Origin of the sequence: Terrabacter sp. NPDC080008 (assembly GCF_040702505.1) — a bacterium.
In the GTDB taxonomy this organism is placed as follows: Bacteria; Actinomycetota; Actinomycetes; order Actinomycetales; family Dermatophilaceae; genus Terrabacter.
Genome location: NZ_JBFBLC010000001.1, coordinates 1,021,338 through 1,131,902 on the forward strand (window position 1 = coordinate 1,021,338; position 110,565 = coordinate 1,131,902).

The 110,565-nt window shown below is 69.5% G+C and carries 112 protein-coding genes, 4 tRNA genes and 1 pseudogene (2 of these 117 running past the window's edge); 75 read left to right on the plus strand and 42 right to left on the minus strand.

What is annotated here, in order from left to right; translation table 11 throughout:
- Nucleotides 1-592, minus strand: the start of a protein-coding gene (locus AB0316_RS04720) for an ATP-dependent DNA ligase (RefSeq protein ID WP_366270883.1). The gene continues 965 nt to the left of window position 1, outside the view; 592 of the gene's 1,557 nt are visible here — the first part of the coding sequence; it begins with the start codon at nucleotides 590-592; its stop codon lies off the left edge, out of view.
- Nucleotides 593-830: 238 nt separating this feature from the next.
- On the opposite strand from AB0316_RS04720, the gene AB0316_RS04725 reads away from it, so the two are divergent.
- From AB0316_RS04725 to AB0316_RS04815, 19 genes are all read left to right on the plus strand, one after another.
- On the plus strand, nucleotides 831-1,838 hold the full coding sequence (locus tag AB0316_RS04725) for an alpha/beta hydrolase (protein ID WP_366270884.1): 1,008 nt from the start codon (nucleotides 831-833) through the stop codon (nucleotides 1,836-1,838).
- A 172-nt stretch (nucleotides 1,839-2,010) separates the two neighbouring features.
- Entirely contained in the window at nucleotides 2,011-2,820 is an 810-nt protein-coding gene (locus tag AB0316_RS04730; RefSeq protein WP_366270885.1) for an SDR family oxidoreductase, read from the plus strand.
- Entirely contained in the window at nucleotides 2,817-3,584 is a 768-nt protein-coding gene (fabG, locus tag AB0316_RS04735; protein ID WP_366270887.1) for a 3-oxoacyl-ACP reductase FabG, read from the plus strand. The genes AB0316_RS04730 and fabG overlap by 4 nt, the downstream gene beginning before the upstream one ends.
- Before the next feature lies 1 nt (nucleotide 3,585).
- Nucleotides 3,586-4,638 carry a phosphotransferase family protein gene (locus AB0316_RS04740; RefSeq protein ID WP_366270889.1) on the plus strand — a complete coding sequence of 351 codons (1,053 nt, stop codon included), beginning with the start codon at nucleotides 3,586-3,588 and terminating at the stop codon, nucleotides 4,636-4,638.
- A gap of 1 nt (nucleotide 4,639) precedes the next feature.
- Nucleotides 4,640-5,860, plus strand: coding sequence for an acyl-CoA dehydrogenase family protein (locus AB0316_RS04745; protein WP_366270890.1), 1,221 nt, complete (start codon nucleotides 4,640-4,642; stop codon nucleotides 5,858-5,860).
- A gap of 98 nt (nucleotides 5,861-5,958) precedes the next feature.
- A complete protein-coding gene (locus AB0316_RS04750; RefSeq protein WP_366270891.1) occupies nucleotides 5,959-7,128 on the plus strand; it encodes an acyl-CoA dehydrogenase family protein in 1,170 nt (389 codons plus the stop codon).
- Nucleotides 7,129-7,271: 143 nt separating this feature from the next.
- A complete protein-coding gene (locus tag AB0316_RS04755) occupies nucleotides 7,272-9,761 on the plus strand; it encodes a PAS domain S-box protein (protein ID WP_366270892.1) in 2,490 nt (829 codons plus the stop codon).
- Nucleotides 9,762-9,820: 59 nt separating this feature from the next.
- Entirely contained in the window at nucleotides 9,821-11,629 is a 1,809-nt protein-coding gene (locus tag AB0316_RS04760; protein WP_366270894.1) for an ATP-binding protein, read from the plus strand.
- A 179-nt stretch (nucleotides 11,630-11,808) separates the two neighbouring features.
- On the plus strand, nucleotides 11,809-12,039 hold the full coding sequence (locus tag AB0316_RS04765; protein ID WP_366270896.1) for a hypothetical protein: 231 nt from the start codon (nucleotides 11,809-11,811) through the stop codon (nucleotides 12,037-12,039).
- Nucleotides 12,040-12,287: 248 nt separating this feature from the next.
- Nucleotides 12,288-13,199, plus strand: coding sequence for a hypothetical protein (locus tag AB0316_RS04770; protein WP_366270898.1), 912 nt, complete (start codon nucleotides 12,288-12,290; stop codon nucleotides 13,197-13,199).
- A gap of 17 nt (nucleotides 13,200-13,216) precedes the next feature.
- Entirely contained in the window at nucleotides 13,217-14,485 is a 1,269-nt protein-coding gene (locus AB0316_RS04775; RefSeq protein WP_366270899.1) for an SRPBCC family protein, read from the plus strand.
- 91 nt (nucleotides 14,486-14,576) lie between these two features.
- Complete coding sequence (gvpJ, locus tag AB0316_RS04780) at nucleotides 14,577-14,984, plus strand: gas vesicle protein GvpJ (RefSeq protein WP_366270901.1); 408 nt, start codon at nucleotides 14,577-14,579, stop codon at nucleotides 14,982-14,984.
- 16 nt (nucleotides 14,985-15,000) lie between these two features.
- Nucleotides 15,001-15,807: a GvpL/GvpF family gas vesicle protein gene (locus tag AB0316_RS04785; protein ID WP_366270902.1), complete on the plus strand. Its 807-nt coding sequence runs from the start codon at nucleotides 15,001-15,003 to the stop codon at nucleotides 15,805-15,807.
- Nucleotides 15,798-16,043 carry a gas vesicle protein GvpG gene (locus AB0316_RS04790; RefSeq protein ID WP_366270904.1) on the plus strand — a complete coding sequence of 82 codons (246 nt, stop codon included), beginning with the start codon at nucleotides 15,798-15,800 and terminating at the stop codon, nucleotides 16,041-16,043. The genes AB0316_RS04785 and AB0316_RS04790 overlap by 10 nt, the downstream gene beginning before the upstream one ends.
- A complete protein-coding gene (gene gvpO / locus AB0316_RS04795; protein WP_366270906.1) occupies nucleotides 16,036-16,500 on the plus strand; it encodes a gas vesicle protein GvpO in 465 nt (154 codons plus the stop codon). The genes AB0316_RS04790 and gvpO overlap by 8 nt, the downstream gene beginning before the upstream one ends.
- Nucleotides 16,497-17,021 carry a gas vesicle protein gene (locus AB0316_RS04800; protein WP_366270907.1) on the plus strand — a complete coding sequence of 175 codons (525 nt, stop codon included), beginning with the start codon at nucleotides 16,497-16,499 and terminating at the stop codon, nucleotides 17,019-17,021. Before gvpO ends, AB0316_RS04800 begins: the two co-directional genes overlap by 4 nt.
- Nucleotides 17,022-17,026: 5 nt before the next feature.
- Nucleotides 17,027-17,833: a GvpL/GvpF family gas vesicle protein gene (locus AB0316_RS04805; protein ID WP_366271295.1), complete on the plus strand. Its 807-nt coding sequence runs from the start codon at nucleotides 17,027-17,029 to the stop codon at nucleotides 17,831-17,833.
- Nucleotides 17,830-18,075, plus strand: coding sequence for a gas vesicle protein GvpJ (gene gvpJ / locus AB0316_RS04810; protein ID WP_366270909.1), 246 nt, complete (start codon nucleotides 17,830-17,832; stop codon nucleotides 18,073-18,075). The genes AB0316_RS04805 and gvpJ (AB0316_RS04810) overlap by 4 nt, the downstream gene beginning before the upstream one ends.
- On the plus strand, nucleotides 18,072-18,440 hold the full coding sequence (locus AB0316_RS04815; protein ID WP_366270911.1) for a gas vesicle protein K: 369 nt from the start codon (nucleotides 18,072-18,074) through the stop codon (nucleotides 18,438-18,440). Before gvpJ (AB0316_RS04810) ends, AB0316_RS04815 begins: the two co-directional genes overlap by 4 nt.
- Nucleotides 18,441-18,492: 52 nt before the next feature.
- On the opposite strand, the gene AB0316_RS04820 is transcribed toward AB0316_RS04815, so the two are convergent.
- From AB0316_RS04820 to AB0316_RS04845, 6 genes are all read right to left on the minus strand, one after another.
- Nucleotides 18,493-19,062, minus strand: coding sequence for a hypothetical protein (locus AB0316_RS04820; RefSeq protein WP_366270913.1), 570 nt, complete (start codon nucleotides 19,060-19,062; stop codon nucleotides 18,493-18,495).
- Entirely contained in the window at nucleotides 19,059-19,631 is a 573-nt protein-coding gene (locus AB0316_RS04825) for a DUF6286 domain-containing protein (protein WP_366270914.1), read from the minus strand. The genes AB0316_RS04820 and AB0316_RS04825 overlap by 4 nt, the downstream gene beginning before the upstream one ends.
- A complete protein-coding gene (locus AB0316_RS04830) occupies nucleotides 19,628-20,047 on the minus strand; it encodes an Asp23/Gls24 family envelope stress response protein (protein WP_366270916.1) in 420 nt (139 codons plus the stop codon). Before AB0316_RS04830 ends, AB0316_RS04825 begins: the two co-directional genes overlap by 4 nt.
- Nucleotides 20,040-20,219: a DUF2273 domain-containing protein gene (locus AB0316_RS04835; protein ID WP_366270917.1), complete on the minus strand. Its 180-nt coding sequence runs from the start codon at nucleotides 20,217-20,219 to the stop codon at nucleotides 20,040-20,042. Before AB0316_RS04835 ends, AB0316_RS04830 begins: the two co-directional genes overlap by 8 nt.
- Before the next feature lie 100 nt (nucleotides 20,220-20,319).
- Nucleotides 20,320-20,667 carry a hypothetical protein gene (locus AB0316_RS04840; RefSeq protein ID WP_366270919.1) on the minus strand — a complete coding sequence of 116 codons (348 nt, stop codon included), beginning with the start codon at nucleotides 20,665-20,667 and terminating at the stop codon, nucleotides 20,320-20,322.
- Entirely contained in the window at nucleotides 20,664-21,143 is a 480-nt protein-coding gene (locus AB0316_RS04845; RefSeq protein ID WP_366270920.1) for an Asp23/Gls24 family envelope stress response protein, read from the minus strand. Before AB0316_RS04845 ends, AB0316_RS04840 begins: the two co-directional genes overlap by 4 nt.
- Before the next feature lie 191 nt (nucleotides 21,144-21,334).
- Here AB0316_RS04845 and AB0316_RS04850 point away from each other — a divergent pair, with 191 nt between their 5' ends.
- Together AB0316_RS04850 and gvpJ (AB0316_RS04855) are read left to right on the plus strand one after the other, a co-directional pair.
- Nucleotides 21,335-21,667, plus strand: coding sequence for a hypothetical protein (locus AB0316_RS04850; protein WP_366270922.1), 333 nt, complete (start codon nucleotides 21,335-21,337; stop codon nucleotides 21,665-21,667).
- A 52-nt stretch (nucleotides 21,668-21,719) separates the two neighbouring features.
- Nucleotides 21,720-21,917, plus strand: a pseudogene (gvpJ, locus tag AB0316_RS04855) (gas vesicle protein GvpJ); the annotation flags it as partial.
- 266 nt (nucleotides 21,918-22,183) lie between these two features.
- Here gvpJ (AB0316_RS04855) and AB0316_RS04860 read toward each other — a convergent pair.
- Nucleotides 22,184-22,948 (minus strand): endonuclease/exonuclease/phosphatase family protein, encoded by a 765-nt coding sequence (locus AB0316_RS04860; protein WP_366270923.1) that lies wholly within the window; start codon nucleotides 22,946-22,948, stop codon nucleotides 22,184-22,186.
- A gap of 88 nt (nucleotides 22,949-23,036) precedes the next feature.
- Between AB0316_RS04860 and AB0316_RS04865 the strand changes: the two genes are divergently transcribed.
- The gene (locus tag AB0316_RS04865) at nucleotides 23,037-23,609 is read left to right on the plus strand and encodes a nucleotidyltransferase family protein (protein ID WP_366270925.1); all 573 of its coding nucleotides are present in this window, start codon (nucleotides 23,037-23,039) and stop codon (nucleotides 23,607-23,609) included.
- Here AB0316_RS04865 and AB0316_RS04870 read toward each other — a convergent pair.
- Complete coding sequence (locus tag AB0316_RS04870; RefSeq protein ID WP_366270926.1) at nucleotides 23,599-24,429, minus strand: phytanoyl-CoA dioxygenase family protein; 831 nt, start codon at nucleotides 24,427-24,429, stop codon at nucleotides 23,599-23,601. The two genes, AB0316_RS04865 and AB0316_RS04870, sit on opposite strands and share 11 nt — an antisense overlap.
- Nucleotides 24,430-24,646: 217 nt before the next feature.
- Here AB0316_RS04870 and AB0316_RS04875 point away from each other — a divergent pair, with 217 nt between their 5' ends.
- Nucleotides 24,647-26,116, plus strand: a complete 1,470-nt coding sequence (locus AB0316_RS04875) for a TIGR00366 family protein (RefSeq protein WP_366270928.1) — start codon at nucleotides 24,647-24,649, stop codon at nucleotides 26,114-26,116.
- Nucleotides 26,117-26,121: 5 nt separating this feature from the next.
- Nucleotides 26,122-27,636, plus strand: coding sequence for an amidase (locus AB0316_RS04880; protein ID WP_366270930.1), 1,515 nt, complete (start codon nucleotides 26,122-26,124; stop codon nucleotides 27,634-27,636).
- Between the two features lie 113 nt (nucleotides 27,637-27,749).
- Here AB0316_RS04880 and AB0316_RS04885 read toward each other — a convergent pair whose 3' ends face one another.
- Entirely contained in the window at nucleotides 27,750-28,346 is a 597-nt protein-coding gene (locus AB0316_RS04885) for a DUF6448 family protein (RefSeq protein ID WP_366270931.1), read from the minus strand.
- Nucleotides 28,347-28,482: 136 nt separating this feature from the next.
- Here AB0316_RS04885 and AB0316_RS04890 point away from each other — a divergent pair, with 136 nt between their 5' ends.
- From AB0316_RS04890 to AB0316_RS04920, 7 genes are all read left to right on the plus strand, one after another.
- A complete protein-coding gene (locus tag AB0316_RS04890) occupies nucleotides 28,483-29,601 on the plus strand; it encodes a glycosyltransferase (protein WP_366270933.1) in 1,119 nt (372 codons plus the stop codon).
- Nucleotides 29,598-30,110 carry a hypothetical protein gene (locus AB0316_RS04895; RefSeq protein WP_366270935.1) on the plus strand — a complete coding sequence of 171 codons (513 nt, stop codon included), beginning with the start codon at nucleotides 29,598-29,600 and terminating at the stop codon, nucleotides 30,108-30,110. The genes AB0316_RS04890 and AB0316_RS04895 overlap by 4 nt, the downstream gene beginning before the upstream one ends.
- Nucleotides 30,111-30,265: 155 nt before the next feature.
- Complete coding sequence (locus AB0316_RS04900) at nucleotides 30,266-32,101, plus strand: amino acid permease (RefSeq protein ID WP_366270938.1); 1,836 nt, start codon at nucleotides 30,266-30,268, stop codon at nucleotides 32,099-32,101.
- A gap of 3 nt (nucleotides 32,102-32,104) precedes the next feature.
- Nucleotides 32,105-33,004, plus strand: coding sequence for a universal stress protein (locus AB0316_RS04905; RefSeq protein WP_366270941.1), 900 nt, complete (start codon nucleotides 32,105-32,107; stop codon nucleotides 33,002-33,004).
- Nucleotides 33,005-33,763: 759 nt separating this feature from the next.
- A complete protein-coding gene (locus tag AB0316_RS04910; protein WP_366270943.1) occupies nucleotides 33,764-34,423 on the plus strand; it encodes a hypothetical protein in 660 nt (219 codons plus the stop codon).
- A complete protein-coding gene (locus AB0316_RS04915) occupies nucleotides 34,420-35,238 on the plus strand; it encodes a hypothetical protein (protein ID WP_366270945.1) in 819 nt (272 codons plus the stop codon). Before AB0316_RS04910 ends, AB0316_RS04915 begins: the two co-directional genes overlap by 4 nt.
- Before the next feature lie 18 nt (nucleotides 35,239-35,256).
- Nucleotides 35,257-35,499, plus strand: a complete 243-nt coding sequence (locus tag AB0316_RS04920) for a helix-turn-helix domain-containing protein (RefSeq protein WP_366270947.1) — start codon at nucleotides 35,257-35,259, stop codon at nucleotides 35,497-35,499.
- 303 nt (nucleotides 35,500-35,802) lie between these two features.
- Here the strand turns inward: AB0316_RS04920 and AB0316_RS04925 are convergent, their stop codons facing one another.
- From AB0316_RS04925 to AB0316_RS04940, 4 genes are read right to left on the minus strand one after another with little or no spacing between them, the layout of a single operon-like run.
- The gene (locus AB0316_RS04925; RefSeq protein WP_366270949.1) at nucleotides 35,803-38,898 is read right to left on the minus strand and encodes a type I restriction endonuclease subunit R; all 3,096 of its coding nucleotides are present in this window, start codon (nucleotides 38,896-38,898) and stop codon (nucleotides 35,803-35,805) included.
- Nucleotides 38,895-40,124, minus strand: coding sequence for a restriction endonuclease subunit S (locus AB0316_RS04930; RefSeq protein ID WP_366270951.1), 1,230 nt, complete (start codon nucleotides 40,122-40,124; stop codon nucleotides 38,895-38,897). Before AB0316_RS04930 ends, AB0316_RS04925 begins: the two co-directional genes overlap by 4 nt.
- Nucleotides 40,121-40,933 carry a hypothetical protein gene (locus tag AB0316_RS04935; RefSeq protein WP_366270953.1) on the minus strand — a complete coding sequence of 271 codons (813 nt, stop codon included), beginning with the start codon at nucleotides 40,931-40,933 and terminating at the stop codon, nucleotides 40,121-40,123. The genes AB0316_RS04930 and AB0316_RS04935 overlap by 4 nt, the downstream gene beginning before the upstream one ends.
- A complete protein-coding gene (locus tag AB0316_RS04940) occupies nucleotides 40,920-42,500 on the minus strand; it encodes a type I restriction-modification system subunit M (RefSeq protein ID WP_366270955.1) in 1,581 nt (526 codons plus the stop codon). Before AB0316_RS04940 ends, AB0316_RS04935 begins: the two co-directional genes overlap by 14 nt.
- A 444-nt stretch (nucleotides 42,501-42,944) precedes the next feature.
- On the opposite strand from AB0316_RS04940, the gene AB0316_RS04945 reads away from it, so the two are divergent.
- Genes AB0316_RS04945 through AB0316_RS04960 form a run of 4 tightly spaced genes read left to right on the plus strand, consistent with a single transcriptional unit; the run spans nucleotide 42,945 to nucleotide 48,327 of the window.
- Complete coding sequence (locus tag AB0316_RS04945; protein WP_366270957.1) at nucleotides 42,945-43,196, plus strand: hypothetical protein; 252 nt, start codon at nucleotides 42,945-42,947, stop codon at nucleotides 43,194-43,196.
- Between the two features lie 7 nt (nucleotides 43,197-43,203).
- On the plus strand, nucleotides 43,204-43,647 hold the full coding sequence (locus AB0316_RS04950; RefSeq protein WP_366270959.1) for a hypothetical protein: 444 nt from the start codon (nucleotides 43,204-43,206) through the stop codon (nucleotides 43,645-43,647).
- Nucleotides 43,644-46,265: an ATP-binding protein gene (locus AB0316_RS04955; protein ID WP_366270961.1), complete on the plus strand. Its 2,622-nt coding sequence runs from the start codon at nucleotides 43,644-43,646 to the stop codon at nucleotides 46,263-46,265. Before AB0316_RS04950 ends, AB0316_RS04955 begins: the two co-directional genes overlap by 4 nt.
- Entirely contained in the window at nucleotides 46,258-48,327 is a 2,070-nt protein-coding gene (locus AB0316_RS04960; protein ID WP_366270963.1) for a hypothetical protein, read from the plus strand. Before AB0316_RS04955 ends, AB0316_RS04960 begins: the two co-directional genes overlap by 8 nt.
- Nucleotides 48,328-48,333: 6 nt before the next feature.
- On the opposite strand, the gene AB0316_RS04965 is transcribed toward AB0316_RS04960, so the two are convergent.
- Entirely contained in the window at nucleotides 48,334-48,528 is a 195-nt protein-coding gene (locus AB0316_RS04965; RefSeq protein ID WP_366270965.1) for a hypothetical protein, read from the minus strand.
- A 410-nt stretch (nucleotides 48,529-48,938) separates the two neighbouring features.
- Here AB0316_RS04965 and AB0316_RS04970 point away from each other — a divergent pair, with 410 nt between their 5' ends.
- The 6 genes from AB0316_RS04970 to AB0316_RS04995 all read left to right on the plus strand — a co-directional run bounded on the left by AB0316_RS04970 (nucleotide 48,939) and on the right by AB0316_RS04995 (nucleotide 55,393).
- Nucleotides 48,939-50,057, plus strand: coding sequence for an NlpC/P60 family protein (locus AB0316_RS04970; RefSeq protein WP_366270967.1), 1,119 nt, complete (start codon nucleotides 48,939-48,941; stop codon nucleotides 50,055-50,057).
- Nucleotides 50,050-50,739 (plus strand): hypothetical protein, encoded by a 690-nt coding sequence (locus AB0316_RS04975; RefSeq protein ID WP_366270969.1) that lies wholly within the window; start codon nucleotides 50,050-50,052, stop codon nucleotides 50,737-50,739. The genes AB0316_RS04970 and AB0316_RS04975 overlap by 8 nt, the downstream gene beginning before the upstream one ends.
- A gap of 80 nt (nucleotides 50,740-50,819) precedes the next feature.
- Nucleotides 50,820-51,656 carry a helix-turn-helix transcriptional regulator gene (locus tag AB0316_RS04980; protein ID WP_366270971.1) on the plus strand — a complete coding sequence of 279 codons (837 nt, stop codon included), beginning with the start codon at nucleotides 50,820-50,822 and terminating at the stop codon, nucleotides 51,654-51,656.
- 19 nt (nucleotides 51,657-51,675) lie between these two features.
- Nucleotides 51,676-51,897 carry a DUF397 domain-containing protein gene (locus tag AB0316_RS04985; RefSeq protein WP_366270973.1) on the plus strand — a complete coding sequence of 74 codons (222 nt, stop codon included), beginning with the start codon at nucleotides 51,676-51,678 and terminating at the stop codon, nucleotides 51,895-51,897.
- Nucleotides 51,894-53,156 carry an MFS transporter gene (locus AB0316_RS04990; protein ID WP_366270975.1) on the plus strand — a complete coding sequence of 421 codons (1,263 nt, stop codon included), beginning with the start codon at nucleotides 51,894-51,896 and terminating at the stop codon, nucleotides 53,154-53,156. The genes AB0316_RS04985 and AB0316_RS04990 overlap by 4 nt, the downstream gene beginning before the upstream one ends.
- A 155-nt stretch (nucleotides 53,157-53,311) precedes the next feature.
- The gene (locus AB0316_RS04995) at nucleotides 53,312-55,393 is read left to right on the plus strand and encodes an AAA family ATPase (RefSeq protein WP_366270977.1); all 2,082 of its coding nucleotides are present in this window, start codon (nucleotides 53,312-53,314) and stop codon (nucleotides 55,391-55,393) included.
- Nucleotides 55,394-55,470: 77 nt separating this feature from the next.
- Here AB0316_RS04995 and AB0316_RS05000 read toward each other — a convergent pair whose 3' ends face one another.
- Nucleotides 55,471-56,760, minus strand: a complete 1,290-nt coding sequence (locus AB0316_RS05000; protein ID WP_366270979.1) for a competence protein CoiA family protein — start codon at nucleotides 56,758-56,760, stop codon at nucleotides 55,471-55,473.
- A gap of 256 nt (nucleotides 56,761-57,016) precedes the next feature.
- Between AB0316_RS05000 and AB0316_RS05005 the strand changes: the two genes are divergently transcribed.
- From AB0316_RS05005 to AB0316_RS05045, 9 genes are read left to right on the plus strand one after another with little or no spacing between them, the layout of a single operon-like run.
- The gene (locus tag AB0316_RS05005) at nucleotides 57,017-57,502 is read left to right on the plus strand and encodes a plasmid replication, integration and excision activator (protein ID WP_366270981.1); all 486 of its coding nucleotides are present in this window, start codon (nucleotides 57,017-57,019) and stop codon (nucleotides 57,500-57,502) included.
- A 14-nt stretch (nucleotides 57,503-57,516) separates the two neighbouring features.
- On the plus strand, nucleotides 57,517-57,768 hold the full coding sequence (locus AB0316_RS05010) for a hypothetical protein (protein ID WP_366270983.1): 252 nt from the start codon (nucleotides 57,517-57,519) through the stop codon (nucleotides 57,766-57,768).
- Nucleotides 57,765-58,028 carry a hypothetical protein gene (locus AB0316_RS05015; protein ID WP_366270985.1) on the plus strand — a complete coding sequence of 88 codons (264 nt, stop codon included), beginning with the start codon at nucleotides 57,765-57,767 and terminating at the stop codon, nucleotides 58,026-58,028. The genes AB0316_RS05010 and AB0316_RS05015 overlap by 4 nt, the downstream gene beginning before the upstream one ends.
- On the plus strand, nucleotides 58,025-59,545 hold the full coding sequence (locus AB0316_RS05020; protein WP_366270988.1) for an FtsK/SpoIIIE domain-containing protein: 1,521 nt from the start codon (nucleotides 58,025-58,027) through the stop codon (nucleotides 59,543-59,545). Before AB0316_RS05015 ends, AB0316_RS05020 begins: the two co-directional genes overlap by 4 nt.
- Entirely contained in the window at nucleotides 59,542-59,949 is a 408-nt protein-coding gene (locus AB0316_RS05025; RefSeq protein WP_366270990.1) for a hypothetical protein, read from the plus strand. Before AB0316_RS05020 ends, AB0316_RS05025 begins: the two co-directional genes overlap by 4 nt.
- On the plus strand, nucleotides 59,946-60,386 hold the full coding sequence (locus tag AB0316_RS05030; protein ID WP_366270992.1) for a WhiB family transcriptional regulator: 441 nt from the start codon (nucleotides 59,946-59,948) through the stop codon (nucleotides 60,384-60,386). The genes AB0316_RS05025 and AB0316_RS05030 overlap by 4 nt, the downstream gene beginning before the upstream one ends.
- A 57-nt stretch (nucleotides 60,387-60,443) precedes the next feature.
- Nucleotides 60,444-61,820, plus strand: a complete 1,377-nt coding sequence (locus AB0316_RS05035; RefSeq protein WP_366271297.1) for a replication initiator — start codon at nucleotides 60,444-60,446, stop codon at nucleotides 61,818-61,820.
- 49 nt (nucleotides 61,821-61,869) lie between these two features.
- Complete coding sequence (locus AB0316_RS05040; RefSeq protein ID WP_030199459.1) at nucleotides 61,870-62,049, plus strand: helix-turn-helix domain-containing protein; 180 nt, start codon at nucleotides 61,870-61,872, stop codon at nucleotides 62,047-62,049.
- Nucleotides 62,046-63,173, plus strand: coding sequence for a tyrosine-type recombinase/integrase (locus AB0316_RS05045; RefSeq protein ID WP_366270994.1), 1,128 nt, complete (start codon nucleotides 62,046-62,048; stop codon nucleotides 63,171-63,173). Before AB0316_RS05040 ends, AB0316_RS05045 begins: the two co-directional genes overlap by 4 nt.
- A 133-nt stretch (nucleotides 63,174-63,306) precedes the next feature.
- On the opposite strand, the gene AB0316_RS05050 is transcribed toward AB0316_RS05045, so the two are convergent.
- Nucleotides 63,307-63,380 (minus strand) — tRNA-Phe (locus AB0316_RS05050).
- Nucleotides 63,381-63,488: 108 nt separating this feature from the next.
- On the minus strand, nucleotides 63,489-64,010 hold the full coding sequence (locus AB0316_RS05055) for a hypothetical protein (RefSeq protein ID WP_366270996.1): 522 nt from the start codon (nucleotides 64,008-64,010) through the stop codon (nucleotides 63,489-63,491).
- Nucleotides 64,011-64,156: 146 nt separating this feature from the next.
- Between AB0316_RS05055 and AB0316_RS05060 the strand changes: the two genes are divergently transcribed.
- Entirely contained in the window at nucleotides 64,157-65,593 is a 1,437-nt protein-coding gene (locus AB0316_RS05060) for a GuaB1 family IMP dehydrogenase-related protein (protein ID WP_366270998.1), read from the plus strand.
- Between the two features lie 751 nt (nucleotides 65,594-66,344).
- On the opposite strand, the gene AB0316_RS05065 is transcribed toward AB0316_RS05060, so the two are convergent.
- Genes AB0316_RS05065 through AB0316_RS05075 form a run of 3 tightly spaced genes read right to left on the minus strand, consistent with a single transcriptional unit; the run spans nucleotide 66,345 to nucleotide 69,423 of the window.
- The gene (locus AB0316_RS05065) at nucleotides 66,345-67,037 is read right to left on the minus strand and encodes an HAD-IB family hydrolase (RefSeq protein ID WP_366271000.1); all 693 of its coding nucleotides are present in this window, start codon (nucleotides 67,035-67,037) and stop codon (nucleotides 66,345-66,347) included.
- 7 nt (nucleotides 67,038-67,044) lie between these two features.
- Complete coding sequence (locus AB0316_RS05070) at nucleotides 67,045-68,328, minus strand: acyl-CoA desaturase (protein ID WP_366271002.1); 1,284 nt, start codon at nucleotides 68,326-68,328, stop codon at nucleotides 67,045-67,047.
- A 15-nt stretch (nucleotides 68,329-68,343) separates the two neighbouring features.
- Nucleotides 68,344-69,423 carry a ferredoxin reductase gene (locus AB0316_RS05075; protein WP_366271004.1) on the minus strand — a complete coding sequence of 360 codons (1,080 nt, stop codon included), beginning with the start codon at nucleotides 69,421-69,423 and terminating at the stop codon, nucleotides 68,344-68,346.
- Between the two features lie 172 nt (nucleotides 69,424-69,595).
- On the opposite strand from AB0316_RS05075, the gene AB0316_RS05080 reads away from it, so the two are divergent.
- Entirely contained in the window at nucleotides 69,596-70,711 is a 1,116-nt protein-coding gene (locus tag AB0316_RS05080) for a helix-turn-helix domain-containing protein (protein WP_366271006.1), read from the plus strand.
- A 176-nt stretch (nucleotides 70,712-70,887) separates the two neighbouring features.
- On the opposite strand, the gene AB0316_RS05085 is transcribed toward AB0316_RS05080, so the two are convergent.
- The 10 genes from AB0316_RS05085 to AB0316_RS05130 form a co-directional block, all read right to left on the minus strand.
- Nucleotides 70,888-70,964 (minus strand) — tRNA-Asp (locus AB0316_RS05085).
- A gap of 32 nt (nucleotides 70,965-70,996) precedes the next feature.
- A tRNA-Glu gene (locus AB0316_RS05090) sits at nucleotides 70,997-71,069 on the minus strand.
- Nucleotides 71,070-71,160: 91 nt separating this feature from the next.
- Nucleotides 71,161-72,207 carry a PHP domain-containing protein gene (locus AB0316_RS05095; protein WP_366271008.1) on the minus strand — a complete coding sequence of 349 codons (1,047 nt, stop codon included), beginning with the start codon at nucleotides 72,205-72,207 and terminating at the stop codon, nucleotides 71,161-71,163.
- 95 nt (nucleotides 72,208-72,302) lie between these two features.
- A complete protein-coding gene (locus tag AB0316_RS05100) occupies nucleotides 72,303-73,163 on the minus strand; it encodes a hypothetical protein (protein ID WP_366271010.1) in 861 nt (286 codons plus the stop codon).
- Nucleotides 73,160-73,663: a SigE family RNA polymerase sigma factor gene (locus AB0316_RS05105; protein WP_366271012.1), complete on the minus strand. Its 504-nt coding sequence runs from the start codon at nucleotides 73,661-73,663 to the stop codon at nucleotides 73,160-73,162. The genes AB0316_RS05100 and AB0316_RS05105 overlap by 4 nt, the downstream gene beginning before the upstream one ends.
- A 132-nt stretch (nucleotides 73,664-73,795) precedes the next feature.
- A complete protein-coding gene (locus AB0316_RS05110) occupies nucleotides 73,796-74,341 on the minus strand; it encodes an NUDIX hydrolase (protein WP_366271014.1) in 546 nt (181 codons plus the stop codon).
- The gene (locus tag AB0316_RS05115; protein WP_366271016.1) at nucleotides 74,338-74,955 is read right to left on the minus strand and encodes a methylated-DNA--[protein]-cysteine S-methyltransferase; all 618 of its coding nucleotides are present in this window, start codon (nucleotides 74,953-74,955) and stop codon (nucleotides 74,338-74,340) included. Before AB0316_RS05115 ends, AB0316_RS05110 begins: the two co-directional genes overlap by 4 nt.
- Nucleotides 74,948-75,448, minus strand: coding sequence for a sigma-70 family RNA polymerase sigma factor (locus tag AB0316_RS05120; RefSeq protein ID WP_366271018.1), 501 nt, complete (start codon nucleotides 75,446-75,448; stop codon nucleotides 74,948-74,950). The genes AB0316_RS05115 and AB0316_RS05120 overlap by 8 nt, the downstream gene beginning before the upstream one ends.
- Before the next feature lie 152 nt (nucleotides 75,449-75,600).
- Nucleotides 75,601-76,113: a methylated-DNA--[protein]-cysteine S-methyltransferase gene (locus tag AB0316_RS05125; protein ID WP_366271020.1), complete on the minus strand. Its 513-nt coding sequence runs from the start codon at nucleotides 76,111-76,113 to the stop codon at nucleotides 75,601-75,603.
- Nucleotides 76,110-77,075: a cation diffusion facilitator family transporter gene (locus AB0316_RS05130; protein ID WP_366271298.1), complete on the minus strand. Its 966-nt coding sequence runs from the start codon at nucleotides 77,073-77,075 to the stop codon at nucleotides 76,110-76,112. The genes AB0316_RS05125 and AB0316_RS05130 overlap by 4 nt, the downstream gene beginning before the upstream one ends.
- A 191-nt stretch (nucleotides 77,076-77,266) precedes the next feature.
- Between AB0316_RS05130 and AB0316_RS05135 the strand changes: the two genes are divergently transcribed.
- Together AB0316_RS05135 and AB0316_RS05140 are read left to right on the plus strand one after the other, a co-directional pair.
- Nucleotides 77,267-77,461 carry a CsbD family protein gene (locus AB0316_RS05135; protein WP_366271022.1) on the plus strand — a complete coding sequence of 65 codons (195 nt, stop codon included), beginning with the start codon at nucleotides 77,267-77,269 and terminating at the stop codon, nucleotides 77,459-77,461.
- A gap of 206 nt (nucleotides 77,462-77,667) precedes the next feature.
- Nucleotides 77,668-80,049, plus strand: coding sequence for a phosphoketolase family protein (locus AB0316_RS05140; protein ID WP_366271024.1), 2,382 nt, complete (start codon nucleotides 77,668-77,670; stop codon nucleotides 80,047-80,049).
- Between the two features lie 50 nt (nucleotides 80,050-80,099).
- On the opposite strand, the gene AB0316_RS05145 is transcribed toward AB0316_RS05140, so the two are convergent.
- The 3 genes from AB0316_RS05145 to AB0316_RS05155 are packed head-to-tail and all read right to left on the minus strand — an operon-like array spanning nucleotide 80,100 to nucleotide 83,285.
- Nucleotides 80,100-80,888 (minus strand): DeoR/GlpR family DNA-binding transcription regulator, encoded by a 789-nt coding sequence (locus tag AB0316_RS05145; protein ID WP_366271026.1) that lies wholly within the window; start codon nucleotides 80,886-80,888, stop codon nucleotides 80,100-80,102.
- Nucleotides 80,889-80,898: 10 nt separating this feature from the next.
- Entirely contained in the window at nucleotides 80,899-81,906 is a 1,008-nt protein-coding gene (pdxA, locus tag AB0316_RS05150) for a 4-hydroxythreonine-4-phosphate dehydrogenase PdxA (RefSeq protein ID WP_366271028.1), read from the minus strand.
- A complete protein-coding gene (locus AB0316_RS05155; protein ID WP_366271030.1) occupies nucleotides 81,903-83,285 on the minus strand; it encodes a four-carbon acid sugar kinase family protein in 1,383 nt (460 codons plus the stop codon). The genes pdxA and AB0316_RS05155 overlap by 4 nt, the downstream gene beginning before the upstream one ends.
- 244 nt (nucleotides 83,286-83,529) lie before the next feature.
- On the opposite strand from AB0316_RS05155, the gene AB0316_RS05160 reads away from it, so the two are divergent.
- The 9 genes from AB0316_RS05160 to AB0316_RS05200 are packed head-to-tail and all read left to right on the plus strand — an operon-like array spanning nucleotide 83,530 to nucleotide 92,630.
- Nucleotides 83,530-85,158, plus strand: coding sequence for an ABC transporter substrate-binding protein (locus AB0316_RS05160; RefSeq protein ID WP_366271032.1), 1,629 nt, complete (start codon nucleotides 83,530-83,532; stop codon nucleotides 85,156-85,158).
- A 55-nt stretch (nucleotides 85,159-85,213) separates the two neighbouring features.
- Nucleotides 85,214-86,146 carry an ABC transporter permease gene (locus tag AB0316_RS05165; RefSeq protein ID WP_366271034.1) on the plus strand — a complete coding sequence of 311 codons (933 nt, stop codon included), beginning with the start codon at nucleotides 85,214-85,216 and terminating at the stop codon, nucleotides 86,144-86,146.
- Nucleotides 86,143-87,096, plus strand: a complete 954-nt coding sequence (locus AB0316_RS05170) for an ABC transporter permease (RefSeq protein ID WP_366271036.1) — start codon at nucleotides 86,143-86,145, stop codon at nucleotides 87,094-87,096. Before AB0316_RS05165 ends, AB0316_RS05170 begins: the two co-directional genes overlap by 4 nt.
- Nucleotides 87,093-88,016: an ABC transporter ATP-binding protein gene (locus AB0316_RS05175; RefSeq protein WP_366271038.1), complete on the plus strand. Its 924-nt coding sequence runs from the start codon at nucleotides 87,093-87,095 to the stop codon at nucleotides 88,014-88,016. Before AB0316_RS05170 ends, AB0316_RS05175 begins: the two co-directional genes overlap by 4 nt.
- Entirely contained in the window at nucleotides 88,009-88,857 is an 849-nt protein-coding gene (locus tag AB0316_RS05180; RefSeq protein ID WP_366271040.1) for an ATP-binding cassette domain-containing protein, read from the plus strand. The genes AB0316_RS05175 and AB0316_RS05180 overlap by 8 nt, the downstream gene beginning before the upstream one ends.
- Nucleotides 88,854-89,846 carry an aldo/keto reductase gene (locus AB0316_RS05185; RefSeq protein WP_366271042.1) on the plus strand — a complete coding sequence of 331 codons (993 nt, stop codon included), beginning with the start codon at nucleotides 88,854-88,856 and terminating at the stop codon, nucleotides 89,844-89,846. The genes AB0316_RS05180 and AB0316_RS05185 overlap by 4 nt, the downstream gene beginning before the upstream one ends.
- Nucleotides 89,843-90,658: an aldolase/citrate lyase family protein gene (locus tag AB0316_RS05190; protein WP_366271044.1), complete on the plus strand. Its 816-nt coding sequence runs from the start codon at nucleotides 89,843-89,845 to the stop codon at nucleotides 90,656-90,658. Before AB0316_RS05185 ends, AB0316_RS05190 begins: the two co-directional genes overlap by 4 nt.
- On the plus strand, nucleotides 90,655-91,911 hold the full coding sequence (locus AB0316_RS05195; protein WP_366271047.1) for an exo-alpha-sialidase: 1,257 nt from the start codon (nucleotides 90,655-90,657) through the stop codon (nucleotides 91,909-91,911). Before AB0316_RS05190 ends, AB0316_RS05195 begins: the two co-directional genes overlap by 4 nt.
- A 47-nt stretch (nucleotides 91,912-91,958) precedes the next feature.
- The gene (locus AB0316_RS05200) at nucleotides 91,959-92,630 is read left to right on the plus strand and encodes an SDR family oxidoreductase (RefSeq protein ID WP_366271049.1); all 672 of its coding nucleotides are present in this window, start codon (nucleotides 91,959-91,961) and stop codon (nucleotides 92,628-92,630) included.
- 170 nt (nucleotides 92,631-92,800) lie between these two features.
- Here the strand turns inward: AB0316_RS05200 and AB0316_RS05205 are convergent, their stop codons facing one another.
- Entirely contained in the window at nucleotides 92,801-93,994 is a 1,194-nt protein-coding gene (locus tag AB0316_RS05205; RefSeq protein WP_366271301.1) for a thiolase family protein, read from the minus strand.
- 213 nt (nucleotides 93,995-94,207) lie between these two features.
- Here AB0316_RS05205 and AB0316_RS05210 point away from each other — a divergent pair, with 213 nt between their 5' ends.
- From AB0316_RS05210 to AB0316_RS05235, 6 genes are all read left to right on the plus strand, one after another.
- Entirely contained in the window at nucleotides 94,208-94,732 is a 525-nt protein-coding gene (locus AB0316_RS05210) for a TasA family protein (protein WP_366271051.1), read from the plus strand.
- Nucleotides 94,733-94,907: 175 nt separating this feature from the next.
- Nucleotides 94,908-95,510 carry a signal peptidase I gene (locus AB0316_RS05215; RefSeq protein ID WP_366271053.1) on the plus strand — a complete coding sequence of 201 codons (603 nt, stop codon included), beginning with the start codon at nucleotides 94,908-94,910 and terminating at the stop codon, nucleotides 95,508-95,510.
- Between the two features lie 202 nt (nucleotides 95,511-95,712).
- Entirely contained in the window at nucleotides 95,713-97,551 is a 1,839-nt protein-coding gene (locus tag AB0316_RS05220; RefSeq protein ID WP_366271055.1) for an Ig-like domain-containing protein, read from the plus strand.
- The gene (locus AB0316_RS05225) at nucleotides 97,551-97,970 is read left to right on the plus strand and encodes a hypothetical protein (RefSeq protein ID WP_366271057.1); all 420 of its coding nucleotides are present in this window, start codon (nucleotides 97,551-97,553) and stop codon (nucleotides 97,968-97,970) included. The genes AB0316_RS05220 and AB0316_RS05225 overlap by 1 nt, the downstream gene beginning before the upstream one ends.
- A complete protein-coding gene (locus AB0316_RS05230; protein WP_366271059.1) occupies nucleotides 97,960-98,706 on the plus strand; it encodes a response regulator transcription factor in 747 nt (248 codons plus the stop codon). The genes AB0316_RS05225 and AB0316_RS05230 overlap by 11 nt, the downstream gene beginning before the upstream one ends.
- A 3-nt stretch (nucleotides 98,707-98,709) precedes the next feature.
- Nucleotides 98,710-99,918, plus strand: coding sequence for a HAMP domain-containing sensor histidine kinase (locus tag AB0316_RS05235; RefSeq protein ID WP_366271061.1), 1,209 nt, complete (start codon nucleotides 98,710-98,712; stop codon nucleotides 99,916-99,918).
- Between the two features lie 35 nt (nucleotides 99,919-99,953).
- Here AB0316_RS05235 and AB0316_RS05240 read toward each other — a convergent pair whose 3' ends face one another.
- Nucleotides 99,954-102,020 (minus strand): ricin-type beta-trefoil lectin domain protein, encoded by a 2,067-nt coding sequence (locus tag AB0316_RS05240; protein WP_366271063.1) that lies wholly within the window; start codon nucleotides 102,018-102,020, stop codon nucleotides 99,954-99,956.
- Nucleotides 102,021-102,147: 127 nt separating this feature from the next.
- On the opposite strand from AB0316_RS05240, the gene AB0316_RS05245 reads away from it, so the two are divergent.
- The gene (locus AB0316_RS05245; protein ID WP_366271065.1) at nucleotides 102,148-102,513 is read left to right on the plus strand and encodes a DUF732 domain-containing protein; all 366 of its coding nucleotides are present in this window, start codon (nucleotides 102,148-102,150) and stop codon (nucleotides 102,511-102,513) included.
- A 91-nt stretch (nucleotides 102,514-102,604) separates the two neighbouring features.
- Here AB0316_RS05245 and AB0316_RS05250 read toward each other — a convergent pair.
- Nucleotides 102,605-102,687, minus strand: a tRNA-OTHER gene (locus AB0316_RS05250).
- A gap of 570 nt (nucleotides 102,688-103,257) precedes the next feature.
- On the opposite strand from AB0316_RS05250, the gene AB0316_RS05255 reads away from it, so the two are divergent.
- Entirely contained in the window at nucleotides 103,258-103,503 is a 246-nt protein-coding gene (locus AB0316_RS05255) for a DUF1801 domain-containing protein (RefSeq protein ID WP_366271067.1), read from the plus strand.
- Nucleotides 103,504-103,931: 428 nt separating this feature from the next.
- Here the strand turns inward: AB0316_RS05255 and AB0316_RS05260 are convergent, their stop codons facing one another.
- Nucleotides 103,932-104,378: an SRPBCC family protein gene (locus AB0316_RS05260; protein ID WP_366271069.1), complete on the minus strand. Its 447-nt coding sequence runs from the start codon at nucleotides 104,376-104,378 to the stop codon at nucleotides 103,932-103,934.
- Between the two features lie 151 nt (nucleotides 104,379-104,529).
- Here AB0316_RS05260 and AB0316_RS05265 point away from each other — a divergent pair, with 151 nt between their 5' ends.
- Nucleotides 104,530-104,964 carry an SRPBCC family protein gene (locus tag AB0316_RS05265; protein WP_366271071.1) on the plus strand — a complete coding sequence of 145 codons (435 nt, stop codon included), beginning with the start codon at nucleotides 104,530-104,532 and terminating at the stop codon, nucleotides 104,962-104,964.
- A gap of 92 nt (nucleotides 104,965-105,056) precedes the next feature.
- Nucleotides 105,057-105,365, plus strand: a complete 309-nt coding sequence (locus AB0316_RS05270; protein WP_366271073.1) for a hypothetical protein — start codon at nucleotides 105,057-105,059, stop codon at nucleotides 105,363-105,365.
- Nucleotides 105,366-105,971: 606 nt separating this feature from the next.
- Here the strand turns inward: AB0316_RS05270 and AB0316_RS05275 are convergent.
- From AB0316_RS05275 to AB0316_RS05290, 4 genes are all read right to left on the minus strand, one after another.
- Nucleotides 105,972-106,298, minus strand: coding sequence for a hypothetical protein (locus AB0316_RS05275; protein WP_366271075.1), 327 nt, complete (start codon nucleotides 106,296-106,298; stop codon nucleotides 105,972-105,974).
- 96 nt (nucleotides 106,299-106,394) lie between these two features.
- Nucleotides 106,395-106,832, minus strand: a complete 438-nt coding sequence (locus tag AB0316_RS05280; RefSeq protein ID WP_366271077.1) for an SRPBCC family protein — start codon at nucleotides 106,830-106,832, stop codon at nucleotides 106,395-106,397.
- Nucleotides 106,829-107,317, minus strand: coding sequence for an SRPBCC family protein (locus AB0316_RS05285; protein ID WP_366271079.1), 489 nt, complete (start codon nucleotides 107,315-107,317; stop codon nucleotides 106,829-106,831). The genes AB0316_RS05280 and AB0316_RS05285 overlap by 4 nt, the downstream gene beginning before the upstream one ends.
- Nucleotides 107,314-107,619 carry a metalloregulator ArsR/SmtB family transcription factor gene (locus tag AB0316_RS05290; RefSeq protein ID WP_366271081.1) on the minus strand — a complete coding sequence of 102 codons (306 nt, stop codon included), beginning with the start codon at nucleotides 107,617-107,619 and terminating at the stop codon, nucleotides 107,314-107,316. The genes AB0316_RS05285 and AB0316_RS05290 overlap by 4 nt, the downstream gene beginning before the upstream one ends.
- A 249-nt stretch (nucleotides 107,620-107,868) precedes the next feature.
- Between AB0316_RS05290 and AB0316_RS05295 the strand changes: the two genes are divergently transcribed.
- Nucleotides 107,869-109,284: an MBL fold metallo-hydrolase gene (locus AB0316_RS05295; protein ID WP_366271083.1), complete on the plus strand. Its 1,416-nt coding sequence runs from the start codon at nucleotides 107,869-107,871 to the stop codon at nucleotides 109,282-109,284.
- A 128-nt stretch (nucleotides 109,285-109,412) separates the two neighbouring features.
- On the plus strand, nucleotides 109,413-110,565 hold the 5' portion of the coding sequence (locus AB0316_RS05300; protein WP_366271302.1) for an MFS transporter. 134 nt of this gene lie beyond the right edge of the window; 1,153 of the gene's 1,287 nt are visible here — the first part of the coding sequence; it begins with the start codon at nucleotides 109,413-109,415; its stop codon lies beyond the right edge, outside the window.

A 110,565-nucleotide genomic window follows, 5' to 3' on the forward strand; every position in this document is an offset into this window, starting at 1 on the left:
CGTCGGGCGCGGCGCCGGCGAGCATCGGTCGCAGCGGCCGTCCGACCTCGAGGGTGAGGGCGTCGAGGGCCTCGGCTCCGCCGGTCAGGGCAGCCCTTGCGACCGGTCCGGCGAAGCCGGCCACCATCACGGCGCGGCGGACGGCGGCGTCGGGCACCTCGGCGGCCTTGGCGATCGCCTGGAGCATGACGCCGTCGCCGGCGCCCTGACGGGTCTCACCGGTGATGAGGCCGCGCAGCCAGGCCTGCTCGTCGGCAGTGGCCCGGGCGAACAGCGCGCGCACCGCGCTGGCTCGGGAGGCACCCGAGCCGGAGCCGCCGATGCCGGCGATCCGCGTGGCCGCCTCGTCCACCTCCTCGACGGTCAGGGTCGACTCGTCGGCCGGCTCGGGCAGGTCCTGCAGGCCGCGCCAGCTCACGCCGATGCGGCGCTGCGGGAGCACCCCCGCCAGGTGCGCCGTGACGACCTCGACGACCTCGGGACCGTCCTGCGCCGCGCGCCGCAGGCAGGCCGCGAGTGCCTCGACCTTCGCGGTGCGCGAGGAGGTCGCGGCGACGGTCCGTGAGGTGGCGACGACGTCGGAGAGCAGCATGATCTGATCTTGCCCGCCGGCGCCCACACTCCAACCGTCGAGAGGCCACGTCTGGCCCCACTCCAACCGTCGAGAGGCCACGTCTGGCCCCTGTGCAACCGTCGAGAGGCCACGTCTGGCCCCTGTGCAACCGTCGAGAGGCCACGTCTGGCCCCTCTCCAACGGTCGACGGGCCACGTGTGGCCCTCCGACGTTGCACACGATGGCCGTCACGGCGACGCCGCACTACATTTCGGGCATGGGTGACACGGTCAGTCGGTCGCGCGGTGTGCTCCGGACGCTCGCCCTCGGCGTGACCGCCACGGCCGGCACCCTGGCCCTGCTCGGGCGCGTGACGCCCTGGCCGTCCGTCTTGGTGATCCGGGCGCTCTTCGACCGTGGCGCTGCGACGACGAGCGCGGCCCTCGCCGCGCACGCGCCGAGCGACCTCGTCGAGGTGGTCGACGACGCATACGACATCTCCTCGCCGGACGGGCGGCTCGACGTCTTCAGACCGGCCCGCGACCAGCCGCTCCCGACGGTCGTCTGGGTGCACGGCGGAGCGTTCGTCTCGGGTAGAAAAGGCGACGTGGCCAACTACCTTCGGGTGCTGGCCGGGCGGGGGTTCACCACCGTCGGCGTCGACTACTCCATCGCGCCGGGCGCCCGCTACCCCACACCGGTCAGGCAGGTCGCAGGTGCGCTCGCGCACCTGCTCGACCACGCCGACCGGCTCGGAGTCGACCCGAAGCGCATTGTCCTGGCGGGCGACTCGGCCGGTGCACAGATCGCAGCCCAGGTGGCCCTGCTCGTCACCCAGCCCGCGTATGCCGGGAGGCTGGGGATCGACGTCGAGCTGGCTCCGACGTCGCTGCGGGGGCTCGTGCTCTTCTGCGGGGCATACGACTTCAGGCTCGCTCGGGGCTCGAGTCGTCTGGGCACCTGGTTCATCGACACCGCGCTCCGCTCGTACCTCGGCTCGGCCCGGCACGACGAGGCGACCATGCGCCAGGGGACTGTGGCACTGCAGCTCGCGCCGAGCTTCCCGGCCACCTTCGTCTCGCCCGGCAACGGTGACCCGCTGCTCCCGCACACGCTCGGGCTCATCGAGGCCCTGGACCAGCACGTGGTCGACCATGAGGCCCTGCTCTTCCCCGAAGACCACGAGCCGCGGCTGGGCCACGAGTACCAGTTCGACCTCGACAGCCGGGAGGGGCGCGAGGCGCTCGACCGTACCGTGGCCTTCATCCGCCGGGTCACCGACTGACGAGGGCCATTTGTGGCCTTTCGACGGTTGGGGAGGGGCCACACGTGGCCTTTCGACGGTTGGAGAGGGGCCAGACGTGGCCTTTCGACGGTTGAGGGGGAGGGCGGCACTTGACGGGAGACGGCTATGGTCGTCAAGGTAAGCAAGCGCTTAGTCCATCGCGAGGAGCAGCATGCCCGACACCGCCGTCGTCACCGGGGCCGCCCGGGGCATCGGCCGCGCCATCGCGCGACGCCTCGCCAGCGAGGGCTGGCGCGTCGTCCTCGCCGACGTCGACGCCCCCGCGCTCGCAGAGGTCGCCCAGGAGCTCGGCGCCCTCGCCGTCCCCGGCGACACGTCGACCGACGCCGGCGTGCGCCACCTCGTCGACACGGCATACGGGCACCTCGGGCACGTCGACGTCTTTTTCGCCAACGCGGGCATCGGCACGCTGGCCGGGCTCGAGGCAACGGATGCCGACTGGGCCAGCGCGCTCGAGACCAACGTCCTCGCGCACGTGCGCGCCGCCCGGCACCTCGTGCCCCGGTGGCTCGAGGCCGGCGGCGGCCGCCTCGTCGTCACCGCTTCCGCAGCCGGGCTGCTGACCATGCTCGGCGACGCGCCCTACTCCGTGAGCAAGCACGGCGCCGTCGCGTTCGCCGAGTGGCTGAGCGCCACCTACCGACACCGCGGCATCGTCGTGCAGGCCATCTGCCCGCAGGGCGTGCAGACGCGGATGCTCGAGGAGTCCGGCCCGCTGCAGGAGCTGCTGAGCCGCGACCGTGCCATCAGTGCCGACGAGGTCGCCGAGGCGGCCTGGCAGGCGCTCGCCGGCGAGGAGTTCTACGTCCTGCCGCACCACGAGGTCCGCGACTACTACGCGCAGCGCGCGGCCCACCCCGACGCCTGGCTCGCCGGCATGAACCGGCTCCAGCAGAAGCTCGACCAGACCAGCACGCCGACCAGCACCCCGACCCGCACCCCCAGCCAGGAGAACGCATGACCGAGCAGCCCACCACCCAGCGCACCGCCATCGTCACGGGGGCCGCGCGCGGCATCGGCGCCGCCGTCGCCAAGCGCCTGGCCTCCGACGGGTATGCCGTCGCCGTCCTCGACCTCGACGAGTCGGCCTGCGCCGCAGTGGTGTCCGAGATCGAGGCCGCGGGCGGCAAGGGTCTCGCCGTGGGCGTCGACGTCTCCGACGAGGCCGGAGTGCAGGCCGCCGTCGACCGCGTCGCCTCCGAGCTCGGCGCCCCGACGGTGCTCGTCAACAACGCCGGCATCATCCGCGACAACATGCTCTTCAAGATGACGACCGACGACTGGGACGCCGTCATGAACGTCCACCTGCGCGGCTCGTTCCTCATGACGCGTGCCGCCCAGAAGCACATGATCGACGCCAAGTTCGGCCGCATCGTCAACCTCAGCTCCACCTCGGCGCTCGGCAACCGCGGCCAGGCCAACTACTCGGCGGCCAAGGCCGGGCTGCAGGGCTTCACCAAGACCCTCGCGATCGAGCTCGGCAAGTTCGGCGTCACCGCCAACGCGATCGCCCCCGGCTTCATCGCCACCGACATGACCCGCCAGACCGCCGAGCGCATGGGCATCACCTTCGAGCAGTTCCTCGAGGGAGCGGCCAAGGAGATCCCGGTCGCGCGCGTCGGCCAGCCCGAGGACATCGCCGCCACGGCCTCCTTCCTCGTGAGCGACGAGGCCGGCTTCGTCTCCGGCCAGGTCATCTACGTCGCCGGTGGGCCGAAGGACTGACGTGACCGACACCCCCGCGAGCGCCACTGCGCCGCAGACCGATCCGCCCGGCCTGGCCCTCGAGCGCCTGCGCGCCTTCCTCGACCGGGAGGCATCGGGGCTGCTCGACGGGCCGCTGACGGGTCGCGTCATCGCGGGCGGCAAGTCCAACCTGACCTACGAGGTGGGCGACGGCACGAGCACCGTGATCGTCCGTCGCCCACCACTCGGCCACGTCCTCGCCACGGCCCACGACATGGTGCGCGAGCACCGCGTCATCACGGCCCTGCGCGACACCGCGGTCCCCGTCCCGACGACGTATGCCGTGTGCGAGGACCCCGACGTCATCGGCGCCCCGTTCTACGTGATGGAGCGCGTGCTCGGCACGCCGTACCGCTTCGAGGCGCAACTGCGGCCGTTGGGCGCCGATCGCGTCCGGGCCATCAGCGAGCGCATGGTCGACACCCTCGTCGCACTGCACGCAGTGGACCCCGACTCCGTGGGCCTGGAAGACTTCGGCCGTCCCGAGGGCTTCCTCGAGCGGCAGGTCCGGCGCTGGAAGCAGCAGCTCGACGCCTCCCGCAGCCGCGACCTGCCCGGCATCGACGAGCTGCACGCACGGCTCGCGGAGTCGGTTCCGGCGCAGGCGGACCCGACGATCGTGCACGGCGACTTCCGCCTCGACAACCTCCTCGTCACCACCGACGACGAGGTGTCGGCCGTCCTCGACTGGGAGATGGCCACGCTCGGCGACCCGCTCACCGACGTCGCCCTGCTCGAGGCCTACCAGCGACTCCCGCTCCTCATGGACTCCGTCGCCGTCTCCGACGTCTCCCGCGCTCCCGGCTTCATCTGCGGACCGGAGCTGCGCCAACGGTATGCCGCGGGGAGCGGGCGCGACCTCGGCTCGCTCTCGTTCCACCTCGGGCTCGCCTACTTCAAGCTGGCGGTCATCCTCGAGGGGATCCACTACCGCCACACCCAGGGCCAGACGGTCGGGAGCGGCTTCGCCGGCATCGGCGAGGCCACCGTCCCGCTCGTGCGCGCCGGCCTCGCCGCCGTCAAGGAGAGCTGACATGGACTTCGGATTCGACGCCCGGACCGAGGAGCTGCGCCAGACGCTCCTGCGTTTCATGGACGAGCGCATCGTCCCCTCGTTGGCCGTCTTCGACGAGCAGGTCGCCGCGCTGGACGACCGGTGGGCCTGGAGCACCGTCCCGGTGCTGCAGGAGCTGCGGCAGGAGGCGCGCGACCTCGGCCTGTGGAACGTCTTCCTCCCCGGCGAGCACGGGGCCGGCCTGACGAACCTCCAGTACGCCCCGCTCGCCGAGATCACCGGCCGGTCCATCCGGCTCGCGCCCGCCGTCCTCAACTGCGCCGCCCCCGACACCGGCAACATGGAGGTGCTCGCCCAGTTCGGCACCCCCGAGCAGCAGGAGCAGTGGCTGCAACCCTTGCTGCGCGGTGAGATCCGGTCGGCCTTCGCCATGACCGAGCCCGACGTCGCCAGCAGCGACGCCACGAACATCGAGCTGTCGATCCGCCGCGACGGCGACGACTACGTCATCAACGGTCGCAAGTGGTGGATCACCGGGGCGATGAACCCCGAGTGCGCGATCTTCATCGTCATGGGCAAGACCGACCCGTCGGCCGAGCGGCACCGCCAGCAGTCGATGGTGCTCGTCCCCCGCGACACCCCCGGCGTCGAGGTGGTCCGCGGCATGGAGGTCTTCGGCTACGACGACCACGACCACGGCGGCCACGCCGAGCTGCGCTTCACCGACGTCCGCGTCCCGGCGGGCAACCTCATCGGCGAGGAGGGCACCGGCTTCGCCATCGCGCAGGCCCGCCTCGGTCCCGGTCGCATCCACCACTGCATGCGCTCCATCGGGCTCGCCGAGGTCGCCATCGAGGCGATGTGCCGCCGGGCGTCCGAGCGCGTTGCCTTCGGCCGACCGATTGCCGACCAGGGCGTCGTGCGCGACTGGATCGCCGAGTCGCGCGTGCGCATCGAGCAGCTGCGCCTGCTCGTGCTCAAGACCGCCTGGCTCATGGACACCGTCGGCAACAAGGGCGCCCACACCGAGATCCAGGCGATCAAGATCGCGACGCCCAAGACTGTGGAGTGGATCCTCGACAAGGCGATCCAGGTCCACGGCGCGGCCGGCCTGAGCCAGGACACCGAGCTCGCCGCCGCCTTCGCCGGCATCCGCACGCTGCGCTTCGCCGACGGCCCCGACGAGGTGCACAAGAACGCCCTCGCCAAGGCCGAGCTGCGCAGGTATGCCGCCCGCTGACGATCCGCACGCACGCGCGGACCGCGCCACCCGGCATACGACCCCACCTGACCGACCGCACGCGGGCTCCACCCGACCGCACCACGAAGGGACCGACGATGGACTTCGACCTCAGCGCCGAGGAGCGCGAGATCCGCGACTGGGTGCGCACCTTCGTGCGCAAGGAGATCATGCCGCTCGAGCCGCAGGTGCTCGAGCGCGAGCGGCGGGGCGAGCGTGGCCTGATGGCCGAGGAGCTGAAAACCCTTCAGGACAAGGCCCGCTCGTCGGGCTTCTTCGGCATCCAGACGCCCGAGAGCCACGGCGGAATGGGCCAGGGCGCGGTCGTCGCAGCGCTCATCGAGATCGAGCTCGGCAGGTCCTTCGTGCCGTTCCGCTTCGCCGGCGAGGCCGACAACATCCTCTTCTCCGCGACCGAGGAGCAGCAGGAGACCTACCTGCTTCCCACGATCGAGGGCACCCGCAAGTCGTGCTTCGCCATCACCGAGCCCGGGGCCGGGTCCGACGCGCGTGCGATCCGCACGAGCGCCCGCCGCGAGGGTGACGAGTGGGTCATCAACGGGGAGAAGACCTTCATCACCGGCGGCAACGAGGCGGACTTCGTCATGGTCTTCGCGGTCACGGACAGGGAGAAAGGCGCCGACGGCGGCGTCACCTGCTTCCTCGTCGACCGCGACCGGGGCTGGACGAGCACCCCGATCGACACGATGGGCGAGTGGGGACCGGCCGCGCTCGTCTTCGATGACGTGCGCGTGCCGCACTCGGCGATCCTCGGTGAGGAGGGCCGCGGCTTCGAGCTCGCCATGCGCTGGATCGGCAAGGGCCGCTACATGCTCCCGGCCCGAGCCCTGGGCGCGTGCGAGCGCCTCGTCGACATGGGCATGGAGTGGGCCCGCAACCGGGTCACCTTCGGCCAGCCCATCGCCGAGCGCCAGGCTATCCAGTGGATGGTCGCCGACTCCGCCGTCGAGATCGAGGCCCTCCGCTGGCTCGTGCTGTCCGCCGCGTGGCAGGTCGACCGCGGGCTCGACTCGCGCCAGTCCCAGTCGATGGCCAAGCTCTACGGCGGCGTCAAGGCCAACGAGATCGTCGACCGCGTGCTGCAGATGCACGGCGGGATGGGCTACACCCGCGAGCTGCCGGTCGAGCGGTGGTACCGCGAGCTGCGCCTGCTGCGCATCTACGAGGGCACCGACGAGATCCAGCGGCGCACCATCGCCCGCAACCTGCTCAAGGGCCACGCGTCGGTGCGCGGGCACCTGGGGTAGCGAACGCTCGACCGCGCACACGGCATACGAACGCGGCCGTATGCCTTGTGCCACGTCCCGCGGACGGGTCCCCTCTACGAGGACACGGTGACGGGAAGATGCGTTTTGCCGGATTGTTCATCCGGCTGCGACATCATTCCCACATGAGGTCCGCGAACGGGGCTGCAACAGGGGTGCGCGGGCGGGGGCTCGCGGGCGGGGGTTGGTGGGCCTGGGCGGCCCTGGCCCTCGCCGGCGCCTTCGTGCTGGGCGCCACCAGCGTGCGCTTCGCGCTGCCTAGATCGACCGTCTCGCTCTGGTGGCCGGCGGCCGGCCTGGCCGTCGCGTTCCTACTGGCCACCCACCCGGGCCGCAGGCGCTCGCTCGGGTTCGTGGTGGGCGTGGTCGCCTCGAGCGCGGCTGCGAACTGGCTCGAGGGCCGCCCCGCTCCCGTGAGCCTGCTCTACGGCTTTGCCAACGCCGCCGAGGTCGCCGTCGTGGTGGCCATTCTGACGGCGGGCGGTCGCCGGCCACGGCTGGCCTCGCTCGAGGACCTGTGGCGCCTCCTCGCCGCGACCGTCGCCGGGGCGCTCGTCGTCGGGGTGCTCGCCGGCCTCACGGCATCGGTGCTCCTGGACGGTGCCTTTGTCGTCTCGGCCTCGGCGGTGGCGGCGTCGCACGGCGCTGCCGTCCTCGTCATGGCGCCCCTCGGGATCGCGGCCCGAACGCGGCGCGCCCGTCGTCCGCGGTGGGACGACGTCGTCCAGTGGGTCGTGGTGGCCGTGGTGACGCTGTGGGTCTTCCTCGGCGGCCAGAGCCTGCCCCTCGCCTTCCCACCGATCCCGTTCCTTGTCTGGGGGGCGCTGCGCCAGCCCCTGCGGGCGGTCTCCGCCCAGCTCCTCGCCCTGGCCGTCGTGACCGTCACCCTCACCAGCTCCGGCCGCGGACCGTTCGCGACGGCGGCAGCGGTCTACGGCATGCGTCCCGAGGCCGTCGGCGCACTGACCCAGGCCTTCGTCGTCACCGCGGCGGTCACGACGCTCGCCCTGTCCGTGACGGCGTCACAGCGTCGGCAGGCGCTCGACGAGCTGCGCAGCGAGGGCGAGCTGACCAAGGTCGTCCTCGACACCGCGGCCAGCGCGATCGTCGTCGTCGACGCGGAGGGTGTCATCGTGCGTCTGAACGCCACCGCCGCCCGGCTGCTCGGCGCGCCGGAGGAGCAGCTGCGCGGGCGGCTCGCCGCGGAGGTGTTCCCCGTCGACGACCCGCGCGAGCTCGCCCGGCGGATGGGACGGATCCGTGAGGGTGGCGTGCCGCTCCACGACGAGCAGGACTGGCACGTTGCCGGTCTCGGGGTCCGCCACATCGTGTGGACCAACGCCTACCTCACCGACCCGGACGGCAGCCGGACCCACCTGGTCAAGACCGGGGTCGACGTCACCGACGAGCGGGCGGCCCGCACGTTCGTCGAGGCCGTGCTCGAGTCGGCGACGGCCACGGCGATCGTCGGCACCGACCTCGCCGGGGTCATCACCCTGTTCAACCGCGGGGCCGAGAACCTGCTGGGGTGGTCGTCGGCCGAGGTCGTGGGCCGACGGGACTGGTCGCTGCTGCACGACCCGGCGGAGATCGGTCGCCGCGCCCAGGAGCTCGGGGTCGAGCCCGGCCTCGAGGTGCTCGTGCGCCAGGTCCGCGCGGCCGGCTCCGCGGAGGCCGCGGACTGGACCTACGTGCGCAAGGACGGCACCCGACGCACCGTGTCGGTCGCGGTCAGCGGCATACGCGATGCCGCAGGCCGGCCGAGCGGCTACCTCATGGTCGCCGAGGACGTCACCGGCCGTCGCGAGGCCGAGGTCGCCCTGCAGGCCGGCCTCGACCGCGAACGCCAGGCCGTCGAGGAGCTGACCCGGCTCGACCGCACGAAGTCCGACTTCGTCTCCACGGTCAGCCACGAGCTGCGCACCCCGCTCGCCAGCGTCCTCGGCTACGCGGAGATGCTCGAGGACGGGGCCGCGGGCGACCTCACCCCGAGACAGCTCGAGCTCGTCGAGCGGGTCGACCGCAACGGCCGCCGCCTCCTGGCGCTGATCGAGGACCTGCTCATCAACTCGCGCATCGAGACGGGCCGGCTGGACCTGCAGCCCACGCGCTGCGACCTCGCCGACGTCGTCGCCAGTGCCTGGGCCTCGGTCGAGACGGTGACCCGCGACCGCACCCTCGTGCGTGAGCTCGACGTGTCGCCGGCCCCGCTCTGGGTCGAGGGCGACGCGGCCGCCCTCGAGCGGATGGTCACGAACCTGCTGTCGAATGCCGTGAAGTTCACTCCCGACGGAGGCTGGGTGAGCCTCGTGGCGCGCCCCGACGAACGGCACTCCGACACGGTCCGCCTGGTGGTCTCCGACACCGGCATCGGGATCCCGGCAGCGGACCACGAGCGCGTCTTCGCCCGCTTCTTCCGGTCCGCCGCGGCCAACGAGCGGGCGATCCAGGGCCCGGGACTCGGGCTCTCGATCGTGCGAGCCATCGCCGAGGGACACGGCGGATCGGTGTCCGTGGAGTCGGCCCCCGACGAGGGCGCCACCTTCACCGTGTCGATTCCTCGTGTCGGCTTGTGCGACAAGGCCCCCGCGCCGGACATCTTTAACATATCGTGAACATCGGGACAGATCCGGCCGTCATCCCGACCGACAGGGGTCGCGGGTTAGGGGACAGGGTGCGCGAGGTCGAGACGTGGGAGGTGCTGGCGCTTCGGCGCCTCACCGAGCTGATGAACCGGGTGTGTGCCCAGGACGACCTCTCTGTGCTGTTCGAGATGGTGGTCGACGGCGCTGCCGACGTCGTCGGGTTCAAGGTGGCCGCGATCAGCGTCGTCGTCCCCTCGGGCGACGTCGAGGTGGTCGCCGTCGCGGGAGACGACGACGCGCGGGCCGAGCTGCTCGGCCGGCGGACCGCCCGCGAGGTCCTGGAGGGGGAGTTCGCCGTCGCCGAGCGGTGGGGCACGCTGCGGTTCGTCCCGGCAGGTCACCTGCCCGACGGCTCGGCCGAGGGGTGGGTCTCTTCCGACTGGAGTGCCCCCACGCCGGAGGACGACCCGGAGGCATGGAACCCGCAGGACACCCTCATCGCGCCGTTCTTCGACGCCGTCGGGGAGCTGCTCGGCATCCTGTCCGTCGACCTTCCCCTGAGCGGTCGGCGGCCCGATGCGACCCAGCGGGCCGTGCTCGAGCTCTTCGCCCACCAGACGGGCATCGCGGTCTCGTCGGCCAGGCAGCGGCATACGCTCTCGGAGAAGGTGCGCCTGGCCGAGGCCGTGCAGACGGTGGCGCGCATCGCGCAGGAGGACCTCGACCCCGCCAGGGTCGTGGACGCCGCCGCCGCGCCGATCCTGGCCGGACTGGCCGCGGCCAGCCTGTGGCTGAGGGCGTTCGGCGTGGAGGACGACGACGACCGAGAGAGCGTGTCGGCGCGCAGTGGGGCCACCGTCGATGCCCCGGTCTCCCTGGTGGACACCGCACGCCGGGTGGCCATCCAGTGCTGGCGCACCGGCGTGGTGGCCGTGGTGGGGTCCGGGCGGGCCTCGCCGGCGCACGTCTGGGACGCCGAGGGCATCGGCCGCGCCGAGACGATGCTCGAGGCGGCCGGTGCCCGGTCCCTGCTCATCGTGCCCATCGGCTCGGGAGCCAGCTGCTTCGGCTACATCGCCGGCACGCGCGGCCCGGGAGACCAGGACTGGACCGACGCCGAGGCCGAGGCTGCCCTGGAGATGGGCCGTGACCTCGGGCGCGCGCTGCGGAACGCGCGGCTGTATGCCGTCGAGCGGCGTGTCGCGGCCGAGCTGCGCGAGGCGGACCGCAGCAAGACGCAGCTGTTCTCGACCGTGTCGCACGAGCTGAAGAACCCGCTCGCCTCGATCGTGGGCCACCTCGAGCTGCTGCGGCAGGAGCCGGAGGGCGACCGCGAGTGGTCGCTCGGCGTCATCGAGCGCAACACCCAGCGGCTGCAGGACCTCGTCGACGACCTGCTGACGCTCTCGAGGGTCAGCGACCCCGACCGGGCCCTGCCCGAGTCGGACGTGGACCTCGGTGAGGTGTCCCGGGAGGTGGTCGACATGTTCCGACCGCACGCGGACACCCGGCGGATCAGCCTGACCTTCGACCTGGAGGACGGGGTGCCCCCGGTGCGCGGCAGCGCCGGCGACCTCGAGCGGGTCGTGCAGAACCTCGTGAGCAACGCCGTGAAGTTCACGCCGCCGGGCGGCACGGTGGCCGTGTCGGTGGCGGGCGGCAGCGACCGGGTCGTCCTCGAGTGCGTCGACGACGGCGTCGGCATCTCCGCGGAGGACCAGGCGGGGCTGTTCACCGAGTTCTTCCGCGGCACCAACCCGGCCAGCCTGCAGATCCCCGGCACGGGGCTGGGGCTGAGCATCGCCCAGCGCGTGGCGTCGAGGCACGGCGGCCGGATCGACCTGGACTCCGAGCCCGGCCGGGGGACGAGCGTGAGGCTGCTGCTGCCCGCGCGGTGATCCGCGCGGCCACCGTGCGGCAGATCGGCGGCCCGGAACTCTGTCAAGGAACCGTCTGGTTGGGTAAAAAGGGCGGTACGAGGCGACAGGGGCCGGTGGGCCGCCTCGCCGGGCTTGCCCGGAACGGCTCGCCGGCGCCTCGCAGGTCCTGGTCACTCAGATCCCTGCGAAGGTGCACGATGACAGACAACGACGCCGGCGACCCGCGCGCCATGCTGGTCGACCTCCTCCTCCGGAAGGTCGCGGCGGACCAGTATCCGTCCAACACGATGATGGACTACCTCGAGGAGCTGCTGCTCCCGGACGAGGTGCCCGCCTATGTCGCGGTCCTCGTGCAGAAGATGCGCGACGAGCAGTTCCCCAGCATCTCCATGCTGCGTCGCCTCATGAACCTCGCGGACGCCGCCTAGGCGATCCGCGACGGTCCGGGACCTGCGACGTTTGCGCGGTCGTCCCGGGTTGAGTGCTGTCTGGGAGCCGATGTCCGCTATGCGAGGTATGCGCGAAAAGCCTTGGGGCGCAAGCGAACTCGCGCGGCGAGTCGTTACTGGCCCGCGATCTCTGGGTACTCGTGTACCTGAAGGAGGTGGGTCGCGACCTGCAGTCCGGACGGGCAGCATCGCGGCTTGGGTCTATGTCTGTACCGACCAGGATCGTCGTGGGTGTCGCAGGTGGGTACCTGCTCGGCCGCACGAAGAAGCTCCGACTCGCGCTGGCCCTCGGAGGCCTGCTCGCCGGCCGTCGGCTGGCGTCCCAGGGACAGGGCCTGCAGGGCCTCCTGGGCCAGGGTTCCAAGCTGCTCGAGAACAACCCCCAGCTCAAGGAGCTGCAGAACCAGGTGACGGGTCAGCTGATGCAGGTGGCGCGCGAGGCAGCACTCGTCACCGCCGCCTCCCGCATCGAGGCCCTGACGAAGTCGCTGCAGGAGCGGCAGCAGGGCGGCGGGCAGGAAGGGGGCGAGCAGCAGGGCGGTGCAGGTGACCTCGGCTCGGCGCTCGGTGGGGTGACGGGGTCGCTGGGCCTCAAGGGCCCGGGCAAGAGCAAGGGCAAGGGCGAGCAGCGGTCCGCCGAGGACGAGTCCGGCGAGGAGGCGTCTGCGCACGACGAGGAGGGTGCCGAGGAGGAGTCCGACGAGTCAGGCGAGGGGAAGTCGCCGCAGGACCGGGCCGGTTCGGAACGCTCGGCCGAGGAGGAGTCCGAGGAGGGCGAGGAGTCCGAGGAGGGCGAGGAGTCCGGTGAGGGCCCGGGCGAGGAGGAGCCCAGTCAGCCGCGGGGCCGAGCCGGCGACGAGCAGGATGAGGAGTCCGAGGAGGGCGAGTCGGACGAGCAGCCCCGGGCCCGTGAGCGCGGGCGGGAGTCGGGCGAGCAGGGGAGCGGCGGTCAGGAGCAGCCGAGTCAGCGTGAGCGGATGCGGGGCCGGCTGCGCAGGCGGCGTCCCGAGGCCGGCAAGGGCTCGTCCTCCGGTTCAGGCGGCAAGCGCCCGTCGGAGGACGAGGCGACACCACGAGCCGTCGCCAAGAAGGTCTCCGCCAAGAAGGCCGCCCAGCGCGCCGCCACGAAGGAGCGGTGATCTCGATGAGCGAGAGCATGGGCAGAACCCGTCTCAAGGACGCCTCGAGCGGCCTGCTGCAGGCCCTGAGCCAGAAGGTCGTCAACTCCGTCGGCCAGCGGGTGTCCGGGCTCACGGAGCGGCTCGAAGGAGTCGCCAGTGGCAGCCCCTCGACCAAGGCGCTCGTCGGCTCCGGCACGTCCGTCATCAAGGGGGAGAACCCGATCAAGGGGGCCGTCAAGGGCATGGCCTCCGGCATCAAGGACAAGGTCACCGACGTCATCCCCGGCCTCGGTGGGAAGTCGGGCGGCGGGTCGAAGACGCCGAAGGCCACGAAGGCCACGAACTTCCAGGAGATCATCGACGTCGGCGTGCCCCTGCGGGTCGCCTACAACCAGTGGACGGAGTTCGGCAGCTTCCCCAGCTTCATGAAGAAGGTCAAGACCGTCGACACGCCGGAGGACACCAAGACCAACTGGAAGGCGACGGTCTTCTGGTCGAGCCGCACGTGGGAGTCCACGATCATCAAGCAGGTGCCGGACGAGCGCATCGTGTGGCGCTCCAAGGGCCAGAAGGGCCACGTCGACGGCACGGTCACCTTCCACGAGCTGAGCCCGACGCTGACGCGCATCATCGTCGTCCTCGAGTACTACCCCCAGGGCCTGTTCGAGCGCACCGGCAACATCTGGAGGGCGCAGGGACGCAGGGCCAGGCTCGAGATCAAGCACTTCCAGCGGCACATCATGACGCGCACGATCCTCGACCCGGACAGCATCGAGGGCTGGCGCGGCACGATCGAGGACAGCGAGGTAGTGACGACGCACGAGGACGCCCTCGAGCAGGAACGCCAGCAGCGCGAGGAGGAGCAGGGCCAGCAGCCCGAGGAGGGCGGTGAGCAGGTCTCCGAGGGCGACGAGGGCGAACACGAAGAGGGCGAGCGCGAGGAGGGCGAGCCGGAAGAAGGCGAAGCCCAGGAAGGCGAAGCCCAGGAAGGCGGACCCGAGGAAGGTGAGCACGAGTCCGACGAGTCGCACGGCAACGAGGAGGAGGAAGGCGACGAGGGCGAGCGAGACGAGGACGACGAGTACGACGACGAGTACGACGAGTACGAGGACGACGAGGGCGACGAGGGCGACGAGGGCGAGGGCGACGAAGAGGGTGACGAAGAGGAGGAGTACGACGACGAGTACGACGACGAGTACGACGAGGACGAAGGCGACGAGGGCGAGGACGACGAGGGCGAGGACGACGAGGAGCAGGAGGAGCCGCCCGCGAGGCGGGCAGCGCAGCGCGGGGCGGCGAGGTGAAGGCCGGCAGGCGGCCCTCCGCCGTACGTGACCCGGGGGACCCAGGAGATCGAGGAGAGCCAGCAGGCCCAGCAGACGCAGGAGGTTCAGCATGACCGTGCAAGCACAGCGACGAGGCGGCGGAGGCGGCTACCTGTCACGCCCCGCGCCGAGCGGCCTCGCCGATGTCATCGACATCATCCTCGACAAAGGCATCGTCATCGACGCCTACGTCCGCGTCTCGCTGGTGGGCATCGAGCTGCTCACCATCGATGCCCGCATCGTCATCGCGAGCGTCGACACCTACCTGCGCTTCGCGGAGGCGACCAACCGGCTCGACCTCTACGAGAAGGGTGGCAAGGACCTGCCGGAGCTGGTCCACGACATGCAGCACAGCGGCGCCTCCGGCAAGACCTCGGGCGCGGTCGAGGGCGTGAAGCGAGCGCTGACCCGAGGCGGCGACGACGACAAGGACCGGGAGCGGCGCCCCGCCAAGAAGTCGGCCGCGCCCTCCGGCTGACCACGGGGAGTGAGGGATGGCAGGAGTCGACGCAGTATCCGGGCCCGCATCGCCCGACACGAGTGGGGAGGAGGAGCTCTTCGTCTACGGCATCCTTCCGGCGCGGGACGTCGATGCGGCAGGCGGGACCGTCCAGGCCCTGGCGGGGCTGGACGGCGCACCCGTCGGGTTCGTGCGCCACGCCGGCCTGGCCACCGCCGTCTCGGTCGTCGACCGCGACCGGCGGGCGGCGCGCCGGGCCGACCTGCTCGCCTACCAGTCGGTGCTCGACGGGCTGGCGAGGATCGGCCCGGTGGCGCCGGTCCGTTTCGGCTCGGTGATGCCTGACGCCGCCACCGTCGTCGACGAGCTGATGGCGCCCGATGCCGACCACTTCCTCTCGCTCCTGGAACGGCTGCGCGGCCGGCGGCAGTTCAACCTGCGTGTCACCCCGGTCGAGGAGGTCGCGCTCGGCGAGCTCGTCGCCGCCGACCCCGAGATCCGCCGGTTGCGCGAGCTCACGCGCGGCGTGCCGGAGGAGGCGTCCTACCGGGAGAGGGTGCGACTGGGGGAGCTGGTCGCCCACGGACTGGAGCGGCGCAGTGCCGAGGACGCCGACATGGTGCTGGGCCTGGTGGTGCCCGTGGCGGAAGACCACCTGGTCCGCAGCCCGGCCTCCGCGACGGAGGTCGTCGATGTCGCCCTGCTCGTCGACGACGCCCGCAGCGACGAGCTCGTCGAGGCCCTGGAGCAGTATGCGGAGGCCTGGCACCAGCGCCTCCGGCTGCGGCTGGTCGGCCCGCTGGCTCCCTACGACTTCGTCGAGGAGGGGTCGTGGGCCTGATCACCGGTCTCCTCACGCTGCCGCTGGCGCCGCTGCGCGGCCTGACGGCGGTGGCCCAGCAGATCCTCGAGCAGGCGGAGGACATCTACTACGACCCGGCCACCATCCGGAGGGAGCTGGAGACGATCGACCGGCTGCGCGAGGAGGGCGAGATCGACGAGGACACCGCCACCGCGCGGGAGGACGAGCTCGTCGACCGGCTCATCGAGGCGCAGGAGAGGGGGCGTCGTGGCTGACGAGCGTCGCACCGACGAGGGCGACAGCGAGCAGCAGCGGGCAGCCCACCCCGGGACGCGCCGCTCCGAGGGACGCCGCCGCGAGGGCGAGCGCCCGCCGCGCGCCGCCGGGCGACCATCGCACGAGGGCTCGAGGAACACCGAGGACGACGAGCCCGAGCGCCGTCCCCGGCGTCGGGACGAGCGCCCTCGTCGGGTCAACGGGCCCCGGGCGGCGGCCCTCGCGGCGACGTACCTCGCGGAGCTGACGGGCAAGGAGTTCGAGGGCATCGTCGGCATCCGGAAGTCGCACGACGACTGGTCCGTCGAGGTCGAGGTGCTGGAGATGAGGCGCATCCCCAGCACGACCGACGTGCTGGCCGTCTACGAGGTCACCGTCGACGAGGCGGGCGAGCTCGTCGGCTACGAGCGCCGGGCCAGGTACGTCCGCGGGGACGCGCGGGAGGAGCGCGAATGACCGAGCGCGCCACGCCGCCACCTGCGGGCCCACGAGCAGCGGTCCCGGCCACGTCCGGAGCCGGGACCGCGCCGCGCCAGTACTCGACCGGACAGCCGGCCGCACCACGTGGGCCGACCGGCGGCTCGCAGCCCGCGACCCTCGCCGACATCCTCGAGCGCATCCTCGACAAGGGGATCATCATCGCCGGCGACATCCGCATCAACCTGCTCGACATCGAGCTGCTCACCATCAAGCTGCGGCTGCTCGTGGTCTCGGTGGACAAGGCCCACGAGATGGGCATCGACTGGTGGCGCCACGACCCGATGCTCACCGTGCGTGAGCGCGGCCTCGACGAGGAGAACCGGCTGCTGCGCGAGCGGATCGCCCAGCTCGAGGGCCGGAAGGCGGGGGCTGACGCCGACGAGGACGCCGACGAGGACGCCGACGACAACGCCGACGACAACGCAGCCGACGGCGGTCGCCCCCGCGCCGAGTCGGACAGGGCTGCGCAGGAACGCACGTCGAAGGGGTCGGGGTGACGTCGATGGCTCCCACCCCGAGGGCGCCGGAGGTCGCGCAGCCCCCCACGCCGCATACGGCCACCGCGAGGTACCTGTATGCCGTGTGCCGCGGTCTGGCCGACGACGCCCTCGCGCACGTGCGCGGGATCGAGGGCGAGCCGCTCGACCTCGTGCACCACGAGGACCTGGTGGCGGTGGTCAGCACCGTGCCGCTCGCCTCGTTCGACGCCGAGGGGCTCCGGCGACACCTCGAGGACCTGGAGTGGCTCGAGGCCACGGCGCGGGCCCACGACGAGGTCATCCAGGCCGCCGCTGGGCAGGCGCCCACGGCACCTCTGCGGTTCGCGACGATCTGCTTCGACGACGACGGGGTGCGGGCGCGCCTTCGGGAGTGGTACGCGGCGTTGAGCGGCGCCCTGGACCGCGTCGAGGGGTGCAGCGAGTGGAGCGTCAAGGTGCTGGCACCGCCGGAGGAGCAGCCGGTGACGGGTCGCCCAGCCGGTCTGACCGGCGCCGAGTACCTCCGGCTGAGGAAGGCGCAGACGATGCGGCGCGCCGGCGCCGACGAGCAGGCAGCCGCCTCCGCGTCGGAGATCCACGACGCGCTCGCGCGGCTGTCCCGGGCGAGTCGTCGGCTGCCGGCCCAGGACCCGCGCCTGTCGGGCCACCGGGGCGCCATGCTGCTCAACGCCGCCTACCTCGTCGCAGCCACCGACGCGGACGCCTTCGAGGCGGCGCTCGCAGGTCTGCGGAGCGACCACGGCGATGTCGTGGTCGACGGCCGCGGACCCTGGCCGCCGTACTCCTTCGCGATGCTGGACGAGCCGTGAGCACCGCACGGACCGACGTGGTGGGGGGCCGGGGCTCGCCACCGCCGGGGCGGCGTGGCCGTGAGCTGGCACCCATCGCCCTCGTCGACCTGCTCGACCGGCTGCTCGGGTCCGGAGTCGTCGTGGCGGGTGACGTCGTCGTGTCGCTGGCGGGGGTCGACCTCGTCGAGGTCCGCCTGCAGCTGGTGATCAGCGCGGTGCGCGCCGAGATGGCGCGGTCACGGGAGGGGGCTCTCTCGTGAGCGACTGGTCCTGGGATGACGTGGTGAGCGAGGGCACGAAGGGCCCGGACCGGGTGGATCCGGTGGCCGGTGTCGGGAGCGCCCTGCCGCGGGCGCTGCTGCCCCAACGACTCGAGACCGATGCCGACGCGGTCGCCCGCGACCTGCTCAAGCTGGTGCTGACCATCATCGAGCTGGTGCGCCAACTGATGGAGAAGCAGGCGCTGCGGCGGGTCGAGGAGGGTGACCTGACCGACGAGCAGGTCGAGGGCCTGGGCCAGGGCCTGATGCACCTGGAGGAGGCCATGGACGAGCTCAAGGAGCGCTACGGCCTGACGTCCGAGGACCTCAACCTCGACCTCGGGCCGCTCGGCAGCCTGCTGTAGCGGCGCCGGCGAGCTCCTCGACGGGCGCGGACGCTCAAGCCGGACGAGGCCCTCAGTAGACCCGCGGTGCCGGGCGGTTGCGCCCCGAGGTCCGCAGCTGCACGAGCCCGGCGAGGTCCTGTCGTTCGAGCGCCGCCTGAAGCTGGCTGGTGACGGTGTCGGCGGCGGCGGCGACCGCGTGCAGGTCCGCGCTGCGCTCGATGGTCGTGTCGAGACGCGCCACGAGCCGGCCGCGGTCGTGGTCGATGCGTCCACGGGCCGACCGGACCCCGGGTGTCTGCGCCAGGGAGTCGGCCGCGGCGTCCATGACGGGTCCGGCTGCCACCGTGAGCTTCCCGTGCGGAGTGGACCCCGGCAGCGAGAGGTGGCCGACGCCACCGAGGGGCAGGTGCGCGAAGAGCCAGCGGAGGCCGAGGAGGGCGAGGACGACCCCGCCGACACCGAGGGCCCACGGCCACCACGACTGCCTCGCCCACCAGTGGATGCCGGTCAGGTCGACCTGCTTCGGGACCGATCCCAGCCGGCCCGACCACCAGAGGATGCCGAGAACACCGAGCGCGAGGAGCACCAGGCCCACCAGGGCGGTCATGATGCGGTCGAGGGCCAGGGTTGCGCGGCTCATCGCTTCCGCCTCTCGGTCGTGACCCGGACCGTGGGCCGGGTGGCCAACGGTTCCAGGCGCTCGGTGACGACCTCGTGGACCCGCTCCGCAACGCCCTCGTCACCGTTTGAACGGATGGTGACGGCGACCCGTCGCGCGGTCGCCGAGGCCCGCACCCCGAGGACGCCGTCGACGCCTTCGGCCGCCGTCTCCACGAGGCGGCTGACGTCCCGCGGGCGAAGGAAGACGCCGGTCGCGGCCGTCACCGTCGCCACCTTGGGGCCGGATCGGATCAGGGCCTTGACGAGCAGCGCGAGCCCGAGGAGGCCGAGCAGCGCGCCCACCACGACGGTCCACGCCTGGGGTCGCAGCCCCTGCACGGCCTTGGCCAGCTCGTGCAGGAGCGGCCTGCCGTCGAGCAGACCTGCGTAGAGGAGGGCGTCCCGCACGGCCAGCACGCCGACCGCCGTCAGCAGCAGCGCGAGCACGATGCCGAGGGCGGCCGTCGCCCGCGTACGCCGAGGGGTCCGCGCCGGCGGCATGGCGGTCGGCGTGGCCGAGCCGCCCTGCCCGGGCCCCGGCTGGCTCACTGGACTCTCCGGTACTCGGTCGTGGCGACGGACACCGTCGCCACGGTGACGTCCACGGCGTCGACCTTGAGCCCGAGCAGGGCCGCGAGCCGGTCACCGACGTGCTCCCTGACCTCTGCGGCTGTGCGGGCCAGTGGCACCGGCCAGGAGACTGCGATGTCGAGGCTGAGGCGCGCGTGGCCTCCTGCCACCTCGGCCCTGACCTTCGGGTACTGCCGTCCGACGACCCCCTCGAGGGTCGAGCCCACGGAGCGCACCCCGGCGACCTCGCACGCGGCGATCCCGGCCACGCGTTCGACGACCCGCTCGGCGATGTCCAGGCGTCCCCGCTGCGCAGGGTCGGGCAGGCTGGTGCCCGACCGTCCCGCCGCCGCTGTTGCCGGCTGGGGCGGTGGGGCAGCCACGAGCTCAGTCACGGCGACGGCCTCCCATCAGCCTGGACAGGTCGAGGCTCCCGTCGATCTGGCCGCCGACCAGGAACCCCACGGCACCGAGGACGAGTGCGAGGAGGAATCCGGTGAAGCCGCCGGTGGCAGCGGCGATTCCGAGCAGCAGGCCCGCGAGCAGGCCGATGGCTGAGCTGGGCATGGGAGTCTCCTTCGTCGGAGGGCAGTCCTGCGGTCGGGCGAGGTCAGGCCGGGTGGACCGTCCGGGTTTGTTCAGATGTCGGTGTTGCGTCCGGTCTTCATCACGTCACCCGCCGGTGGGTGGCGTCGACGGGGTCGGCGATGTCCGCGACCACGACGTCGACCGGACCATGGGTGATGGCGGTGACGGCCGCACGTACCAGGGCGGCGGTCTCCTGCGCCGGAGCCGCCCACGCCAGCACCACGTGCACCGTCGTGCTTCCCGGCCGCGCCTGGACGCCCTGCACCGTGCGGCCCCGGAAGTAGGTCGCGGCCTCGCCGAACGCTCCCCCGTGCAGTCTCACGACACCGGGCACCGCGAGGACCGCGGCCGCGACGGCGTCAGCGGTCTCGGGGGACGGGGCGGGCGCGGGCGCTGGGCGGCCTGCAGCGCCCGGCTGCCCGGTCACTGGACGCGCGGCTCGGACTGCTGCGACTCGTCCTGGTCGTCGCTCTCGAGGTAGACGTCCTGGACGTCGATGTTGACCTCGGTCACCTCGAGGCTCGTCATCCCCTCGATCGCGGAGATGACGTTGCGCCGGATCCCCTGGGCCAGGTCGGCGATGGAGACGCCGTACTCGGCGACGAGCTGCAGGTCCACGGCCGCCTGGCGCTCCCCGACCTCGACCGAGACCCCCATGCTCTGGTTGGTCCGTCCACCGGGGATGCGCTCCCGGATGGCACCGACCGCACGCGCGGCCCCGCCGCCCAGGGCGTGCACGCCCGGCACCTCGCGGGCTGCGATGCCCGCGATCTTGGCGACCACCGTGTCGGCGATCGTCGTCCTGCCCTGCTGCGTCACGAGCGGCGAGGGGGCGACGCTGCCGCCACTGCTCGGCGTCACGTTCGAGGTGCGGCTCTGGGTGTCGCTCTGAGATTCGCTCATCGCGGGCTCCTTCGAAGAGAGGTCGAATTCAGCCGGTGGCGGGTCGAACCCCCGAGACGCCACCTACCTGGGTATGTACCCGGAAGCGGCAGGCTCGGATCGCTCGGGGGACGCTGGGGAGCGCGGACAGGGTTCGGGTCGGACGCGACCGCGGGGGCCGTGGGGCGCCCTTGGACTGCTGTGGAGGGACGATGAAAGCACTGCGTTGGCTGCTTGCAGGTGTGGTGTGGATCCTGGCAGGCGTGGTCGGGCTGGTCGGGGCGATTCTCTGCGTCACGATCATCCTGCTGCCGCTCGGCATCCCCGTGCTGATGCTCGCGCGTCGGCTCTTCTCGCTGGCGGGGGTGCTGGTGCTGCCACGAGCGGCGCGCCATCCCGTGCAGGCGATGGAGGCCGCCGTCGAGCGGGGGACGAAGGACGCCCGGAAGGGCATGAAGGACGCGGGCAAGGACATGTCGCGGCGCTCGCGACGGGCCCGGAAGAAGGCGGCTCGCACCGTCGAGGCCGCGGCGCCCTCGGCGTGATGGCGGCAGACGGCGGCGGCCTGAGGTCAGGCGTCGCATGACCGATCGAGCGGTGGTTCACGACCGCGGTGGCGGCTACCTCTCGCGCCCGGCGCCGAGCGGCCTGGCCGACGTGATCGAGATCGTCCTCGGCAAGGGCATCGTCATCGACGCCTACCTCAGGGTCTCGCTGCTCGGCATCGAGCTGCTCACGGTCGACGCGCGCGTGGTCGTCGCCAGCGTCGACACCTACCTGCGCTTCGCCGAGAGCACCAACCGGCTCGACCTCGAGGCCCAGGGACCGCCCAGCCTCGTCGACCTGGCCATCGAGGGCGGCGGGCGCGCAATCGAGTCCATCGCCGCGAACGTGGTCGAGGACAAGGTCGAGGGGGTCGTCGACTCGGTGCAGGAGACCGTCGAGAGCACCGTGGAGAAGGCCAAGGACCTCGCGCAGGACGTGGCCGGCGCGCTCGCGGAGAAGACCCGCCAGGTGGTCGAGAAGCTCACCCCGGACGACGAGGGCTGACCCAGCGCGCGTCAGGCGAGCGACAGGTCCACGCGCAGGGCGCGGTGGTCGGAGACCGGGAGCCGCAGCGCCTCGCCCACGCCCGCGGTCACCTGTCCCCGCAGCAGCACGTGGTCGATCTGCTGGGTGGGGGAGTCGACCGGGAAGGTGGGCTCAGACACGGCTGCACGCATACCGGTGAGGCGCCCGGCACGCTCGGGCTCCATGTTCAGGTCGCCCACGAGCACGAGTGGACCGTCCTGGTCGCAGACGCTCGCCACGAGGTGGCGCAGCTGCCGGCGGTTCCACCAGTCGATGAACGACAGGTGGGTGTTGACGACGGTCACCGGCCCCTCGGGCGATTCGATGTCGGCGACGACCGCCACCCGCGGCTCGTCGCGCACGAGGACCGGCCGGCGCTGCCCCTTGAAGCGCATCGGCACGCGCGTCGGCACGGGCGCGAGGCGAACCACGCGCCACCCGCGCACCGGGAACCGCGACAGCAGGGCGATGCCGTATGCCGCAGCGTCGGGCTGTTCGTCGCCGGTGGCCGCCACCCACGTGGCGCCGGGGCTGCCCGACAGGGCGGCGACGAAGCGGTGGTCCGGCGCGTCCATGACCTCGGCGGCGATCGCGGTGAGGTCGGCGTGATCGGACCGGTGCTGGTTGTGGTCGACCTCCTGCAGGGCGAGGACGTCGCAGTCCAGTCGGCTGACCGCGTCGCGGAAGCCCGCCAGGTCGACGTGCTGGTCGGTCGGCACGCGCCCGTTGAGGATGTTGAACGTCGCGACTCTCATGGCTCCCGCCTACCCCGCCACGGGGCGCGGCCACCCGGCCGGTCGTGGTCGCACGCGGCATACGCCCTCGGTGGGGTAGGCGGAGGGCATGGAAGCCGAGAACTCGACGGACCTGAGGGAGGCGCTGAAGACGGTCGCCGTCGCGCTGAAGCAGACCGGCCTGCCCTTCGCGCTCCTGGGTGGGTATGCCGCGTGGGCCCGAGGCGGGCCGGAGCCCGACCACGACGTCGACTTCCTCGTCGCCGAGGAGGACGCGGTCGAGGTGGCCGCGCGCCTGGCGGACCAGGACCTCGATGTCGTCCAGCCGCCCGAGGACTGGCTCTTCAAGGTCTATACGCAGGGCGCGATGGTCGACGTCATCCACCGTCCGGTCGGTGGCCCGGTGCGCCGCGACGAGGTGCTCCGTGCGACGCCGATGGAGGTGCTGTCGGTCGAGATGCCGGTGCAGGACGCGACCGACCTCGTCGTGCACAAGCTCGCGTCCCTCGACGAGCACTACTGCGACCTGTCGGCGGTGCTACCGACGTTGCGGGCGCTGCGTGAGCAGGTCGACTGGGCACGCGTCGGGAAGGAGACCTCGGAGAACGACTTCGCGGCGGCCGTGCTCTTCCTGCTGCGGCGGCTGGGCATCGTGGAGGACGAGGACGTCCTCAGCCCATGACGAGGCCCTCGATGTCGTGCTTCTGCGTGATGGGCGACAGCTCGTCGACGACCGGGCACGCGAGGTGGTCGCGCACGCGCTGTGGCAGCTGCTCCCAGTAGCCCTGCGTCACCGCCAGGTCGTGTTGGGCGTCGTTGCCGGCGCCGGGGGCGTCGACCCCGAGCACGAGCACCGGGCGCGCGACCGACGACACGTTGGGCGTGCCCCGGTGGATCGTCAGCGCGGAGCGAGCAGAGATGTCACCGACCATGGGGTACTTGCGCTCGGCGCGGGCCTCGTAGCGGGGGTACATCGACGCGGGCGGGAACATCTCGTGGTCGAAGTCGTCACCGCGGTCCCACTGGGTGCCCGGCGCGATCTCGAAGGGCCCCATCTCGTCGGTCGTGTCGACGGTCGTCAGGTTGAAGGCGAGCGACGTGAGCCGGTGGTCGTCGGTCGTCTCCGGCGGGCTCGGGAAGTCGCGGTGCCACGGCTGGACTTTCGCCCCGGGGAAGGGGGTGTCGAAGCCGACCTCCACGATCGTGTAGTCGGGCCCGAGCACCGTCTCGCAGACGGTACGGACCCACGGGTGGTCGACGAGGTCGACGAACCCGCGCAGAGCCTCGGGGTGGATCTCGACGTACCACCGGTTGGGGCCCCGGCCGACCGCCCCGCCCTCACGCGAGCGGGCCTCGTCGAAGGCGACGTCGATGTCCTCGCGCAGCTGCCGGACCCACTCCGGGGAGAAGGCCCCCTTGCACGCGATGATGCCGTCGGTCTCGAGCCCGTGGCGGATGGCGTCGACGTCGTACCGGACGGGCTCGCTCACTTCGCTCCTCATGGTCCGACCGTACGCGGCAGCGCGGCTGGGCGGTCCCTGTGGACCGACCTCTCTTGACAGGACATTCGGGGCAATTCACACTGCCGAATGGCTCGGTGGCCCTGTGGCCTGGCCAATCTCGACACCGACGTCAGGTGGTAGCAGGGCCGCACCGGCCTCCTGACCCACCCGGCCGCGGCGCCGAACGCGACCACGACACGTCCCGAGAGAAGTGCCCATGTCGCACACGCCAGACCTCGTCCTCGACGAGGACCGCAAGGCCCGTGCCGGTCGTCCCGGACCGTTGCACCGCTTCACCGACCTGTCGGTCCGATACGTCGAGAAGTGGATGCCGGACCCCTACCTGTTCGCGGTCATCCTGACCATCGTCGTCGTGGTGCTCACCTTCGTGCTCGTGCCGGGCGCCAGCCTCGGCGGCGTCGTGGACGGCTGGTACAAGGGCGTCTGGGGTGAGGGCAACATCTTCACCTTCGCGATGCAGATGATCCTCATCCTCGTCGGTGGCTACACCCTGGCCGAGGCGCCGCTGGTCAAGCGAGGACTGCAGTGGCTCGCGAGCAAGCCGCGCAACCAGGCCCAGGGCGGCCTGCTCTGCTTCGGCGTCGCGGCGCTCGCGTGCATCGTCAACTGGGGCCTGGGCCTCGTCGTGGGCGCGCTGCTGGCGCGTCAGGTCTTCGCGCGCCTGCGCACCGTCAACTTCGCCTACCTCGTCGCCGCCGGCTACATGGGCTACATGGTGTGGACCTCCGGCCTGTCCAGCTCCATCGCGCTGGCCAACACCGACAAGACGAGCAAGCTCAACATCATCTGGACCCAGACCCACCAGCTGGTGCCGCTCAGCGACACGATCTTCCGGCCCTACAGCTTCCTGCCGATGCTCGTGCTGGCCGTGGTCATCGGCCTGCTCGTCCACCGGATGTCGCCACGTCCCGGTGAGGCGGCGGCGACGCAGGAGCAGGCGGACGTCGACCTCGAGGCCCTGCTGGCCATGGACCGGGCCGCGGACGACCGCGAGGCGCGACCTTCCGGCCCGCGGACCCTGGCTGAGCGGCTCGAGAACCTCTGGGTCCTCAACGTGCTCGTCTTCGTCGCCGGCGTCGCGTACTTCGTGCGCAGTGGCTTCGCGCTCAACATCGGCTCGATGGTGATGCTCTTCTTCATCCTCGGCGCGCTCTTCCACTGGACGCCGATGCGCTTCATCCGAGCCTTCACCGAGGCCGCCAAGACCTCCGGCCCGCTGCTGCTGCAGTACCCGCTCTACGGCGGCATCATCGGCCTCCTCGGCTACACGCCCCAGTCCGGCGTCCACCCGCTCCAGACCGTCATCGCCACGGCGATCGTGTCGCACGCGACGTACTACACGCTGCCGTTCCTCAACTACGTCGCGTCGGTCGTCATCTCGCTGTTCGTCCCCTCCGGCGGCGGTCACTGGGGCGTCCAGGGCCCGGTCGCCGTCGACGCGGCGGTGCAGCTCGGCCAGACGTCGCCGGCCTACCTCGGCAAGATCTCGATGTCCGTGGCCAACGGCGAGGCGGTCGCCAACATGATCCAGCCGTTCTGGCTGCTGCCGGTGCTCGCGATCGCCAAGCTCAACATCCGGCGGGTCATGGGCTTCACCGTGGTCGCCTTCGTCGTCGGGTTCGTCGTCCTGGGGGTCGGCAGCCTGCTCATGCCGCTCCTACCCTGAGACCCATGAGCGCAGCCGTGGGCGGACCCGCCAGCAGTCCCCGTACCGACGACCCGACGCCCGTGGACCCGACGCCCGAGCAGGCCGCCCTGGTCGCGCACTCGGCGGTCGAGCTGTCCGAGCTGGTCCACCGGCGGGAGGTGAGCTGCGTCGAGGTGATGACGGCCCACCTCGCGCAGATCGAGCGCTACAACCCACAGCTCAACGCGATCGTGGCGCTCCGTGACCGTGACGAGCTGGTGGCCGAGGCCCGCGAGCGCGACGAGGAGCTGGCCGCCGGTCGCAGCCGGGGCTGGATGCACGGCCTGCCGCACGCGGTGAAGGACCTCGCCGCGGCCCGAGGGCTGCCGCACACCAATGGCTCCCGGGTCTATGCCGACCGGGTGGCCGAGACCGACGACGTCCACGTCGCCCGCATCCGGGCCGCCGGCGCGATCATCATCGGCAAGACGAACACGCCCGAGTTCGGCCTCGGCTCCCAGAGCTACAACGAGGTGTGGGGCACGACGGCCAACCCCTACGACACGACGCGCACCGCCGGGGGCAGCAGCGGGGGTGGTGCGGCGGCCCTCGCGGCGCGGATGGTGCCGGTCGCCGACGGCTCGGACAACATGGGCTCGCTGCGCAACCCCCCTGCCTTCAACCACGTCGTCGGGCTGCGGCCCTCGTGGGGGAGGGTGCCCGAGCCCGGCTTCGTGCCCTACGGCAGCGTCAACGGACCGATGGGCCGCACGGTGCGCGACGTCGCCCGGCTGCTGTCCACCATGGCCGGACCCGACCCGCGGGCGCCCCTGTCCCTCGACGACGACCCGGCCGGTCTCGCGGCCACGCTCGAGCGTGACGTCGCCGGGACGCGGATCGCCTGGGTCGGTGACTGGGACGGTCACCTCGCCACGGAGCCCGGCATCCTCGCTCTCGGCGAGTCGGCCCTGGCCACGTTCGAGAGGCTCGGCTGCGTCGTCGAAGCCACCATGCCGGCATACGACCCGGAGGAGATCTGGCGCTCCTACCTGGCCTGGCGCGCATGGGGCAACCTGCGCTACGCCGACCTCTACGACGACCCGGCGACGCGGGCGCTGATGAAGCCCGAGTTCGTGTGGGAGGTCGAGTACGGCCTGCGCCTCAGCGCCCGCGACCTGACGCGAGCCGCGGCCGCCCGGGACGGCTGGTATGCCGCCTTGGCCGACCTGCTCGAGCGCTACGACTTCGTCGTGGCTCCCAGTGCGCAGGTCTTCCCGTTCGACAAGGCGGTGCACTGGCCCGAGGAGATCGACGGCCGGCCGATGGACACCTACCACCGCTGGATGGAGACCGTCGTGCCGTGGACGATGTCGACCCACCCCGTCGCGGCGCTGCCGGCGGGCTTCGACCAGCGGGGGCTGCCGACCGGCATCCAGCTCGTCGGCCGGCGCCACGACGACCACGGCGTCCTTCAGCTCGCTTACGCGTACGAGGGGGCGAGCCCCGTCATGGACGGCACGCCTCCACCGCTGCTGACCGGAGCGGGTCGGGAGCACTGACCAGCACCGCTCGCTGATCGGCACCTGCACGCGGCGGCGACTCGCACGGGGCTCGTGACGCGTCCCGGCCCGCGGGTCTCTCGACTCCGCGGACCGGGGGGTCGGCGCGGCGGTCAGGGCACGGGGTCGTGCTCGCGGCCCGGCGCCTCCGTGGCTTCGTCCGTGGCTTCGTCCGTGGCTTCCTTCCGGTGCGTCCCGGGTGCAGGACCGGGCGACTCCAGCGTCTCGAAGAGGCTCTGGCTGTAGTCCTGGAAACCGAGCACCGCCTGCACCCACGCGCGCTCGCGCTCCACCGACCCGTTGCGGGCACCGCCCAGCTCGTTGACGACGGCGAGGCGACGGTGCAGCTCGTCGGTCAGCACCGCGCCGAGGAACGTCGTCAGGTCCTCGACCGAGCCCGTCTCGACGGCCTCCTCCGCCAGCGGGACCACGGGGCCGACGTCGAGCTCGGCCGGCTTCAAGCCGGTGAAGGGGGCGCCCTCGGCCTCCCGGTGCAGCCGGACCACGGTCTCGAGGAAGAGGCGCTCCGCCACGAGCCGGGCGCCGTGGCCGAGCGCGCGCACGGGCACGACCGACGCGAACGTCGCGCGGACCTCCTCCTCGGCGCTCGCCGGGACGTACGCGAGTGCCGGGGTGACGTCGCCGACCTCCAGCGCGTGGCGTGCCGCCCGGACGACGGGGCCGTCCAACGCGTCGCAGTGCGGGGACATGTTCCCCTCCTTCACGGTCTGCGCCTGCCTGTCCTTCGACGGTAGGGACCGCCGCGGTCCCGGGGACAGGGCCCAAGGTCCCTGCAGCGCTGGCGATTCCAGGCGCTCCGGAGGGGCACCCCGTTACGGTGCGAGGGTGGGCACCGCATCGCTGGCCCTGCTCATCGTCGGCTGGCTGCTCGGTTGGCTGCTCGGTTGGGCGCTCGGTTGGGGGCTCGCCGGCAGTCGTCCGGTGCTGCCCACGGCAGACTCCGCGGTGCCGGCCCGGCTCCCGGCCCCGAGGGTGTCCGTCGTCATCCCGGCCCGGAACGAGGTCGGGCGGCTGCCCGAGCTGCTGCGCTGTCTGGCCGAGCTCGACCCGGCACCTGGCGAGGTGGTCGTCGTGGACGACGAGTCAACCGACGGCACGGCCTCCCTGGCCCGCGCAGCGGGCGTGCGGGTCATCCCGTCGTCGCCGCCACCGGGCTGGACCGGCAAGGCCGCGGCCTGCCAGCGCGGCGCCGACGACTCCACCGGCGACGTGCTCGTCTTCCTCGACGCCGACACCGCACCCGCTCCCGGGGCGGTTGCGGCGCTGGCTGCGGCAGCCAGGGGCGGAGAGCTCGTCTCGGCGCATCCCCGTCACCGCGTGGAGCGGCCCTACGAGTACCTCTCCATGGGGCCGGCCGTCGTCACCGTCCTGGCGGGTGGCCTCGGGGCCTCGCCGCGGTGGCGCTGGTGGCGCAAGCCCATCGCCTTCGGCCCCGCCATCGCGGTGCGGCGCGACGCCTACGAGCGCTTCGGCGGGCACGCGTCGGTGCGGGGCGACCTCGTCGAGGACCTCGCCCTGGCACGGGCTGCCGACCGCGCCGGGGTGCCGGTGCGGGCCCTGCTTGCGGGTGAGCAGATCTCCTACCGGATGTATCCCGAGGGCCCGCGCTCCCTCCTCCACGGCTGGGGCCGCAACCTGGCCCGGGGTGCCGGCGCCACGCCGCTGCCGCGTCTCGCGGCGACGGTCGTCTGGGTGGTCGCCGCCCTCCACGCCGGTCTCGTCCTGGCCGTGGACCCGAGGCTGCTCTCGCTGCTCTGCTACGCCGGGTTCGCGGTCCAGTTCGGCGCCGTCGCCCGGTGCGTCGGGCGCTTCCGCCCGGTGGCTGCTGCGCTCCACCCTCTGGCCCTCGGCGCGTTCGTCGTGCTGTTCTGCTGGTCGCTCGTCCTCGTGGTCCACCGCCGGAGCGTGCCCTGGCGGGGACGGCGGGTGGAGGTCGGCGTGTGAGGAGCCGGAGCCCCTGGGCGGTGGTGCTCATCGACACCGCCGTCTGGGCCGGGTGGAGCACGGCCGTCGGGTATGCCGCCCGGCAGCTTCCGTCGGGTGCGCTGGCACGAGACGCGGGCGTGACCAGGATCCGCCAGTGGGAGCATGACGGTCGCACCTGGGAGGCCGTCGGCATCCGCCGATGGAAGGACCGGCTGCCCGACTTCGGACCGGTGCTCGGTAGCTCGTCCAAGCGTCACCTGCCCGGGTGGGGCGTGGACGGCCTGGAACGCTTCGCGGTGGAGACCCGGCGGGCGGAGCTGGTGCACTGGGCCATCCCGGCGGCGCTGCCCCTCTTCGCCCTCTGGAACCCGCCGGCGCTGTTCTCGGCGATGGCGCTCTACGCTGTCGCCGCCAACGTGCCGTGCCTGCTCGTGCAGAGGTACAACCGCGCTCGCATCGAGCAGCTCCTGACCCGGAGGAGGGAGCGTGCGCGGCGCCAGGGCTCCGCCGGGGCGCGACAGGGCTGAAGGGGCGCTGGCAGTCACGCCGTCCACCCGTCGTAGACAGACCATGCCACCGTGGTTATTTTGGGCAGATCGTCGTGGCGGTTCCCCCCGCCCCGGGCCGATAGAGAGAGATGCCCCCATGTCTCGTCACCTCCGCCTTTGCCCGTCTTCCGCCGATGAGCGGGAGGGATGACGTGTCCGGCGCCGGTCCCGAGCTGAAGAGGGCGCTCAACCAGCGCCAGCTGACGATGATCGCCATGGGTGGCGTCATCGGAGCCGGGCTGTTCGTCGGCTCCGGGACGGTGATCAAGGCGACCGGCCCGGCTGCGTTCCTCACGTATGCCATCTGCGGGGTCCTCATCATCCTGGTGATGCGGATGCTGGCCGAGATGGCGGTGGCCAACCCGTCGACAGGATCGTTCGCGGACTACTCCCGCAAGGCCCTCGGCAACTGGGCGGGCTTCTCCGTCGGCTGGCTCTACTGGTACTTCTGGGTCATCGTCGTGGGGTTCGAGGCCGTGGCCGGCGCCAAGGTGGTCAACTTCTGGCTCCCCGGGGTGCCCACCTGGGTGCTGAGCCTGCTGCTCATGCTCCTCATGACGGGCACCAACCTCATCTCGGTCTCCTCGTTCGGCGAGTTCGAGTTCTGGTTCGCCGGCATCAAGGTCGGCGCGATCATCGTCTTCCTCGTGTGCGGTTCGCTCTTCGTCCTCGGCATCTGGCCGAATGCGAACCTGGACTTCAGCAACCTGACCGCCCACGGCGGCTTCTTCCCCAACGGGGGCCTGGCGGTCACCGCCGGAGTCGTGACGGTGATCTTCTCCATGGTGGGCGCCGAGATCGCCACCATCGCGGCCGCCGAGTCGGACAACCCGGAGCGTGCCGTCTCCAAGGCCGCCAACTCGGTGATCACCCGCATCGCGATCTTCTTCGTGGGCTCGATCTTCCTGCTGGCGGTCATCCTGCCCTGGAACTCCTCGACCCTCGAGGCCTCGCCCTACGTCGCGGCGTTCCAGAAGATGGGCATCCCGTATGCCGACCACGTGATGAACGCGGTCGTGCTGACCGCCGTGCTCTCGTGCCTCAACTCCGGCCTCTACACCGCCTCGCGGATGCTCTTCGTCCTCGCCGCGCGCCGTGAGGCCCCCGCCTCGATGGTGTCGGTCAACTCGCGAGGCGTCCCGGTGGTCGCGATCCTGGCGTCGTCGGTCGTCGGCTTCCTCGCCGTGATCATGGCGGCCGTCTCGCCCGACACCGTCTTCTCCTTCCTGCTCAACTCCTCCGGCGCCGTCATCCTCTTCGTCTACCTGCTCATCGCCGTCTCGCAGATCATCCTTCGCTACCGGGCAGACCCGGCCACGCTCAAGGTGAGGATGTGGTGGTTCCCCGCGCTGTCGGTGATCACGGCGCTGGGGATCGTGCTGGTGCTGGTGCAGATGGGACTGACCGCGGACGTGCGGATCCAGCTCGTCCTGAGCCTCGTGTCGTTCGGCGTGGTCCTCATCCTGTTCTTCGTCAACCGGGCGCGCATCGGTCGGCTCCCCGAACGGGCCGCGACCGAGCCCACCGGCCGCTCCCGACGCGTGCTGGTCCTGGCGAACCAGACCCTCGAGGCCGACGAGCTGATGACCGAGCTGCAGCGCATCGACGCCCTGGGAGAGGCGACGTACTACGTGTGCGTCCCGGCCAGCGCGGTCGAGACGGGGACCGCCTCCACGCACGGCGCGGTGTCGGTCCGGGACGCGACGATGGAGGCCGCCGAGGGCCGGCTGCGCAGGACACTCGATGCGCTCGCCGCACACCGGCTCGACGCCACCGGCGACCTCGGCGACTACCGCCCGCTGCGCGCTCTCCGAACGGCGGTCCAGCAGTTCCAGCCCGACCAGATCGTCGTCGTGACCCTGCCCGCCTCCGAGTCGGTGTGGCAGCGCTTCGAGGTCGTCGACCGGGCGGCTGAGCTCGGCCTGCCCGTCACCCACGTCGAGGCCACCTCGCTGGCGACCAGGGTCTGATGCATGACGATCGTCGTCGCGTACACCGCGCAGGACAGCGGCGCCTCAGCCCTGGAGCTGGCCGGCGTCCTGTCACGGTCGACGGGTGAGCCGCTCGTCGTCACCGTCGTGGTGACGACGCCACACGCGGCGGGGGCCCCCGAGCTCATCGACGGCGACTACCTCGGTCCCTTGACGGCCTGGGGCGAGTCGGTCCTGGAGAAGGCACGGGCGGGCCTGCCGGGTGACGTCACGGCCACCTACGAGGTGCGTCGGGCCTCCTCGATCCCGAGTGGGCTGCTCGCTCTGGCTGCCGACGTCCACGCCTCGGCCGTCGTGCTCGGGTCGTCAACCAAGGGTCCCCTCGGGCGGATCTCGCTCGGTAGCGTCACCGACCGGCTCGTGCACTCGGCCCCCGTGCCGGTGCTCCTGGCCCCTCGCGGCTACCGCCCGGCGCCCGGCTCGCGCATCCGTCGGGTCAATGTCGGCTACGGGGGATCGAGGGACGGTGACCACGTGGCCGTCGTGGCTGCGGGCCTCGCCGAGAAGCTCGGCGCCGAGATGCGTGCCGTGACGTTCGCCGTCCGACCGCCGAAGCAGATCTACGGCGGCGTCGAGGAGTCGGCGGACGAGCTGGTCATCGACACCTGGGTGGCTCGGATGCGGGAGGCCCTCCACACGACGGTCGGACGGCAGGATGCCGCCCTGGGTGAGCAGCTGGCCCGGACACTCGTCGTGGGTGAAGGCGTCTCCTGGGGCAAGGCGATCGCAGACGTCCACTGGAGCAAGGGTGACTTGCTGGTGGTCGGTCCGTCCTCGTCAGCCCCTGCCAGGCGTCTCTTCCTCGGCTCCCGAGCCTCGAAGATCCTCCGGGCGGCGCCTGTCCCGGTGTTTCTGGTGCCGGCGCCGGTGCGCCGCGGCTGACCATCCCCGACCACGCCATGACCGGGAACGACGGAACCGCAGGCCACGACGAGGTGACCTGCGGTTCCGGGGTTGTGGCCAGGGGCGGGGTCGAACCGCCGACCTTCCGATTTTCAGGTGTCGGCGTGTCCTCGGGTGAGTCCCGATGCGTCGTCACTCAAGTTGTGACTTGCCGCTTCCGTCCCCATGACGGGCGGCTCGGTGTGGTCCCGTTGCTATCGGAGGCGCTATCACCGCGAGCCACGCGCCACATCTGCCCGGCACCCTGATAGCGGCCAGCACCAGGACCCCGGCCAGTGGGTCAAGGGTCGAGCTTGCTCGATCGCGAAGCGACGCTTTGCGCCCTTGACGCACTGGCCGGGGTCCGGACGATCTGGCTGCAGGGTGTCGGGCTTCGTCCTGCCCCCGGTCCGGTTCTGTCTGGGCCCGGGCGAGGACGGCGCGCCAGCGCCGCCCGCAGCTGGGCCCTTGCGCCGGCGGAGCCGGCGCCTTGACGGAGAAAAGAGACTTCTCACCAAGCGTCGCCGCGGCCTTCGGTGCTTTGGATCGCTGCGGTAAGGGGATGGAACGATCGCTTTTCGACCGCTTTGGCCTTTCCGACGCTTAGGCTCGCCACGTCTGTTGCGGCCTGTTGACGATTGGAGCGGGATGGCTACTCAGGGGAGGCCTCCGCGGTATCGAGGCGGCTATCAGCCGCTGAGTCTCGCTAACTACGGCGCCACGGTGGAGACGCCAGCTGGCGGCGTCTCTTATCTACACATGGCTGGATACATGCGTCGCGTCGTCCGCGATCGTCCATACGGCGTCGTGAACGACTTCATCGCATCCACGCTCGGGGCACGCATTGGCGCGCCGGTGCCTCCGATAGCCCTCATCACGGACGGCTCGTCAGCAGGGTCGATCTCGATGGGCTTCGGGGAAGGTGGCCGGACGCCGCCTCCTGCTGACGCGAGCCGCGTCGCGGTGGATGATCCGTACTTGGCAACGGGCATCATCGTGCTCGATCAATGGACCTTGAATGGAGACCGACATGACGAGAACCTCGCCTACTTGCCGCGGTTCGGCTTAGCGGCGTTCGACTTCGACTGCGCTCTGATCGGGCCCAAGCCCCAGACAACCGCCGTCGACAGCCTCCAGAAGGGGCTCATGATGCCTCTACCCAGGCACATCTTGGCTGAGCATCTGCCGACGTTGCAGTGGCTCTGGGGGTGGATCTCAAAAGTTCGAGCCGTCTCAGCGGAGGACATCCGTCGGTGCGTCTACCTATGCTTCGACGCAAGGCTGATCACGGTGGCCGAACGCGATAAGCTGATCGACTTCCTGACGCTCCGGCAGAGGTGGCTGGGTGACATCATGGACAGAGGGCGCGAGATCTTCACGGGGATCGACGATTGGCCGCTCCTCGGATGGGGGAGGTGACCGTAGTGGCCGACGGTTGGTACCTGATCAAGACCGTGCCGGATCTCTTCCGCAATGAACCCATCAACGTTGGAGTGATGGTGACGATAGACGGGGAGGTGGGTTCCCGCTTCTTTGCGCAGGACGAGCGCGGACGGATCGATGGCCGTCGCCTCCCACGGACCTTTCCCCCCCTATCCACGTACCGTGAGTGGGTTTCGTATTTCAGCCGCGTCGCATCCGAGGACGGCCTCGAGGAGCGGCTGCAGCGGTTGGCCGAGCGCCCACGCGAAATGGTGGTCGAACGCCGTGGCGGCTTTGCGGGGGACACGGTATCTGGCACCCCGCAACAGCGGGCGGACGCACTATTCGCGGCGCTGGTCGACGATGATCGAATGACCGACATCCCGACGGTGGACGCGTCCGTCGACGACCTGTTTAGGCGCCTAGACGCCACGATCGACCGCGACGTGGATGTCCGAGTGCGCGACAAGGGCGGCATCCCTACGACGGTCCACTTCCGTTACCGCCACACCGGAAACCATGTGACTCTCATGGATCGAGTGCACCTGGGGGGCGGTGAGCGTCGCGTCTCCCAGGCCGTGAACGATCTTCTGTTCAGGATCCGGTTGGCCGAGAAGAGCGCCAAGGTCCGGGACTTCCTCGTGATGCACGACGAGATCCGTGACTCCCAGATGGAACACGAGGTGGAGCGCATCGAGCGGTACGCCAACGTCGTGGACGTGACCAGCAACGACCCTGCCCAAGACGTTGCGGCCAAGCTAGGCGTTGGGTTGGTCACCGCTGGCGACTCCCACCGCCTGCTCAACGACTGAGGCCCTCGAGACAGACCCATGCCCTACCCCTGCCGCCCGGTCCTCGAAGTCCTGCCCGAGTTCGCCGGCACCGCGTCGGTGCGGCAGACGCCGGAGCAGCGGGGAAGGCTGCTCGCGTTCTGCGCCGAGCAGTATGCCGTCGGCCGGTCGATACACGAGCTGGCTGAGCTGACGGGTCGCACCCAGTCGGCGGTACGGCGGGCGCTGGACCAGGGCGGCGTGCAGCGCCGCGGTCGGGGTGCGCGGCGGGTTAGGGATTAGATCCTGGCATTTGGAGAGAGGCCGAGCACCAGCGCCGTCGAATGCTCTCCGACGCGGACGGACGCCGACGGACAGCAACCCGCAGGTTTGTGGCCCACGAGCGCTTTGCTGCGGATAGCGGCGATCACCTGTCACACGGGTGCTTCCCTGGCACGTCGGTCCGTTCCCGCGCCCGTGGACCGAACCGATCCACTGCCTCTAGACAGCAGATGCGGCACCTGGCTCACGTACCACCTTGCTGGGTTAGGCCAGGCCGCGATATTCGCAGGAGACGGCCACCACGCGATGTAGCCAAAGTTCCTGCTAAGCGTCGCTGCCGCCAGAGCTCAACCCGAAGAACCGTTCGAAAAACACATCGAGCTTCGTCAGCACTCGTTGCTTCTTCTCGCCATGGCCACCGTGGGCCGAGAAGCGTGACACTGGAGGGAGCACACGAGTGATCGCCGTGCCGGTGGTCCTGATCTCGCCGTCACGGAAGGCAGTATCGATGAAAGCTCTGGTCTCATCCGGCTTGAGACTTTCTTCCTTGATGATCGCGTTGAGCTCTTCGGCACGACGCTTTGCCACGTAGACCGCCCAAGCCTCGTCCAGGTCACTGGAGGCCGAGATCGAGTCGACGAAGTCCTCGACCAGATCCTTCTTGTTGCGCAGGCTTGGGCTGGCATCGATGGCGTGCGAGATGGTCGCCCGGATCTCACGGTCCTCGCCGTCCCCCTTTGCCTCGCGGTACTTCTGGACCAGCATCAGGATGTAGTCGACGTTGATCTCGACCTGCTTGACGAGTTCGATCTCGAAGACGACATCGTCAACGATCGACTCCCTTTCGGCAGTTGCATCTTTCTTGAACTCGGCGTAGAGGTCGAGGTACACACTGCGGTAGTCCTGGCTTTGGCGATCGGTCAGGATCTCGTTGCCGGCGAAGTCGTCGAAGCTGGTCAGGATGTTCTGCAGCCGGAGGATCTGGCCGAATAGGGCGATGAAGGCCTTCTGCGCTGACTCGCCGATGATCGGCTGGCCTAGCGGGAACTGCGTTAGCAGTTCCTGGACCTTCTCGGCGTAGTCGTGGTAGTACTCGGCGTACGGCTTGAGTAGGACGATGCCCCTGGCGTCCTTGTTGCCAAACAGGGCAATGGCGTCGTTGGTCTCTTCCTCGAGGTCGCGGAAGCTGACGATGTTTCCATAGGTCTTGACCGAATTAAGGATGCGGTTGGTGCGCGAGAAGGCCTGGATCAGGCCGTGGTTAACCAGACGCTTGTCGACGAACAGCGTGTTGAGGGTCGTCGCGTCGAAGCCGGTCAAGAACATGTTGACAACGATGACCAGGTCGATCTCACGATTTTTGAGCCGCAGCGACAGGTCCTTGTAGTAGTTCTGGAACCTGTCTGAGCTGGTGTCGAAGCTCGTGCCGTACAGGGCGTTGTAGTCTCGGATCGCAGCATCCAGGAAGTCACGCGACGATTGGTCGAGTCCCCCCGTCTCGAACCCCTCTTCGTCGAGGTAGTCGTCGGCCGCTGCCTCGTTGGCGGCGTAGGAATAGATGAGCCCGATCTTGAGTTTTCGGTCGGGCGTGAGGTGGGCCTGCTGCTCCTTGAATCGGGTGTAGTAGCGCTTGGCGGCCTCGATCGAGGCAGTGGCGAACAGGGCGTTGAAGCCGTGGACACGGCGCTCGCCGAGCGAGTAGTGCTCCGCGCGGCGGGTTTTCTGGTCGAAGTGCTCCAGGGTGTAGTCAGCGACTTTGGTCAGCCGCTCCGGTGCAAGCAGAGCCTTCTCGGTGTCGATGGCCGACACCTGCTTGTCCGTCACGCCAGCGGCGACCCGAACGGTGTTGACGTAGTCGATGCGGAACGGCAGGACGTTCCTGTCGCTAATCGCATCGACGATCGTGTAGGCGTGGATCGCCATCTGGTGGGTCTCGCCCGGCGAGCAGTTGGCGGGGTCGCCATGCAGGAAGCACCCAAAGGCCTGAGCCGTAGTCCGAAGCTTCGCGCTACCACCAGTGCCAGCGTTGACGGCAAAGATTGGGGTTCCGGTGAACCCGAACAGGTTGTACCGCTTGAAGGCCTTCGTGATGCTGACGTGCATGTCGCCGAACTGCGATCGGTGGCACTCGTCAAAGATGATCACGACGTGGCCGCCGTAGATGTCGTGGCCCTTGTTGCCACCGATGAACGTCGCCAATTTCTGAATCGTCGTGATGATGATTCGCGCGCTCGGGTCTTCGAGCTGTCGCTTGAGCACGGCGGTCGAGGTGTTCGAGTTGGCCGCACCCTTCTCGAAGCGGTCGTACTCCCGCATGGTCTGGTAGTCGAGGTCCTTGCGGTCGACGACGAACAGCACCTTGTCCACGTCACGCATCCGACTGGCGAGCTGGGCGGCCTTGAAGCTGGTCAGTGTCTTGCCTGACCCTGTTGTGTGCCAGACGTAGCCACCGGCCTTTAAGGTGCCGAGCTGCTTGTAGTTGGTCGAGATCTCGATGCGGTTCAGGATCCGCTCGGCGGCCACGATCTGGTAGGGACGCATGACCAGCAGTAGTCGGTCGGCGGTCAGGACGCAGTACTTGGTCAAGATGTTGAGCAGAGTGTGCCGAGCGAAGAAGGTCTTGGCGAATGCAGTCAAATCCTGGATCGGCTTGTTCTGAGCGTCCGCCCACCACGAGGTGAACTCGAACGAGTTACTAGTCTTGCGGGCCTTCTTGCCGGCGGACTCGCTGATGTGCTGACGCCGGGTCGTGTTGGAGTAGTACTTGGTCACCGTGCCGTTGCTGATCACGAAGAGCTGGACGTACTCGAACAGGCCCGAGCCCGCCCAAAAGCTGTCCCGCTGGTAGCGGTCGATCTGGTTGAACGCCTCACGGATGTCCACGCCACGACGCTTCAGTTCGATGTGGACTATCGGGAGACCGTTGACCAACACAGTGACGTCGTAGCGGCCGGCGTGCTTGGCACCGCCCTCGCCTGCTCCGATCTCGTACTGGTTGATGACCTGAAGTCGGTTGTTGTGGATGCTCTTCTTGTCGAGAAGGCTAATGTTTTTCGTCGTGCCGTCGTCCCTCTTGAGGATCTGGACGTGGTCCTCCTGGATGCGGACAGTCTTCTCGACGATGCCCTCATTGGCTCCAGCGATCTTCTCGGTGAAGAACCGATCCCACTCCGAGTCGGTGAACTTCATGCCGTTCAGGAGCTGGAGCTGGGTGCGAAGGTTGGCTACGAGCTGCGCCTCCGACCTCATCGGGAGGTACTCGTAGGCCTGGCCCTGCAGAAGCTTGATGAACTCCTTCTCGAGGTCAGCCTCCGACTGGTAGGCCGTGGCAATTGCCGGGTCCGGGACGAACTCGGCGACGACCGTGCTCTCCGAGCTGACCGCAATCGCGTCGTACCGGCGTGCTGGAGCCTCGCTCATGCTGGCAGCTCCTGGAAGGCGAACAGGCGGTCCCGGTAGTACTGGTACTGAATGTGACGAGCGTTTCGCTCCGCCGGCAAGGCCGCTGAAAGTTCCCCAATCACAGAGTCGAACTCATCCATCGCTGCGACGATCTCGCGCTGCCGTTCGAGAGGCGGCACCGGGATTGGGTAGTTCTTAATCTTCTGTGCGTTCAGGTTCGACTGTGAGCCCTCACCGAGGGCCTTAAGTCGGTCGTACTCGTTGGCCACCCAGTGAAAGACGTAGCGATACTCAGCCTGCTCAGGGTCGATCTGGAGATTGCAGCACGCCTGGTTGGTCGTTAGTGGAATCTCGTTGATCGCAACCTTCGCTGCCGTCGCCCCGTACATCGCGACGATTACACAGTGTTCGGGGATCCACTTGGCCGAGGAGGCGCGGAGCCCCTCTTCCGTGATGGTCACGCTCGTAGAGGTGATGCCCTTGTAGTCCACTTCCTGAGTGCGGAGCCACGGGATCTCGCCACCGTAGTAGGCCTCTCGCCCAGATGATGGCGTTCCCCCTGACGAGACCTTAGTGCTGATCTCGCCTAACGTAGACCATCGGACATCACCCGTTGTGGGGGTGAGTAACTGATTGCGGTAGTGCTCGTACTGACGTCTCCGGAGCCGCAACTCGTCAGTGAGGTTTGCCTGCAGCTCCGTCGTTAGATCCGAGAATCGATCCAAGATGCGAACGACTTCGTTCTGCACTTCGATCGGCGGCACTGGGATCCGTATCCTAGCCAACGCATCACCTGAGATGCGCCGTACTTTCGTGCCGGTGATTCTGCGCTTTTTCTGATCCTGGAACTGGCCAGACTGGAAGTAATAGGCGACGTACTTCGGGTCGAGCGTGTGGCGGTAGATGTATGCATCCCCGCTGATTGCCGCGTCCTGGTCACCAAGCCAAGCAACCGCCTTGGCCACTGCATCGTCATCCTCGCTTGTTGTAGCGAGGACGAGGTCACCGGGAGCGGCTCGACGAAGCGTCTTTGCGAAGTCTGGATCCACGAACGAGACAGTCTCCGTCGCCCAGGTCCCGTACGTCGTATGCACTTGGCCGTAGTGGATAGCGGGCACACCTTCGGCTTTCAGATCGCTCTTCTGGAGCCCGTTGCCACGAATGAACTCGCCAACGTCCCCGAGCGCCCTGGAAGGAACCGACTCGTGCGCAACCCCCTCGATTAGCTCATCGATCTGGCTCACGACACAACCCTCTCTCCGGCGATCTCGTCAATGTTGTCGACACCCCAGCCAAGTTCGTCGATGGCCGTGGCAAAGACGTTGTCCCGATTGACTTCCTCAACGACGCCAAGAACAAGCTGAAGACAGGGGTTGAACTTCTTGAGTGCCTCGTCCTCGCTCGAGTTGCCGTGGATCACTTCGCTGAGTTCGCTAAACAGGAGATATCCATTGGCAGAGAATCGCTGCGGAATGATATTCCGCTGCTCGTTTACATCCTGCAGCACGTCCTTGAAGGTGCGCCGCTTCCCCTTAGGGGTGGTGATGGCGATGCCTGCGATCTCCGCAACTTCGAAGGTGATCGATTCAAATATTTTACGCAGGTATATCATCGACCCGGCGCCCAACTGCTCCTCGTATGCAAGCTGCGCGCGTTTCAGCAGGTCGGCAAAGGGTCCAGTAGTCGATCCGACTCGATCGGCACGATCTCGCAGGTTCTCGGTGTATCGCTCGATCTGGACAGTCGGTGCCCGGTCGAATATGTCTCCTGCGCTTCCTAGGAGGAACCAAATCTCCACCGCAGCTTGGCATGCACCACATCTCAGTGTGGCGTCGATGCTGACGGCCTGATCATCTAGTCCGAGGCATGAGAGCTCGTCCCCTGACTCAAAGGTGCGCTGGTCGTCGCACTGGCGACAATGGAAGTTGTGAAAGACCTTGCCGACCTTAATCCTCTTATGTTTGCCCCAGGCCAGTCGGCGATCATCAAGAAACCCCTCGACCTGCGCCGGGGTTGTGTCTGGTGCCCTAGAAAGCAGGTCAGACAGCCTCATGTCCCCCTGCTTCCAGGCCGGCGACGATCTCATCGATAGCAGCCCTAAGCTCTGTCTGTCGAGCGACGACCTTCGCAAGTTCGGCGTTCAGATCTGCGATGACCACCGCTTCGGTGGTGTCCGCACCCTCGACGTAGGAAGCGACAGTGAGGTTGTAGCTGTTGGCAGCTACGTCACTGTTCAGGGCCAGCTTGGCAAAGTGGTCACTGTCCTCGCGCGCTACATAGGTGTCGAGGATCTTCTGCAGGTTGGCGTCCGAGAGCTTGTTCTTGTTGCCAGGGCGAACCGACTGTGCTGTGGCGTCGACGAACAGGACGGCGTTGTCCTTCTTGGACTTCTTGAGCACCAAGATGCACGTCGCGATAGTCGTGCCGAAAAAGAGGTCCGGCGGAAGCTGGATCACAGCGTCGACGTAGTTGTTGTCGATGAGGTACTTGCGGATCTTTTGCTCGGCCCCACCGCGGTACAGCACACCCGGGAACTCGACGATCGCGGCTGTGCCGTTGACTGCAAGCCACGACAGCATGTGCATCGTGAAGGCGAGATCGGCCTTGCTCTTCGGAGCGAGGATGCCGGCCGGCGCGAACCGTGGGTCGTTGATCAGGAGTGGGTTGGCGTCGCCTTCCCACTTGATCGAGTACGGCGGGTTGCTGACGATCGCCTCGAACGGCTCGTCGTCCCAGTGAGCCGGGTCGATCAGAGTGTCACCGTGGGCGATGTTGAACTTCTCATAGTTCACGTCGTGCAAGAACATGTTGATGCGGGCCAAGTTGTACGTCGTCAGGTTGATCTCCTGACCGAAGAAGCCTTGGCGGACGTTATCTTTGCCAAGCACCTTGGCGAACTTAAGCAGCAGCGAGCCCGAGCCGACAGCCGGGTCGTAAACCTTGTTGACCGCCGTCTTGCCGACCACCGTGATGCGGGCCAGCAGCTCTGAGACCTCCTGCGGCGTGTAGTACTCCCCACCCGACTTGCCTGCGGTGGCGGCATACATCTGCATCAGATACTCGTAGGCGTCGCCGAACGTGTCGATTGCGTGCCCGTTGAAGTCGCCCAGGTTGAGGTCCCCGATGGCGTCGAGCAGTTTGACCAGCTTCTCGTTCCGGCGAGCCACGGTGTTGCCGAGCTTGGCGCTGTTGACGTCAAGGTCATCGAACAGACCCTTGAGGTCGTCCTCAGAGTCGCTGCCTTTGGCCGAGCCCTCGATGTCGCCGAAGATCCGTTCGAGCGTCTCGTTGAGGTTCTCGTCGCGGGCCGCTCGCTTGCGGACGTTGGCGAACAGCTCGCTCGGCAGGATGTAAAAGCCCTTCTCGGCCACCGTCTCGCGGCGACCGACCTCTGCCTGCTCATCCCTTAGTTTGGCGTAGTCGAAGCTGGCATCCCCGGCGCGACGTTCGCCCTCGTTGATGTAGGCGGTCAGGTTCTCCGAGATGAAGCGGTAGAAGAGGATACCCAGTACGTAACTCTTGAAGTCCCAGCCGTCGACGGAGCCACGCAGATCGTTGGCGATCCGCCATATGGTCTTGTGAAGCTCGGCGCGCTGCCCCTCCCTGCTCGATGGGACCACTACCGCATCCCCCTCGCCCTGAGGTTGGGCGTGGATACCGCTGTCACTTGGCTCATGTTGAGGCGTAACTCCTCCACGCCCGAGGCGTGTTCTGGTTCTGGTGTCTGTTCGCGCTCAACCTATCTGGGTCCATCGACGGCTTGCGGTCACCCCGCGGAGGCCCGCAACAACGGTCATCGGGGACTACGGCACGTCGCGCATCCCCCCACATCGCCGAGCTCACCGGCCGACCGCCGCTGGCGACACTCCAGCGAGGGTGGTGGCGGCTCCCGTCAGGCACGCCGGGGCGACGGTGGTCGAGAACACCTCAGGGGCGAACGTGAACGCCGGGCGAGAGGTGGTTCAAGAGTTGGTCACGCGTCGGCGTGTTTCTTCTTCCCGGTCGCCCGTACCGCGGTGCTCTGGAGTGGGCGATCTGCCCGATTCCATCCGGAAGGGGACACCATGAGCACCATCGCATCGCTGGCCACCGCGGCCGGCACGACCGGCCTCCAGGGCTGGATCAAGTCCAACATCATCCCGCTGCTGCTCCTCCTGGTAGCAACGATGCTGTTCGTCCTCGCGCAGCGCGGCGACAACGCCAAGGCCATGCGCGTGGTCGCCGGCGTTGTCATCGCACTGGCCGTGCTGGGCCTTGCGACGAGTGGCAAGGCAGACAGCGTGGGGTCGTGGATGGCCTCCCTCATCACGGGATGAGCTGACCATGCGACTGCCTGTCGACGACGAGATCTATAACGTCAACTCCGTCTGGTTGGGGCCGCCCAACCGCACCTTGCCGTTCCGAGCCCGGTACAGCGCCTACATGGTCGGCTCGGTTGTGTTCGTGCTCCTGCAGATCGTGGAACGGCGCCTCGGCATCGGGCTCGGCTTCTTCTCCCTGGCCTACAGCGTGCTCGCCACCGTCGCCCTGACACGCCTGATCCTGTCGGTGGTGAATCACGATCGACCGCTGGGCGCCGTGCTGGCCGCGTTCGCCCATGAGGTCTCCGCACCGCGTGATGACGACAAGGTCACGGTGCACACAGTCCGCCCGGCTCGAGTGCGTGCCGTCCCCTCGCGCCCGAGCCGGGCTCAACGTAAGGCCCAGCACCGTACTGACCGGGCCGCCGCTCTAAGGGACGCTGCCATCGGGAGGACGAGCTCATGACCGGCAAGCGTGGCCTGGCGCTGCGGCGCATCTCCGGGCACTGCACGGTGACCGCTCAGAAGGTCATGGCTTGGTACCTACTCGACCCGCAGGGCTGGTCCTTTCGCCCCGACAGGGTCCGGGAGCAGTTGATCATCGACGGCGCCGACGTGTTGTCGCAGCTCGCGAAGCGGGAGGTTCACCTCCGTGTGACCACGCGCCCCTATCCGGTGGCCAAGTGGGCGCGGGATCACGACGCGAACGCGCCAGCCCCGCTCCCCGGGTGGGGCAACCATCTGGCGACGGATCAGAAGCGCCTGGCGTCGCTGTCAATGGCGGACAAGGAGGTCTACCTCGGCGTCGAGATCCCGCACCGCAGCCCGCTGTTCAAGGCGCTCGGCTCCATCGGGGACAGCGTCAGCGATGCCTTTGGCGGTGCTGCGGCTCACCGGGAAGTCACTGCCCTCGAGAAGCAGGTTCGCGCCACCGACGAGCTGATGGGCTCACCGGGCATCGAGGCCGCTCCCGCGACCCCTCGGGAGTTGGAGTGGCTGCTACATAGATCCTGCTCTCTAGGCCTACCGGCCCCGCTCACGCTCGGCGCCGTCGACGAGCCGAGTTGGGACGTGGACGACCTGGGCGAGTTCACGGACCGGGTGAACTGGTTCGCCACGCCGTACGGACGAACCCTGCGTGTCGTCGGAGAACACGACGACCGGCGGATCGAACGACACGTATGCGTGCTCTCCGTCGGGCGCATGACCGACCTCGACATCCCGCCGGGCATCCCGTGGATGCAGCGCACGGACGAGCTCCCCTTTCCGGTGGAGTGGTCGGGACGCGTCCAGGTCGAGGATGCCGCGAAGGTCGGTGCTGCCATGCGCCGAAACATCCAAAAGATCCGAGCTCAGGCGAACCACTACGAGCTAGAGCACCACGAGCCCGCTCCCGGAGCCCTAGAACGTCAGGCGTCCCGTGCCCTCGCGGTCGAGGACGAGATCTCCATGGGACTCTCCGGGCTCTCGACCCGCACCACGGGGTGGTACCGGATCGCCGTCTCGGGAGCTACGGAGGATGAGGCGATCGATCGCGCGAGCCTCGTCCGCAAGCTCTACGCGCCACAGGTGACGATCGCCCGTCCACAGGACCAGTACTCCGTCGCTCGTGAGTTCATCCCCGGAGAACGTCTCGGCTCGACTGCCTACCGGCGCCGCATGCCGGTCACGACACTTGCTGCGGCGGTGCCCGCGGCCACGGCCACTGTCGGCGACCGCGTCGGGATCCATCTCGGCCAGACGTCCGGAACATCGGCGCGAGTGGTGACGTGGGAGCCCTGGCTGGCCACCGAACGCGGCGAGGAGTCCGGGTTGGCGGTCCTGTGTGCTGGGCTCGGTGGCGGAAAGTCCACGGCCGGCGGCAACATCATCTACCGCACCGTCATCCAGGGCGTTCCCTGGACGGTGCTCGATCCGTCCGGCAGGCTGACCGCCCTCACCCGGCTGCCCGAGCTGGCGCCGTACTCACGAGCGGTGGACCTGCTCGACGCCGCGGCAGGATCGCTTTCGACTTACCGTGTCATCGCGGAGCCCGATCGCCGTCACTACGCAGACGAGGCCGGCTGGCGGGCCGCGATGGAACAGGCCAAAGACACTCGGCGGCTCCTCACGAGCAGCGTCCTGCGCGCGATGCTGCCGAAGCAGCTCCAGGAACACGTCCTCTCCGAAGTCGCACTTATGCGAGCGGTTGGCTCGGTTCCCGCGCATGCCTGGTCCTCGTGCGACCAGGTCGTCACGGCCTTGGCTCAACTCGATCGCGGCCCGAGTGGGGAGCAGACTGGCGATCCAGAACTAGCCCGTCACGCCGGCTACATGGCCGACTTTCTGCGAGAGGCTGCCAAGACCAGCCACGGGCGGTTGATCTTCCCCGCAGGGCGTCCCGCCACCGACATCGATGCGGATCCGCTCCTGACGGTCTACTCGCTGCGCGGTCTGGCTCTGCCCGATGAGGCGACCCAAGGCGGCGAGGATCTCGACGAGCGCCTGTCGATGTGCGTCATGTACCTCGCAGCGTGGCTGACGCAACGCGGCATGTACTTCGGCGACGTCCATGCCCGCAAGGGAATCTTCATCGACGAGGCGTGGGCTCTGTCGACATTCTCGAGCGGTCGACGGTTCATCGATCGAGCTGCCCGGGACTCTCGCAAGCACAACACCCGCGTCCTCATGGCTTCCCAGAACCCGGCGGACCTGCTGAAGCTCGACCTAGCCAACCTTTGCTCCGCCGCGTTCATCGGCCGCCTGACCGGCGAGGACGCCCAGACGGACGCCTTGCGCTTCCTTCCCGGCATCCGCGAGGGCCTGGGCTACGAGCAGATCTTCGGCACCCTGTCGCGTCCCTCCCGGGACGGGCTGCGGGGACCTCGGGAGTTCGTCTTCAGCGACGGCTCCGGCGGCATCGAGCGCATCCGGATGGATCTGTCGGCCCACCCGCAGCTGCTCGAGGCTCTGAACACCACCGCTGCACCCGACAAGGCTCGCAACCGGGTCCAGCGGGCCAGCGGCACGGCGGGAACGAGCGATTGGAGCCCCGTCGCGGAGGCAGACGAGTTGGAAGTCGATGCTAAGAGAGCGAGTGCCTGAGATGTCGGCCGCTGTTTGCCGCCGGCGCCTGCTGCTCGCCCTACTGGCCTGCTTGGGCGCACTGGTCGCCCTCACCGCACCGGCGTCGGCAACTCCGATGGCCCCGTCGGCCACGCAGGCGGCCCTTCCAGCGGCACCGTGGGACTGCAAGACCGCTCCGACGGCGTCGTTGCCAGACACTGGTCTGCCCGGGTTCTTCGATCCGGCACCCGATCCCATCCCGCCCAAGGGAGACCCGTGGGCCCGACCCCGGAGCACCACCCTCTACGACCAGTACGGGTATGCCGGGCTCGGATGGAGCACCTACGACACCGGTTGCGTCGGCGGACTGGGGGAGATGGACGCGACCGTCGACACCTTCATCGGCAACGCACTGATGGGCGGCGGCGTATGGATCAGCGCCGCCACCAACGGGATTCACAACCGCGTCTCGCAGCCGCAGCAGTACATGAAGCCATTGGACAACGTCGTCGCAACGGTCACCAACCGCCTCCATGACTCAATCTGGTCGCCGTGGGGCATGGTCTCCCTGCTCGGCGTGGCTGTGTTGTTGCTCGTCTACTCGTTGCAGGGCCGGCTCTCCGCCCTCATGTCAGGCGCAGTCTGGGCGCTGTTCGTCCTCGTCGTCCTGTCCGGGGTATCCCAGTACCCGACACGTGTCGCAGGCTTCTTCGACCAAGCGGTCACCAGCTCCGTCGCATCGGTCAACCAAGGCGCGGCGGACCTCACAGGCTCTAACACTGGAGACGCGACTCGCGCCCAAGGTGCCCTCATCGTCGACGACATTCTCTACCAGTCGTGGTTGCGAGGAGAGTTCGGCGATCCCGGCAGTCCGGCGGCCAAGAAGTGGGGACCTTTGTTGTTCCGGGAGTCGACGTTCAGCCGAGCCGAGCTCGCCGCGGCGCGGTCCGTCCCCGACGGGGTTCAGAAGAAAACGGAGCAGAAGGCCAACGACTGGGTTGCCACCACCCAGGAGATTCAGGACCAGGATCCGCTCGCCTATGCCGCAGTCCAAGGCAAGGCGAAGGGACGAGCGGGGGCGGGCTTCATGGCCTTCGTTGGAGTCACCTTCACGGCCGTCTTCAGGCTGGTCGCCGACATCTTCGTGTTCGCCGGCTTGGTCATGCTGCGGTTGCTGGTCATGTTCTTCCCGGCCGCCGCCGTCTTCGGTGTCATCGCTCCGATGGCGAGCATCGTCCGGCGAATCGGCAACATCGCTGGTGCCTCCGTCGTGAACGTCATCGCCTTCGGGGTCGGCTCTGCGATCCACAGCGTGGCGATCGCAGCCATCATTCAGCAGGCCAACGGAGTCGGGATGGGCGTCCTATCCCTGATCCTGTGCCTGGTCGTCTCCCTCGCTGCCTTCGTCCTGCTCATGCCGCTCCTGTCGTTGACGAGCATGCTCGGGCAGGCCTCGCACCGTTCCCTGCTGCGCAAGGTGAGCCGCAGCACGGCGGGCTACTTCGTCGGGCGGAAGGCCGTGGAGGACGGCGAGGAGGATGCTGCGAAGAAGATCGTCGGTGGGAAGCACACCGGGACCAAGTCGGATGAGGAGGGTCAGGGTCTTCCAAACGACGCCGGGCCTTCTCGATACGTCCGTCGGGTCAACCTGCCTCCGGAGTCGATTGGGAGACGGTTCGACAGCGTCGCGTGGACTCAGCCGGACGTGCCCGACCACGAACGCCATGTGGCTGGACGGGTCAGCGAGCTTCAGCGCCGGCTTCCAAGCTCGACGCCAGCCGCCACTGAACGCGCCGCGGCGGCGCACTCCTACCCCGGGGTCCGTGCGCACCCGTCGAGTGGCGGTGTTCCTGAGACGGTGGAAGTCCGACCTTCTGGAGCACACCACGCCACCGGCGCGATGCCGGATCGAGGCATCGAGGGCCAGCTCGTCGACGAGGTCCCGACGGACCTCAAGGTCCTGACGCCCATTGCTCGCACGCACGACTCACACGCCGAAGTCACTGAACAGGGACTGCGGGTGCGGATGTTCGACGCCGACACCAAGTCGATGGTCACGGTCGAGCCCGGCGAGTTCGAGCGAGGTGAACGAGGTGTCTAGCCGTCTTCATCGACTGATCGAGTGGCCGCTGTGGTCGTGGAGGCATCTCGCGATCACCACAGTCGTCCTCCTCGCCGCGCTGGCACTGGTCGGAAAGGCCACGAACGCTCTCAGCGCCCAGGCCACCGCAGCGTCCGCCACGGCGCCGGTGACACCGTCAGCGCCGCCGCCGACCAGCTCGAAGACCTCGTCGAGTGCCACGGCCGCGGTTGTCCCGACTCCCCAGGCGAGCCACTCGTCTACTGGCGCAGCCGAGGCCGGTGCCCCGTGCGAGGACGTCGCCACTTCGTTCATGAACGCCTGGGTTCGGACGAACCTGCCCGCCGAGGAGTGGCTCAGGGGTATGCGCCCCTTCGCGTCGCCTGATCTCTTGGCCCAGCTGAGCCGTACTGACCCCGCCCGTGTTCCCGCGCGCAGGGTCACCGGAAGGCCGGTAGGCGTCGTGACCGAGTCAGGTGCCCACGCTCTTCGATTCGCAACGGATGGGGGCCGGGTCGACGCGTCGACGCAGAAGCGGGGATCGTCGTGCGTTGTCGGTGACATCGAGCCCGCGGGCGACGTCCCGGGTGCGCCGACGCCCTCGCTGACGCCCTCGGCGGCGGCAGGCTGACATGGTCGCTCCTCTCGTCATCGCAGGTCGGGCGCTGCTGTGGCGCCGGATCCGCCGGCTGCTCATCGCCGTTCTCCCTCTCGCGGTGGTCGCCGGCCTGGCGGTGGCGCTGTTGCTCGCGCTGGTGGGCGGTTCGGGCAGTCAGGAAGTTCCGTCCACGGGAGGGGGCTGCCCGGGTGCGGCGGTGGAGGGCGTGAGCGCAGGAGGACGACCGAAGGGGCTCACCGCGGAACAAGCTGCCAATGCGAAGACGATCGTCGCCGTGGGACGCGAGCTCCACGTGCCTTCGTACGGCTGGGTCGTCGCGGTGGCCACGGCGATGCAGGAGTCCAACCTCATGAACATCCCGTACGGGGACCGCGACAGCGTGGGCCTCTTCCAGCAACGCACGGCGTGGGGTAGCGCTGCGGACAGATTGGATCCGGCCAAGTCAGCACGGATGTTCTACCTCGGAGGGGAGCAGGGACAGCCAGGGCTGGTCGACATCGCCGGCTTCGAGCGGATGTCAGTCACGGATGCCGCACAGGCCGTGCAGCGCAGCGCGTTCCCGAACGCATACGCGAAGTGGCAGTCGCTTGCGACTCGGGTTGTTGCGAGCCCGACGGTGCTCTCCGCAGCGTGTTACGCCAACGCCGCCTTCTTAGGCGACGGTAGTGCGGGGGGAAAGGCCGTGGCGGCCGCGCTCACCCAGGTAGGGGTGCCTTACGCCTGGGGCGGCGGTGGTCCTGGCGGACCGACCAACGGATTCGGGGCTGGTGCAGGCGTCCTCGGGTTCGACTGCTCGTCATTGATGCAGTACGCGTGGCATCGGGCGGGCGTGGATCTGCCGCGTGTTGCCAGCGCGCAGGCCACCGCGGTTCAGCGATTGCCTCTTGACCCCAAGGTCTGGCAGGCCGGCGACCTGGTGTTTCTGCACGCAGCTGGCGATCCCCCTGACTACTTCCACCACGTGGCGATGTACGACGGCCAAGGAGGCATCGTGCAGGCCCCTAGGCCGGGTTTGACTGTCGAGGTCGTGCATGACTTCATGACCATCGACTACTACAAGCGCGAGGTGGCTTTCGTAGGTCGCGTCGGCGTGGCCGGTCCTTCGGGTCGGATGGTGGTCAACGGTGGATGAGCTGACGCCCGGAGATGTCGACCGACGCTTTGGAGCCCTCGTCGGGGCGTTCGGGTGGGACGACGACCAGTCCCAGGACCTGACGAATGGCGTGCCAGCGACATTGGTCCGGCGTCTTCGTCCGGGGGATGCCGTTCCTGTCAATGCGAGGGCACGGTTCCTGATGACGACGTTCCAGGGCGAGCAGTTGGCTGCGCACGGTTGGCGCACCGATCTGCGAATCGGGTCTTCGGAGCTCAGGGACGTCCCGGGCCTCAAGCAGCCGGGAGTGCAACTGGTGGATGAGCGCGAGCACTACCTGGCGCGCAGCGAAGAGGCGGTTTGGGTGGACATCTCCCGCGTCTGGGTGGAAGAGCTGGTGCATGTCCCTCGATCACGAGTCGCAACCGACGAGTCATGGCTTCGACCAGTGCTCGAAGACCAAAACGCACCGCACCTCGAGCCGTTGCATCCTGTGGCAGGACGGCCCCATCTCATCGGCGCGCGAGTCGTACGCGCCTTGGGAGATGGCAGGTATGACGTCGATCTACGCGCCGTCTCGGGACCCATGATGAGTAGTGACGGCACGCTGGCGGTCGCAGTGGTGGCCGAGTCCCAGTGGTACCGGTGGCATCAGAGCAGCTACACGGCGGCGGACCGGACGGTGGGTCACCTGCCAGCCGAGGGCCTGTGGGTGGAATGAGACCACTAGCGCACCTCGGTAGGTCGTCCGGCGCGGCCCTTCGTACACCTACGCTGAGGGTCTATATCGTCATCCTATTCATGAGTGCATGGAAGGATGAGATGGCAGACGTTGGGTTCGAGCTGCGACGGATCCGGGAGGCAGCGGGCATCTCGGGATCGGCTGTTGCCCGTGACCTCGGGTGGTCCCAGTCAAAGATCTCCCGAGTGGAAACTGGCCGCTTCGGGGCGTCTGTCAGCGAGGTCGCTGAGCTGCTTGCCTACTACGGTGTCGCCGAGGAGGTTCGGGCCGAGATCCTCGGTTCAGTGGCTCGGAGCAGCGGTCTCGAGGGTGCCTGGGTGGTCAGTGCGGGGGGAGCTCCACGGCGACAGGCAGCGGTCAAGGCCGTGGAGACCCGCGTCAAGCGGCTGAGGCAATACCAGACGGCTTGGATCCCTGGACTGCTGCAGACCGCCCCGTATGCCACGGCCGTCTGTCAGGCAGCGGGCCTGGACGCCGACATGGTCGTGCCTGCACGGCTCGAGCGGCAACGGCTCTTGGCGGGGCGTCGCGGCGTTCGCTACGAGGCGGTGCTGGACGAGTCTGTGCTTCTTCGTTCTCCGCGGTCCACGGCGGCGGACATGGTCGACCAGATGTCGCACCTGCTCGACGTGCTCGAAGCCGGCTACGCCGACGTGCGCGTGCTCAAGCTCGGGGGAGCAGTTCCTACGTTCGCGGTTGGGTCCTTTGTGCTCTATGACTTCAGGCAGGGAGCACCGGTTGTCCTCTGCGAGGCCCAGACCGCCGATCTGTACCTGTCCGCTGAACGCGACATCACGGCATACCAAAAGCTTTTCCGGGGGCTACACAAGGACGCTCTCGACGCCGCGGATTCACGCATGGCCATCGAGGACGCACGGCGCCACTGGGCGTCGTGACCCAATGAAAGGGGAAGTCATGGAACCCGACTGGAGCATTGCGGTCTGGCGAAAGTCCGTGCACAGCGACACAGGCGCCTGCGTCGAGGTCGCGCAGTCCGCAGGTCTCATCGGAGTCCGGGACACCAAGGCTCACGGCCGCGGTCCGATCCTCGAGTTCACCGAAGCGGAATGGCGCGCGTTCATCGGTGGAGTTGTCGAAGGGCAGTTCGACTACGACGCCCTGAAGACGTCCGGATGACCGAAGCCATGGAAGACCAGCAGCCGGTCGATGCTTCGCCAGGGCGAGGTCTCAATCGGCTGCTGGCCTCCACCGGCGTCTCCATCGCAGGCCAGGGCATGGTGCTCGCGGCTGTGCCGCTCCTCGCGGCACGTCTGACCAGCGATCCCTTCCAAGTCTCGTTGACCGTCGCCGCCACCTATGCCGCATGGCTGGTCGTAGGCCTTCCCGCGGGCGCGCTCGTGGATCGCTGGCCCCGGCGAATCACCATGGTGGTCGCGGACCTGTCGCGAGCCGTGATCGTTGGCGCCTTGGCGGTGGCAATCCTGACCGGAGTTGCTCAGCTCTGGATCCTGGTGACCAGCGTCTTCCTTCTGGGCGTCGCCGGCTGCTTCTTTGACCCTGCAGCCCAAGCAGCACTGCCGCTTGTCGTGGGCCGCGACCAGCAGCGGCTCGCGACTGCGAACGGACGAATCTGGTCTCTGGACCTACTGGGTCGAAGCCTCATCGGTCCACCGCTCGGCGCAGCCCTCTTCGCATTGGGCGCCTCCATTCCGTTCTTCGGCAATGCAGTCGCGTTCCTGGTCTCCGCTGGACTACTAGTCGGGCTCGGGCAGATGGCGCCGGCTACGCATGCAGTCGCGCATCCTCCGGTGCTCCGCTCTGCGCGAGAAGGGCTCCGCTATCTCGTGCGCCATGGGGAACTTCGCCGACTCACGATCGGCATGGCCACGTTCAACTTCATCTACAACGTCGCCTTCTCAACTCTGGTCCTGTTCGCCCGTGACCGTCTGCACGTACCTGAGGCGTGGTTTGGTGCGCTCTTGGCGGCGTCCGCTGCAGGCGGAATCGTCTCCGGCTACCTGGTGCCGAAATTACGTCGGCAATTCACGGCACGGTCGATCTACGCCGCGGGACTGTTGGTTCAGGGTTGCGGTTGGTTGCTTGTCTTCGTCGCGCCGAATGGATGGTTCGCCGGCATCTCCCTCGCCCTTGTCGGGGCGGCATCCATGGCCGTGACGGTCTTGGGTGGCACTGCTCGTCAGCGGCTCACGCCCGATGCATTGCTAGGCCGGGTAAGCGCTACGACTCGGGTCGCAGGCATCGGTGCTGCGGCTTTGGGGGCAATCGTAGGAGGGTTGATCGCGGATGCCCAGGGCCTGTCTGGCAACTTACTGACGGCCAGCGTCCTTGCCGGAGCCAGCGCGCTCCTGCTGGTTTTGCGGTTTGGTGCAACTCCTCGAGGTGCCGGATACGAGTCGCTCGACGGACCCGGGTAGGTCAGGCCGGTCAGGTTCAGCGAGTGCATGGCACGACGCAATGATGTGCACTGGATCTGTCGGGCGGTATATGTATGACCGCAGAACTCACAGCGGTTCCGTCTCGACGCCGTGACTGGTAGGCGATTGTCCGACTGCTCCGAGAGAATGGCTTCATGCGCCTGACGACGATCCGTACCCGCGACTTTCTAGCGCTCGACGAGCTCGACCTCGAGTTGGACGAGAAGCGAACCGTCATCACCGGCCAGAACAACGTCGGCAAGTCCACGGTGCTGGCGGCGGTCTCGCTCGTCATGGATGCGGTGGCAGTGGGTGCGGGCGGTGACTCTCGACTGCTCACCTCCCGTTGGGCCACCTCCGGTCATCACGGGTCTGAGCGCTTCCAGGTCCGAGTAGGACTTACTTTCGACGAACCTAAAGAGCGAGCGATACTAGACCAGTTTCTGGTGGGTGCGTGGACGAGTCTGCTCAACCCGGAGGGCAACGAGCAGCTCCTTCTCGACGCCGTGGCAGGGGCTCTAGGGTCAGATCCCGCGATCGCATTGACGAAGGGTGAGATCGTCGTTAGCTACGACGGGACTGTCCGAGAAGCGTGGACTGTAGCGTGGGAGTTCGACTCGGGTAGGGAGCACGGGCACATTCGGCTCCTTGGGGCGTTCAGTGACCATCTCACGCCTGGCCCCGCAACGCATGAGCCCCCTTCCCAAAAACTCCAAGGCCAGCTCACCGCAACTTCAACTCTTGACGACCGCATCGAGCGAGTTAGGCGCGGCTCGGTCCCGCTGGATCTGAGCACTGTTCTAACGCAGGGTAGCTACCCGTTCGTGATCGACCTTTACAGGATGCCGACCTGGCCCTCTGATGTTCGCGCACTGGCCTCAGCGTTGGGTCTCCCCTATGACGGCAACACCCACTCGATCCGATTTGGCACCCTCCTCTGGAGTGCCCTTTCGCGTGGTGTCGTGGTCACTCCGAACCATCGCTCTGCCCCGCGAGGCGAATTCACCGCGGCCGAGCTGCACACGGAGTCCGGTCGTCATGATGGCTCGATGCTCGCTGCTGAGTTGCACCGGCTCAAGAACGGTGGTGCCGCCGAGCGGGCGCTCTTTGCCCGCATACAAGAGATCTTCGAGCAGTTGACCGGACAGCACGTCGATTGTGTCGCGGAGAATCTGGCGCCCGGACGTGAGGACGCTGACGGACCTCGATTCCTTGTCACCGCGGTCCTGACCCGGACCGTAGAAAGCGCGGCAGCCAAGGCGCCCAATGAGGGCCTGGGGGCTGGGGGCTCCTCTCGCGGTACTGCGCCAAGCATGCGCTCCTACGATATTCCCTTACAGCGCAGCGGCGCCGGTGACTCGGAGGCGCTGTACTTGTCTCACCTGCTGGCGCAACAGAGAGATGTCCTTCTCCTGGACGAGCCCGCGGTTCACCTGTCACCGACTGCGCAACGTCGCCTGCACGGTGTTCTGCGCGATACGGCCGCGCCCGGTCAGGTCGTGCTGGTCACGCACAGTCCCGACATGGTCCCCGCGAGGGACGCTCAAGATCTAGCGGGCATCGTGCGTTTGAGTCGGCGCGCTCATGGCGTGCATGTGGACCGGCTCGGCCAACAGCTGGCGAACGACAGGAGTGCCCGTACCCTCATGGCGAGCAGTACGATCCGTGCCGTTCTGTTTGCTGCAGGGGTCGTGCTCGTCGAAGGCGACACGGATCTTGGTCTCATTGAAGGCTGGACCTCGCAGCCGCTCCGTGTGAACGGACGAGAACTGCCTCCCCGGGACAGCGCAAATATCGCACTGTTGTCCGTCGATGGCGCAACAAACTTCCCCGCCCATGCGGGGCTCCTCCAAGCGCTTCAAATTCCGTTTGCCATCTTGGCGGACGGCCCGGCGCTGAACCCGGACAGCCGCCCCGCCCGAGGCCTGGCGGAAAGAGGTGTGAACGTACCTATTGGCGGCAAGACTCTAGGGGACGTGCGGGACGCGTGGGAGCAGTCCGGAGTCTTCACGCTCGCGGACCACTTCGGCGACGACGGGAGCAAGAGCGGCGAGATCGAAGCCTTCCTCGAGAGGGTGAATGCGGGCGCTTACAAAGAAGTGCGGCAGGTGACTGGGGCGCGCAAGGGAAGGGTCGTGGGCGCGGCATTCGCTTCGGAGGTGCTGGCGCCAGAGGCCTTCACGCAGCTGTGGACTCGAATCCTCGATTTTCTCAATCACGATGTCGCGCCGGTTTAGAAAGGAAATGTGGAAGCACGGTTTCCGGGTGGCTTTCGAGTTCACACATGTCGCGGCGTGCACTCGGGAGCCGGTCGTCAGTAGCGTGGGTAGAGGTGGTCTAACGCCCGCTGAAGTGTCACCCCGCTTGGGGGCTTCAGCGGTTTAGCCGTCTCTACCTCGAACTCCTCAAATCGTTGCTCAGCAGCGCAGACCCTGGCGAGGCGATTTCGCTCCTTCGTGCTGGCAACGATGACAGTGACCGACGCCAGGCGCTGCTTAATCTCGTCGTTGATCCGGCTCGCAACGGGACTGATGACGGCTTGGGCGAGATCATGCACGTACAGGGGTGTCCCCATGGCCCAATCCGGGTCGGGGTCACGAACGCCGACAGGGCCGCCGGCTTGTGTGGCGACAAACTCGACCGCTAGTGGACGAAGGGCAGCCTGTCGAGCCAGAAGTGCGGCTTTGGCGGCCTCGTGCAGGGCGCGTTGTGACGGGATGGCGTCCCAATGGGGTCCGCGGTCGGCGACCCATGCATCCCTTGCCGCCTGGGCCTGAAGTTGCTTTTGCTCGGCAGCCCAGTGGGGGTGGGTGGTCCACACGTATGGACCGGCGTTGTGACGGTCGAACCCTAGGTGCAAGGCTGTCGAGCTTCGAACCGCCTTCACGGCTCCTCCAAGGACGTGCTGAACGAAACAATGCAAATCCATCGGGTCTCCAAGCCCCGTCCAATGGCCGTGCCCGGCGCATGGTCCGGGAGGTCGCCCATATGGCGCATTGGCTCGGTCGCAGCGACGGGCGCGTTCGCACCAAAGCGGATCGAACACTGCAGGACCAGCAATCACAGCTAGGCCGCTGTTCGTCGCGTGCTCGCTTTCGCCCGGACTCTGCACTTGTATCGATGGCACTTGCCCCATCCATGGAGTGTTCTTGTCGCTGACCCAGCACACGTCGACGCCTTCGACCGCCATTGTCGCGGTGCGCTTGGTCAAATCTTGAGCGGTGGTCGACGCCAGTTGCGCTTCCCAAGCCATCCGCTTTTGGCCGTCCGGACTTGTCGCCAAGACATCGGCTCGCCACCCCGTGCCCGGGGCTTCGAGTTCGGCATGCCACCCGGCTGAGCGAATCGCAGTGGCAAGCTCCATCTTCAACATGCGATGAGACATTGTCTCGCCGGTCAGCGAACAAGCCGGCGCTCCGGCGTCATGCGCGAAAAAGCGCGCGCCCAGAGGAGACACCTTCGCGTGGAGCCCGTGACCGCACTCGCGGCATGTCAGCGGAGCGCGCGGGCGAGCCCGATGGATCTGTTCCCAAGGGATCGCGCCTACACCCGGCGCGGTCAGGTCAAGGGCGCCTGCGGTCGCGTGGAGCGCAGTGAGCGGCATGGCGTCAACTGTGCACACGGCGGAACGGTCTTGTCCGGAAATTGCTGACAATGACGGCAGACCCCGAGGGTTCCCTCCGCTGCTCGTACGCGGCTTGCGTGTACGGGTCCGCTCTGTCCCTAACGGTGTCGACGCGGGCGTCGCTTCGGTCCGACACGCAGGTGCGCGCGCCTCTTGTTGCGATTCATGCACATGTGCATAGCATTGTCCTATGCAGTGATGCATAGGGCATCGCTGCCAGTTCGAGGAGATCGAGATGGCAGTCGCACGCAAGCTCAAGCTCGGGCACGACGAGGTGTTCCCGCACGGCGCGTACATCGTTTCGGAGGTCGTTCCGGTCATCGACTTCGACCGCTCCACAAGAGAGAACCGCGTCCAGCAGATCGACGCTGACACAGGCCTGCCCATGTGGTCGATCGACGTCATAGACGCGGACCCCGAAGCACGGAAGAAGGACCGAACTGTGTCGGTCAAGATGCTCGCCAAGGTCCAACCGGTTCCGCCGGCCGGCGACGGCACATCCCCGTTCACGAGTGTCGTGTTCGAGAACCTGACCGCCACCCTGTGGGTGGATTCGTCGAAGTGCCGGCCTCCCGAGGATGGTCGGTCACACCGCTGCGCCGCTCAGGCCGCCTGGTCCCTGCGTGCAGATGGCATGTCCGCACCGGGCAAGTCGGCAGCGAGCAAGGCAACCGACAGCCAGTCATCGCAGACGGCCACCCCGCCGAACAAGGCCGCGTAGGCCGGTGACGTGGGATGTACACGGCTGACTCCACTGCATGGGCCGAAGCGTTCGGCGTCCACCACAGTTTCGTCGATCGTGCTCTTCAGCAGCGTCTGCGCCGCCTGCAGGACATGGAGGAGGAGCTCCGTGCCCTCTACGCAGCGTTCAGAGATGCACCCGACGACGAGCTGCTCCTGTCGATCCGGTCCGCCAGGCGGTCGATGACACAAGCGGTCGAATGCCTGCAGATTGCCATCCGGCAGATCAGCCGAGGTTCGGCGTGACTGTCCGGGACCTTGGCACGGTTCCGGAGTGGAGCAGCTTCCTCGACGTGTCGAACTCGGCCCTCGAGGAGGCGATGAGCGCTCTCCAGCGAGATGCGATCGATGCAGCGGCGGATTACGCACGGTTCGCCAGACGCCTAAGGGGTGCGCCCAATGAGGAGCTTCAAAACGTATGCCGCCGGCTCTCCGACGCCATGAGCTCCATTGTGATGGAGATCGGCGTATCTCGTCGCGCGCTCGTCAGAGAGGTACGTCGATGAGCCCCCGTGATCGCAACCGGCAGGAGGGACTGCTCGGCAGCGACGACATTCCTGCCATCGCGCTAGAGGCGATCCTTTGGAGCGTCTGGGGCGTCGTGCGCGCGGTCGTGGCCACGCTGACGGCCTTGGTTCGTTTCCCGCTCCAGGCCGGCGCCGCCCTCGTGGCCATTGCATGGTTGCTCTTCTTCGGGTGGCGCAGCTTGTCCCTTGGTCTTGTCGCGATCACCCTTGCCCTCGCCATCTGGCGCCTCTGGCACCCGACCAGCTACAGACGGTATGTCGCGGTGGGCATGCAGACGGTGATCCGTTCCGCCTACTACCGAGTCCGTTGGCCACGCATTGCTCGGGGCGTGGATCTCGTCGTTTATGCGGAGCAGTGCGGGCACGGCGGACGTGTGGGTGGGCGCCGGTCTACCGATGGATCCGTCCGGGTCCTCAGGGTCCGCGCCACGGGTCATGGCACGGACCGACTGCTGTTGCGTCTGCCCACTGGGTTAGTCCCGGCCGACGTCGCCGCCCGCGCGGAGGCGATCGCCCACGCCACCGGGTGTCTTCATGCACGGGTTCGGGCGGATCGCCCCGGGCGCTGCTGGCTCGAACTGGCACGCAGAGACACGCTTCGCGGTGTAGTTGACCCGTTGCCCTCGTTGGGCCTCGTCGACCTGGCCGCGATACCGGTCGGATCGTGCGAGGACGGGACGGGGTGGCAGCTGAAGCTGGCCGGCACACATCTCCTGGTCGCGGGCGCTACGGGTGCCGGAAAGAGCTCGGTCCTGTGGTCTCTTCTGCAAGGAGTCTCTCGCGGTCTGGCGAGTGGGGACGTCCAGATCTGGGCTGTCGACCCGAAGGGCGGGATGGAACTTCGTCCCGGCCGCGCGCTGTTCAGCCGCTACGAGGACGCTTCGCCCGAGGACATGTGTCGTCTCCTCGAGGACCTGGTCGAGGTCAAGGACGCCCGCTCGAAGGATCTGGCGGACTCCGGTGCCCGACTCCACCAGCGGACCGCGGAGTCGCCGCACATCATCGCGATCCTGGACGAGCTGGCGACCCTAACGGCGTTTGCGGACCGCTCAGTGACCCGGCGCATCGACACGGCCCTCGGGCTGCTCCTGACGCAGGGCAGGGCCTGTGGGATCACCGTTGTCGCTGCCGTGCAGGACCCAGGCAAGGACATCGTCGGGTGGCGAGACCTCTTCCCAACGCGGGTTGCCATGCGGTTGGACAACCCCATCCAGGTCGCCATGGTCCTGGGCGACTCCGCCCGCGACGACGGCGCGCGAGCCGACGAGATCAGCGAGCTGACTCCTGGGGTCGCGTACGTCCGCACCGACGGCACGCGGGAGATCCTTCGCGTCCGCGCCGCATACCTCGACGACCGGGCCATCGCTCGCCTGGTGGACGGCGTCACTACTCAACGGGCGAACCGGACCAACACCCACAAAACTGGTGAGCCCGTTCTGACCACGGCAGACCTGCCGGCGACGATGCGGCCCACTCCTGAAGGAGGCCCCTCATGACCACGAACGACATGCAACAGCCGACAGGGCCGGCAGGCGCCGAGGAGCGCGAGCTCGCCCGTGCCGCGACCGAAGCCATCCGTGGCATAAACCATCTGACAGTGGGATCGCCCGCGATTCCGGCGCCACAGATGTTCGAGGTCCTTGGCGATCTCAAGTGCCTCGGCTACGGCCTCGAGCAAGCGCTTCGCCAGCTTGCACGTTCCCTGGCCTCCTCGTTGGCGGTCTACGCGGTCTTCGAGGAGGACGGCGGCAACCCCGAGGAGAGCGTCGCCTACGCCATGGACAGCATGCGCGTCGCGGCCGGACACGCAAGTCGTCTTGGTGAGGTGCTCGACTTCGCCCAGATCGACATCAGCCGGCAGGGCTATTACCCGCCGACCAACACCTTGGAGGCGTCATGAGTGTGCGAGCCACGACGCAGCGCCGCCAACCCATGGCGTACGTCCGGGCTCAGGCGACTCCCGGCAACTGGTTGCGTGACTACGGCCAGCCGATCAAGTGCCTGAACACGAAGCGTGGGCCGAGTCTGCAGTCGCTCCTCGAGCCGACGTGGATGCGCGATGCGATCTGCTCGAGCGTCGACCCCGAGCTGTGGTTCCAGGAGTCCGACACCTCGTCGGCTCGGCGTGCCATCTCGCTCTGCCGTCAGTGCCCGGTCCGAGCGATGTGCCTCGCCTCCGCTCTGGTGTTCCGCGAGGAGTACGGCATCAGCGGCGGACTCACCCCCAGCCAGCGTCGGCCACTTGAGAGCCGCCTCATGCGAGGTCAGGCGCTCGGGGACGTGCTCGCCATCGGCCTGCGTCGCCGCACCGAGCTTGATCAGCAGGGAGTGGCCTGATGACGCCGCTGCCTGAGCAGGTTACTCACGAGCGCTCGATGTCGAGGGGCGAGGATGATGGCGACACGTCGCGACTCGGGACCATCTGACTCGCTCCTAGGCTCAGCCGGTCTCGAGTCCGCCGAACGGCGCGCTTCTGGCTGTGCGCGGCCGGTGCGCCTGCAAGGCTCGAAGCAGCTGGTGAACACCGTCACCGGCGAGGTCCAGACCCTTTACAGCTCCGCCGGAGAGCTCGACGGACACACGTACGTCAGGTGCAACAACCGTCGGGCCAGCGTGTGCCCGACCTGCAGTCGTGAGTACAAGGGCGATGCCTGGCACCTACTCATGTGCGGCCTCGCGGGCGGAAAGGGTGTGCCTGAGTCGGTCGCGGACCGACCCTGCACCTTCGTGACGCTCACTGCTCCATCGTTCGGGGCCGTGCATGGGGTCCGGGACAAGGGCCCCTGCCGGGCGAGGCGTGACAGCCCCGTGTGCGCGCATGGACGTCCCCAGTGGTGCCGCAAGCGTCACGCACTCGATGACCGGCAAGTCGGTCAGGCCCTGTGCTGGGAGTGCTACGACTACCTGGGGCACGTGTTGTGGCAGTGGCACGCGCCCGAGCTGTGGCGGCGCTTCACCATCGCGCTGCAACGGGACCTTGCGAAACGCGCCGGTCTCAAGATCACGCATTTCCGCAAGGCCTGCCGGATCTCGTACTCGAAGGTCGTCGAGTTTCAGGCGCGGGGCCTCGTCCACGTCCATGCGCCGATTCGGCTCGACGGCCCCGCCGGTCCCGACGGACCAGCCTGCTCGCTGCCGCTGACCGTTGCTGATCTCGAGGCATCTGTCGCGGCATCCGCAGCCGGGGTCCACCTCGACTCGGCTCCACTCCGTGACGGCACGTCCTATCGGCTCCGCTGGGGCGCGCAGGCCGACGCACGAACGATCAGCGACGGGGCGGGTCGCGACTCGGGGCGCCGAAGCAGCCGGGTCCACCCCGAACAGGTGGCCGCATACCTGGCCAAGTACCTGACAAAGACGACCGAGGACTTCGGTCTGCCCAGCACGGTCGGGTCAGCCGTGCACGCTCGTCTGCTCGGCGCCACGCCTCATGTGGTGCGGATCATCCAGGGGGCAGAGGCGCTGAGCCGTGAGGGCGAGGAGTACGCCCGGATCGCCGACCGCTACTCAACCTTGGGCTACCGCGGCCACCCGATCACGAAATCGCGCCGCTACTCCGTGACGTTCGGACAGATCCGGCGTGCGCGACGACTCTTCCGGGCGCGGACCGCGGCGCTCGATCCTCAGGCAGACATCCGAGAGGTCCTCGACGAGACGGCTCCTGAGGGATTCGAGCTCGTGTCGAGCTTCGTTTACGTCGGCCGCGGCTACCTGCAGCTGGATCAAGCCGCCGAGGCCGTGCGATCCGCCGCAATGGCACGAGCCAACTGACGGTTCGCAGCCCGCACTACAAGGAATCCAACCGGGAGAGGTGAGTGGAGTGGAGAAGCTGCTGTTGAGTCCTGAGGAGGCGGCGGAGATCCTCGGCGTCACGAGGTCGACGATCTACGACCTGATGCGAATGCGCATCCTGGCATCGATCAAGATCGGCCGCCGCCGTCTCGTGCCCGTGCAGGCGTGCGAGGAGATGGTCAAGCGAATGGTCGAGGAGTCGGCATGAGTCGGCGTGCCAACGGAGAAGGGTCGGTCTACGAGACGAAGCAGGGCCGATGGGTCGGCGCGACGTACGCGGATACCAACACCGGCGGCCGTAAGCGTGTCGTGGTCTATGGCCGCACTCGCGCAGAGGCCCGCAAGAAGCTGGGCGACCTCCAGAAGGAGCTCGACGCCGGCGTCCGCGTCTCCGTCGAGAACTGGACCGTCCAGGCGTACCTCGAGCACTGGCTCGAAACGGTGGTCAAACCGAACCGAGCGCCTAAGACCTACCAGGGCTACGAGCTCGTCGTGCGGTTGCACCTGGGCCCACTCATCGGGAACAAGAAGCTGCGCGCTCTGAACGTTCGCGACGTCCGGCTCATGTGTCAGCACCTCGCGGCCAAAGGGATGCAACGCCGTGGCGTCCAGTTTGCGCACGCGGTCCTGCGCGCCGGCCTACAGAACGCGATGCGTGATGAGCTGCTGACTCGCAACGTCGCCAAGCTCGTCCAGATCCCAGCACCCGAGTACGTCGTCGGCCATGGGCTCAAACCTGACGAGGCGAAGAGGTTGCTCGAGGCGGCGAAGTCGGAGCGGCTGCATGCGCTCTATGTCCTCGCGCTCTACTTGGGGCTCCGGCGGGGCGAGCTGCTTGGCCTGCAGTGGCAGCACGTCGACCTTGAGGCCGAGTCTCTTCAGGTCGTGCAAAGCCTCCAACGTGTCGGCGGTCAGCTGCAGCTCAAGGCGCCCAAGACCCGCAAGTCCAGACGTACGGTTCCGCTGCCGCCCCCGGTCGTCGAGGCACTCAAGGCGCACAAGATCGCTCAGGGCAAGGAACGGCTGGCAGCCGGTCCCGAATGGCACGACTCGGACATGGTGTTCGCCTCGAAGGTCGGCACCCCGATGGAGCCTGACAACTTGCGCCGCAGCTGGTACCGGGTGCGCACGGTCCTGCCCGAGCCGCTGCCTCGCTTTCACGACCTGAGGCACACCTGCGTGACGCTCCTGCTGACCGAGGGAGTCGCACCGCACATCGTCCAGGAGATCGTGGGCCACAGCGCCATCGACGTGACGATGACGATCTACGCGCACACGTCGCTGGACGAGAAGCGGAAGGCTCTCCAGCTGCTCGGGGAGAGGCTCGCCTGATGCGCGTTGCTATCAGCGCTGCTATCAACGGGCGTGGCAGGCGACAAAACGGACAGCCGAGAGGGCGAGTCTCGTCGTTCGAGAAAAGACAAAGCCGCTGGTCAACAGGGGGATGACCAGCGGCTTTGTTGAGTGGCCAGGGGCGGGGTCGAACCGCCGACCTTCCGATTTTCAGTCGGACGCTCGTACCAACTGAGCTACCTGGCCGGGACAACGAGTGGAACTATAGCCGACCGGCGATGCCATCCCGCAAACCGCCCATCGTCCCACCGCTGCCCGGCCAGGAGACCGACCAGGCGACCGTGAGGTCGCCCGTCACGCCGACGGGCCCTTGGTGCGCACGTCCGCCACGTGTGCCATCGCCTCGCGCAGTTCGCCGAGCCAGTCGCTCTCGTGCTGGCCGACGAGCTTGACGCACCAGGCGAGCGCCTCGGCCCGCGAGCGGGCGACGCCGGCGTCGACGAGCGTGTCGAGGACGAGCCGCTCCGGCTGGCGCAGCCGCGTCATGGTCGGGGCCGCGACGTGGGTGAAGAGCTCGGTGCGATCGCCGACCCGTACGGCCCAGGAGACCTTGCGGTCGAAGCGGTGCTCGGCCTCGCGCGCGATCTCCATGCGCCGCCCGCGGGTGTCCTCGCGGAATGCCCTGGTGCGTCCGGCCCGCGCCTCGGCACGCTCGGCGTCGCTCGAGCCGTCGGGCAGGTCGACGTCAGCGATCGTCAAGACGACGGTGATCTCCTCACGGTCGACGGTGATCTCGGGTGGCGTGCTGCGCCACTCCTCGGGCAGGCGGCCGACGAACCAGCCGCGCACCCGCTCCAGTGCTTCATTGGTAATCATGTAATCAGCATTACTCCGTTACGTCGCCCGGTCAATGCCTTACGCCTCCGGCGAAGCGGGAGGACGTATGCCGCGTGGGCCGGGACGACACGGCATACGTCCTCGGAGGGCGGCGTGCGCTCCGGCGGCGCCTAGAGTTGGGGATCGTGCAGTTCCTCAACGGCCTCCAGCCCCAGCTCGACCTCACCTACGACGACGTCTTCATGGTGCCGAGCCGCTCGTCCGTCACCAGCCGCCTCGACGTCGACCTGGCGAGCGTCGACGGGTCGGGGACGACGATCCCGATCGTCGTCGCCAACATGACCGCGATCGCCGGGCGCCGGATGGCCGAGACCGTGGCACGCCGGGGCGGCATCGCCGTCATCCCGCAGGACATCCCCGTCGAGGTGGTCCGCGAGGTCGTCGCCTGGGTCAAGCAGCGTCACCTCGTGCACGACACCGCGATCACGCTCGAGCGGCACATGACCGCCGGCGAGGCGCTGGTGCTCATCGGCAAGCGCGCCCACGGGGCGGCCGTCGTGGTGGACGGGTCCAAGCCGGTCGGGATCGTCACGGAGCGGGATCTCACGGGCGTCGACCGCTACACCCAGGTGCACGACGTGATGCACGAGGACCTGCTCGTGCTGCCCGAGAGCCTCGACCCGCAGGAGGCCTTCGAGCGGCTGTCGGCGGCCCGGCGCAAGCTCGCCCCCGTCGTCTCGGAGCACGGCGAGCTCGTCGGCATCCTCACCCGCGGTGGCGCGATCCGAGCAGGCCTCTACCGGCCCGCCGTCGACGACGCGGGGCGGCTGCGGGTCGCTGCCGCTGTCGGCATCAACGGCGACGTCGCGGCCAAGGCCGCCGAGGTGCTCGACACCGGCGCCGATGTCCTCGTCATCGACACCGCGCACGGGCACCAGGACAAGATGATCGAGGCGCTGCGTGCGGTGCGGGCGCTGGGCCCCCGCGTCCCGGTCGTCGCCGGGAACGTGGTGTCCGCTGCCGGCACCCGCGAGCTCATCGAGGCCGGCGCCGACATCGTCAAGGTGGGGGTCGGCCCGGGCGCCATGTGCACGACCCGCATGATGACCGCCGTCGGCCGGCCGCAGTTCTCCGCGGTGCTCGAGTGTGCCACGGCTGCAAGGGAGCTCGGCAAGCACGTCTGGGCCGACGGTGGCGTCCGACACCCGCGCGACGTCGCGCTGGCGCTCGCTGCCGGTGCGTCCAACGTCATGATCGGCTCGTGGTTCGCCGGCACCCTCGAGTCGCCCGGTGACCTCTACACCGACAACGACGGCCGGCAGTACAAGGAGTCGTTCGGCATGGCGAGCAGCCGGGCGGTGCGCAACCGGACCGCCACCGACAGCGAGTACGACCGGGCCCGCAAGTCCCTCTTCGAGGAGGGCATCAGCACGGCTCGCATGTACATCGACCCGGCGCGCCCGTCGGTCGAGGACGTCCTCGACCAGATTGTCGCCGGCCTGCGCAGCAGCTGCACGTATGCCGGTGCGCGCAGTCTCGAGGAGTTCCACGAGCGGGCGGTCGTCGGGCTCCAGAGCACCGCCGGCTTCGCCGAAGGACGGCCCCTGCACACCTCCTGGTGACTCCGGCCTGTGCTCGGGGGGTGGCACCCTCGTTCGGTCCGGTGACATGTCACCCGACCGAACGCGAATCGTCGGCTCGAGTGCCACGTGCTTCGCTCGCACGCCGGGCTGCGGCGCTCGAGCACGCCGACTCGGACTACCAGTCGGCGCTTGAGGCGGTCGCCGGCAGCGGAGGCGCCGTCGACGATGTCCACGTCGCGGCTGCCGCGGCCAAGCTCGGCCGGAGGCGCGAGCTGCGTGAGGTCGAGCAGGCCCGCACCGCAGGCCGGTCAGCGCTGCAGGGCCTGCTCGCAGCGCAGGAGACGCTGTCGAGAGCCGGCTCCTGGTCCGCCTGGGACACCTTCGGCGGTGGCGGCGTCCTCAGCTCGACCATGAAGCACGAGCGGCTCGACGATGCCCGGCAGCGGCTGGAGGTCGCCGGTGACGCACTCGCGCGGTTCACCGCGGAGCTCGATGACCTGCGGATGCCGGCGATCTCCCTGCCCGGGTTCAGTGGCCTCGTGCGCGGCATGGACATCTGGTGGGACAACCTCGCTGTCGACCTCCTCGTGGGCGAGCAGATCAGGAGCGCCCAGCGCAACGTCGACGCGGCAGCGGCCGGGTCCGCCAAGCGCTCGAGATGCTCGAGAGCCGGCGCGCCGAGCTGGTCCGGTGACGGCTTCGCGGGTGACGCGCACACGGCACACGGTCTCCGCCACGTGCCTCGGCCGCCGGTGTCGGAAGGAGGCACGCGGCATACGGCAGGGATGCGTCAGTGGCGCTTGCGGCCGACCTCGACGACGCGCCAGCCGCGCTCGCGTGCCAGCTCCCGCAGCTCGCGGTCCGGGTTGACGGCGACGGCGGTGCCGACGCGCTCCATCATCGGCAGGTCGCTGATGGAGTCGCTGTAGGCGCTGCAGCGGGTCAGGTCGTAGCCGCGCTCGGCCGCCAGCTTCTCCATCTCTACGACCTTGCCGGCGGCGTAGCAGAACTCACCCGCGAGGCGGCCGGTGTAGCAGCCGTCGTCGTCGAGCTCGCTCCGGGTGGCCACGGCGCCCTCGAGCCCGAGGGCCGTCGCGATGCGGCTCACGAGCTCGATGGGGGAGGCCGACACGACGATCCGGTCGTGCCCGGCGGCGCGGGCCTCCGCCAGCAGGGCCGTCGAGGCCGGGATCGCTCTGCGCACGATGCCAGGCACGATCGTGTCGGTCAGGTGGATGATGTCCGACTGCCGGAGGCCGGCGACGGCCCGGAGGATGCGCTCGCGCAGCGCCTCCGAGCCCTCGTCGGTCGAGCCCTTGCGGTGGAAGGTGACCGCGTTGAGGGTGTCCTTGACGAGGTCCCTCCACGGCACGTGGCCGCTGCGGAAGGCGGCGACGGCGAGCGGGTAGTTCGCCGAGCCGCGGATCAGCGTGCGGTCCAGGTCGAAGAAGGCGGCTGTGGGGGCGCCGGACAGCGCGGTCATCGCCCGCTCACCCCTGGTGGGCGGCCAGCGGGAACGCGGAGCGCCGCGGCGGCACCGGGGCGTTGACCGCCTTGGCGGCCTGCTTGGGCTTGTTGGGCAGCGCGAGGCGGAAGACCTTGGCCCACGCCTGGTAGACCTGCTTGGGCAGCGGCCCGGTCGTGTAGGGCAGGCCGTAGCGCTGGCAGATCTCGCGCATCTCGACCGCGACCTCGTGGTAGCGGTTGCTCGGCAGGTCGGGGAAGCAGTGGTGCTCGATCTGGTGGCTGAGGTTGCCGGTCATCAGGTGCATGAGCTTGCTGCCGGAGATGTTCGCCGAGCCGAGCATCTGGCGGATGTACCAGTCGCCGCGGGTCTCGCCCTCGATCTCCTCCTCGGTGAAGGTGTCCACCCCGTCGGGGAAGTGGCCGCAGAAGATGACCGAGTGCGCCCAGACGTTGCGGATCGCGTTGGCGGTGAAGGTGCCGAGGAGGGCCTGCTTGCCCGAGCCGAACGGGACGGCGGCCAGCGGCGTCGCGGCATAGTCCTTGGTGAACTGGCGCACGATCTTGCGCCCCATCGCCTTGAGGTCCTTCTTGAGGGCGGCCTTGGACTTCTCGCCCTCCTTGACGGCCTCGAGCTCGAGGTCGTAGATCGCGATGCCCCACTCGAAGAACGGCGCGAGGACCATGTTGATGGCCGGGTTGAAGATGTTGGACGGGTGCCACGGCTGGTCCTCGTCCATGCGCAGCACGGAGTAGCCCACGTCCTTGTCCTTGCCCAGCACGTTGGTCCACGTGTGGTGCAGGTCGTTGTGGGTGTGCTTCCACGCGGCGGCCGGCGTGACGAAGTCCCACTCCCACGTCGTGGAGTGGATGTCGGGGTCGCGCATCCAGTCCCACTGGCCGTGCAGGACGTTGTGGCCGATCTCCATGTTCTCGAGGATCTTGGCGACCGAGAGCATGGCGGTGCCGGCGACGAACGCCGACTTCTTCTTCGAGAGCAGCAGGGTCGCGCGCCCGGCGACCTCGAGGGTGCGCTGCACGCGGATGACGCGGCGGATGTAGGCCGCGTCCTTGGCGCCGCGCGTGGCGATGATGCGGTCGCGGATCGCGTCGAGCTCCTGGCCCAGACGCTCGACGTCGGCGTCGGAGAGGTGCGCCGCAGCGCTCGGGCGCTTCAGGGGTCCTCCGGACGCCGCGAGGACCGGCTTCCTGGCCTGCTTCGTGGAGGCGGTGCCCCCGACGGTTGCATCCAGGGCGGCCCCGGCGGCGCGGGTCGGCGCCGTCGTCGGTCGGTTCGTGGTGGCGGTCATTCGGTGTTTCCCTTCCTAGATGTCCAGGTGGACAGGTCCGGCGGCCGCGTTGACGCAGGTCTGGATCAGCTCGCCCTCGTCGCCGTGCACCTCACCGGTGCGCAGGTCGCGGACCTTGCCGGCGACGAGCGGGACGAGGCAGCTTCGGCAGATGCCCATCCGGCATCCGCTCGGCATGACGACCCCGCAGTCCTCGCCGGCCTCGAGGAGGGGGACGTCGCCGTCCACCTCCACTTCCTTGTCGGACTTCTCGAACGTGAGCAGTCCGCCCTCGCCGCCGGCTCCCTCGAGCAGGACGGGGGCGAAGCGCTCGATGGTGAGCGCGGGGGCGTCCTCGTCGCCCGCCGCGGCGCCCTCGCGCTCCCACAGCTCGGTGGCAGCGTCGAGGAAGTCCGTCGGACCGCAGGCGTATGCCGCCCGCTCACGCCAGTCGGGACAGAGCGTCTCGAGGTCGGCGGGGGTCGTGAGGTCGAGGCGGCGGCCACCCTCCTCGCGAGTGAACCAGTGGCGGACCGTGAGGCCCGGGAACTGGTCGGCCAGCTCGAGCAGCTCGTCGTGGAAGAGCGCGTCGTCGCGGGTGCGCGCCGAGTGCACGAGCACCACGTCGGCGTCGGGCCGGCGGGGGACGAGCGTGCGGATCATCGACATGACGGGCGTCAGGCCGCTGCCGGCGGTCAGCATCAGCAGCGGGCGCGGGTGCTCGGGGAGCACGAAGTCGCCCTGCGGGGTGTCGAGGAAGAGGATGTCGCCGACCTTGGTGCCCCGCGCGAGCGCCGTCGAGACCATGCCGATCGCGGTCACCGTGATGGCGGGATCGTGGCCCCCGGCGGCTGACAGCGAGTAGCTGCGCCACTGGCGCACCCCGTCGATCTCGACGCCGATGCGGGCCCACTGGCCGGCGGCGTGCGGGTTCCAGCCGCGGCCGGGCCGGAAGTGGATCGTCGTGGAGTCGGGCGTCTCGCGCACGACCTTCGTCACGACGCCGCGCAGCTGCCTGGCGGAGGCGAGCGGGTTGATGAGGTTCAGGAAGTCCTCGGGCTCACGCGGGGTCGTCAGGATCGACGCCACACGTCGGAGAGCACGGAACTGGGTCATACGTTCCATTGTCGCGGTCAGGACCCCTCCGCATCTTGGGGTGGCGCGTACTCTTTGGGCTCAGAGGTTGTCTCCTCGCGACAAATTCCAGGAGGACGCCGTGGCACAGGCCACATCCGACCCACCGTGGTTGTCTCTACCAGCCGAAGTTGCGAAGGTGCTGAGGCCGGTGGTGAGCGACATCGTCGAGGCCATCATCGAGGGCATACCCCGCGACGTGCCTGTCTACGCGATGCCCATGGAGGGCCGCTTCGGGCAGGGCGTGCGACAGGGCGTGACCGTGGCGCTCAACCGCTTCCTCGACCTGCCCGGGACCCGGCTTCCGGCACTCTCGGAGGACGGCAAGTGGGTCTACGAGAGCCTCGGACGCGGGGAGGTGCGTTCGGGTCGTAGCCTCGAGTCGCTCCTCGCCGCCTACCGCTACGGAGCGCGGGTCACCTTCCGGGCGATCTCCCGCACCGTGGACGTCTCGCAGATGTCTCCCGACGTGCTGCTCTCGCTCGGTGAGTCGCTCTTCGCGTACATCGACGAGCTCTCGGCCGCGAGCGCCCAGGGGTATGCGCAGGAGCAGTCCGAGCGCGCCGGCGAGCAGCTGCGCCTGCGCAGCGAGCTGCTCGAGATGATCCTGCGCGGCGACTCGAGCGACGGCGGGGTGGCGCGCCTGGCCGCCGCGGTGGGGTGGACGCTGCCGGAGGTCGTGCTGGTCGCGCTCGTGCCGTTCCCCCACGTCGAGGGCCTGCGGGCGGCACTGGGGTCCGACGGCCTGGTGGCCGAGCGGGGCACCGACGTCGTCATCGTGTATCCCTTCGGCAGCCAGCCGGCGCGACGCCGCGAGCTCGAACGAGCGCTGCGTGGTCGCCCCGCGATCGTCGGTCCGGCGCGCCCCTGGCAGCAGGCCGGGGAGTCGCTGCACCTGGCCACGTCGGCCGGGGCGCACGGCGTGGGCGTGACCCACGACGAGGCGGGCGGCGCGTCGCCGGTGTGGGTCGAGGACCACCTCGCCGAGCTCGTCGTGCACGCCGAGCCGCTGGCCACCGCCGAGCTGGCCAGGACGCGACTCGCGCCACTCGACGGGCTGCGGCCGGCTGCGCGCGAGCGCCTCACCGAGACGCTGCTCGCGTGGCTGCGCCATCAGGGGCAGCGTGCCCCGATCGCCGAGGAGCTCTTCGTCCACCAGCAGACGGTGGGCTACCGCGTCGCCCAGCTCAAGGAGCTCTTCGGTGACGCGCTCGATGACCCGGAGGTCCGGTTCGAGCTCGAGCTCGTCCTGCGCGCCGGCCACCGCTGAAGCCCACCCCGCATACGCCCCCTCCCGCCGCCCGACCACGTCGAGTGGGCACTTTCCGACGTCGAGTGGGCACGTTGCGTCATCTCCCCTGTGGACAAGTGACGGAAACTGCCCACTCGACTTGAGGGGGAATGGGAAGAGGCGCCGCTCTCTGGTGAGAGCGGCGCCTCTTGGTGTGGCGACCCCGACCGGGCTCGAACCGGCGACCTCCGCCGTGACAGGGCGGCGCGCTAACCAACTGCGCTACGGGGCCTTACTGGGTGGTGCGTGTGGAACTGTACTGCGTATCCCCAACGGGATTCGAACCCGTGCTGCCGCCGTGAAAGGGCGGAGTCCTAGGCCGCTAGACGATGGGGACCTGCCCGACCTATCCGTTGGGTCGTCGAAACTATAGGGGAGTTTCCGGTGCCCGACCAAATCGGCTCCCGGCCCCCTCGACAGAGGGTCCCTCAGCCCTTGGCCCAGGCCCGGACCTCGTCGACCGACCACGTCGTGACGATCCGCTCCGCGGGGATGCCGAGCCGTTCGGCGCGCTCGCAGCCGAGGGACTTCATGTCGAGCTGGCCGGGGGCGTGGGCGTCGGAGTCGATGGTGAAGAGGCAGCCGAGGTCTCGGGCCAGCTCGATCAGCTCGTCGGGCGGGTCGCACCGCTCGGGGCGCGAGTTGATCTCGACCGCGACATCGTTCTCGAGGCAGGCGCGGAAGACCTTCTCGGCGTCGAACTGCGACGGGGGGCGCTTGCCGCGCCCGCCGGTGACGAGCTGGCCGGTGCAGTGGGCCAGGACGTTGGTGCGCGGGTTGCGCACCGCCGCAACCATCCTGGGCGTCATCTCGAAGGCCGGCTGCCGCAGCTTGGAGTGGATGGAGGCGGTGACGACGTCGAGCTGGTCGAGCATGTCGTCGTCCTGGTCGAGGGTGCCGTCGAGGTGGATGTCGACCTCGATGCCCTTGAGGAGCGTGAAGGCGTCCCCGAGGCTCGCGTTGATGGCATCGACGCGCTTCAGCTGGTCGGCCAGGCGCTCGCGGCTCAGGCCGTTGGCGACCGTGAGCCCAGGGGAGTGGTCGGTCAGGGCCATCCACTCCTGCCCGAGGTCGACCGCCGCGAGGACCATCTCCTCGATCGGGCTGCCGCCGTCGCTCCAGTTGGAGTGGGCGTGCAGGTCGCCGCGCAGCGCGGCGTACAGCTCAGCGCCCCCGCGGGTCAGCGGCTCGCCGTGCTTCTCCTCGGCGGAGACGAGGTATGCCGGCAGCACCCCGCGCGTGGCCTGGCTGATGATCGCGGCGCTGGAGTCGCCGATTCCCTTGAGCTGCTTGAGGGTTCCGTTCTCGACGCGCTCGCGCAGCTCGGACTCGGGGACCAGGGTGATGGCCTCGATCGCCTTGCGGAACGCGTCGACCCGATAGCTGCTCTCCCGTCCCCGTTCGAGCAGGAAGCAGATGCGGCGGAGTGCGTCGAGCGGGCTGATGGGGGCCTGCGGCGGCGTCGGCTGCTCCATGCGGAGCAGCCTAACCGTGGCTCCGCGGCGCAGCCCGGCCTTCGGGGCCCGGCTCCGCCCGGGCTCGACCCATCAGGAGCGTGCCGACACCTACATCACCGCTGCAGGGGCGGCAGCGTCCTGCCGTCGGGCAGCTTGCCGCCCGACGCCGGCGAGGCGACGGTGACCTCCACGACGTCGCCGTAGCGCTGCTCGAGCGGCGTGGGGGAGGAGCCCGCCGCGAGGACGACGGCGACGCGGTCGGCGCGGCCGTCCTGTGTGATCCGCAGGATGTCGATTCCCTTGTCGCTCCAAGCTGTTCGCTGGTCGGCGATCTCCTGCTCGACTCGCTGCTTCTCCGCGAAGGTGTGCGCCCTCACGACGAACTCCACGTCGGACGGGCTGGGCATCGCCTGGGTCACGAACGTCTCGAGCCCGCTGTCGTGCCGGGTGACGGCGACGGCAACGCGGTCACCCGCCGGCGTGACCGCATACGCCCCCGAGAAGACATCGGGCCAGCGGGAGACGACGGTGGGCTCGATCGCCTCGAAGGTGTTGGTCTGCGGGGTCGAGAGGGTGTCGAACCAGCGCGTGGCGTCCCGGGCCGACGGGACCGACGGCGCCGCCCCGCCCGAGCCGGGAGCACCCGGGGACGCACTGCGCAGCGACCCGGGCGCCTCCGCCGAGGACCCGGCAGCGGTCCGGGCACCCGCGCCGGACGAGGCGCTCGAGGGCGACCCGTGGTCGGCCGCGACCCAGCTCCCGCCGACGACCCCGACGACGACGACCGCCGCCGCGGCCCCGAGCAGGGTGGAGCGGCGCCGCGAGGTGCGGGCCCGTCCGCGCATCAACGCGCGCTCGACGAAGAGGTCGTCACGAGGAGGCCTGAGGTCGTTCATCGCGGACAGCGCCTTTCGCAGCTGCGCCTCGCCCGGCTCGGGCGCGGCGTCCGGCCCACGTGTCATGTCGTCGTTCACGAGACCGCTCCTGCCCCGCTCAGCGGTGGGTCGGCGAGCCGGCCGCGCAGGGCGGCCAGGCCCCGGGAGATCTGGCTCTTGATGGTGCCTTCGGCCACGCCCGTGCACTCGGCGATCTGCGGCACGGTGAGGTCCTCCCAGAAGCGCAGGACGAGCACGGCGCGCTGCTTCTCGGGGAGGTCCTCGAGCAGGGCGTTCAAGGTCATCGCGAGCTCTCGGTCGTGCTCGACCGTGGCCGGCTCGGGCGCCTCGTCGGTGAGGACCTCGCGGCGGCGCTTGCGCTGGTCGTTGAGGAAGAGGTTCATCATGGTGCGTCTCGTGTAGGCGGTCTCGGCCCCGGCGGCGATCCGCGGCCACGCGACATACACGCGGGCCAGCGCCTCCTGGACCAGCTCGTCGCCGTCGGCCCAGCTGCCGCAGAGCAGGTAGGCGCGGCGGCGCAGCATCGTCTGCCGCTCCTCCACGAAGCTGCGGAACGCCGCCTCGTCCCTACGTCTCATGTGCTCCCGCCGGTCCGTTCGTCAGGCTTCGAGTCTCTCGTACACCCCCATGGACACGCGGCGTCCGTGAACCGTTGCATGCGCACGGCGTGCGTATGCCGCGTGGTGCGGCCTCGCGGTCAGTGAACGCGGTCAGTGCACGCGTCCCAGGGCGAGGAGGGCGAACATCAGCGCCGCGACCGTCTCGCCGTCGGTGATGGTGCCGTCGCGGACCAGGCCGAGCACCTCGGGGAGCGGCACGCGGCGGACCTCGCCGATGCCCTCCTCGGCACGGTGCGCGTCGTGGTCGCCGGGCGCAGAAGACAGGCCGGTGGCGAGGAAGACGACCTCGAGAGCCCGGCAGATGCCGTTGAGCGCGTTCATCGTGCCGACCTGCCGCCAGTGCTCGGCCACGAGCCCGGTCTCCTCCGCCAGCTCACGGCGTGCGGCCTCGAGGGGGTCCTGCCCGTCGGTGCCGCCCGCCGGGACCTCGAGGGAGACGCCGACGGTGTGCCGGTCGACCGAGACGAGCACGATCTCGTCGTCGTCGGTCAGGGCGACGACGAAGACCGCGAGGCGGCGCACCTCGACGACGCCGTAGATCCCTTCGCTGCCGTCGGGGCGCGTCACCTCGTCCTCGTGGACCTGGATCCACGGGTTCTCATAGACGACGCGCGAGCCTGTGGTCGGCCAGCTCACGCCGCCGCCTCGAGGGAGAGGAGCCGCTGCTTGGCCGGCAGGCCGCCGAGGTAGCCACCCAGCGCGCCGTCCGAGCGGAGCACCCGGTGGCACGGCAGGACGATCGGCAGCGGGTTGGTGGCGCACGCCGAGCCGACCGCCCGCACGGCCCGCGGGCTCCCGGCCGCGACGGCGACCTGCGCGTAGCTCTCGGTCGCGCCGTAGGGGATCTCGCCGAGGTGCTGCAGCACGGCACGGCGGAAGCCCCTCGCCAGGCGCAGGTCGAGCGGCACGTCGAACCCGTGCCGGCGACCGGCGAAGTAGTCGTCGAGCTCGCCCGCGAGCAGGTCGAGCACGCCGAGGCGGTCGCCGCCGCGCAGGATCCGGGGCCCGACGGTCGTGCCCAGCGCCTCGAGGACCCGGTCGTGGTCCTCGAGCTCGAACGCGACGCGTACGACCCCCTCGGGCGTGGCGGCCAGGAGCAGGGAGCCGATCGGCGAGTCGACGGTGCGGTAGGTGACGTCGAGGAGGTCCTCGGTGCCGGCCCGGTCCACGAGCTCTGCATGGAGCCGGGCGAGATGGGCGGCCTCACCCAGGTCGGGCCCTTCGAGGACGTCGAGGAGGTGGTCAGACATGGGTGCTCACCCTTCCGTGGGCTGCGTAGGTGGCTCTGAGCCGGGCGATGCCGTCGGCCGCTGCCCGGCGTGCGGCAGCCGGGGTGCCGCCGACGATGCGTGCGACCTCGGGGTGGGGCAGGCCGGCGACGTGGTGGTAGGCGACGCAGAGGCGCTGCTTCTCGGGCAGTGCCGCGACATCGGCCCACAACTTCTCGTCGGCGAGGACCTCCTCGGGCTGGCCGTCGCTCGGGGCGGTGCAGTCGGGGACGTGCGCGACGGGAATCGCCTGCCGGGCACGGACGCGCGCGACGTCTAGTGCCTTGCGGTGCGCGATGGTGACGAGCCAGGCGCGGACGTTGGCGTCCTCGGGCAGGTCCGGCCACGCGCGCAGGGCCGCGAGGAACGTCTCCGACCAGGCATCGTCGGCCTCCGTCGGACCGAGCACGGCCCGGCAGACCCGCAGGACGACAGCCCCGTGCTCGGTGACGGCCTGCTCGAACGGTCGCTTCATGCCCTGTGGACGCTCCGGCCTCGGGAAGTGTGAGGTCACCCAGTCTGGCTCATGTGACGCAGCGCGCTCTCGAGTGGGGCGGGGCGCGCTCTCGAGTGGGACGGGGCGCGCTCTCGAGTGGGACGGGGCGCGCTCTCGACCGGGGTCTGGGGTCAGAAGAGGCGGCCGGACGCGTCAGCCGGCGGCTCCTCGAGCGCGAGGAGGAAGCGCTTGCGGTCGAGCCCGCCCGCATACCCGACGAGGGAGCCGTCGGCGCCGATGACGCGGTGGCAGGGGACGATGACGGCGATGGGGTTGCGGCCGTTGGCCGTCCCGACCGCCTGGGCGAGGTTGCGGTCGCCCAGAGCCGTGGCCAGCTGGCCGTAGCTGCGGGTCTGGCCGTAGGGGATCTCGCGCAGCAGCGCCCACACCCGCTGGTGGAACGCATCACCGCGGGGCGCCAGCGGCAGGTCGAACGTCGTGAGCGACCCACTGAAGTACGCGTCGAGCTGACTCGCGGCGGACGCGAACGGCTCGTCGGGGAGGTCGCCCGCCTCGCCGAACGCCTCGGGGTCGGTGCGCCGGTGTTTCGCGGCGTCCATGAGCACGTGCGTGAGGGCGCCGTCCTCCGCGACGACGGTCAGGTCGCCGAGGGGGGACGGCACCACGACGTGCGCCCGGTTCATCCCTGGTCGTCGCCCTTCGGTGCGCCGTGCTGGGCCAGGAGGTCGTCGTGCGTCGGGATGGGGAACTCGGCGGCGTAGTCGCCGTAGGCGCGCGGGTCCTCGGACGGCTCGAGGTGGCACGTCAGCGCGATCTCGCCGAAGTCGCGGTGCACGGCCTCCTCGACCTCCTCGACGAGGTCGTGGCCGCGCTGGACGGTCCACGCGCCGGGCACGAGCACGTGCACCTCGGCGAACCGGTGGTGGCCGGACAGGCGGGTGCGCAGCGCGTGGAAGTGCACCTCGCTCGTGACGAAGCGGGAGAGGATCTCGGCGATCGCGCGGTTGTCCTCCTTGGGCATGGAGATGTCCATCAGGCCCTCGGTGGACTCCCGGATGAGGCGCCAGCCGGTCCAGACGATGTTGACCCCGACGAGGAAGGCGATGATCGGGTCGAGGCGCTCGACATGGGTCAGGCCCACGAGCAGGACGCCGACGACGACACCGGCTGAGGTCCACACGTCGGTCATCAGGTGCTTGCCGTCGGCGGTGAGCGTCAACGAACGGTAGCGCCGGCCGGCCCGCAGCAGGACGACGGCGACCGCGCCGTTGACGGCGGAGGCGACGACGGAGATGGCCAGGCCCAGGCCGACGTTCTCGATCGGACGGGGGTTGAGGAAGCGCTCGATCGCGGTGTACATGATCACGAGGGCCGCGACGAAGATCATCATGCCCTCGATCGCGGCGGAGAAGTACTCGGCCTTGGTGTGGCCGAAGTGGTGGTTCTTGTCCGCCGGCATGGCGGCGACCTTGAGCGCGATCAGCACCGCGACGGCGGCCACGAGGTTGACCACCGACTCCGCCGCGTCGGACAGCAGACCCACCGATCCGGTGATGCGCCAGGCGATGACCTTCAGCGTGATCGTGACCACGGCGGCGGCTATCGAGAGGTACGCGAACCTGCTCAGGTCGCGGGTCTGCTGCATGCGCCCCGCGCCGGGCGGGTCGGCGGGAACGGGGGACGGGATCGTTGTCACGGCTCCAGTGTCCCAAAGCGGACCGACAGCCGGAGACCGCAGCCCCTAGGCGGACCGCGGAAGCCGGCGTCCGGGTGGTGGGGATGCCGAGCCAGCGGGTAGGGGGGAGGCATCCGATCGCTCGCGAGAGGAGCCCTGAGATGGGTACTGCAGACAAGGCCAGGAACACGGGTGAAGGCCTGGTGGGCAGGGTCAAGGAAGCCGCCGGAAAGGTCACCGACAACGAGCGACTCGAGGCCGAGGGCGAGCGTGACCAGGCCTCGGCGGACCTCAAGCAGCGGGGTGAGCAGCTCAAGGACGCGGCCGAGGACGTCAAGGACGCCTTCGACCGCTGACCCTTCCGGAGTGGGGTGGGTCGGTCCTCTCGGGGGCCGGCCCACTGCTCTGTCCGGACGCCGTCCCGGCGCCGACCTTCCCCCGAGTCGTATGCCGTGGGGTGGGTACGCCTCGGTCGTGCCCTTGCGAGCCCGTCCGGCGTCCGTGAGGCTCGACAGGACGGACGACGACGCACCGAGAGGCCTCAGCTGTGACGACGACGACCATGACCACCGTGCCGGCCCCGACCGCTGACGAGATCGCGTCGATGGACGCGTGGTGGCGCGCCAGCAACTACCTGACGATCGGGCAGATCTACCTGCAGGACAACGCCCTCCTGCGTCGCCCGCTCACCCCGGACGACATCAAGCCGCGCCTGCTGGGCCACTGGGGGACGAGCCCCGGCCTGTCGTTCGTCTACACGCACATGGCGCGCGTCATCCGGCACACCGGCCAGGAGACCATCTACCTCACCGGCCCCGGTCACGGCGGTCCGGCGCTCGTGGCGGCCGGCTACCTCGAGGGCACCTACTCCGAGATCTATCCCGGGGTGACGAGGGACGCCGAGGGCCTCCGGCGCCTCTTCCGGCAGTTCTCGGCGCCCGGCGGCATCCCGAGCCACGTGTCGGTGACGACGCCGGGCTCGATCCACGAGGGCGGCGAGCTCGGCTACGTGCTCGTCCACGCGTTCGGGGCTGTTATGGACAACCCCGACCTGCTGGCCCTCGCGGTCGTCGGTGACGGGGAGGCCGAGACCGGCCCGCTCGAGGGCTCGTGGAAGGGCATCTCCTTCCTCAACCCCCGTCGCGACGGGGCGGTGCTGCCGGTGCTGCACCTCAACGGCGCCAAGATCTCCGGTCCCACGGTGCTCGGGCGCAAGGACCCCGCGGAGGTGCGCAGCCTGCTCGAGGGTCACGGCTACGAGGTCCTCGAGGTCGAGGGGGACGACCTGCCCGGCATGCACGAGCGCTTCGCGCAGACGCTCGCGACGGCATACGCGCGCATTCGGGCGATCCAGGAGGAGGCCCGAGCCGAGGGCTGGGAGATGGGCGAGCGGCCGCGGTGGCCGCTCATCGTGCTGCGGACGCCGAAGGGCTGGACCGGTCCGGCGGAGGTCGACGGGGTCAAGGTGACCGGTACGTGGCGCTCGCACCAGGTGCCGCTCTCGGGGGTCAAGGACAACCCGGAGCACCTCGCGCTGCTCGAGGAGTGGATGCGCTCCTACCGGCCCGAGGAGATCTTCGACGAGTCAGGTCGACCCAGCGACCTTGTGCTGCAGGCCAACCCGGAGGGTGACCTGCGCATGAGCGCCTCACCGCACGCCAACGGCGGGGTCCTCGCGACCGAGCTCGACATCCCGGACTTCCGTGACTTCGCCCGCGACGTCCCCTCGCCCGCGACGGTGCGCGAGGAGTCGACACGGGCGATCGGCGAGCTGATGCGCGAGCTCTACGTGCGCAACCCGACGACCTTCCGGCTCTTCAGCCCCGACGAGACGAACAGCAACCGGCTCGGGGCCGTCTTCGACGTCTCGGAGCGGATGACGGCCGAGCGCGTCCTCGACGAGGACGTGAAGCTCTCGCACGAGGGCCGGGTCATGGAGGTGCTGTCGGAGCACTCCTGTCACGGGTGGCTCGAGGGCTACACGCTCACCGGGCGCCACGGGCTCTTCGCCACCTACGAGGCCTTCGCCATGGTGAGCGCGTCGATGACCGTGCAGCACAGCAAGTGGCTGCAGGAGGCCAACAAGCTCGACTGGCGCGCCAAGGTCCCGAGCCTCAACATCCTGCTGACCTCGACGGCCTGGCGCAACGACCACAACGGCTTCTCGCACCAGGGGCCCGGCCTCATCCAGACCGTCCTCAACGCGCGAGGCGAGGTGGCGCGCATCTACCTGCCGCCGGACGCGAACTGCCTACTCTCCGTGGCCGATCACTGCTTCCGGTCGAAGAACTACGTCAACCTCATTGTCATCGACAAGCAGCCGCAGCCGCAGTGGCTGACGATGGACGAGGCCGTCGAGCACTGCGCCGCGGGCGCCGGGATATGGGACTGGGCGGGCAACGACGACGGCGACCGCGACCCGGACGTCGTGCTCGCGTGCGCCGGCGACGTCGTGACGATGGAAGTCGTCGCGGCCGCCCAGATCCTCAAGGAGCGGCTGCCGCAGCTGCGCGTCCGCGTCGTCAACGTCGTCGACCTCATGACGCTCTCGCGGCGCCGCAGCCACCCGCACGGCATGGACGAGGCGCGTTTCGGTGAGCTGTTCACCGACTCCGTCGACGTCGTTTTCGCCTTCCACGGCTACCACGGCGCCATCCACCAGCTCGTCCACGGCCGCCCCGACGCCGACCGCTTCCACGTGCGCGGCTTCAGCGAGGAGGGCACGACGACGACGCCCTTCGACATGGTCGTGCGCAATGAGGTCGACCGCTACCACCTCGTCATGGACGCCATCAACAACGCCGGCCGGCAGGTGCGTGGGGCGAGCGAGCTGAAGCGCTGGTGCGAGGCCAGGCTCAGCGAGCACCAGGACTACATCGTCGAGCACCTCGAGGACATGCCCGAGGTGCGGGACTGGGTCATGACGACGATCGTCGAGGACTGACCGCGGGCGGCCGTATGCCGTGTGGCCGGCCACACGGCATACGGCCGTTCTCAGTCTCGGCGGGGGGCGACGACGACCTCGACGCCGTTGTCGCGAAAAGCCTGCAGTGCAGTGGGATCCGCGGCCTCGTCGGTGACGAGGGTCCAGCGCCGCGGCATGACCGCCCAGGCGTGGAAGGGTGACTGGCCGAGCTTGTCGGAGTGCGCGAGGACGTAGGTGTGCTCGGCCCGGCCCATCATCAGCTCCTTGAGCCGGGTCTGCTCGAGGTCGGCCTCGCAGATCCCGCGCTCGGCGTGCACGCTGTCGGCTCCCATGAACGCGCGGTCGAAGGAGAGGCGTTGCACGGCCGCCTCGGCGAGCGGGCCCACGAACGCCTGGCTCAGCGGGCGCAGCCTGCCACCAAGGGCGATGACGTCGATGCCGACGCTGTCGGTGAGTGTCGACATGGCGCTGATGCCGGCCGTCACGACCGTCAGCTCGGTGAGGTCGGGAATCTTGACGATGGCGTCGGCGAGGGCACCCATCGTCGACCCGGCGTCGAGGAGCACGGTCTCGCCCGGCTCGATCTGGGCTGCGGCCCAGCAGGCGATGTCCCTCTTGGCGGCGTGCGCCTCCCCCAGCCGCTGGCGCAGCGAGGCCTCGGGGTGGTGGGCCAGGCTCATGACCCCGCCATAGGTCCGCGCGAGCTTGCCCTGCGCGGTCAGCTTGGCGAGGTCGCGGCGGATCGTCGAGGCGGTGACGCCGAGCTGCTCGGAGAGCTCCTCGACGCTGGCCAGCCCGCTCGTCGTGGCGAGGCGCACGATCTCCCCCCGACGCGTCTGCGCGCTGTGCTTCGCCACGCTGGGCACCTTAGGCGCCGTGGGGCCGCGGCGCCATCTCCGCGCCGAGTCGAAGGGCCTCGATCATCGAGCGGTGGTCGGCGACACCGGTGCCGGCGATGTCGAAGGCGGTGCCGTGGTCGACCGAGGTCCGGATGACGGGCAGTCCGATCGTCACGTTGACGCCAGCCTCGAGTCCGAGCACCTTGACGGGACCGTGGCCCTGGTCGTGGTACATCGCGACGACGAGGTCGTAGTCCCCGCGACCCGCGAGGAAGAACAGCGTGTCGGCCGGGAGGGCACCGTGCACGTCGATGCCGTCGGCGCGGGCCGCCTCGACACCGGGGTTGATCTTCGCCTCCTCCTCGCCGTAGCCGAAGAGGCCGTTCTCACCGGCGTGCGGGTTGATGCCGCAGACCCCGATCTTGGGGTTCGGGTTGCCGGCGTCGACGAGGGCTTTGTGGCCGCGGCGGATGACGCGCTCGACGAGCCCCGGCTCGATGCGGGCCACCGCGTCGAGCAAGCCGATGTGGGTGGTCACGTGGATGACCTTGACCTTCTCGGTCGAGAGCATCATCGACACCTCCGGGGTGCCGGTGAGGTGGGCGAGCAGCTCGGTGTGACCGGGGAAGACGTGGCCGCCGGCGTGCAGCGCCTCCTTGTTGAGCGGCGCCGTGCAGATCGCCTGGACCTTGCCCGCCATGGCGAGCTCGGAGGCGACGCGGATGTAGTGGTACGCCGCGTCGCCGGCGACTGCGGACAGCGTGCCGAAGGGCAGGTCGGGCGGCAGCAGGCCCAGGTCGATGACGTTGATGCGGCCTGGCATCTCGGTGGCCTGCTCGACGTCGTCGATGGTGACGATGTCGACCGCGACCCCGGCGATGTCGGCGGCCAGCTTGAGTCGCAGCGCGTCGCCGACGACGACGGTGCGGGCCAGGGTCGCGACGTGTGGGTCGGCCAGGGCCTTGACGATGATCTCGGGGCCGATGCCGGCGCCGTCTCCCATGGTCACGGCGATGCGGGGAAGGGCGGCGGTCATGGGTTCTCCTCGTTGATCACGCCTGTGGTGGCGCGGGGTTCGGTGTGAGCGGGTGGGGCAGCCGGTGAGGTGGCAGGTGTGCCCGACAGGCCGCCGAGACGCTCGGCGACCCGGACGAGCGAGCTGGAGTCGCCGAAGCTGCCCGGCCGGGTGACGACGTGCCGGCCGTCGGGACGTCGGCTGAGCACGGTGCCGGTCTCGAGCTCTGCGACGACGGCGAGCGAGGCGACCCCGAGCCGGTCGAGCACCGTGCGAGCCGTCTCGCCCCCTGACAGGAGAGCGGCCCCGTACTGGTCGATGTGGGGCGCGACTGCCGCAGCCAGGGCGTCGCTCAGCCGTCGCGCCTGGGCCGGGCAGACCGGGGCGGCGGGATCGAGGGCCACGACGACGACGCCGCGGCGGGGTAGCCCGGCGAGGCGGGCCCCGGCATCCTCCGGCGCGTCCAGCAGGCGGCCCGGCTCGAGCAGCAGGACCCTGGCGCCGCGCGCCTTCAGCTGCGCGATCTGCGCAGTCGTCCCAGGCGCACGCGTCCCGAGCACCATGAGCACCCCGGGCACCGCGTCGCCGATGCCGGGTCCCGGGTCGCGACGTTGCGGCGCATCGCCGGCCTCGTGTTCGGCGTCGACGGCGCTGAGTAGATCGGCGTGCTGCGAGACCCCGGTCCGGTCGGGCAGGGCACGGACGGCCGCGTCGGCGAGCGCGCCCGAGCCGACGACCAGGGTGCCCGAGCCGGCGGCCGCGGAGGCCCGGCGTGCCGCCTCGTTAACCACGTCCAGGTCCCGCTCGCTGACGGCGTCACAGACGGCGACGAGACCGCGCTCGGCCGCGGCGGCGAGCTCCACGCATACGGCCTCGGCGCCGCGCAGCACGGTCTCGTGGGGGACGAGCACGGTGGGCAACGGCTGGAGTGCGTCCGCGACGCACCGGGGAACGGGCCCGGGCTCCACGGCCCAGAGGTCGGTGTCGTGGAGCGGCATGCCGTCCACGTGCAGCACGCCGTCGCGCACGATGCGCCCCAGTGCAGGGTTCGTCACGGCGACGACCGGGACGCGGTGCAGCTCGTCCGCCAGGGCGGCGACCTCGACTGCTAGGTGACCACGCAGGAGCGAGTCGACCTTCTTGACCACGACGGGCGCATCGGCGACGAGGGTGGCGGCCCTGCGGACCGCGGCGGCGGCGTGGTGGCCGTCCAGCCTGCGGGAGTCGGTGTCGACGGTCAGGACGCTCGTGTTACCTGTACCGGTGCGTTCGGGCGAAGGTCCGGGGCGCGAGGAGGTGAGGTTGACGATGCTGCGCGAAACGCGCACGAGAGCGTGTGCTGCGCATTCTGCGGCGCCGCTCAAGTCGTCCGCGACGATCCCGAGGGAAAGCTCGGCCATGGCTCCTCCTTCCCGCTGTTATGGGCGTATATATCTGCGCAACAAGGAAACTGGCGACCCTGCCGTGATGGTGAACCAGGCCACGTCGCTCCATCTGCGAGTGGGCGGATGGTGCGCGCTGAACCGTTCCTTCACAAAAAACGCTACAGGTATTGCGTGAATCGCGCAATGGTGCGAAGGTTGGGCAACCCGAGGGCGCAGGGAGCGCACCGACGGGGAGGCCACCGCTCAACGAGGAGTCCCGATGCCCCAGCAGCCTGCACTGCTTCCCACGTCTGACCAGCCGGCGCGCGAGCTGTCGCGTCGCTCGATCCTCAAGCTCGCCTCGCTGGCCGGCGCCGGAGCTCTCTTCGCTCCCGCGCTCGCCGCCTGCGCCGGGCCGAAGGCCGCCAACACCGCGAGCACGGCCGGAGCCGGTGCTGCTGGGGGCACGTTGAACATCGTGCTCAACCGCAACCTGGTGAGCCTCGACAACAAGCTCAACCAGTACGACGCGGCCGTCACCGTCCAGCGCGCGGTGCGCGAGGCCCTGACGAAGATCGGCGACGACCTCAAGCCCCAGCTCGTCCTCGCCAAGTCGTTCGAGCAGACCAAGCCGACCGAGTGGACCGTCAAGCTGCGCGACGACATCCACTACTCCGACAAGTCGCCGGTCACGGTCGACGACGTCGAGACGGCCCTCAAGCTCTACTTCCAGGTGCCGGCCGGCTACGTCGCCTCGCAGTTCCCCGAGCAACCCACCTTCACGAAGGTCGACGACCGCACTTTCACCCTGACGACCAAGGTGCCCGTCGTCACCCTCAACTCGCTGATGTCCAACATCCTCATCACCCCGGCCAAGGACAACAAGGCCGAGGAGCTGAGCAACGGCCTGGGCACGGGGCCCTTCGTCATCGCGAGTGCCGACACCGGCACCGGCACGTACAAGCTGACCCGCAACGACAACTACTGGGGCGAGAAGGCCAAGCTCGACACGGTCAACGTCTCCTACCAGGAGGAGGAGGGCGCTCGCGTCATCGCGATCACCTCCGGCCAGGCCGACGTCATCGACACGATCACCCCGGAGTCGGCGGCCTCGCTCAAGACCAACAACGACATCGACGTCATCGAGACGCCCGGCACGCGCCTGATCCACCTCTTCTACAACTTCCGCAAGCCCAAGGGGCACCCGCTCGCCAACCCCAAGGTGCGCGAGGCCCTCACGTACGCGATCGACCACGACTCGCTCATCAAGGCACTGATGAACAACCAGGTGACCTCGGCCGAGGGTGTCGTGCCCAAGACCCTTGCCGGCTACGTCAAGACCGGCGAGTACACCTACGACCCGGCCAAGGCCAAGCAGATGCTCGCCGACAACGGCGGCAGCGGCCTGAAGCTCACCTTCATCTGGGAGGACTCCGAGTTCGCCGGAGCGTCCCGGGTGCTCGAGGCCATCAGCCAGATGCTCGCGGCCGTGGGTGTGACCGCCACGCTGAAGATGATCCCCAAGGGCGGCGACATCAACGCCTGGCGTCGTGGCGAGTCCGGCGACTGGGACGTGCTGGCCAACGGCTACGGCAACCAGACGGGCCTGGCCCTGACCAACCTCGTGGGGCAGTACGGCGGCACCGCCGCGAAGGAGAAGACGCGCGACACCTACCAGGGATTCGTCTTCCCCGAGATCTCCACGCTCCTCGACCAGGCCGGCGCCGAGGCCGACGAGACCAAGCGCGACGAGCTGCTCAAGCAGGCCCAGGAGAAGATCTGGGCGCTGTGGCCGGCCATGTGGGCCTGGACGCCCAACAACGTCCTCGCCAAGCGCAAGCGGGTGCAGGGGCTCAAGCTGCGCGCGATCAACTCCTACGACCTCGGCTCCGTGACGGTCTCGGCCTGAGCGGGTCGCCGCACCCCGGCACCATCCGGCATCCCCGGCATTCCAAGGTGATCCCATGTTGAAGTACGTCCTCAAGCGCATCGCGCAGACCGTGCTCACCGCGTTCCTCGCGACCGCGACGGTCTTCGTCCTGCTGCGGATGGCCCCGGGCGACCCGGCCGCGAACTATGCGCCCCCGAACCCCACGTCGGCGCAGCTCGAGGCCATCCGTCAGCAGTTCGGGCTCGACAAGTCGATCCCCGTGCAGTTCCTCGTCTTCCTGCAGCACCTCTTCCAGGGCGACGTCGGCACCTCGTTCTTCTTCAAGCGCCCCGCCCTCGAGGTGGTCATGGAGCGCCTGCCCTACACCATCACGCTGGCCGTGGCGGCGATCGTCGTCACGGCGGTCGTGGCCATCCCGCTCGGCGTGTGGATGGCCCGTCGGGCCGACACGGCCAAGGAGCTGGGGGCCAACATCGGCACCATCGCCGGGCAGTCGATGCCGGACTTCTGGATCGGCTTCGTGCTGCTCATGCTCTTCGCGGTGCAGCTTCGGTGGTTCCAGCCGTCCGGTTTCACCTCGATGGCATCCATCGTCCTGCCGACCGTGACGATCGCCATCCTGCAGATCGCCCTCATCTCCCGGCTCGTGCGCCGCGAGATGGTCGTCAACCTCGCTGCCCCCTACCTCACGGTCGCCAGGTCACGCGGCATCTCGGAGCGTGCGCTCACCTGGCGGTATGCGTTCGGCAACTCGGCCATCCCGGTCGTGACGGCGCTCGGCACCCGTTTCGCGGCCATGCTCAACGGCGTCGTCATCGTCGAGGTCGTCTTCGGCTGGCCCGGGGTCGGGGAGCTGGTCGTCAACGCACTCAAGCAACGCGACTTCCCGCTCATCCAGGCCACGGTCCTCGTGACGGTCGTGCTGGCGCTCGTCGTCCAGCTCCTCGTCGACCTGCTCTACCCGCTCATGGACCCGCGCGTCCGACTCGGAGAGGCCAGCGCATGACCACCTCGACGAACCTGCCCGGTCACCCCCAGGCGCCGGCCCTGCACGAGGTCCCCGGCTCGATTCTCGGGCGTGACTCGGTCGTCACCAAGGTGCTGCTGCGCCGCTCGGCCGCGGCCAGACGTGCTCGCTACAGCACGATCAAGATCTGGGTCGGCGCGATCTGCGCCGGAGTCGTGGTCATCCCGGTGGCGCTCGCGCAGCTCCTGCCGCTGCCCGACCCGATCGTGGGCCGGCTGGCGGATTCCTCACTGCCACCGTTCAGCGCCGGCCACCTCTTCGGCACCGACCCCAACGGCCGCGACCTGCTGAGCCGCATCCTTCACGGCGGCCAGACCTCGCTCGTCATCGGCGTCCTCGCGATCTTCGTCTCCGGGGTCGTGGGCATCGTCGCGGGCGCGGCCGCCGGCTACTTCGGGGGCTGGGTCGACACCATCGTCTCCCGTCTGCTCGAGGCACAGATGTCGCTGCCGCTGCTGCTCATGCTGCTGCTGGTCGTCGCGCTCTTCGGCCCGTCGATTCCCGTCATCACCCTGGTGATCGCCTTCGCCCAGTGGCCCGAGCCCGCTCGCATCACGCGCGCCTTGGTGCTCGTGGAGCGGGAGAAGCCCTACGTCGCCGCCGCGCGGGTGCTCGGGCTGCACCGCATCTCGATCATCACCCGGCACCTCATCCCCAACATCCTCCAGCAGGTCCTCGTCGTCGTCCTGCTGCTGCTGGCCCAGGCGGTGCTGCTCGAGAGCGCGCTGTCGTTCCTGGGCGCCGGCGTGCAGCGGCCCTACCCGACCTGGGGCGGCATCATCTCCGACGGCCGTGAGCTCTTCGTCACCGGCAAGTGGTGGCTCGTCACGATCCCGGGCATCGTCATTGCCCTGCTCGTCGTCGGGGTCAACCTCGTCGGCGACGGCTTGCGCGACCGGGTCCGCCGCACGAAGGGAGACGAGGCATGAGCGTCCTCGAGGTCAAGGACCTGCAGGTCGAGCTGATGACCGGCTCGAGCGTCGTCCGCGCCGTCGACGGGGTCAGCTTCCACATCGACGAGGGCGAGACCGTCACGATCATCGGTGAGTCGGGCTCGGGCAAGTCCACCACGGCAATGGCGATCCTGCGCCTGCTGCCCGACGACCTCGCCGTCGTCTCCGGTGAGGCGCGCATCCAGGGCCAGGACGTCACCGGCAGCCGCAAGGTCATCAACTCGCTGCGTGGACGCACCGTTGCCCTCATCCCGCAGGACCCGATGACGGCTCTCAACCCCATCCGCACCGTCGGCCGGCAGATGACCGAGGCGGTCCGGGTCAAGTACCCGAAGATGGGCAAGGCAGAGGCCAGGGCCCGCGCGCTCGCGCTCATGGAGCAGGTGCACATCCGCAACCCCGAGAAGCAGTTCGGCGCCTACCCGCACCAGCTCTCCGGCGGCATGCTCCAGCGCGTGCTCATCGCGATGGCGGTCTCCACCGATGCAGACCTCATCGTCGCGGACGAGCCGACCAGCGCGCTCGACGTCACGGTGCAGGCCGGCATCCTCGACCTGCTCCTCGAGCTGCAGGAGCGCACCGGCATCGCCCTGCTGCTCATCACCCACGACCTCGGTGTCGCGCGCCTGATGAGCGACCGCATCCACGTCATGAAGTCCGGCACCTTCGTCGAGGGCGGCCCGGTGACCGACGTCGTCGACAACCCGCAGCACCCCTACACGCAGAAGCTGCTGGGGGCCATTCCGGAGCTCGGCCCCTGGGACGACCCCGCGCTCTCGGTGGGCCAGGCGCCGTATGCCGTCACGGACGTCCCCGCCCACCCCGCGGGCGCCGCCTCAGCCGGGCACACGGCATACGGCGCCCCGAAGCTCGTGAAGGAGGCCAGCCATGGCTGAGGACCTGCTGACCGTTCGCAACCTCGTCGTCGAGTACGGCAGCGGCAAGGACGTCTTCCGCGCCGTCGACGACGTGTCGTTCACCGTCCCGCGCGGCGGCACCCTGGCCATCGTGGGGGAGTCCGGCTGCGGCAAGTCGACGATCGCCAAGGCGCTCGTGCGCCTGCTCAAGCCCACCTCGGGAGTCGTCGACCTCGACGGCACCGACCTCGCCGCGCTCTCCGAGAAGCAGCTACGCCCCCTGCGGCACCGCGTGCAGATGGTGTTCCAGGACCCCTACGGCTCGCTCGACCCGCACCTGACGGCCCAGGAGATCGTCGCCGAGCCGGTCAGGGCCCGAGGCGAGAAGTCGCGGAAGGTCCAGCGGGACAAGGCCGCCGAGCTGATCGACCGCGTCGGGCTGCCCCGCACGGCCCTGGCGCGCAAGCCCCCGGAGTTCTCCGGCGGCCAGCGCCAGCGCATCGGCATCGCCCGGGCGCTCGCCTCGGGTCCCGAGCTGCTGGTCTGCGACGAGGCGACCAGTGCCCTGGACGTGTCCGTGCAGGCCCAGGTGCTCGAGCTGCTCGCCGACATCCAGCGCGAGACGGGCCTGACCTACCTCTTCATCTCCCACAACCTCGGCGTCGTGCGCGCCATCTCGCAGGACACCATCGTCATGCGGGCCGGGCGCATCGTCGAGGGTGGTCGCACCGACGACCTGCTCTCGCGGCCGCAGGAGGAGTACACCCAGCGCCTGCGCCGGTCGGCCCTCGAGCCGGCCCTCATGACCGGCATCAAGCCGCGACACCTCATCCGACACATCGCCGCCTCTCGCGCGGCGGAGACCGAGAAGGCCTCATGACCACGCCCGCCCTACCGACCATCGACCTGCCGGGCCTGGGCCGGCCGCTCCCGCGACTGGTGCTCGGCACCATGACCTTCGGCGACACCGTCGACCTCGACACCGCCCGCACGATGGTCGACACCGCGCTCGACGCCGGCATCACCTCCATCGACACGGCCAACGGGTATGCCGGTGGGCGCAGCGAGGAGATGCTCGCCGAGATCCTGGCGGGGCGCCGTGACGCGGCCACGATCGCGACCAAGGCGGGCATCTATCCCGGTGACGCGGGTGGCGCGCCCCTGCTCTCGGCCGCCGGCCTGCGGTCCTCGCTCGAGGCGAGCCTCCGCCGGCTGCGCACCGACTTCGTCGACGTGTACTACCTGCACCAGCCCGACCGGTCGGTCCCGATCGACGAGACCGTCGCCGCCCTGGGCGACTTCGTCAAGGAGGGCAAGGTCCGAGCGATCGGCGTCTCCAACTACTCCGCCTGGCAGATCGGTGACGTCTTCGCCGCCTGCGACGCCATCGGCACGCCGCGGCCGGTCCTCGCGCAGCAGCTCTACAACCTCGTCGCCCGCCGCATCGAGGCCGAGTACGCCGAGTTCGCGACGACCAAGGGCCTGGCCACGATCGTCTACAACCCGCTCGGCGGCGGCCTGCTGAGCGGGCGCCACTCCTTCACGGAGTCGCCGGGCGAGGGCCGCTTCGGCTCGTCGGCGCTCGCCACCATGTACAAGGACCGCTACTGGAACGCCGAGACGTTCGCGGTCATCGAGGCGCTCGGCGATATCGCGTCCGAGGCCGGCATCACCCTCCCCGAGCTGTCGCTGCGCTGGCTGCTGAGCAAGCCGGTCGTATCGGCGGTGCTGCTCGGGGGTTCCAAACCGTCCCAGCTGGAGGCCAACATCACTGCTGCACAAGCCGGTCCGCTCCCCGACGACGTCCTCGCCGCGTGCGACGAGGCAGGGGCCCCGCTGCTCGGCTCGATGCCGGGGTACAACCGATGAGCCCCGCGAACGAGGGCGGACAGACCGCGATGGAGCGCAGCCGCGAGCGCGTGCTCGACTACGCCCGGCGCGTGCGGGCCCGCGAGACCATCCTCGGCTACTGGGTCATCATCGACTCGCCCGTCTCGACCGAGCGGCTGGCGAGGGTCGGCTACGACTACGTCTGCTTCGACGCCCAGCACGGGCTCCTCGACTACAAGGGCATCCTCGCCGGCATGCAGGCCATCGACGCCGGAGGCGAGTCTGTCGGGATGGTCCGCGTCGGCGGCAACGAGCCCTTCCTCATCGGGCAGGCCCTCGACGCCGGAGCCGCCGGCATCATCGTGCCGCTCGTCAACACCGCCGAGGACGCCGCCCGCGCGGTCTCGTACGCCAAGTACGGTCCCGAGGGCATCCGCTCGTACGGCCCGATGAGGTCCCAGCTGCGGATCGGGCCCAACCCGGCCGACGCCAACGCGGCCACGGTGGTCCTCGCGATGATCGAGACGCCCCAGGGTCTCGAGAACGTCGAGGCCATCGCGGCGACGCCCGGGATCGACGGTCTCTACATCGGCCCGTCGGACCTGCGGCTCGCCGTAGGTGGCGCGACGTCGACCGACCCTGCCGTCGACGACGCCTTCGAGGCCGCCGTCGAGCGCATCCTGGCGGCAGCCGAGGCGGCAGGCATCGCCGCCGGGTTCCACACTCCCAGTGGCGAGGTCGCCGCGGAGCGCCTCGGACAGGGCTTCACCCTGGCCACGGTCTCGTCGGACCTCGTCCACCTCGAGCAGGCGGCCTCGGCCCACTTCAGGGCGGCACGGGGAGCGTCATGACCGTCGCCGGGTCGACGCAGGCGCTCCCGACCGACGGCGTCCCGCGCCCGCGCGAGGGAGGCGGCCGCACGGCATACCTCCCCACCCCGACGGTGCAGTGCCACGCGGCCAACCTCGCGTGGCTGCCGAACGGCGACCTCGCGTGCGTGTGGTTCGGCGGCACCCAGGAGGGCGTCAGCGACATCACCGCCTACCTCAGCCGCATGCCGGCCGGCACCGACAGGTGGCTCGACCCTGTGCCCTTGAGCGACGACCCGACCAGGTCGGAGCAGAACCCGGTGCTGTTCACGGCGCCGAGCGGTGACGTGTGGCTGCTCTACACCGCCCAGCTCGCCGGCGACCAGGACACCTCCGAGGTGCGCCGCCGGGTCTCCCTGGACGGCGGCGAGACGTGGGAGCCGCCGACCGTGCTGCTGCCCGCCACCGAGGTCGGCGGCGTGTTCGTGCGTCAGCCTCCCGTCGCGTTGGCGAGCGGGCGCATCCTGCTGCCGGTGTTCAACTGCGTCACCGTGCCCGGTGAGAAGTGGGTCGGCAACGAGGACACCTCGAGTGTGTGGTGGAGCGACGACGGCGGCGAGACGTGGTCGGAGTCGCCGGTGCCCGGGTCGCTCGGCTGCGTCCACATGAACGTCGTCGCCCGACAGGACGGCTCGCTGTGGGCGTGCTTCCGCAGCCGCTGGGCCGATCACGTGTGGGAGACGACGTCCACCGACGACGGCCTGACGTGGGCGGTGCCGACTCCGACCGCGCTGCCGAACAACAACTCCTCGATCCAGGCTGTCGCGACCGGCGGGGGAGAGGTCACGCTCGTGTTCAACCGAAGCTCGGCCCTCGACGCAACCGAGCGTCGTGTCTCGCTCTACGACGAGATCGACGACGAGGGCGTCGTCGAGGGGCTCGAGGGTCCCGTCGTCGCCGAGCCATCACCCGAAGCCACCGAAGCCACCGAAGCCACCGAGGCTGCGGGGCGCCGGACCGCCTTCTGGGGCGCGCCGCGGGCGCCGATGACGCTTGGACTCAGCCCTGACGAAGGCCGGTCCTGGCCGGTGCAGGTCGACCTCGAGAACGGCGACGGCTACTGCATGTCCAACAACTCGCGCGACGGGCTCAACCGCGAGCTGTCCTACCCGTCGGTGCTGCCAGGCCGCGACGGTGACCTACACATCGCGTACACCTATCACCGCCGGGCCATCAAGCACGTGCACCTGCCCGCAGTCGTCGTCGACCGGCTGCGCGCGAGCCACGCCGGGTGAGGGTGACGGCACCCCGGTCTGCCGAGCGAGGGACACGCACCGCGATCGTGACCGGAGCCAGCTCGGGCATCGGCCTCGCCGTTGCCGAGGACCTCCTGGGCGCCGGATGGCAGGTGCTCGGGCTGAGCCGCTCACGGGGCGGCCTGCCCGAGGCGGCGACGTGGGTTGCGTGCGACCTCGCCGACGTCGCCTCGACGACGGAGGCACTCGCCAGCGTCGGACGGACCGCGACCGAGGTCGACGCGATCGTCCACGCCGCCGGGCTGCAGTACGCCGGCCGGCTCGGCGAGCTGGACCCAGCCCACGGTGAGCGGATGTGGGCGGTGCACGTCCGCGCCGCCGAGCTGCTCGTCGGCGGCCTCGTCGAGACACTCGTGGACGGCGGCCGAGTCGTGCTCGTCGGCAGTCGGACCATGAGCGGGGTCCCGGGCAAGAGCCAGTACGCCGCCACCAAGGCCGCGTTCGCTTCCATGGCTCGAGCGTGGGCGGCCGAGCTCGCACCTCGACGGATCACGGTGAACGTGGTCGCACCGGGCCCGACGCGCACAGCGATGCTGGAGGACCCGAACCGGGCCTCGGTGCCGCCCGTCGTCCCGCCGCTCGGCCGTCTCGTCGAGCCCTCGGAGGTGGCGGCGCTGACCCGCTTCCTGCTCGAGCCCACCGGCGCGATGGTGACGGGCCAGACCCTCGTCATGTGCGGCGGCGCGTCCCTGCCCTGACCGCGGCAGGGTGCGCCGCGGCTCCTTCGCAGGTGCGCGGTTCTCGCAGAGGTGCGCGGTGCACCGCGCACCTCTGCCGCGAGCGCGCACTCCTAGGGCGAACGCGCACTCCTGCGGCCAACGCGTACTGCTGTGCCGAACGCGTACGTATGCCGTCGGGCCGGCGACGCTCAGGCGGTGACGTTCTCGAGGACGACGGCCAACCCCTGACCGACCCCGATGCAGATGCACGCGACGCCCCAGCGCTCGCCCGATCGCTGGAGGCTGCGCGCCAGCGTGCCGAGGACGCGCCCGCCGGAGGCGCCGAGCGGGTGACCGATGGCGATGGCGCCGCCGTGGCGGTTGACGATCTCCGGGTCGATGCCCCAGGCGTCGATGCACGCCAGCGACTGCGCGGCGAAGGCCTCGTTGAGCTCGACCGCCGACACGTCGGCCCAGGTGATGTCGGCCCTCCTCAGCGCCTGCTCGGCCGCCTCGACGGGTGCGAAGCCGAAATACTGCGGGTCGAGCGCGCTCGTGCCACGCCCCGCGATGCGCGCGATCGGGTCCAGCCCCAGACGCTCGCGAGCCGCCGCGCTGCCGACGAGGACGGCCGAGGCGCCGTCGTTGAGCGGCGAGGCGTTGCCGGCGGTCACCGTGCCGTCCTCCTTGCGGAAGGACGTCTTGAGGCCGGCGAGGCGCTCGGTCGTCGTGTCGGGACGGATCGACTCGTCGCGCGACAGCGCCACGCCGGGCACCCCGACCACGAGGTCGTCGTAGAAGCCCTCGCTCCACGCGGCGTCTGCGAGGTGGTGGGAGCGCGCCGCGAACTCGTCCTGGCGCTCGCGGGTCACCCCGTGCTTCTCCCGCAGCTGCTCGGTCGCCTCGCCGAGGGAGACGGTCCACTCCGACGGCATGCGCGGGTTGACGAGCCGCCAGCCGAGCGTCGTCGAGGCGAGCTCGAGGTTGCCCACGGGATAGAGCTTCTCCGTCTTCGGCATGACCCAGGGGGCACGCGTCATCGACTCGACGCCGCCGACGAGGACGACGTCGGCGTCGCCGGTCTCCACCTGCCGCGAGGCGATCATCGCCGCGTCGAGGCTCGACCCGCACAGGCGGTTGACGGTGCTGCCCGGGATGCTCGTCGGCAGCCCCGCCAGCAGGGTGGCCATCCGGGCGACGTTGCGGTTCTCCTCACCCGCGCCGTTGGCGTTGCCGAAGACGACCTCGTCGACGAGGCGGGGGTCGGCTGACAAGCCGGGGGAGCGGTCGACGACGGCGCGCACCACGAGCGCGGCCAGGTCGTCCGGCCGGGTGCCGGCCAGCGCTCCGCCGAAGCGGCCGAAGGGGGTGCGGACGGCGTCGTAGACGAACGCGTCGATCACGGTGGTGACTCCCTCGAGGGGGTGGGACGGCATACGGCCTCGGAAGTCTACGGGCGGTGTTGGAGAGCTGTTGTCGAACGGTTCCCAGATGTGGCGGGAGTGAGGAGCTGACGTTGCCGGGCCGTGGCGTGCGCCTCCATAACGTTCTTTCCGTAGCAGGAACCCACAAACCACCCTGGCAGCCGAGCGGCTGCCCACACCGTTGGAGCAGCCATGAACCGCAAGGTCCTCGTCCCCCTCGCCACCCTCCTCGCCGCCGGCAGCATCGCCGTCGGGTCGGGTGCGACCTTCAGCTCGACCACGGGCAACACGATCAGCGCCGTCACCGCCGGAACGCTGACGCAGAGCAACTCCAAGGACGGCCAGGCCATCTTCAACCTGACCAACCTCAAGCCGGGCGACGTCCTCAACGGCTCGCTGACGCTGACGAACACCGGCTCGCTGCCGGCCCTCTTCTCGCTGACCGAGGTCTCCTCGACCAACGGCTTCTCCGCCTCGAACCTGACGCTCGACATCAAGGACACGACCGCCGGCACCACCGTCTTCAGCGGCACCTTCGGCGCCCTCGTCGACGGCGCGAAGAACGACCTCGGCACGTGGGCGCCCGGCCAGGCCCACAACTTCACCTTCACCGTCAAGCTCAGCGCCGACGCCACCAACGCCGAGCAGGGCAAGACCGCCAGCGCCGTCTACGCGTGGAGCTCGGTCCAGGACACGGCCACCACGACCAACCAGTGACCTGACCCGGTCATCTGACCGAATGACCTGACCCCGCAAGGGGTTCGGAGGGCCTTGGGAGGGGCCCGAAGTAGGTCGGGAGGGGCTGTTGGGGAGCCCCTCCCGGCACCAGCACATGGACCGACCAGCCACACCAGCCCGCACTAGACCGAGACGCAGAGAGCAGGAGAGCGACATGGCACGTCAGCACACACAAGGCGTGGGCGCCCTGCGCCGCCTGTCCCGGTGGGCAGTCAACCTCGTGGTCTTCGTCGTGATCGCGGCGTGTGCCGCGTGGCTGGTCCCGAGCCTGATGGGCTACAGCCGTTACGTCATCACCGGGGGGTCGATGACAGGCACCTACGACAAGGGCTCGATCGTCCTCGAGAAGCCGGTCGCCGTCCACGACCTGAAGGTGGGCGACGTCATCACCTACCTGCCGCCCGCCGACTCGGGGGTCGCGAACCTCGTCACCCATCGCATCCTCGCGATGAAGCCGGCCGCCGGGGGCGGAACGGTCTTCACGACGAAGGGCGACGCCAACCCCAAGCCGGACCCCTGGCACTTCACTTTGGTCTCGCAGGAGCAGCCCCTCGTGCAGCTCGGGGTCCCGCACGCCGGCTGGGTCCTCATCGCGCTGGCCGACCGCAACACCCGGATGATGCTGATCGGCGGCCCCGCCGCGCTCATCGCGCTGGTCGCCCTGGGCCAGCTCGCTGGCGCCGCCCGGCCGGGCACTCGCCGCCGGGAGGCGGCCAAAGCCCCGACCGCCACGGTCGCGGCCGCCCCGGCCGGCTGACCCGCTCCGGTCCACCGGGCCGGACCACGAACCAGGTCCTCAGCACACTTCCCTGGGTGTGCTGGGGGCCCGCCCGCGTCCTGGGCCCGAGAGGCTGGCGCACCTGTTACCGAAGCGTGGAGCGCGCGGCCCTCGCTGTTGCCTTCCCGTGGGGTGCCGATCCCTAGCGTTGGACCCGTCCACACCAGTCGGAGGAGAGACCATGACCCGCCGCCCCGTCGCACAGCTGGCCCTCGCGGTCGCCGTCGCGCTCGGCGTGCTGTGCGTGGTCACGAGTGTCCTCTCGCCGGCGGTCGCCTTCAGCGGCGCGACGTTCAGCAGCACGAGCTCCAACGCCGTGAGCACCGTGAAGGCCGCGTCCGACTGGACACCGCCGACCGTCTCGATGGTCGACCCCGGCTCACCGGTCAAGGGCACGGTGACCGTGTCCGCGAACGCCGCCGACGCCGACAGCGGCGTCGCCTCGGTCGCGCTGCAGTACCTGGCGCCCAACGGCTCGGGCTGGGTCACGCTGTGCACCGCGACCGCAGCGCCCTACGCGTGCAGCTGGAACACGACGGGCGGCGCGGACGGCTCGTACGGCCTGCGCGCCGCGGCCACCGACAACGCCGGCTACTCGACGACCTCCTCCACGGTGCAGGTCACCGTGGCCAACAACCTCCTCGTCGTGCTGGGCAACCCCGGCGACATCGTGCGCGGGACGGTGCCGCTGACGGCCACGCTCTACAACACCGGCACCGTCGCCTACTCGGTCGCGATCCAGTACGCCGTGAGCGGCACGACGACGTGGAAGACGCTCTGCACGGCGACGACCGCCCCGTATGCGTGCAGCTGGAGCACCGCGGGCGCGGCGTTCACGCAGGGCGAGTCCTACGACCTGAGGGCCGTGGCGTCCGCCGGCACCGCCAGCTCCACGTCCGCCACCGTGGTCGGCACCGTGGTCGACAACGTCGCCCCGACGGTCACCGTCCAGGACCCGGGCAGCCCCCTCCGCGGGACCGTGTCCCTCGGGGCGACCGCGAGCGACGCCGAGTCAGGGGTGTCGCAGGTCCTCATCCAGCTCCAGCTGTCCGGCACCTCCACGTGGACGACCGCCTGCACGCTGACCGTCGACCCGTTCGGCTGCCGCTACGACACGACGAAGCTGGCCGACGGCACGTACGTCTTCCGCGCCGTGGCGACCGATGCCGCCGGCAACACCACCACGTCTGCGGTCGTGGGCGGGCGGGCTGTCGACAACACCGTCTCGTCGGTCTCCATGGAGGACCCGGGCGCCTACCTCAGCGGCTCGGCGACGCTGAACGCGACCGCGAGCTCGACGGCCGGCATCACGTCGGTGCGCATCGACTACGCGCCCACCGGCACCACGTCGTGGGCGCCCGTCTGCACCGACACGACCGCGCCGTATGCGTGCAGCTGGGACACCACCAAGGTGGCCGACGGACTCTACGACCTGCGGGCGGTCCTCGTCGACGGCAAGGGCAGCACCACGACCTCCGCCACCGTGAGCGCGCGCCGCATCGACAACAGCCCGGTGCGTGGCTACGACGTGCAGACCGTGTCGGGCGGCGCCACAGCAGGCAAGCTCGACTCGGGCGACGTCCTGCGCCTCACCTACTCGCAGCAGGTCGACCTCACGACCATCACGCCGGGCTGGACCGGGTCGAGCCTCCCCGTCACGCTCCGGCTGCGCGACGGCGCGGTGCTCGGCCTCAGCGGCTCGTCCGACACCGTCGACGTGCTGCGCAACGGCGCCGCCGTGAACCTGGGCTCGGTCAACCTCAAGCAGGACTACATCAAGTCAGGCAAGACGGCGCAGTTCGCCGCCACGATGGTGGCCTCGACGACGACGGTCGGCGGAGTGAGTGCCACCGTGGTCACCATCACGCTGGGGAGCACCACGAGCTCGAGCTCGCTGCGCACGGTGACGACCGCGGCGGCGATGGTCTGGGCGCCGTCGGCCGGGGTCACCGACCTCAACAAGGTCCCGTGCTCCACTGCACCGACCTCCGAGCTCGGCACCCTCGACCGGGACTTCTGATGTCGCGACGCACCCTGCCGCGGGTCCGAGGGACACGGCATACCCCGTGCTCGCGGCTCGCGGGGGTGCTCTCGGTCGGGCTCGCGCTCACGGTCGGCGGGCTCCGTTCGGGCGGCGAGCCCGCGCCGTGGGTGGTGGTGCTCGTCGGGGCGGTCGTCCTCGCGGGCACGGCCGCGGGCGTGAAGCTGTGGCGGGACAACTGCTTCGAGTCGCGGCTGGTCGTCGTCGTGCTGGCCGTCCTCACTGCGGCGGGGCAGACGCTGGCCTCGACGGTCGGCGCCCCCGGAGGCGAGGGGGCCCACTGGCGCGCGACCGCGGTCCTCGTCGTCGCTCTCGCCGTGGCGATCCCGATCCTCGTGGCCGCCGACACCCGTCAGCGTGGCCGCGCCGTGGAGCCGGAGCCGCCCTATGCTCTCTGAGGTGACGCACCAGATCCTCGTGGTGGAGGACGACGACGGCATCGCGCTGCCCCTGCTGCGCACCCTCGACCGCGAGGGGTATGCCGTCGAGCGGGTCGCGACGGGCACCGACGGACTCGAGCGGGTGGCCCGGGGAGACGTCGACCTCGTCGTGCTCGACCTCGGCCTCCCCGACATCGACGGCCTCGACGTCTGCCGGCAGCTGCGCACCGACGGCTACGACAACGGCATCCTCATCCTCACGGCCCGGGGCGGTGAGCTCGACCGCGTCGTGGGGCTCGACGTCGGCGCCGACGACTACCTCGGCAAGCCCTTCGGCCTCGCCGAGTTCCTCGCGCGCGCAAGGGCGCTGCTGCGGCGGACGACTCGCGGGGGCAGCTCGGGCGGCGGCAGTGGCAGCAGTGGCAATGGCGGCAGTGGCAGCGACGCGCCGGCCGCGAGTGCGACGGGCCCGGGGCTGCGCGTGGACCCCGGGGCGCGGCGCGTCTGGGTGGGCGCCGACGAGGTCGCCCTGACCTCAAAGGAGTTCGACCTCCTCGCGCTGCTGGACTCCGAGCGCGGGCAGGTGCTCTCCCGGGAGCGACTGATGGACGAGGTGTGGGACGAGAACTGGTTCGGCTCGACCAAGACACTCGACGTGACGGTGGGACGACTGCGGCAGAAGCTCGACGACAGCCACGCCCCGGCTCGCATCGTGACGGTGCGCGGCGTGGGCTTCCGGCTGGAAGCCGGCTAGCCCGTGCGGGAACGCCTCGTCGCGGCGTTCGTCGGGCTCACGGTCGTGGTGGTGGCCCTCTTCGGCGTCCCACGCGCGTACATGGTCGCGGACATGGTCCGCGGGCAGGAGCAGTCGAAGGTCGACCGGGTGGCCGACCTGGCGGAAGTCGTCGTGGAGCAGCAGGTGGCCGGTGGCCGGCCGGTGACGGTCGACGGGCTGAACCGGCTGACCGCTGCCGGTGAGCAGGTGTCGGTCGAGGTCGACGGGCGCAGTGTGGTCTCCACCGACTTCGGACAGGCGGCCCGCGCCGACGACCTGGTGGCGACCCGGCGGCTCACCGGCGGCGGGACGCTCTCCGTCCGTCGCAGTGCCGCCGCCGTCGGCGACCAGGTGGCGCAGGCGCTCCTGTCGGTGGTTCTCCTGGGGCTCGGCCTGGTGCTGGCCTCGGGTGTCGTCGGCTTCGTGCTGGCCAGGCGGCTGGCCCGGCCCTTCCAGGAGCTCGCGACCGCCGCGGAGGGCCTGGGCTCGGGGCAGCTGGAACCACGCCTGCCCCGCTACGCCGTCCCCGAGGCGCAGGCCATCCGGGACGCGCTCGTCACCAGCGGTAGCCGGATCTCCAGGGCGCGGGAGCGCGACCGCGAGCTCGCGGTGCATGCCTCCCACGAGCTGCGCACCCCGCTGACGGCCCTGCGCCTCGACCTGGAGGACCTCGCCCTGTGGCCCGAGACGCCGGCGACGGTGGCCGCCGAGCTGCGTCGCTCCGTCGGGGACCTCGACCGCCTCGGCACGGCGATCGGTGACGTGCTCGACTTCTCGGCTCGTCGGTCTCGCGACGACGAGAGCGAGGTGGACCTGGCGCGGCTCGTCACCGACGAGGTGCGGCGCGCGACGACCGCGGGGGGTCCGCCGGTCACGTGCGAGACGCCGGGGCTTGTTCTGGTGAGGGCTGATCGGGGGGTCCTCGCCGAGCTGGTCGGGCTCATGGTCGCGAACGCCCGACGTGGTGCGGTGGCCGTGGCCGTGCACGTCGAGCACCGCGGTCCACACCTGGAGGTCCGGACGGTCGCACAGCTCACCGAGAGCGTGAGTGGCTTTGTGGCGCAGGGCGACCCGGCGTGGTCTCGCGCCTCAGCGCTCGCGATCACACTGGGCGCGCGGCTCACCCGCGGTGCCGTCCCCGGCGAGGCGGTCCTGCGGCTGCCAGGTACGCGCGACGGCGACCTCTCGTAGGCGGACCGGCGGGACAGGTCTCTCGGATGGATCGGCTAGTTGAGGGGCAGGCTCCACTTCTGGGCTGCGGTTCCGTTGCAGGTGTAGATCTGTAGCTGGGTGCCGTTGGTCAGGCTGGCGCCGGGGTCGTCGAGGCATCTGCCTGAGTGCGGGTTGTAGAGGGCTCCGTTGGGCTGGGGCACCCAGGTCTGCGCGCCGGTGCCATTGCAGCCCCACAGCTGCACTTTGGTGCCGTTGGTCGTTCCCGCCCCCGAGACGTCCAGGCACTTGGCCAGTGCTCGGAGCGTATGGCCGGCGCTGACGGTCCACTGTTGCGCGCCGGTGCGGTTGCAGGTGTAGATCTGGACCGGGGTTCCGTTCCCTGAGTTGCCGCCTCTCACATCGACGCACTTGCCGCCCACGCCGACGATGGGGCCGGTCGCAAGATGTGTGGTGAGGCCGAATGCGGAGACGACGCCGTCGCGGTTGCCGACATACACGCGGCCACCGCTGGTGGCCGGGACGGCGAACTTGGCCGCCGTGCCGATCGGGTAGAAGAAGCGCAGGCCAAGCGCGCCGTTCACCGGCACCGCGTCGTACGCGCGCAGCTGCCCGCCGGCACCCGTCGACCCGGTGGAGTACTGCGCCCAGACCAGGGCGCTGCCAGAGGTCGTCCCGTTGGAGGTGACGACCGGGGAGCCGGAGGTGTATCCCCACGAGTCGGTGGTGGTCCCCGCCGCGGTGAGGTTCGGGCCGCCCGACGTGGTGACACCTACCTTGAACGCGCGCAGCGGGCCGCCGTTGGTGACGGTGTACGCGTATCCGCCGTTTCCGCCCCAGAAGGCAGGATGACCCCACACGCCCCGGTAGGGACCCACGGTCTGCAGTACGGCGTCGGTCCCGCCCGCTCCCTGTGCCATGCCACCCAAGCGGTCGCGGTCGAGCAGGAAGACCCGTCCGTCCTTGCCGACCTCCACCAGCAGGTGCGGGTGTGCGGTGGTGCCGAACCCGTCGGGCAGGCCCATCGGTCCGCCCGATCCCAGGTCGGTGTCGTACTGGTCGAGGTGGGCGTTGTTCGCGGGGCTGAAGAAGTCCGTGGCGGTCAGGCTGCCATCTGCGTTCACCTGCAGACGGACCACGGAGTCGCCCAACTGACCGGGCGGCTTGGAGCCGGGACCGGCGGTTGGTGAGACGCCGTTGCCGGTGGCCAGGATGATGCGGCCCGGGCCGTCGGAAACCAGCCCTCCGCCGGACTGCCAGACTCCACCCTTGCCATTGGCGTATCCCGCCTCGGTGGACCACATGGTGGTCTGGGCTCCGGTCGCGGCGTCCACGCCGACGAGGTAGCCGTTGTACGGCCCGTAGTCGCAGTGGCTGGCGAAGGCTGCGTAGACGACCCCGCCCAGCAGCAGCAGCCCGGGACGCTGCATGGCCGTCTTGGGGTTGAAGGGGTTGCCGGGGGAGTTGGTCGGCGTCCCGGCGATCACGTGGGGGAAGCCGCCGCGTTCGCTCCCGGTGGTGATGTCGATGGCATGCAGGTACCAGTGCGGCGAGTCCGCGGTCGCACCGTCGTTGACCTTGGCGGTGAAGTAGGCGGTGCTGGTGACGGGGTCGACGACGGGGGTGGAGGTGACCCCGATGGTGGGAACCAGGTCGGTGCAGCCGATCGCGGATGCCGGCCACGCCGGCCCGACGTTGCGCTGCCAGCGGATGACCCCGGTGACCGGGTCCAGACCATAGACCCAGTCGTTCTCGGTAGCCACGAGCAGCACACCCCCGGCGACGATGGGCTGGGCGTAGATCTGCCCGTTCAGTCGGGTCGAGAACAGCCTCCCGAAGTACGGTGACGACGCAGTCGCCGGGGAAAGCGCAGACTCGCTCCGGTCCCAGCCGGTGCGCAAGGTGTCGACCGAGACGGTGGTCTCGTCCGCCCGCCCGCTCGGGGCCAGGACGAGCAGGCCGGCACCGACCAGCAGGAACGCCCCAAGGGCTGCGAAGTAACAACGAAGATGAGCAGCATTGCGCACGGTACCCCCCCCGCACGGTGAAACCCCCTGGCCCGCAAGGGCGGACCGACAAAACCAATGTAGGAGCAGGCAGTTCGCTGTTCCGGCGATCGGCAACTATCGGGTCCGGTATGCCGCCGCCAGCGGACTCTCTACCCCCGAAGATCCGGGCATAGGGGGCAAGCTCGACGCGGCGCCGACAAGCACTGGGCCGGTCGCTTCGTGGAAGCGCATACTCGATTGCATGGCTGGCCTGCGAGCGTTTCTCCGCGCCGGTGGCCTGGTCGGGCTCTTCTGCCTGGTCGCATGCTCTGGCCCTGCCGCGACCACGACCAGCCCGGCGCCGTCACCATCCACCAGCTCGACATCGGCTCAACCGCCGAGTGGCGCCACTGCTCAGGCGCGCTACCTCGCCGAAGCACGGATAGACCTGAAGCACCCCGACAGGGCCGCCATGATCGCCACGGCCCAGTCGATCTGCGCGACCATCCGATCAGGCTCGCGCGACGACGCCGTAGGTGACCTGGCCGCCCGGATAGGAGATCAACCCGCTGCCTACCGGCTGGTCAGCCTCGCGGCCGACGCCTACTGCCCGCAACCGCCCCACTGAGGCAGACCAGGGTCGAACCGCACAATGGGGCCTCGTCGCGGTCTTCAGTGCCGTACCAAGCACCGGCTGCCGGCTGACCTGTGTCAGCCTGTGGTGGGCCCCGTCGGGCTCGAACCGACGACCAGCGGATTAAAAGTCGGTCGAGACCGGGTTGTCGCGCTTTCCCGGAGGCCCTTTGGAGCACGCGTTGACGGGCATCGGTTGTGGGCGTTCGACCACCTTTGCCGATCGGGTGTGCCCCTGGTGCGCCCCAGCCTGGTGGATGTCATGGCGGCCGCATGCGCCGTCGTGGTCTGCGCAGTGATGCCACGGCGGCTCGGCTGGGAGGCCACGCGCAGAAGGCGCACGCGGAGGCCCGAAACGCGGGTGGTGGGGCCGGCCCCGCGCCTGTGGTGGGCAGTGGTCCTCTGTGGGTCTGTGCCGGGCAGTCGACGGCTGGGGCTGCTCTCGTCGTGGCGCCTGATGGCGAGCCGCAGGTCGTGGTCGTCGGTCCAGCTGCCGGCGGCGGGGCGGGCGCCCCCTGGGCGTGGTTGAAAGCGTGGGGGCGGTGGGGTGCGCGAGGACGGCGCGCCAGCGCCGCCCGCAGCGCGGGGTCCCCGACGCGGGTCCCCGCGCTTTTCTGCGCCTTAGGCGCAGCTTGAGCCAGTACAGAAAGTCTTCACCGAACCGAATGTCGACCCGCTGTCCCCGATCAGCGCGCACTGGCAACGGGCATGTCCGGAAGACTGGAGGAGGCTGTCTGCCATGACAGTCGACGAGGTCGATGCCTACCTGGCAGGACTCGAGCAGCCGAAACGGACCACGGTCGAAGCGCTACCCCGGTCGATCCTGGCCTTCGCCCCGAGCGCCGATGAAGGCATCTCTTACGGCATGCCGGCCTTTCGCGTCGACGAAAAGGTGGTCGCAGGGTTCGCCCCATTCAAAAGCCATCTCGCCTACCTGCCGCACAGTGGCAAAGTTCTCTGGATGTTCGGCGAACGCCTCAGGTAGTACGAGTGCACAAAGAGCTCGCTCCACTTCCCGATCGACAAGCCGCTGCCAGAAGAGCTGGTCGAAGCCTCGTGAACACTAAGCTGCAGATCCTTGATCGTTTACGTTCGCCAAATCCCACCTGCGAGTGAGCCCCGCGACATCTGCGAATCGCGGTATGACCGGACGTCGGCCAACGCCGCATTGCTGCGGCTAACGGCGTGTCACAGAGCCCGTGCCCGATGTGTGCCGCGGCGGCGGGTGGTCGACGGTCAGTGGCACCGCCGGCGTCATAGTCGTCGGACTGTTCGTCCTCGTATGGGGCTTCGCGACCGCCTACTGGAATCTCGCCGAGATCGAATATGCGACGGACTGGCTTGAACGGCTCGCCTGGGACCGAGCGGGAGCGATCAGGCGACGGTGGCCATGTCGGGTTTACAGCTTCTGTACTAGGTCGCTGCGTCCTCGAGCAGGCGCTTGAGCGTTTGGAGGTCTTTGCGGTTGGCCCGGCGCATGGCTCGGACCATCACCGGCGCGGTGACATGGCCGAAGCCTGATGGTTCTCCTTGGTTGCGCAGCGTCATCCTGGTGCCGCCATCGGCGGTGTCGGACCAGGTGTAGGTGGTCTGCATCGGGAAGGGCCCGTCGGCGGTGCTCATCTCGAACCGCTTGCCGGCCACCAGTTCGCGGACCTCGTAGGTGTATGCGATGCGCCGTCCCAAGAAGTGCGCAACGAACGCCATGCGGGACCCGGCCGCGAGCGGAGGGGGAGTCTCCAGGACAACCGCACTGATGTTCACGTACCAGCGCGGAGCGTTCTCGGGATCGGATGCGAAAGCCGCAACCTGCTCGCGAGGAACGTCGATCTCGATGGAGGTCTCCACGTCTACAGTCACCGCACAAGCGTATGTCCGAGCGGCTGAGGGAGCCGCTGATGAAGCAGCTCAGTGCCGGGCTCGTGGGACGAGCTGGTGATGCAACATCTTGTGGATCGTCTCGCTGCGGCGGGAGAATCGCGCAGCAGTGACCGTCCGTCGAAGGAGTGGCATGCCCGCAGCGCAGCGAACGATCGTCATCGAGCGGCCCTTAGAGGCGGTCTTCTCCTTCTTCTGCACACCGTCCAACGACGTGCGGTGGCGGCCTCACGTCAAGCAGATTCTGGACCCGCCGGAGATGCGACCCGGCGCGCGGATCCGGCAGGTCATCGCCGGACCGGGCGGTCGCGGTATCGACGCCGACATCGAGGTGACCGACTACGCACCCTCGTCGCATTATGCGTTCGCCGTCGTGGCCGGACCCGCCCGTCCGCGAGGTGAGTTCGTGTTCACCAGCATGGGACCGGGCTCCACGTCGGTGACGTTCTCGCTCTCGGCCGATCTTGGTGGCTTCAAGAAGCTGTTGATGTCCGGGCCGGTCCAAAAGTCCATGGACGGTGAGATGGCCTCACTCGACACCGCGAAGAGGCTTCTTGAGTCCGAGTAGAACCGCCCCCGGGCTCACCCCGGGGCGCGGGGCAGGATCTCGGGAGACACCACCTGACCGGCCGGTCAGGTAACTACGAGCAGGAGGGCCCCATGGCCAAGTACATGGTCTTCTACAACACCACGGCGGCAATGCGTGAGCAGATGGCCCAGATCCCGCCCGAGCAGGCGGGTGCCGGGATGCAGGAATGGACGACCTGGGGTCAGCGTGTCGGTGGGCACCTTGTCGACATGGGTTCTCCGCTTGAGAACACCGGTTCCGAGGACACCCAGGTGAGCGGCTACTCCGTCATCGACGCCGAGTCGCCCGAACAGCTCGAGCAACTGCTCGACGGCCACCCGCACACGAAGGCCGGCGGCACCATCTCGACCCAGAAGTTCCTCGAGATCCCCGGCATGTGACCAGCATTCTCCGACATCGCCGGAGAACCGACGGGAACGTTTCCGTTCACGCCCGTGCGCTGGCCCTCCACCCAAGCAGCGGCAGACGTGATTCAGACGCGCCGGGGGATCTTGCGCGGGCTGGGCGCTCGGCTGTCGCTCATGACGGAAACCCGGAATCGACGCCTCGTCGTTCACCAGCAGCATTCATCTTCGACGAACCGCCTGCCTTGACGTGCTTTTGGTTCTGGTTCCCATGGAGGCTCCTTGCCCAGAACCGTCCCGACCACGACAGGATCGGACGCCGCGGCGCTCACGGCATCCGCTTGCCGATCCACCGGAGCGGACCGCCCACCACCCGGCTCCGATGCCAACCCCGGGCGATCACGAACCGTCGCACGGTTCGCAGACCCTCTCGCCCAAGGACAAGTGGACCAGTCCGGGCGCGATCCTCAATCTCCCACGCTTGCTTGGCCGCCCAGCGAGCGCACGGGCGGCACACGCCCACCTCGGGATGGTTACTGAGGTGCACGATGCGGTCCGGGTCGGTGATTGACCCGCAGCACCAGCACTCACCCGGCAGCGGGTCAGTGGGCGGTTGCTCTTGGGCGAGCGGGGTGTCCATGGTCATCGCCCCGCAGCTCTGGCGGCCCGCTCCTTGAGTGCCCTGCGAAGGGCCCCGAGATCAGGCACGTTCCGGGGTCCGGCTGGCGTTCGATAGACCCGACAGGCCAGCGCGCCACCGCCGGTGCCGTTGTCGAACAGATCCTCCCCGTCAACGACGAACGAAGGCGAACCGGCGAACCGACAGGCTCGAGCGGCTTCATCGCTGTCGATGATTCTGACGGTGAACGGTGTGCCGTCCAAGCCGATGTCATCGAGACCACGTCGGAGCAGCGCTGACGCCGCCTCACTCCCAGGGCATCCCGGTATCACGAGCAGTTCGACATCCATACCGGCATCATGGCTCTCGGTGGGAGCCTGCTTCCAGGCGATCGGTCATCGGCGGTTTCCGAGCGGCGGTACTGGGGCTTGTCGCTGAGCATCAGGTCAGAGGCGAGCCTCGACCCGTTGCTTGAGGCGGGCGAGGTTCTCGGGCATCTCGCCGCGGGCCTGACGCCGCACCACGAGGGGCACGAGGAGCCGTCCGAGGCCGTGCCCGTCGAAGTCGACGGCGATGGCCAGCCGTGACCGGGAATCGGAGAGCGGCTCGACGGTGACGTCGACGCGGGTGCGGATGGGTCCGTCGATGCCGCGCACGGACCAGGCGCGGGGCGGGTCGAATCGGACGAGCTCCGAGGTCGAGGGTCGTCTCGCGCCGCCGATGTGGCGCACGGTCAGGCACCGGTCGCCGAGCTGGGGCGTTCCGTGGCTCTCGAGCGTCCCGCTGGTCACGCCTTGCTGCCACTCATGGAACGTCGTCGGGTCGGTCGCGTAGGCGAACACTGCGGGCGCGGGACGGTTTACCTCCATGGTCACGGTCGTCATGGCGTCTGCTCCTTGAGAATGCTGGCGTACCGGTCGAGGTACAGCGGCCAGCCCTGCTCGTCGTCGACGCCGGCGCGCAGCTGCGGCCAGCCGGGGCCGTGTCGGTCGAGGTGTCGATGCTCGAGCTCGACGCGGGTGTGGTCCGGGCCGTCGGCGAGGAACCGCACCTCGACCTCGCTGGCATTGTCGGGGTCGGTCTCCAGCTGCCACGTCGGGCCGATGTCCCAGCTGAACACCACTCGGTTGGGCGGGTCGTAGGCCAGCACCCGTGCCCAGGCGCATTCGGAGCCGTCCTCGCCCCGGTCGACGATGTGGCCGCCGACGCGAGGCTCGAAGGTCGTGGAGACGATCGGGGAACCGAGCAGGTTGTGCTCGCGGGGCTTGATGGCATCGAACCGCTGCGTGAACGCCGCGAACGCGCGCTGCGGCGTCCCTGGCACCACGACTTGGTGGCGCACGACGGGATCTTCGGTGGTCTCGGTCATTCGTCCTCCTTCATCAGGTCCTCGAAGCCGGACATGGTCCGCGCCCAGAACGCGTCGAGCTGGTCGCGCAGCGCGGCGACTCCGGCCTCGTTGAGCCGGTAGATCCGTTTCGTTCCCTCGGCGCGGTCGTTGACCAGGCCGACGTGCTTGAGCACCTTGAGGTGCTGCGAGACCGCCGGCTGGGTGATGGGCAGCGCCTGGGTCAGTTCTCCCACGGTTCGCTCGCCCCCGGCCAGCTCGGTGAGGATCGAGCGTCGGTTGCGGTCCGCCAGCGTCGTCCACGCGTCGTCTTCATAAGTCATTACGAATGTAAGTTACGACCGATGAAGCGTCGGGGTCAAGCGTTCGACGAGGCCTCCCGGCAGCCAGCGGAGGCGGTCGTGAACCCGAACTCCTGAGGACGAAATCCGCTCATCGGCCACGAGCGCCCGGCGACATGGCAGTGCGTTGCTGAGGCAGGCGACGCCGACAACATTCTGCAACTCCATGGAACGTTGTAGTGTGGTGGCGTTCGGACTCCTCGCTAGAAGGGCTGCCTGCTGATGGGCGACATGACCGTGATCCCTCTCGTGGACGAGGGGCTGGGCAACTCCGCGTACCTGCTCGACCTCGGTGACGGGCGGGCGTTGGCGCTCGACGTCAGCCGTGACCTGCGCCGGGTGCGTGAGGTCACTGACCAGCGTGGGTTCAGGATCGCTTTCGCTGCGGACACGCATCTGCACGCGGACTTCCTCTCCGGAGCGGTCCAGCTCGGCGCCAGCGACGGGGCTCGTGTGCTGGCCTCGGCCCAGGGCGGGCGCGAGTACCCGCACACGGGGCTGGGTGACGGCGACGAGGTGGATCTCGGCGGGTTGACCTTGCGTACTCTTGCCACCCCCGGACACACCCATGAGCACATCGCGTTCGAGCTGCTGGACGGCGCTCGGACGGTGGGTGTGTTCACGGGCGGGTCCCTCATCGTGGGCTCGGCCGCCCGCACCGACCTGGTCTCGCCCGGGCAGACAGAGGAGCTGGCCCGGGCCCAGTACCGGTCGCTGCAGCGTCTGGCTCTCCTGCCTGACGACGTCGCCGTCTGGCCGACCCACGGCGCGGGGTCGTTCTGCGCGGCGCCTCCCGGGGCGGAGCGGACCTCGACCATCGGGACCGAGCGGGCCACGAACCCGCTGCTGGGCGCGAGCAGTGAGGACGCCTTCGTCGAGCAGCTGCTGTCCTCGCTGGGCAGCTTCCCGCCCTACTTCCTGCGCCTGGGTGAGATCAACCGCCGCGGTCCTGCTCTCGTATTGGGTGCCTCACTGCCGGGGCTAACCCCGGCCGAGGTGGGCCGGCTCGTCAGGTGCGGCGCCGAGGTCGTCGACGTGCGGCCGGTTCCGGACTTCGCCGCCGGTCACATCCCCCGCGCGGTGTCGATCCCGTTGCGGCCGGTGTTCGCCACGTGGCTGGGCTGGCTCCTGAGCGAGGACACGCCCCTGGTCATCGTGCGCAACGCGGACCAGGACCCGGCAGAGATCCTTTGGCAGGCGCGCAAGGTCGGGTACGACAACGTCCTGGGCGAGCTCCAGGGCGGCATCGCCGCCTGGAACGAGGACAACCGCCCGGTCCGGGCCACACCCCTGACGACTCCGGATGCCGTCACGGACTCCGCCCAGGTGATCGACGTGCGGCAGGACCGCGAGTACGCCGGCGCCCACTTGCCCACGGCCCGGAACATCGAGCTCGGCTTCCTGCCGACCTCGGCAAAGCAGCTTCCGGACGGGCCGATCGTGGTGATGTGCGGCCACTCCGAGCGGGCCATGGGAGCAGCCAGCGTCCTCGAACGCGCCGGACACACCCATGTCAGCGTGCTCGACGGCGGCCCTCAGGACTGGGCGGACGCGACAGGCCGTTCGCTGGCCACGGGCAGCCAGGGACAGCGCGAGCGGCAGGGGCAGCCGAGCGCGCACGACAACCGAGGGCGTGAGTCGAAGTGAACCTCCCCCCTGACTCTGGGTCGCGGACGCAGCCACCCGTCGAACCCGGCGCTGAGCCCATCACACTTCCGGCACCGGCCGGCGCGAGCGGCCGCAACCGGACTGCAGGACCCGTCGGCGGGTCTGGGCTGGTGCTCGGGCTGCGGGAGAACCTGCCGCAGTTCGTGCTGCTCGTCGCGGTCAACGCCCTGGTCGGCGGGATGCTCGGCCAGGAACGCACCGTCGTGCCACTCCTGGGCAAGGAGACCTTCGGCCTGTCCGGCTACACCGCCGGACTGGCCTTCATCCTCGTCTTCGGCCTCGCGAAGGCGGCGACCAACTACGTGGCCGGCTCGTGGATGGACCGGTTCGGCCGCAAGCCCGTGCTCGTGGCCGGCTGGCTCGTGGCGCTCCCGGTGCCGCTGCTGCTGATCTGGGCCCCGACCTGGGGCTGGGTCATCGCCGCCAACGTGCTGCTCGGCATCAGCCAGGGCATGACCTGGTCGACCACCGTCGTCATGAAGATCGACCTCGTCGGCCCTGCCCGGCGCGGGCTGGCGATGGGCTTCAACGAAGCCGCCGGGTATGCCGCCGTCGCCGCCACGGCCCTGGCCACCGGCTACATCGCCCAGGCCCACGGCCTTCGCCCGGCCCCGTTCCTGCTCGGCATCGCCTACGCGGCCCTGGGACTGGGGCTCTCCACCCTCGCCGTGAAGGAGACTCGGGTCCATGCCCGCCTCGAGGCCGCCGGCCACGTCGCACGTGCCGACGGCCGCCACGACCACCTGCACGGCGGCCTCACGGGCCGGCAGGTGTTCACCCAGACCAGCTTCCGCGAGCCGGCTCTGTCCGCGGCAAGCCAGGCGGGCCTGGTCAACAACCTCAACGACGGCCTGGCCTGGGGCGTCTTCCCGATCCTCTTCGCCGGCGCCGGCCTGTCGGTGTCGAGCATCGGCATCCTCGCCGCGATCTACCCCGCGGTGTGGGGTCTGGGGCAGCTCGTCACCGGCGGCCTGTCCGACCGCGTCGGCCGAAAGTGGATGATCGCCGCCGGGATGCTGCTGCAAGCCGTCGCCCTCGCCGTTATCGCCGCGGTGGACTCCTTCGCCCTCTGGGCCCTCGCGGCGGCCCTGCTCGGTGCCGGCACCGCCATGGTCTACCCGACCCTGCTCGCTGCCATCGGCGACGTGGCGCATCCGGCCTGGCGGGCCCGGGCCGTCGGCGCCTACAGGCTGTGGCGCGACGCCGGGTTCGCCGCCGGCGCGGTCCTGGCCGGGGTCGTCGCCGACGCCCTCGGGGTCC

Excerpts from the sequence above, each read along its gene's own strand:
- AB0316_RS05165 (WP_366271034.1), top strand. The coding sequence starts at position 85,214 with ATGTTGAAGTACGTCCTCAAGCGCATCGCGCAGACCGTGCTCACCGCG.
- AB0316_RS04880 (WP_366270930.1), top strand. The coding sequence starts at position 26,122 with ATGAGCGCAGCCGTGGGCGGACCCGCCAGCAGTCCCCGTACCGACGAC.
- AB0316_RS05155 (WP_366271030.1), bottom strand. The coding sequence starts at position 83,285 with ATGGCCGAGCTTTCCCTCGGGATCGTCGCGGACGACTTGAGCGGCGCC.
- AB0316_RS05030 (WP_366270992.1), top strand. The coding sequence starts at position 59,946 with ATGAGTGTGCGAGCCACGACGCAGCGCCGCCAACCCATGGCGTACGTC.
- AB0316_RS04870 (WP_366270926.1), bottom strand. The coding sequence starts at position 24,429 with ATGAGGAGCGAAGTGAGCGAGCCCGTCCGGTACGACGTCGACGCCATC.
- AB0316_RS05180 (WP_366271040.1), top strand. The coding sequence starts at position 88,009 with ATGGCTGAGGACCTGCTGACCGTTCGCAACCTCGTCGTCGAGTACGGC.
- AB0316_RS04980 (WP_366270971.1), top strand. The coding sequence starts at position 50,820 with ATGAGTGCATGGAAGGATGAGATGGCAGACGTTGGGTTCGAGCTGCGA.
- AB0316_RS04755 (WP_366270892.1), top strand. The coding sequence starts at position 7,272 with ATGAGGTCCGCGAACGGGGCTGCAACAGGGGTGCGCGGGCGGGGGCTC.
- AB0316_RS05045 (WP_366270994.1), top strand. The coding sequence starts at position 62,046 with ATGAGTCGGCGTGCCAACGGAGAAGGGTCGGTCTACGAGACGAAGCAG.
- AB0316_RS05270 (WP_366271073.1), top strand. The coding sequence starts at position 105,057 with ATGGCCAAGTACATGGTCTTCTACAACACCACGGCGGCAATGCGTGAG.
- AB0316_RS05070 (WP_366271002.1), bottom strand. The coding sequence starts at position 68,328 with ATGACCGCCACCACGAACCGACCGACGACGGCGCCGACCCGCGCCGCC.
- AB0316_RS04865 (WP_366270925.1), top strand. The coding sequence starts at position 23,037 with ATGGAAGCCGAGAACTCGACGGACCTGAGGGAGGCGCTGAAGACGGTC.
- fabG (WP_366270887.1), top strand. The coding sequence starts at position 2,817 with ATGACCGAGCAGCCCACCACCCAGCGCACCGCCATCGTCACGGGGGCC.
- AB0316_RS04775 (WP_366270899.1), top strand. The coding sequence starts at position 13,217 with ATGGGCAGAACCCGTCTCAAGGACGCCTCGAGCGGCCTGCTGCAGGCC.
- AB0316_RS04990 (WP_366270975.1), top strand. The coding sequence starts at position 51,894 with ATGACCGAAGCCATGGAAGACCAGCAGCCGGTCGATGCTTCGCCAGGG.
- AB0316_RS05190 (WP_366271044.1), top strand. The coding sequence starts at position 89,843 with ATGAGCCCCGCGAACGAGGGCGGACAGACCGCGATGGAGCGCAGCCGC.
- AB0316_RS05245 (WP_366271065.1), top strand. The coding sequence starts at position 102,148 with ATGGCTGGCCTGCGAGCGTTTCTCCGCGCCGGTGGCCTGGTCGGGCTC.
- AB0316_RS04800 (WP_366270907.1), top strand. The coding sequence starts at position 16,497 with ATGACCGAGCGCGCCACGCCGCCACCTGCGGGCCCACGAGCAGCGGTC.
- AB0316_RS04875 (WP_366270928.1), top strand. The coding sequence starts at position 24,647 with ATGTCGCACACGCCAGACCTCGTCCTCGACGAGGACCGCAAGGCCCGT.
- AB0316_RS04925 (WP_366270949.1), bottom strand. The coding sequence starts at position 38,898 with ATGAGCGAGGCTCCAGCACGCCGGTACGACGCGATTGCGGTCAGCTCG.
- AB0316_RS05285 (WP_366271079.1), bottom strand. The coding sequence starts at position 107,317 with ATGACCGAGACCACCGAAGATCCCGTCGTGCGCCACCAAGTCGTGGTG.
- AB0316_RS05230 (WP_366271059.1), top strand. The coding sequence starts at position 97,960 with ATGCTCTCTGAGGTGACGCACCAGATCCTCGTGGTGGAGGACGACGAC.
- AB0316_RS05065 (WP_366271000.1), bottom strand. The coding sequence starts at position 67,037 with ATGACCGCGCTGTCCGGCGCCCCCACAGCCGCCTTCTTCGACCTGGAC.
- AB0316_RS05275 (WP_366271075.1), bottom strand. The coding sequence starts at position 106,298 with ATGGATGTCGAACTGCTCGTGATACCGGGATGCCCTGGGAGTGAGGCG.
- AB0316_RS05010 (WP_366270983.1), top strand. The coding sequence starts at position 57,517 with ATGTACACGGCTGACTCCACTGCATGGGCCGAAGCGTTCGGCGTCCAC.
- AB0316_RS04745 (WP_366270890.1), top strand. The coding sequence starts at position 4,640 with ATGGACTTCGGATTCGACGCCCGGACCGAGGAGCTGCGCCAGACGCTC.
- AB0316_RS05265 (WP_366271071.1), top strand. The coding sequence starts at position 104,530 with ATGCCCGCAGCGCAGCGAACGATCGTCATCGAGCGGCCCTTAGAGGCG.
- AB0316_RS05220 (WP_366271055.1), top strand. The coding sequence starts at position 95,713 with ATGACCCGCCGCCCCGTCGCACAGCTGGCCCTCGCGGTCGCCGTCGCG.
- AB0316_RS05255 (WP_366271067.1), top strand. The coding sequence starts at position 103,258 with ATGACAGTCGACGAGGTCGATGCCTACCTGGCAGGACTCGAGCAGCCG.
- AB0316_RS05055 (WP_366270996.1), bottom strand. The coding sequence starts at position 64,010 with ATGATTACCAATGAAGCACTGGAGCGGGTGCGCGGCTGGTTCGTCGGC.
- AB0316_RS05225 (WP_366271057.1), top strand. The coding sequence starts at position 97,551 with ATGTCGCGACGCACCCTGCCGCGGGTCCGAGGGACACGGCATACCCCG.
- AB0316_RS04935 (WP_366270953.1), bottom strand. The coding sequence starts at position 40,933 with ATGAGGCTGTCTGACCTGCTTTCTAGGGCACCAGACACAACCCCGGCG.
- AB0316_RS05075 (WP_366271004.1), bottom strand. The coding sequence starts at position 69,423 with ATGACCCAGTTCCGTGCTCTCCGACGTGTGGCGTCGATCCTGACGACC.
- AB0316_RS05095 (WP_366271008.1), bottom strand. The coding sequence starts at position 72,207 with ATGGAGCAGCCGACGCCGCCGCAGGCCCCCATCAGCCCGCTCGACGCA.
- AB0316_RS04860 (WP_366270923.1), bottom strand. The coding sequence starts at position 22,948 with ATGAGAGTCGCGACGTTCAACATCCTCAACGGGCGCGTGCCGACCGAC.
- AB0316_RS05120 (WP_366271018.1), bottom strand. The coding sequence starts at position 75,448 with ATGAAGCGACCGTTCGAGCAGGCCGTCACCGAGCACGGGGCTGTCGTC.
- AB0316_RS05105 (WP_366271012.1), bottom strand. The coding sequence starts at position 73,663 with ATGAGACGTAGGGACGAGGCGGCGTTCCGCAGCTTCGTGGAGGAGCGG.
- AB0316_RS05160 (WP_366271032.1), top strand. The coding sequence starts at position 83,530 with ATGCCCCAGCAGCCTGCACTGCTTCCCACGTCTGACCAGCCGGCGCGC.
- AB0316_RS05035 (WP_366271297.1), top strand. The coding sequence starts at position 60,444 with ATGGCGACACGTCGCGACTCGGGACCATCTGACTCGCTCCTAGGCTCA.
- AB0316_RS05025 (WP_366270990.1), top strand. The coding sequence starts at position 59,542 with ATGACCACGAACGACATGCAACAGCCGACAGGGCCGGCAGGCGCCGAG.
- AB0316_RS04920 (WP_366270947.1), top strand. The coding sequence starts at position 35,257 with ATGCCCTACCCCTGCCGCCCGGTCCTCGAAGTCCTGCCCGAGTTCGCC.
- AB0316_RS05020 (WP_366270988.1), top strand. The coding sequence starts at position 58,025 with ATGAGCCCCCGTGATCGCAACCGGCAGGAGGGACTGCTCGGCAGCGAC.
- AB0316_RS04945 (WP_366270957.1), top strand. The coding sequence starts at position 42,945 with ATGAGCACCATCGCATCGCTGGCCACCGCGGCCGGCACGACCGGCCTC.
- AB0316_RS05115 (WP_366271016.1), bottom strand. The coding sequence starts at position 74,955 with ATGTCTGACCACCTCCTCGACGTCCTCGAAGGGCCCGACCTGGGTGAG.
- AB0316_RS04845 (WP_366270920.1), bottom strand. The coding sequence starts at position 21,143 with ATGAGCGAATCTCAGAGCGACACCCAGAGCCGCACCTCGAACGTGACG.
- AB0316_RS04900 (WP_366270938.1), top strand. The coding sequence starts at position 30,266 with ATGAGCGGGAGGGATGACGTGTCCGGCGCCGGTCCCGAGCTGAAGAGG.
- AB0316_RS05290 (WP_366271081.1), bottom strand. The coding sequence starts at position 107,619 with ATGACTTATGAAGACGACGCGTGGACGACGCTGGCGGACCGCAACCGA.
- AB0316_RS05135 (WP_366271022.1), top strand. The coding sequence starts at position 77,267 with ATGGGTACTGCAGACAAGGCCAGGAACACGGGTGAAGGCCTGGTGGGC.
- AB0316_RS05130 (WP_366271298.1), bottom strand. The coding sequence starts at position 77,075 with ATGCAGCAGACCCGCGACCTGAGCAGGTTCGCGTACCTCTCGATAGCC.
- AB0316_RS04850 (WP_366270922.1), top strand. The coding sequence starts at position 21,335 with ATGAAAGCACTGCGTTGGCTGCTTGCAGGTGTGGTGTGGATCCTGGCA.
- AB0316_RS04885 (WP_366270931.1), bottom strand. The coding sequence starts at position 28,346 with ATGTCCCCGCACTGCGACGCGTTGGACGGCCCCGTCGTCCGGGCGGCA.
- AB0316_RS05185 (WP_366271042.1), top strand. The coding sequence starts at position 88,854 with ATGACCACGCCCGCCCTACCGACCATCGACCTGCCGGGCCTGGGCCGG.
- AB0316_RS04910 (WP_366270943.1), top strand. The coding sequence starts at position 33,764 with ATGGCTGGATACATGCGTCGCGTCGTCCGCGATCGTCCATACGGCGTC.
- AB0316_RS05175 (WP_366271038.1), top strand. The coding sequence starts at position 87,093 with ATGAGCGTCCTCGAGGTCAAGGACCTGCAGGTCGAGCTGATGACCGGC.
- AB0316_RS04985 (WP_366270973.1), top strand. The coding sequence starts at position 51,676 with ATGGAACCCGACTGGAGCATTGCGGTCTGGCGAAAGTCCGTGCACAGC.
- AB0316_RS04750 (WP_366270891.1), top strand. The coding sequence starts at position 5,959 with ATGGACTTCGACCTCAGCGCCGAGGAGCGCGAGATCCGCGACTGGGTG.
- AB0316_RS04955 (WP_366270961.1), top strand. The coding sequence starts at position 43,644 with ATGACCGGCAAGCGTGGCCTGGCGCTGCGGCGCATCTCCGGGCACTGC.
- AB0316_RS04820 (WP_366270913.1), bottom strand. The coding sequence starts at position 19,062 with ATGAGCCGCGCAACCCTGGCCCTCGACCGCATCATGACCGCCCTGGTG.
- AB0316_RS05295 (WP_366271083.1), top strand. The coding sequence starts at position 107,869 with ATGACCGTGATCCCTCTCGTGGACGAGGGGCTGGGCAACTCCGCGTAC.
- AB0316_RS05215 (WP_366271053.1), top strand. The coding sequence starts at position 94,908 with ATGGCACGTCAGCACACACAAGGCGTGGGCGCCCTGCGCCGCCTGTCC.
- AB0316_RS05170 (WP_366271036.1), top strand. The coding sequence starts at position 86,143 with ATGACCACCTCGACGAACCTGCCCGGTCACCCCCAGGCGCCGGCCCTG.
- gvpJ (WP_366270901.1), top strand. The coding sequence starts at position 14,577 with ATGACCGTGCAAGCACAGCGACGAGGCGGCGGAGGCGGCTACCTGTCA.
- AB0316_RS04725 (WP_366270884.1), top strand. The coding sequence starts at position 831 with ATGGGTGACACGGTCAGTCGGTCGCGCGGTGTGCTCCGGACGCTCGCC.
- AB0316_RS04765 (WP_366270896.1), top strand. The coding sequence starts at position 11,809 with ATGACAGACAACGACGCCGGCGACCCGCGCGCCATGCTGGTCGACCTC.
- AB0316_RS04995 (WP_366270977.1), top strand. The coding sequence starts at position 53,312 with ATGCGCCTGACGACGATCCGTACCCGCGACTTTCTAGCGCTCGACGAG.
- AB0316_RS05000 (WP_366270979.1), bottom strand. The coding sequence starts at position 56,760 with ATGCCGCTCACTGCGCTCCACGCGACCGCAGGCGCCCTTGACCTGACC.
- AB0316_RS04835 (WP_366270917.1), bottom strand. The coding sequence starts at position 20,219 with ATGCCCAGCTCAGCCATCGGCCTGCTCGCGGGCCTGCTGCTCGGAATC.
- AB0316_RS04785 (WP_366270902.1), top strand. The coding sequence starts at position 15,001 with ATGGCAGGAGTCGACGCAGTATCCGGGCCCGCATCGCCCGACACGAGT.
- AB0316_RS04970 (WP_366270967.1), top strand. The coding sequence starts at position 48,939 with ATGGTCGCTCCTCTCGTCATCGCAGGTCGGGCGCTGCTGTGGCGCCGG.
- AB0316_RS05125 (WP_366271020.1), bottom strand. The coding sequence starts at position 76,113 with ATGAACCGGGCGCACGTCGTGGTGCCGTCCCCCCTCGGCGACCTGACC.
- AB0316_RS05005 (WP_366270981.1), top strand. The coding sequence starts at position 57,017 with ATGGCAGTCGCACGCAAGCTCAAGCTCGGGCACGACGAGGTGTTCCCG.
- pdxA (WP_366271028.1), bottom strand. The coding sequence starts at position 81,906 with ATGACCGCCGCCCTTCCCCGCATCGCCGTGACCATGGGAGACGGCGCC.
- AB0316_RS04730 (WP_366270885.1), top strand. The coding sequence starts at position 2,011 with ATGCCCGACACCGCCGTCGTCACCGGGGCCGCCCGGGGCATCGGCCGC.
- AB0316_RS04905 (WP_366270941.1), top strand. The coding sequence starts at position 32,105 with ATGACGATCGTCGTCGCGTACACCGCGCAGGACAGCGGCGCCTCAGCC.
- AB0316_RS05195 (WP_366271047.1), top strand. The coding sequence starts at position 90,655 with ATGACCGTCGCCGGGTCGACGCAGGCGCTCCCGACCGACGGCGTCCCG.
- AB0316_RS04805 (WP_366271295.1), top strand. The coding sequence starts at position 17,027 with ATGGCTCCCACCCCGAGGGCGCCGGAGGTCGCGCAGCCCCCCACGCCG.
- AB0316_RS05280 (WP_366271077.1), bottom strand. The coding sequence starts at position 106,832 with ATGACGACCGTGACCATGGAGGTAAACCGTCCCGCGCCCGCAGTGTTC.
- AB0316_RS04950 (WP_366270959.1), top strand. The coding sequence starts at position 43,204 with ATGCGACTGCCTGTCGACGACGAGATCTATAACGTCAACTCCGTCTGG.
- AB0316_RS05140 (WP_366271024.1), top strand. The coding sequence starts at position 77,668 with ATGACCACCGTGCCGGCCCCGACCGCTGACGAGATCGCGTCGATGGAC.
- AB0316_RS05210 (WP_366271051.1), top strand. The coding sequence starts at position 94,208 with ATGAACCGCAAGGTCCTCGTCCCCCTCGCCACCCTCCTCGCCGCCGGC.